The following is a 115343-nucleotide window of genomic DNA, read 5'->3' as shown; positions in this document are numbered from 1 at the left end:
GCTACGACGAATGCCTGGCGACTCTGGGCCGGGAACTGATGGCGCTGGAAGCCACCTTCCTGAACCAGGAAGCGGACGGATCCTGGTGGATGTACCACTTCCAGCTGATGGGGGATGCCAGTCCCGGGCTGGTTCCCGACAACCCGCTGGACCAGGCACATTTGGAGTACGGAAAGAAGACCAAGCTGCCGGGGTGGGAGGAGCTGCAACCGCGGTTTTTCCTTTGCCCGCCGGAGGTGCGTGCCGCCGTCGAGGGCGCTGCCGGTTCCGAGCGCGCTGCCGGCGGCGGTGCTACCGCGGGTGGCGCGAGTGCCGCCGCTCCCGCGGGCTAGGGGGCGGACTGGGCTGCGCGTTACCGTCGCGGACAGCTGGCCCGCGGAGTCGGCGACGTGGACTCGGCGACGCCGGGTCAGCGACTCCGGAAAACAACGGGGTAAACAAAAGAACCCCGCACCGACGAATCGGTGTGGGGTTCTTATGGTGTCTCGACGTGCCCTCGATAGGATTCGAACCTACGGCCTGTTGCTCCGGAGGCAACCGCTCTATCCCCTGAGCTACGAGGGCAAGGACGCCAGTAAACCGGCAGGTCCTGTGGGACTCAAGAAGCTTAGCAGGTTTCGGGCGGGCGAGGAAAACCCATGTGCAGGCGGACAGGCGGTGCACCTGATGTGTTCCCCCTGGCGCTTTCCCGAAGCCTTGAACTGCGTCGCCCGAAAAGCGGTTATGGGCGCCCGTTTATGCGGGTAGGTAGTGGCGTGAGAAAGACAAGTATTTGAGGTTTCCAGACGGGACGTTTTGGAGCTGTTTTTGGCCTGGAAATGTCAGTGCCGGATGAAATCCTGAGGGTATGGATCAGCTCGGGAACACCGGACGGACAACCGAAGAGCCAGGCAGGGAAGACCAGCAGCCAACAGGGCAGACTGGTGAAGCGGATGCGCCCCGCGCGGCGTGCACCCTGTCGGTGTACCGGGCTGAACTGACTGTCGAGCCCGTCGGGAATGCGGACGCTGACGCGGGTACCGAAACTTCTGCTGCCACTCCCGAGAACGATGGCGAGGCTGGCACCCAGCCGGCCGAGAATTCCGGACCTGACGCCGGGCCTGGCCTTGCGGACCCATCCGTCTCCGAACCAGCCGATTCCGGAGCTCCCACCGCCGCTGATTCGGGAGACGATTGTTCAGCCCCCGATTCCGGAGGTCCCACAGTTTCCGATTCCGAAGCCGGGATTCCTGCCGATGGGTATCCGGACGGTTTCACCGGGACATTGGCGTTGCAGAACCTTGAATCCTTTGACGAAGCAATGGTCGGTGAAGCCTTGTCCCGAATGGCGCATGCGATGTCCTGGGTGCAGGCGCAGGAGGCCCGCCTAATGAACCGGATGAAGGAGATTTTCCGGGACGATTTCCACGCCGCGTCGGGGCGGCTCGAACCCGGGATGGCGTTCAGCCTCGCAGCTTCTGAATGCGCCGCCATCCTGAACGTCCCGCAGGTCACGGCCCAACGCATGATGTTTGAGGCCGGCATGCTCTACAGCACCCATGCCGCCACACTGAGCGCTCTGGAAGAAGGACGGCTGTCCTACCAGCACGCGCAGGTTGTGCTGGATCAATGCCAAAACGTTCCCGCCGAAGAGCTCCCGGAATTTGAAGCGGACCTGTTGAAGGCTGCGGAGGGGCAGACGCGGTCCCAGTTCTCTGCCAAGGCCCGAAGGCTGCGCGAGAAAAAGTATCCGGACACCATCAGCAAACGGCACCTGACCGCGTTCGAGCAGCGCAAGGTCACTCTGGACCGGGAAGAGGACGGCATGTCCTGTCTCTCCGCCCACCTGCGGGCCGCGGAGGCGCAGCAGATCTACACGACTCTCAGCACTGCCGCGCGGGGCGAACAGGTAGCCGGCGATAGCCGGACCATGGACCAGCTGCGTGCGGACATTCTCGCGCAGCTGCTGATGGGTGGCCTCGGCTCAACTCGTGCCAGCGGTACATCTGACGGCGATGGCAGGGCAGAGAAGGCAAGCGCCAGCAGGACCGACTGCGATGACGCCGGAGTCGTGCCCCGGGCTGAGCTCATGGTCCTGATCAACGCCGAGACACTCTTTGGCGCAGACGATCGGCCGGCCGAACTGCACGGTTACGGACCCATCAGCGCCGAAGCGGCCCGCAGGCTGGCCCGAAACGCCGTCGGTTGGACCGGCCTTGCGCAGGATCCACGGACAGGAGAAATTCTCGGGGTGGGACGGCGCCGAAAAGTCCCGGCCGGGCTCCGCCGCTGGCTCCGGGCGCGCGACGAAACCTGCAGATTCCCTGGCTGCCGGGTCAGTACCGCGAACGCGGACATCGACCACACCACCGACTGGGCGAAAGGCGGACCCACGGATCACGGAAACCTGGAACACCTCTGCCGCAGGCACCACCGGTTCAAGACCCTCGGTTACTGGAAGGCCTTTCAACCCACACCGGGAGTGATCGAGTGGACCTCACCGACCGGACGGGTTTACCGCACCGAACCTTTCCTGGAACTCGGACCACCGGACACGGGATCGGACCCACGAAAGGACCAGGGAAAGGCGAACCATAAGGAAACCGGGCCCCGGCAGGAAATCGCGCCGCCATTCTGACCGCGCCGGACAAACCAACAAACCAACAAACCAACAAACCAACAAACCAACAAACCAACAAACCAACACTGCGCGACCCTGCCGGAATCCGAGACCGCCATTCTGCGCCGCGGGGCTGGCTCTTGGGCCGCCCTCGGCCTAGTACCCAAGGAACGGGTCCGTCCGGATCCGCCGCCCGCCGGCACCGCGGACAGCCTTCCGGGCCGCAGCCACTGCACGGGGTGAGCCGGAAACGTACACAGCCCGGCCGCTGATGTCGGGAATCTCCCGGCTCAGGACCGCCGCGTCAGGCAGTCCCGGACCCAGCCAGGTCCATCCGGAGATGCCGGGATCGGAGGGCGTGCAGACCAGTACCCGCACGTTCATGTCCCGCAGTTCCCCGGCATAAGCGAGCTCGTCTACGGAGGAAGCCGCATACACCAGCACCATGTCCCGGTCCTCGCCGCGTATCTGACGCAACTGGCTGATGAAAGGGGTGATGCCGATACCCGACGCAATCATGAGCACCGGCGTGTGCGCGTCCCGCGGCAGAAGGAAATCTCCGGCGACGGCAGTGGCGCCAACCTCGGCCCCGGGCCGCATCCGCAGCAGGGCAGTCTTGAAACTGCTCCCTGATTCAGCCACGCGCAGCCCCACCGCTACCGTGCCGGGTTCCGCGGGAGGCGTGGTGATGCTGAAAATACGCCGGGAGCCCCGCGAGTCCGGCTCGAAGTGCGGCACGGCAAGCTCGACGTACTGGCCGGCACGAAAACGGACAGGACGGGACGGCTCGAACACCAGTTCCCGGGCAGTCGGAGTCAGCTCGCGGGTCTCGAGCAGCCGCAGCCGGACAGCTCCGCGCTGGCCCATCGCAAAGGCCAGCAGGTTCCCCGCCAGCAGGGCCAGTTCCGGAGACATCATCACGGGCCCCAGAGACAACGGCACGGAGAAAAGCACACCGACGACGGCGGCCTCCAGTAGGCGCTGAACGCGAAGCGGAGGCAGGGTCAGAGGCTCCGTGAGCATGAAACCGGCCAGGAACACCAGAGGGTAGGACACGGCAATGGTCGTCAGGGCGCCGGCAAGGGACTCGCCGGCAGCAAGGAAACGGGCCAGAGTCACGGCCGCTGCAGTAAGAACAAAGATCCCTGCCATCGGCAGCAGCCGGTTCCGGTACAGCACCAGGACGGCAGCCGGAAGAACGGCGATCAGCATGCCGGGAGTCGCAACCCACCAGACAGCACCGCCCAGACCGGTCAGGGCCACCACGAAAGCCCCCACGGCCGCCGGATTGAAAATGTGCCGGCGACGGAAGGCCAGCAGATATTTCGACGCCGTCGCAACGGCGCCCGCCAGTGCCACCGCTCCCAGCTGCGCACCTTCTGTACTGGGCCAGAAGAGGAAATACAGCAGCAGGCCGGTGATCAGCGAGGAATCGGTCTGCGGACGGGTGCGCAGCAGCAGGCCTGCCACCCGGCTGGTGATCAGCGTGGAAGCCACCGCCGTCGCCGCCGTCGCGCCCAGCTCTGCCGGTGTGTAGAACAGAACTCCGGCGAAGGAAAGGACAAAGGACCAGGCAGCTAATGCCAGCAGGACCCACACCGTGAAGCGGTACATGGTCCAGCGCCCCAGGAAAGTGTTCAGGGTCCGCGGTGCGGCAGGGGCAGAAACGCTCATGGGAATAGGACTCCAGCCATCGCAGGGGAATAGTCGGCCCGGCCGTCAGTGAACATCCGGACGTAGTCGAAAGCGAACTCGCGGACCAGTTCGCGCGGCTCGGTAAAGAACAGGGCCGTGGCGAGGCCGTCGGCAGTCATGGCGTCGGCTGCCAGAACCCACGTGGCTGCCACGGTGTCCACCGGGGAACCGGTGCGGGCATCGAGCACATGGTGCAGGCCGTCGCCCCAGTGCCTCCGGTTGGCGGCCGAGGCGCATAGTGCCCGGTCCGAAAGGGACACCACCCCGATGGCCCGGGTGGTGTCATACGGATGTTCCAGGGCAACGCGCAGGGGAGCAGCACCGGCATGACGCAGGTCCGAACCGGCATCCACCACATACTCCCGGTGGCCGGCATCAGCCAGAAGCGCGCTGACGAGGTCCACGAGCTGCCCCTTCCCGGCGGCACCGATGTCGAAGGTCACCGGAGCCGCGGTGGTCAGCGTGATGCCGCGGGCGTCGGCGGTCCAGGACACGGTTTCCACCCAGGCGGCAGCGGGCGCAGGCGGACCCGATGGCTGGAAGCTGTACGCGGCGTCGTACCCCAACACCTCCAGCGAGCGCCCCACCAGCGGGTTCACTGCTCCGCCCGTCAGCCGCTGCAGGGTATCGAAGAGCGTCAGCAGGGGTGCGGCCGAGGCGGGGAGCTCGAAGCTTCCTGCTGCTTCGGCCATCCGCGCCACGGTGGAATCGGACCGGAAGCGCGAATAGGTCCGGTCATAGCTGTCGACCAGATCCGCCACGGCAGCCTGGGTGTCCGGATCCAGCGGCACAGCGGTGGACAGGGACCACTGCGTGCCGATCGCCTCAAACCCCAGGGTGTGCACGGGCTAGGACGTAGCTTCGGAACGGATGGCGTCCAGGGCACGGTTGAAGCCCTGGCTGGTCAGCGAGGAGCCGGCCACCTTGTCCACATCGAGTTCGTCCAGGCTCTTACCGACCACCTGCTCCTTGACGCCGGAGGTGAACTCACGCTGGTACTGCTTGGAGGTCGGGTTCTTCTGTGAGGTCTCGACGTCCAGTTCCGTCACCACGCCGTTTTCCAGCTGCAGCGTGACATCCACGTCCTCCGAGGTGCCCGACGGCGGGATGTAGCTTCCGGTGCCGGAGTACTCGCCGTCGGCGTAGCTGCCGGAGCCGGCTGCAGCATCGGGGGAGGAAGCGGCGGATGGCTCAGCGGACGACGAAGCGGGAGACTCAGCGGGAGCCGGATCTGCGTCGGCGGTGTCCTCGCCCGGAGCGCAGCCTGCCGCCGAGAGCAGGGACAGGCCGGCAGCGGCACACAGCAGGGACTTGCTCGCTCGGTTCACGGTTCTCCTTGGGGATGGGGACTGTTCCCCTTTATTACATCGCATGATTACTGCGGAGGCTGTGTCCGCACAGAGTAAGGCCTGTCATACAAAACGGGACCCGTGCGCACCCGGCTATGCTTAACCGGTGACTCCTGAAGAACTTTCCTCCGCCGTAACTGCCTGCCTCCAAGACGCCATCGATGCCGGTGACTTCAGCATCGAGCTGCCCGGGGAGGTGCGCGTGGAGCGTCCGAAGAACCGGGACCACGGTGACTGGGCCACCAACATCGCCCTGCAGCTGTCCAAGCAGGCCGGCATGAACCCCCGCCAGTTCGCAGAGATCCTCAAGGGCCGGCTGGAAAAGATCGCCGGTGTGGCCAAGGTCGACATTGCCGGTCCGGGCTTCCTGAACATCACCCTCGACGCCGGTGCAGCCGGTGAACTGGTCAAGACAATTGTCGACGCCGGCCCCGCCTACGGCACGTCGGAAATTCTCAAGGGCACCCGGATCAACCTGGAGTTCGTCTCCGCCAACCCCACCGGTCCCATCCACCTGGGCGGCACCCGCTGGGCCGCCGTCGGCGATGCCCTGGCCCGGGTGTTCCAGTCCCAGGGGGCGGAGGTCACCCGCGAGTACTACTTCAATGACCACGGCGCGCAGATTGACCGTTTTGCCCGCTCGCTGCTGGCCTCGGCCAAGGGTGATCCCGCCCCGGAAGACGGCTACGCCGGCGAGTACATCGTCGACATTGCCAACCGCGTGCTGGCCGCCGAACCTAACATCACCGAACTGCCCGACGCCGAGGCCCAGGAACGTTTCCGCGCCGTCGGCGTGGACTTCATGTTCGGCGACATCAAGGAATCCCTGCACAACTTCGGCGTGGACTTCGATGTCTTCTTCCACGAGGATTCGCTGCACGAAAACGGCCAGGTGGCCAAGCTCCTCGAACAGCTCAAGGGCTCGGAGAACCTGTACGAAAAGGACGGCGCCTGGTGGCTGAACTCCACCGCCTTCGGCGACGACAAGGACCGCGTGGTCATCAAGTCGGACGGCAACGCCGCCTACATTGCCGGTGACATTGCCTACATCCACAACAAGCGCGAGCGCGGCTTCGACCTGAACGTCTACATGCTGGGTGCTGACCACCACGGCTACGTGGCCCGCCTGAAGGCCGCCGCAGCAGCACTGGGCCACGACCCGGAATGCGTGGAGGTACTGATCGGCCAGATGGTGAACCTGGTCAAGGACGGCAAGCCCGTACGCATGTCCAAGCGCGCCGGCACCGTGGTCACCCTCGAAGACCTCGTGGAAGCCGTAGGAGTGGACGCCGCCCGCTACACGCTGGCCCGCTTCTCCGCCGATTCCAACATCGACGTTGACCTGGACCTGCTGACCAAGCGCAGCAACGAGAACCCCGTGTTCTACGTCCAGTACGCCCACGCCCGCACCCACGCCCTGGCCCGCAACGCCGAGGCCGCCGGCGTCGACGATTCCGCCTTCGACGCATCGCTGCTGATCCACCCCACCGAAAGCGCACTGCTGGCCGCACTGGGCCAGTACCCCGGCGTCGTCGCGCAGGCCAGCGCCTTCCGCGAACCGCACCGCGTGGCCCGCCACCTCGAGGTCATCGCCGGCACCTACCACCGCTGGTACGACGCCTGCCGCATCGCACCCCAGGGCGACGAGGAAATCACCGACACCAACCGCACCCGCCTGTGGCTGAACCTGGCCGCACGCCAGGTCCTGGCCAACGGCCTGGGCCTGCTGGGAGTCTCCGCACCCGAACGGATGTAATTTTCATGACTGCTTCACCCCTGGCTCCGCAGTGGCTGAGCCACCCCGAGGACACCAACGCCCTGCGCCCGCAGCTGTGGGCGCAGGATGTGGCGCGCGGCGCCGGCGGAGAGCTGGAAATCTCCGGCATCCCCGTGTCCCGGATCGCCGAGGAATTCGGCACCCCCGTGTTCGTGATGTCCGAAACCGACTTCCGGGCCCGTGCCCGCGACTTCAAGGACTCCTTTGACGCCGCATTCGCCGGCCTGTGCGGCGGAGCGGACGTCTACTACGCCGGAAAGTCCTTCCTCTGCACCGAAGTGGCACGCTGGGTGTCCTCCGAGGGGCTGCGCCTGGACACCTGCTCCGGCGGGGAACTGGCGGTGGCCCGGCGCGCCGGACTGCACGGAAGCCAGCTCGGCCTGCACGGCAACAACAAGTCCCGAGCCGAACTGACCCGCGCCCTCGACATGGAGCTGGGCCGGATTGTGGTGGACAGCCTCGGCGAGCTGGAAATGCTGGGGGACCTGGCCGCCTCCCGCGGTGAGCGCGCCAACGTGATGCTCCGTCTGACCCCGGGCGTGCACGCCTCCACCCACGAGTTCATTGCCACCGCCCATGAGGACCAGAAGTTCGGCCTCTCCATGGTTGCGGACCCGGACCTGGACGGCATGTCCCCGGCCATGGCAGCGGTGGAGACGGCACTCAAGCACGACGGCGTGAACCTGGTGGGCGTGCACTGCCACATCGGTTCGCAGATCTTCGAATCGGCCGGCTTTGAGCTCGCCGCCCGGCGGCTGCTCGGCTTCCTGGCCGAGGTGAAGCAGGGGTACGGTGTGGAACTGGCCGAACTGGACCTCGGCGGCGGCTACGGCATTGCCTACACCGAGGCCGACGCGCCGCGCCCGGCCGCCGAGATCGCGAACGCAATGGCCGCCGTCGTCGGCAGCACCTGCAGCGAACTGGGCCTGGCCGTGCCGCGGATCTCCATTGAACCGGGACGGGCCATCGCGGGTCCGAGCACCTTCACCCTCTACCGCGCCGGCACCACCAAGACCGTGCGGGTGGATACGCCCGACGGCGGCACCTCCCCGCGGCGGTATGTCAGCGTCGACGGCGGAATGAGTGACAACGCCCGCCCCGTGCTTTACGGCGCGGACTACTCCGCGGTGCTGGCCTCGAGGACGTCCGAAGATGACGCGGTTATTTCGCGGGTGGTTGGCAAACACTGCGAAAGCGGCGACATAGTGGTCCGTGACGCCTACCTGCCCGGTGACGTCACTGCTTCGGACCTGCTGGCCGTTCCGGGAACCGGTGCGTACTGCTGGGTCCTGTCCAGCAACTACAACTACCTGACCCGCCCGCCCGTAGTGGCCGTGCGGGACGGCGCCGCGCGGCTGATTGTGCGCGGCGAGACCGAAGACGACCTGTTGGCACGCGACGTTTCCTAACCTCTGCAAGGAGTTGGCACAACATATGAAGACCCTGAAAGTAGCCCTGCTGGGGTGCGGAAACGTGGGTTCGCAGGTAGCCCGGATCCTCGTTGACGACGCCGCGGACCTCACCGCCCGCCTCGGCGCGCGGCTGGAGCTGTCCGGCATCGCGGTGCGCAACGTTGACGCCCCCCGCGACGTGGACCTGCCGGCGGAACTGTTCACCACGGATGCGGAGGCCCTCGTGGCGGACGCGGACATAGTGATTGAGCTGATGGGCGGCCTGGAGCCGGCCCGCACCCTGATCCTGCACGCCCTGGGCTCGGGAGCCGCCGTCGTCACCGGCAACAAGGCCCTGCTCGCCGCGGACGGTGCTGCCCTGTACGAAAAGGCTGACGCCGCGGGCGTCCAGCTCTCCTATGAAGCGGCCGTGGCCGGGGCGATCCCGATCCTGCGCCCCATCCGGGACAGCCTCGCCGGAGACCGGATCACCAAGGTCATGGGCATCGTCAACGGCACCACCAACTACATCCTCGACGCCATGGACTCCACCGGCGCCCAGTTCGCCGACGCCCTCGCCGAGGCCCAGCGCCTCGGCTACGCGGAAGCGGATCCCACCGCCGACGTCGAAGGGCACGACGCCGCGGCCAAGGGCGCCATCCTCGCTTCCCTGGCGTTCCACACCGGCTTCGACCTCTCGGCCGTGTCCTGCGAGGGCATCAGCTCCGTCACCGCCGAGGACATCAAAGCCGCCCAGGAGGCAGGCTTCGTCATCAAGCTGCTGGCCATTGCCGAAAAGTCCCCGGACACCGACGGAAGCGAAGGCGTCAGCGTCCGCGTGCATCCCACCCTGCTGCCGCGCCGGCATCCGCTGGCCGCCGTGCATGGAGCCTTCAACGCAGTGTTCGTCGAGGCCGAAAATGCAGGCGAACTGATGTTCTACGGCCAGGGCGCCGGCGGGGCTCCCACGGCCTCGGCCGTTATGGGCGACGTTGTGACCGCTGCCCGGCGGCTTGTGCTCGGCGGACCCGTTCCCGCCGGCCGGCCCAGCGGCTCCCTGCCCGCGCTGCCGCTGGAGAAGGTCACCACCAGCTACTCGATCGGCCTGGACGTTGCGGACCAGCCCGGTGTCCTGGCGGCCGTCGCCCGCGTGTTCGCCGAACACGGCGTCTCCATCGAAACCATGCGCCAGACCATCCACGGTGAAGGCAGCAGTGCCGAACTGCGCTTCGTTACGCACCGTGCCCCCGAAGCCGCCCTCGCGGCAACCGTCGAGGCCATCAAGGGCCTGGACGTCATCAAGAACGTCAAATCCGTTATGCGGGTAGAAGGAGTCTGAGCCGTGGCTCACCAATGGCGCGGCGTTATCCGCGAATACGCCGACCGTCTTCCGGTCACCGACAGCACCGAGGTCATTACCCTTGGTGAGGGCGGCACGCCGCTGGTCCGGGCCAAGGCGCTGTCCGAGCTGACCGGCTCCGAGGTTTACCTCAAGGTCGAAGGCATGAACCCCACCGGCTCCTTCAAGGACCGCGGGATGACCATGGCCATGACCGCCGCCGTCGAATCCGGCGCCAAGGCAGTGGTCTGCGCGTCCACCGGCAACACCAGCGCTTCGGCCGCCGCCTACGCCACGCAGGCGGGCATCACCTGTGCGGTGCTCGTGCCGGACGGCAAGATCTCCATGGGCAAGCTCAGCCAGGCCATTGCCCACGGGGCGCAGCTGCTCCAGGTGCGCGGCAACTTCGACAACTGCCTGGAAGTGGCCCGCAAGCTTGCCGAGGCGTACCCGGTGTTCCTCGTGAACTCGGTGAACCCCGCACGCATCGAAGGCCAGAAGACGGCGTCCTTCGAAGTGGTGGACTACCTCGGCGACGCCCCCGACTACCACGTGCTGCCCGTCGGCAACGCCGGAAACATCACCGCGTACTGGAAGGGCTACTCCGAATACGCGAAGCCCTGGACCAACGTGGCCGGCGAGGAACTGGCGCCCGTAGCCACGAAGACCCCGCATATGTGGGGCTTCCAGGCAGAAGGCGCCTCGCCGCTGGTGAAGGGACACCCGGTCACCGATCCGGACACCATTGCCACGGCCATCCGCATCGGCAACCCTGCCTCCTGGGACCAGGCGATTGCCGCCCGCGATGAATCCGGCGGCCTGATCGAAGCCGTCACGGACACGGAAATCCTCGACGCGCACCGCTGGCTCTCCGCCCGCGAAGGCGTCTTTGTGGAACCGGCCTCCGCCGCCGGTGTGGCCGGGCTGCTCAAGAAGCATGCTGCCGGGGAAGTGCCGGCCGGCAAAACCATCGTCATCACCGTCACCGGCCACGGCCTCAAGGACCCGCAGTGGGCACTGCGCACGGCCGACGGCTCCGACGTCGAACCCACCAAGGTGGACTTCGACGTTGTCAGCGTGGCGGCAGCGCTGGGCCTGGAAGCGGCACCGTCAGCCGGATCCGGCAAGTAGGGCATGGTTATGCAGGTGGCCGGCGGCCCGCGCACCGCTCCCCGGACCCTGGCGCCGGGCCAGGACGTGACTGTGTCCGTGCCCGCAACAAGTGCCAACCTCGGCCCGGGCTTCGACTCCCTCGGCCTCGCCGTCACGCTGTATGACACGGTCCGGGTGCGTACCTCCGAGAACGAGGGCATCTTCGTCGAAGTGGCGGGGGAGGGCGCGGGAAGCGTTCCGCTGGATTCCTCGCACCTGGTGGTCCGGACCCTGCTCCGGACCCTGAACAACGCGGGGTACGGCATCCAGGGCCTGCACCTGAGCGCTGAGAATGCCATTCCGCACGGCCGCGGTCTGGGTTCCTCGGCCTCTGCCATTGTCTCGGGCGTGCTAGCGGCAAATTCCCTGCTGCCGGCCGAAGCACGGCTCGATGCCGCCGGTCTGCTGCACAGCTGCTCGGCTCTTGAAGGACACCCGGACAACGTGGCACCCGCCCTTGCCGGCGACCTTGCCATCTCCTGGGAGACCGACGGCGTGTTCCGGTCGGTACGGGCTGCCGTGCACCCAAGCGTGGTCCCCGTCGTCGCGATACCCGACGTCGAGCTGTCCACCGAGAGTGCCCGCGGCCTGCTGCCCGCCACCGTGGCGCACCGGACCGCCGCAGCCAATGCGGGACGTGCCGCGCTGCTGATCCATGCTTTGACCGCGGATCCGTCCCTGTTGCTTGAGGGAACCCGGGATGCGCTGCATCAGGATTTCCGTGCCCCCGCGATGCTGCCCAGTGCACGGCTGCTGCAGTCGCTGCGGTCGGACGGCTTCGCTGCCGTGATTTCCGGTGCCGGTCCCACCGTGCTGTGCCTTGCCGACGGCGAGGATGCCGCACGGGACGCGGAACAGGCCATGACCGAACAGCTGCAGGTGGCGGGATCAGCCGAAAACTGGCGTGTTCTGCGGCTTGGCGTGGAGCGAGATGGTGCTAGAGTGGAAGGGCACCAGCGGTAATTTTCCCGTTTTGTGCTCCCGCAGGTAGCCGTCCATTTTGGGCCGCCCCGGGCTTTCGTTGAAAACACTTTGCCGCCGTCAGGTGTGACTACACCCGTCTTGCGGTGATCTTCGTTGATTCAATCGCCCACCCGCGGAGGCACAGTCTTCGGTGCAGCCTTCAAGGAACCGCCAAGAAGCGGCGTGTCCGGCTTGAATAACGCATGTTCGGCAGCGAAGCTGACCAGACTCTGCGGAGATTCTTCTTAACAAGGCACCCAGCAGATTCGCCTTTCTCCGGTCATCGGACCGGTAGCCAAGCGAACCCTGACCTAATGTCTGATCTTTGGGGCCAGGGCCAATCACCGCGGCCGGCATTGCGCCGGACCGCCCGACGAGGGGGAAGGATCCTTCGTGACAGATACCACTAGCCTGACTGCAGGCGTGGATTCGGCATCCGCCGGTTCAACCGGCGAGAACACATCCAAGAGCGCAGGCCTTGCAGGCCTTAAGCTCGCGCAGCTCCAGGCGCTTGCCGGCCAGCTCGGCATCACCGGGGGATCCCGTATGCGTAAGCAGGACCTGGTGACGGCAATTTCCAATCACCAGCGCGGCGGCGCAGTAGCCGACCGCCCCGTCCGCGGTTCCCGCGGCGAGGCCGGCGACGACGCAGCCAAGGGTGCGTCCGCACCGGAGAAGGCAGCTGCCGCTCCGGAGGAGCAGTCCGCCGAGCCGACCCGCCCCACGCGTACCCGCAACCGCAACCGCCGTGCGGCCAGTGACGGCGTCGTCACTTCCGCTCCGGCTGCCGCAGCCGAAGCCGAGGCACCCGCTGCCGCTCCCGCCGCGGAAACCACTGAGGCTCCGGCCCGGAACCGCGAGGCACGCGAAGACAACGGACGCGAAGAGGGCCAGCGCGAGCGCGGCAACCGCCGCAGCCGCAACCGCCGCAGCGACTCCAGCGAGTCCAGCAACGGCACGGCCCCCGCCGCTCCCGCCGAGGCCCCTGCAGAAGAAGCCGCTTCGAACAACGGTGCTTCGAACACCGCCGCCGCAGGCAACGGTTCCGAGAACCGGACCTCTCAGGGCGACGACGAGCGCGGCGAACGCCGTGAACGCCGCAGCCGCTCGGACCGCGACAACGGCGGAAACCGCGAGAACAACCGGGACCGCGACAACAACCGTGACAACGGCGGCAGCCGCGACCGGGACAACAACCGGGACCGCGACAACAACCGTGACAACGGCGGCAGCCGCGAGAACAACCGGGACCGCGACAACAACCGTGACAACGGCGGCAGCCGCGACCGGGACAACAACCGGGACCGCGACAACAACCGCGACGACAATGACGAGAACGGACGCGGGCGCAACCGCCGCAACCGGAACCGCAACGAGCGCAATGAGCGCGGCGACCGGAACGACCGTTTCCGCGACCGCAACGAGCGCCGCCGCAACCGCAGCCAGAACCCCGAGGTCGACGACGTCGAGGTCACTGACGACGACGTCCTGCTGCCCGTAGCCGGCATCCTCGACGTCCTGGAGAACTACGCCTTCGTCCGGACCTCCGGCTACCTGCCGGGCCCGAACGATGTCTACGTTTCCCTCGCCCAGGTGAAGAAGTACAACCTGCGCAAGGGCGACGCCGTCGTCGGCGCCATCCGCGCCCCCCGCGAAGGTGAAAACCAGGGCGGAAACCAGCGCCAGAAATTCAACGCACTGGTCCGTCTGACCTCCGTCAACGGCAAGCCGGCCGAGGACAACAAGGACCGCGTGGAGTTCTCCAAGCTGGTTCCGCTGTACCCCTCCGAGCGCCTGCGCCTGGAGACCTCCGCAAAGGTGATCGGCCCGCGTGTCATTGACCTCGTGGCTCCGATCGGCAAGGGCCAGCGCGGCCTGATCGTCTCCCCGCCGAAGGCCGGTAAGACGCTGATCCTGCAGGCGATTGCCAACGCCATCACCATCAACAACCCCGAGGTCCACCTCATGATGGTCCTCGTGGACGAACGTCCCGAGGAAGTCACGGACATGCAGCGCACGGTCAAGGGTGAGGTTATTGCCTCCACCTTCGACCGCCCCGCTGATGACCACACCACGGTTGCCGAGCTCGCCATCGAGCGCGCCAAGCGCCTGGTGGAAATGGGCAACGACGTCGTGGTGCTGCTTGACTCCATGACCCGTCTGGGCCGTGCCTACAACCTGGCCGCTCCGGCGTCGGGCCGTATCCTCTCCGGCGGTGTCGACTCCTCGGCGCTGTACCCGCCCAAGCGTTTCTTCGGTGCTGCCCGCAACATCGAAAACGGCGGCTCGCTGACCATCCTGGCCACGGCCCTGGTGGAGACCGGATCCAAGATGGACGAGGTCATCTTCGAGGAATTCAAGGGCACCGGCAACATGGAACTGCGCCTGTCCCGCAACCTGGCGGACAAGCGCATCTTCCCGGCCGTGGATGTCAACGCGTCGGGCACCCGCCGCGAAGAGAACCTGCTCTCCCCGGATGAAGTCAAAATCATGTGGAAGCTGCGCCGGGTCCTGTCCGGCCTGGACACCCAGCAGGCGCTGGAACTGCTCACCGGCAAGATCCGGGAGACGCAGTCCAACGTCGAGTTCCTGATGCAGGTCCAGCAGACCACCCTGGGCACCAAGGACAACTAGCTGCCCTACGAGCCGCTCATGCTCCCTCCCGCGAACCAGCGGGTGGGCGCCTGGGCGGCTCGTGCGTTAACGCCTGGGAACCGGCGGGCGCACAAACCGATAAACTGCCTTGTGGGAAACACAGCCTTACGCCGAACCCCGGCTCGACGGGAAATCCCGCCTTGTGGGAAACACAGCCGAAAGAGGAATCTAGAACATGTTTGAGTCCATTCAGGGCCTGTTGGATGAGCACGCTGAACTTCAGCTGCGCCTGTCCGACCCGGCAGTGCACGCGGACCAGGGCCTGGCCCGGCGGCTGGGACGGCGCTACGCCGAACTCAGCCGGATTGTGGACGCCTACAACCGCTGGCACGGACTCGAGGATGACCTTGCCGCCGCTGCCGAAATGGCCGACGAGGATCCGGAATTCGCCGCAGAGGTGCCCGTGCTCAAGGAGCAGCTGGAGGATGCGCAGGAGAAGCTGCGCCGCCTGCTGATCCCGCGCGACCCCAATGACGGCCGTGACGTCATCATCGAGGTCAAGGGCGGCGAAGGCGGCGACGAAGCAGCCCTGTTCGCCGGGGACCTGCTGCGCATGTACACCCGCTATGCCGAGCACCGCGGCTGGCGTACGGAAATCATCTCCGCCACGGAATCCGACCTGGGCGGCTACAAGGATGTTTCCATGGCCATCAAGGGCAACTCCAACGATCCGGCCGAAGGCGTCTACGCCCGCCTGAAGTACGAAGGCGGCGTGCACCGCGTGCAGCGTGTTCCCGTCACCGAGTCCCAGGGCCGTATCCACACCTCGGCTGCCGGCGTCCTGGTGCTGCCCGAAGTGGACGAGCCGGAAGAGGTCGCGATCAGCCAGAACGACCTGAAGATCGACGTCTACCGTTCCTCCGGTCCCGGCGGACAGTCCGTCAACACCACCGACTCGGCCGTACGCATCACCCACCTGCCCACCGGCATTGTGGTGGCCATGCAGAACGAAAAGTCGCAGCTGCAGAACCGGGAAGCGGCCATGCGTGTGCTGCGTTCCCGCATCCTCGCCCACGAGCAGGAGAAGATCGACGCCGCGAACTCCGACATCCGCAAGTCGCAGATCCGCACCATGGACCGTTCCGAGCGGATCCGGACCTACAACTACCCGGAAAACCGGATTGTGGACCACCGCACCGGCTACAAGGCCTACAACCTGGACACCGTCCTGAACGGCGAGCTCGAGGCAGTAGTGCAGGCCGCCATCGAAATGGATGAGCAGGCACGGCTGGACGCCATCGGTGACGAAAGCTAGCAGCCCCACCGGTTCCGGCACCGGCACCACCCTGGCCGAAGCGCTGAAACAGGCGGCGGCGGAACTCGCCGCCGCCGGCGTGCCTTCTCCGCGGGTGGATGCCGAGCTGCTGGCAGCGCATCTGCTGGGGGAGACCCCCGGACGGGTCCGGGCGCTGGCGTTCACCGACGTGCCGGCACCCGAGGGGTTCAGCACACTGGTGTCCGAGCGGGCCGCCCGGGTGCCGCTGCAGCACCTGACGGGAAAGGCACATTTCCGGTACCTGGAACTGGCCGTCGGCCCCGGGGTGTTTGTGCCCCGGCCGGAGACCGAAACGGTGGCGCAGCTGGCGATTGATGCCGCCCGCCGCGCGGGTCCGGCAAAGGTCGCGGACCTGGGGACGGGCTCCGGCGCCATTGCGGCCGCGGTCGCCTCGGAGGTGCCCGACGCCGAGGTGCATGCCGTGGAGCTCAGCCCCCTCGCGTTCGCCTGGGCGGAACGGAACCTTGCTCCGCTGGGTGTCCGTCTGGTCCTGGCGGATCTGCGGACCGCACTGGCGGACCACAACGCCAGCTTTGACGTGGTGGTGTCCAATCCGCCGTACATCCCTGCAGAGGCGGTGCCGAACGAACCCGAAGCCGCCGAGCACGATCCGGCCATGGCCCTGTACGGCGGGGGAGCGGACGGCCTGGAACTGCCCCTGGCCGCCGCCCGCACCGCTGCCCGCCTGCTGGTTGCCGGCGGTTACTTCGTGATGGAGCACGCCGAAGTGCAGGCTCCGGCCATCGCCCGGCTGCTTGCCGCCGATCCCGCGTGGACCGACGTAGAATCCCACCGGGACCTCAATGACCGCCCCCGCGCCACTTCGGCGGTCCGACGGCCCGCGCCGGAGGCTTCTCCTAATGAAAGAATGAAGACGTGAGCACCAGTTTTGACTGCAGCAACCCCGAGGAACTCGGCGAAGGCCTGGCGGCGGCCCAGCGGGCGATAGCCGCGAAGAGCTGCGTGGTCCTTCCCACCGACACCGTGTACGGGATCGGCGCCGACGCGTTCTCGCCGCAGGGAGTGGCGACCCTCCTCGCTGCGAAGGGACGCGGCCGGAGCATGCCTCCGCCCGTGCTGATCCCGCGCCTGCAGACCATGGACGGGCTGGCCATGGACATTTCCGAGGATGCGCGCGCTCTGGCACGTGCTTTCTGGCCGGGCGGACTGACCCTGATCTTCCATGCCCAGCCGTCCCTGACCTGGGATCTGGGCGACACACTGGGAACCGTTGCACTGCGGATGCCCGACGACGACGTCGCCCTGGACCTGCTGGCGGTCACCGGACCGCTGGCCGTCTCCTCGGCCAACCGGACGGGATTCCCCGCCGGGCAGAGCGCAGCCCAGGCCCGCGAACAGCTGGGCGAATCAGTGGAGGTCTATCTGGAGGCCGGGCACCGTCCGGTGGCCGGCAGCGACGGAGTGCCCTCCACGATTGTGGATGCCACCGGCGAACAGATGCGCGTGGTGCGCAGCGGTGCCGTCAGCATTGCCGCCCTGCGCGAAGTGGTGCCGGGGATCCTGGACCTGGGCGAAGAGCCGGCCGCAACCCCCGCCGAAACAGCCGGCGGCACCGCGCCGACCCTGGCTAAGAACCCGAGCCTGGCTAAAGAGTAAGGGCCGGTCAGTTCCGGGAAGCTTCGAGGACTTCCCGGACGCGGGGTTCGGGAACATTGCCGGTGGACTCGGCCCACCCGGGCTCCTGGCGCTGCCCGAACCACATCATCTCCACCCGGCGCAGTGCCCCGTGCAGCCGCTCTCCGGCCATGGAAGAGAGCATGTAGCCGCAGCGCAGCGCCGCGCGGCAGAACCAGGCGGGCAGGTGCGCCGGGCGCCGGCCGCCGGCGGCTTCCAGCACGGCGGACACCGATGCCTGCTCCCACGGCTGCAGGACTACGGCAGGCACGGGGCCGCGGTGGAAGCCGACCCGCAGGACAAAATCGACCAGCGAATGAACCGAGCTGACCGGACTGGGCGCGGTTCCGGGACCGGCCACCGAGGCCAGCGGCGAGGCCGCGAGCCGGGCCAGTTTCGCCGTCGTCGCCCTGCCCGGCCCCTGGACCGACGTGGCCCGGACCGTGGCTACGCTGCAGGATCCCCCGGCCCGGGCGGAGAGGACCTGTTCGCCGAGGGCCTTGGAACGGGAGTAGGCCGAAAACGGTTCAACATGGGTGCTTTCGTCCAGGAAGGGCCGGTGCCCCTGCACGGCCGCGCTGCTCAGGTGCACGAAGCGGCGGACGCCTGCGGCATCGGCCGCGTCGGCAGCCAGCGCGGGCAGCAGGGAGTTGGCGCCCCGGAGTTCGGGTGAGTCCGTTGCTCCCGGCGTCGCCAGCCCGGCAGCATTGACCACTACGTCCGCACCGGCGAAGGCGTTCACCAGCAGGCTGCGTTCCGTATCCAGCGCCGCGGCCTCGGCAAGCAGCGCAGCGGGGCTGGTGCCCTCGGCGCGCAGCCGGGGTGCGGAAACGGAACGGACGCTCACGCCGCGCTCCGCAAGGGCGGAGCGCACCGCTGAGCCGATGAACCCGGAGGCGCCCAGGACTACCCAGACAGGGGCCGGGCCGGGGGAGGGAACGGAGGAACGCGGGGCGGAAGGAGTGCTCAAACCTGCTGCTTTCGGGTGGAGGGTTCCGGTTCGCCGGACGCCAGCGGGGGCATCGGGGACCAGGCCGGATCGCGGAGGATGCGCCGGGCGCCGCGCCAGCCGGCCCAGAGGCGGGCGGCACCGCTGAGCTTATGTTCCACGGCGATCAGCCGCAGCAGCTCCTTCCCCGCGGTGAGGAAGGTCCCCAGGGCGAATCCGTAGCGGTGATACTTTCCGTGGGCCTGAAGGTACCGGGCGGTATGGCCCCGGTTGCGCATGGAGGTGAAGCGGCCGAGGTCGCTGGAATCGTTGAGGTGCCGGATGCCGAGGTCAATCTGCTTCTGCGCACGGACCTTGCGGAGGACAAAATCGTTGACGTAGGCCACCGGCCGGTCCAGGGACGCCAGCCAGCCGTACATCAGGTCGTCCCCGTTGATGAAGTAACGCGCATCCGGCAGGCCGATCCTGCGCACCTGCGCGGCACTGATCAGCATCCCCTCAAAGCAGCCCACATTGGTCTCGAAGACGGGGGAGTCGCGGAAAACGTTGCCCCGCACGGGCAGGTGTACGCCCAGGAAGGGGACGAAACGGTGCTGCCAGAAAAACGGTGCACCGGTTTCGTCGAAGCGCCGGCCGTGGATGCAGTCATAGCTGCCGGTCCACTTGCGCAGCGCCGCCACGGCATCCGGGATAACCTCGACGTCGTCGTCCATCAGCCACAGCCACTGCGCACCGGAGTCCAGGGCGGCCTGGACACCGGCGGCGAATCCGCCGGCCCCGCCGGTGTTGGTTTCCAGCCGCAGGACGGTCAGCGGAACGGGGAACCCTGCACGGGCTGCTTCCAGGACCTGCGGCGTCGCATCGGTGCTGGCGTTGTCCACCGCGATCACCGCAGCCGGGGCCGGGTCGAGGGCCGCCACGCTCTTCAGGAGTCCGGCGAGGTAGCCGGAGCGGTTGAAGGTGGTGATGACGATCGTCAGCTGGTCCGGGGGCGAAGCGGCAGCCACGCTAGAACCCGAAGTCCGACGGCGGCCCGAAGCGGCGGCCGCCCATGCCGGCCGCGTATGCGCGCAACCAGTTCGCGAATCCCCGGGGATCCCGGGTCCGGGCGAAGTGCACGGGGTATCCGACGGCGTCGGCCACAAAGGACTTCACCCGTCCGTAGCGGCGGGTGAGGAAGCCGCGGTTGCGGTAGAAGTAGAACTGCTTGAACGGTGTCTCGGGAACCAGGACGTGCATCCGGTCGCCGAGGACGGGCTGCACTTCGGCCCAGGCAGCCGGGTGCGTCAGGGCGACGGTGGTGACGGTGCCGAACTCGATGCCTGCGCGGCGCAGCCGGATCATGAAATCAGTTTCGTCGCCGCGGATGAACAGCCTCAGGTCCGGCAGCCCTACGCGGTAAAAAACGTCCGCGCGGATCAGGGCACCGTTGAAGAAGTGCCCCACGTTCGGCAGGAAGCCGCGGGCGGCAACCTCGGCCCGGTCATGGGTCAGCTTCCCGTCAAGGCGGAAGTGGAAGGACAGGGTGTCCGGCGCGCCGGGGGCCACCACCAGCGGCAGGACGACGTCGAGCCCGCGTTCCTTTGCCGCAGCCAGCAGGGTGGCAACACAGTCGGGATCTTCGGGATGGGCGTCGTCGTCCATGATCCAGATCCACTCGGCGCCTGAGGCCATGGCGGAGAGAATCGCCAGCGAGAATCCGCCGGCGCCGCCGAGATTGGTGTTGGAGCGAATGTAGCTCACCGGTGCCGATGAGTTTTCAGCGATATCCGACACAGGGCTCTTGCCCGAGTCCACGAGCGCCACGGACGTGATGTTGCCGCTCTGCGCGGCCAGTGCCTCCAGGAGCGTCTTGACGTCGTCGGGACGGTCGAAGGTTACTGCTGCTACGGCCACGGTGTCCGGCAAGATGGTCCTTTCGGGCAACCCGGGGGATCGGCCAAAACCGAAACCGGAGTGGGTGTGCAGTTAGTATGCTGAATAGATTCCAGTCTATTACACCGGATTCTTCCACCTGTTCTTCGCACTACCGAGAAGAGAGCCGGGTACCTACCCGTTGAGGACCATGAGGCAAAAACCTACGGACAACCGTCACCTTCCCCGGGAGGAAAAGCCCGTCCTGTGGCTCTGGTCGCAGTACATGCTGGACTCCCTGGCCTGGATCGTGTCCATCTGCCTTGCGCTGGTGCTCCGCTACGAACTCACCGTTGAGCAGATCAACCCCGGCGGACTTGCTGTCTTCTGTGCCGTGGCCGTCCTGACGCAGCTGATCGTCGGCTATTCGTTTGCCCTCTACCGCGGCCGCTACAGCTTCGGCAGTTTCCACGAAATGCGCCTGCTGGCCGTGGTGACGCTCATTGTTTCCGCCATCCTGGTCCTTGCCAGCGCACTCTTCGGCCTCGTGATCGACATTCCGCGCAGCACCGGCATGATCGCCTTCCCCTTCGCGTGCCTGTTCATGGCGGCCATCCGGTACCTCAAACGGATGTACGTGGAGAGCAAGGCGCGCCCGGGAGAGGAAGCCCAGCGCACCCTCGTGTACGGGGCCGGCTTCCTCGGCGGGTCCCTGGTGGCCCGGATGATGAAGGACCCGGAGTCCCCGTACTACCCCGTGGGCCTGGTCGACGACGACCCGGCGAAGAAGCACCTGAGGCTCGCCACCGTTCCGGTCCTCGGCAAGCTCGCAGACCTCCCCGACCTGGTGCACCGCACCCGTGCCACCGTGCTGATCGTGGCCATTGCCGACGTCGAAGCGAAGCAGGTACGCGAGGTCTCCGATCTGGCCGAAGGCCTGGACCTGCGCGTGCTGGTGCTGCCGCCGCTCAAGGACATGCTTTCCAAGGGCGACGGCGCCGGCCTGGGCGACTTCCGCGACGTAGCGGTTGAAGACCTCATCGGGCGCCGCCCCGTGGACATCCACGTCGACGAGGTGGCCGGTTACCTTTCCGGCAGGAAGGTGCTGGTCACCGGTGCCGGCGGCTCCATCGGCTCCGAGCTGTGTCGGCAGATCACCGCCTTCAACCCCGGCGAGCTGATCATGCTGGACCGGGACGAGACCGGCCTGCAGCTCACCCAGCTTTCGATCACCGGCCGCGGCCTGCTGGACGGCCCGGACACCGTGCTGGCCGACATCCGCGATCCCGAGGCGCTGGAGCGCATCTTCCGGGAACGCCGCCCCGACGTCGTTTTCCACGCTGCGGCGCTGAAGCATGTTTCCCTGCTGGAGCAGTACCCGCAGGAAGCGTGGAAGACCAACATCATCGGCACCGCGAACGTGCTGGCCGCGGCCCGCAAGGCGAACGTACGCCACTTCGTGAATATCTCCACGGACAAGGCAGCCAACCCGACCACCGTCCTCGGCCATTCCAAACGCGTCGCAGAGAAGCTGACCGCTTGGATGGCGCGTGCCACCGGCGAGCAGTACGTCTCGGTGCGGTTCGGCAACGTGATCGGCAGCCGGGGTTCGATGCTTCCGCTCTTCAGCGAGCAGATCAGGCAGGGCGGGCCCGTCACCGTGACGGACCCCGAGGTCACCCGCTTCTTTATGACCATCCCCGAGGCCTGCCAGCTGGTGATCCAGGCCGGCGCGATCGGACGCGGGGGAGAGGTGATGATCCTGGACATGGGCGAGCCGGTGAAGATCCTCGACGTCGCCCGCCGCATGATCGCGATGTCCGGCAAGGATATCGAGATTGTCTTCACCGGACTGCGCCAGGGCGAGAAGCTTCACGAGATCCTCGTCGGCACCGGCGAAGAGGACTCGCGTCCGCTTCATCCGAAGATCTCCCATGCAGCCGTTGCCGTCCTGGACCCGGATGACCTGGATCTTGCCGACTGGCTGCGCCGCTGCGGCATCGAGCCCGGCAGCGTTCCGACGGACGGGGCCGCAACGGATGCCGGCGAGATCGTGCGCCTTCCGGGCGCCCGCAGCCCCGGCACCCCGGGCGACGGCGCGGACGGACCGCGGGAACCCTACAGCGAGCGGCGGACCGGCTGATGCTGCTGGCGCTCTGCGTTGGGGCTGCCTTCCTGGTCAGCCTGCTGCTGCCGTTCCTGTTTATTCCGCTGCTGCGCCGGATGGGTGTCCTGGACATCCCCAATGAGCGGTCCTCCCACACCAAGGCGGTCATCCGCGGGGTGGGCGTCACTACTGCCGCCGGGGTGCTGGCGGGTCTCCTGCTGGCACTGCTGACCGGCCTCGTTGCCGTCGACCGGTCCGTGCTCGCCATCCTGATCGCCATCATCGGCGCAGCCTCGCTGCTGGGCTGGATCGAGGACTTCAGGGGCGTCTCCGTCCGCACCCGGGCCGCCACCCAGCTGGCCATCGGCCTGGCCGGAACGGCAGGCCTGGCCTGGACCATGGAGCAGAGCTGGTGGTGGGTCCCCGTGGGCGGCCTCGCCGTAGCCGCCTATATCAACGTCGCCAACTTCATGGACGGCATCAACGGAATCTCCGGCCTGCACGGGCTGGTGGTGGGAGCCCTGTATTCCGTCAGCGGCGTGCTGTCGGACCATGTCTGGCTGACCGTGACGGGAGCAGTGGTTGCTGCGGCGTTCGCTGCCTTCCTGCCCTGGAACCTCGGCCGCGGCCAGGTCTTCCTGGGGGACGTGGGTAGTTACCTGCTGGGTTCCTCCCTTGCGGGTATTGCCGTGGCAGCCTTCCTGGCAGGCGTCTACGTGGAATACCTGTTGTTCCCGATCCTGATCTATCTGGCTGATACCTTCTCCACTCTGCTGCGCCGCGTGCGGCGGGGGGAGCGCTGGTACACCGCTCACCGGCAGCACGTTTACCAGCGGCTGACCGACGCCGGCCTGAGCCACGTGCAGGTTTCCCTGGTCGTCACCGGCTGCACTCTTGCCGTGGGAGTGACCGGCCTGCTGACCGCCGGTGCCGGCGCGGGCGCAACGGGTGCCGGGGTCCTCTTCGCCGTTGCGGTACTGGCTTTCTACCTCGCTTCGCCGCGGATGTTTGCCCGCCGTACGGTTGCCTAGCCGGGGCCTGCGCACCCTAGCAGGAGGCGTCTTCTATGTACTGTAGAATTCAAGGGTCGCGGTAGCCCGCGGCGTCACAAAGCCCCCGGCTACAGAAGACCCAGCAAGGAAGACCGCCACGCCATGAGATCCGCAGACGGTTCCCGCCCCCGCGGGTACCTGACCCCTTCCGGGCCAACGAAGGCCCCGTGGCTGGGGATCCTCGGGACAGCCCTCGCCGTCACCGGCGGTGCAGCGGTCCTCGCAGCGGCTGTGGCCGCCTTCACGGCCGGCATAAGTGCCGCTGTGAGTTCCCTTTCAGGCTGGTTCCTTATTGCCGCATTCTTCGGCATCAGCCTTTTGGTCGGCCACGTCGTCGGACGCAGCAACCCCTCCGGGGCAATCGGAATGTTCATGGTTACCTATGCCATTAAAGTTGTCGGGTTCGCCGTCATTCTTTTCGGCATCGGAACTCCTGTTTGGCTGCACCGGGAATGGTTTGCGCTGACGGCCGTAGGCGCAGTGGTCCTCTGGCAGGTTGCCGAGATCCGCGCCTTTTCCCGAAGCCGCCACCTGATCTACAGCGACGGAACCGACACCGCCCGTGAAGGAGGCGCAGATGCCTAAGAATCAGCCCGTATCAGGACCAGCGGCCTTCCAGCCTCTCGCCGCCGGCCGCCGCGCAACCGTGCAGTATCTGCTTGCGGGAATCATCGCCCTGGGTTTGATAGGGTGGAGCCTGGATAGTCTCCTGGGAACTCGCTGGATTTTACCGGCCGGTATCGTCCTGGGTGCGGTCTGCGGCTACTATGTCGCCTTCGCACACAGGCGCACCTCGGGTGCAGACCGACCCGCAACGGGCGGAAAACAGCCGGATACGGATAAATCGAATTGATTTCACAAAACCGAATTAACGGGCGCACATCATGCGTGCCCGCCAATGATATGCCCAACGATGGACACAGCAGAGAGGAAACGCGTTGATCGCGCTTGCGCTTCCCGCCTCCAATGACGAGGGATTCGTTCCACCCACCCTCGAAGACATGCACCTCCCTGAGATCCTTCCCTGGGGCGCCGAGAGTGGTGAAGGATTTGGAAAGCAGATGCTGCTTATCCTTCTCTCCGTTGCCATTATCGGATGGTTTTTCATAGCCGCTGCCCGTAAGGGCCAGTTGGTCCCGGGCCGGATGCAGTTCCTGGGCGAGTTCAGCTACAACCTCGTCCGCAACTCGATCGGCCGCGACATTATCGGCGAAAAGGACTTCAGGGCGTTCACTCCGCTGCTGTTCTCGCTGTTCTTCTTCATCCTGATCAACAACCTGTGGGGCAGCATTCCGCTGGCACAGCTGCCGACGACGTCGCACGTCGGTACCGCCTACGCCCTGGCCGCGATTGTGTACTTCACCTGGATCATCCTCGGCATCAAGAAGCACGGACTGGCTTACTTCAAGTTCGCCGTGGTTCCGTCCGGTGTGCCGAAGGCGATCCTGCCGCTCGTGGTGCTGATCGAAATCATCTCCACCTTCCTGGTCCGCCCGGTGACGCACAGCCTGCGACTCTTCGCAACCATGCTCTCGGGCCACCTGATCATCATGCTGGCGGGCGCCGGAACCTCGTTCCTGCTGCTCGAGGCTGAGGGACTGCTGAAGCCGCTGGGTCTGCTGACCCTGGCAGGCGGCGTCGCCATGTTCCTGTTCGAAGTTTTGATCCAGTGCCTGCAGGCCTACGTCTTTACCCTGCTGACTGCGATCTACATCCAAGGCTCCCTGGCCGAGGAACACTAAACCTCCCCTCTCCCGGGGAACCCCCTGAACCATACAACCTGCCTCCGGGCATCTTGAAAGGAACAAAGCCATAATGATTGGTGAAATCAACGGCAACATCAACCTCGTCGGCTACGGTCTGTCCGCCATCGGCGGCGCCATCGGCGTTGGCCTGGTCTTCGCGGCCTACATCAACGGCGTTGCCCGCCAGCCGGAAGCCCAGCGCGTCCTGCAGCCCATCGCCTTCCTGGGCCTGGCCCTGACTGAAGCACTGGCTATCCTTGGTCTGGTTTTCGCGTTCGTTCTCTAACGTCAGCGCGTATTTTCCAACCAAGTAGATAGGACGGATTGAAATGAACGAGGCACTAATCCTCGCCGCCGAAGAAGGCGCGAATCCCCTGGTCCCAAACATCTGGGAGATCCTCGTAACACTGCTTGGCTTCGCCGTGCTGATGTACATCGTCGTCAAGTTTGTCGTCCCGATGTTCGAGAAGACGTATGCAGAGCGTACCGAGGCCATCGAAGGCGGACTCAAGAAGGCCGAAGCCGCACAGGCTGAGGCCAGCGCGGCCCTGGATGAATACAAGCAGCAGCTGATCGACGCCCGTACCGAGGCTAACCGGATCCGCGAGGAAGCACGCGCCGAAGGCGCCCAGATCCTCGCTGACCTGAAGGCAAAGGCCGGCGCGGAATCCGCCCGCATCATGGAACAGTCCCACGTCGCCATCGAAGCGGAACGCCAGGCAGCTGTCGTTTCCCTCCGCAGCGAAGTAGGCACCCTTGCCACCGAGCTGGCCAGCAAGGTCGTCGGCGAGTCCCTCGCAGACGATGCGCGTGCCGCCCGTGTGGTTGACCGCTTCCTTGCCGACCTGGAAACCCAGAACGCAGGTGCGGTTAAGTAATGGCAGGTATATCGAGCGAGTCACTGGCCGCAGCGCAGGAGAAGCTGGAAGCCATGCTTCCCGGCGCAACCCTGACCCTGGCCGAGGAACTCTTTGGAATTCTGGGCCTGCTGGACAGCGATGCTGGCCTGCTGCGTGCCCTGACGGATCCGGCTCGTGAAGCCTCTGCCAAGGCAGCCCTGGTCTCCAAGCTGGTCGGCGGCAAGGTTTCGACCGATGCCGAGCAGCTGGTTGCTTCTCTGGTGGAGTCCCGGTGGCGCACTGCGCGCGACCTCGGCGATGCCCTGGAAACCCTGGGCGCAACGGTTGTTTCCGCTGTCGCGGAAAACAAGGGTCCCGGCCTGGCCGGCCTTGAAGCCCTGGAAAACGATTTGTTCCGTTTCAACCAGGCCGTTGCAGCCAATCACGAGGTGCAGCGCGCGCTGCAGGAACCGCAGGCATCCGCCTCGGCCAAGGCCACACTGGCACAGAAAATCGTGCCCGGTATGGGAGCCGAAGCCAAGGTGTTGGTGACGCAGGCGGTAACCGCCCCGCGCGGGCTGCGTCCGGCAGCACTGGTTGCGCGCTTCGCGGAACTGGTAGCCGGCCGCCAGCAGCGGTGGATTGCAGAAGTGCAGTCCAGCCGTCCGCTGACGCAGGAACAGCAAAAGCGTCTGCAGTCCTCTCTCAACGGACTGTATGGCCGCGAGCTGAAGATCAACGTCAATGTGGACCCGGCGATTCTCGGCGGAATTCGTGTCACAGTGGGGGATGAAGTAGTTGATTCCACCGTTACGACGCGCCTGACTGAACTTCGCCGAAAGCTCGCTGTCTAGTCACCTTGACGGCCCTAAACGGCCTTCAGAACATTTGAGAACCAATCACGGTCATCGGGAATTAAGCGATGATCACAACATAGGAGAGCAGGGACTGCAGATGGCCGAATTGACCATCAACGCCGACGACGTCCGTAATGCGTTGAATGAATTCGCGGCGTCCTACGAACCCGGAAACGCAGAGCGCGTTGAAGTTGGCCGCGTAACAACCGCCAGCGACGGCATTGCCCGTGTGGAGGGCCTGCCCTCCGTTATGGCGAATGAGCTGCTTCGGTTTGAGGACGGCACGCTGGGCCTCGCCCAGAACCTTGACACCCGTGAAATCGGTGTCGTTGTACTTGGCGATTTCGCCGGTATCGAAGAAGGCCAGGAAGTACACCGCACCGGTGAAGTCCTGTCCGTACCCGTAGGCGACGCCTTCCTGGGCCGCGTAGTCGACCCGCTGGGCGAGCCCATGGATGACATGGGCCCGATCGCCGCTGAGGCGCGCCGTGCACTGGAACTCCAGGCGCCGGGCGTGACGATGCGCAAGTCGGTCCACGAACCGCTTCAGACCGGTCTCAAGGCAATCGACGCCATGATTCCGATCGGCCGCGGCCAGCGCCAGCTGATCATTGGTGACCGCAAGACGGGTAAGACCGCCATTGCCGTAGACACCATCCTGAACCAGAAGGCCAACTGGGACTCGGGCGACGTGCAGAAGCAGGTTCGCTGCATCTACGTTGCCATCGGCCAGAAGGCTTCCACGATCGCTGAAATCAAGCGCACCCTGGAAGAAAAGGGCGCCATGGAGTACACCACCATCGTGGCCTCCCCGGCATCCGACCCCGCCGGCTTCAAGTACCTGGCACCGTACGCCGGCTCGGCCATCGGCCAGCACTGGATGTACGGCGGCAAGCACGTCCTCATCATCTTTGATGATCTGTCGAAGCAGGCTGAAGCCTACCGCGCCGTGTCGCTGCTGCTGCGCCGCCCGCCGGGACGCGAAGCCTACCCGGGCGACGTCTTCTACTTGCACTCCCGCCTGCTGGAGCGTTGCGCCAAGCTCTCCGACGAGCTCGGTGCCGGCTCGATGACCGGCCTGCCGATCATCGAAACCAAGGCAAATGACGTCTCGGCCTACATCCCGACAAACGTCATCTCCATCACCGACGGCCAGATCTTCCTGCAGTCGGACCTCTTCAACGCCAACCAGCGCCCCGCCGTCGACGTCGGTATTTCCGTGTCGCGCGTCGGTGGTGCCGCACAGCAGAAGGCCATGAAGAAGGTCTCCGGTACGTTGAAGCTGGAACTGGCCCAGTACCGCGACATGCAGGCATTCGCCATGTTCGCCTCGGACCTGGACGCCGCTTCCCGCCAGCAGCTGACCCGCGGTGCACGCCTGATGGAACTGCTCAAGCAGGGCCAGTACGCGCCGTACCCGGTGGAAGACCAGGTTGTCTCCATCTGGATGGGAACCAACGGTTACCTCGATGACGTTCCCGTTGAGGACGTCCGCCGCTTCGAGACCGAGTTCCTGCAGCACGTACGCCACTCCTCGTCCGTCATGACCGTCCTGGCCGAGACGAACAAGCTCGAGGATTCCACGGTTGATGAGATGAAGAACCTCATCACCAACTTCAAGCAGGGTTTCTTCGGCGAAGGTGACGACCGCATGGTCGCCGCCGGCAACGAAGCCACCTCTGCCTTGGATGAGGAAGCCGTAGACCAGGAAAAGATCGTCAAGCAGAAGCGCTAGCGGTTGAAGAGTTCCGCTGCCGGGCCGTGTGCCCGGCAGCGGAACCCTCGGCCATTGCCTTAGCCCCTAGCTTCACCGCTAGGAACTGAAAGGAAGAGTATGGGAGCCCAAATTCGGGTCTACCGCCAGAAGATCGCGTCGACCACGTCGATGCAGAAGATCTTCAAGGCGATGGAGCTGATTGCTGCCTCTCGCATCGGAAAGGCGCGCACCCGTGTGGCTGCGTCACTGCCTTACTCCAATGCGATCACCCGTGCCGTTTCTGCTGTGGCATCCCAGTCGGAGATCGATCATCCGCTGACCACCGAACCGGAGCAGATCCGGCGCGCAGCCGTGGTCATCATGACCTCCGACCGCGGTCTTGCCGGATCCTACTCCGCCGGTGTCCTCAAGCAGGGCGAAGCACTCAATGAATTGCTCCGTGACGAGGGCAAGGAAGTTAAGACCTACCTTGTTGGACGCAAGGGGCAGGCGTACTACGAATTCCGCGACCGTTCCGTGGAACGGGTCTGGACCGGCGGTACCGATGCACCCGAGTTCGAAACAGCCCGTGAAATCGGCAAGGCACTCCTCGATGACTTCAACACGGCCTACGAAGACGGCGGCGTGGACGAAATCCACATCGTCTACACGCGCTTCAAGTCCATGGTTGTTCAGGAACCTGCGGTCATCCGACTGCTGCCGCTGGAAGTAGTGGAGGAAGAAGCGCAGTCCAGCGCTGAGTTCCTGCCTCTCTACGAATACGAGCCCGAGCCCGAAAAGGTCCTGGATGCACTGCTGCCGCGCTACATTGAGTCGCGCATCTTCGCAGCCATGCTCCAGGCAGCCGCTTCCGAGCTTGCAGCCCGCCAGCGCGCCATGAAGGCCGCAGGGGACAACGCCTCGGACCTGATCAAGAAGTACACGCGACTTCGGAATAACGCCCGTCAGGCCGAAATCACCCAGGAACTTTCCGAGATCGTAGCCGGTGCGGACGCGCTCAGCGCCTCCTGACCTGCTGCAGTCGAAGATAAGTTCCAACGCATAAAAAACTTAGTCCACACGCCATCTAACTGAGTGAAGTGAGAGAGATGACTGCCCAAACTGTCGAGCACGGATCTAAATCCGTAGCCTCGGGTGCCACCGGCCGTATCGCCCGTGTCATCGGCCCGGTTGTCGACGTCGAATTCCCGGCTGACGCAATCCCCACCATCTACAACGCCCTGACCACCGAGCTGACGCTCGACGGCCAGACCCGCACCATCACGTTCGAGACCTCCCAGCACCTGGGTGACAACCTCGTCCGTGCCATCTCCCTGCAGGCCACCGACGGCCTGGTCCGCGGTGCCGCCGTGGTTGACACGGGTGCCCCCATCTCCGTCCCGGTAGGCGACGGCGTCAAGGGCCACATCTTCAACGTCCTGGGCGAGCCCCTCGACGTTACCGAAGACAAGCTGGAGATCACCGAGCGCTGGCCGATCCACCGTTCGGCCCCGAACTTTGCGGACCTTGAAGGCTCCACCGAGATGCTGGAAACCGGCATCAAGGTGATCGACCTTCTCACCCCGTACATCAAGGGCGGCAAGATCGGCCTGTTCGGCGGTGCCGGTGTCGGCAAGACCGTGCTGATCCAGGAAATGATCACCCGTGTTGCCCGCAACTTCGGCGGTACCTCGGTATTCGCCGGCGTCGGCGAGCGTACCCGTGAAGGCAACGACCTCTGGGTCGAAATGGAAGAGGCGAACGTCCTGAAGGACACCGCCCTTGTATTCGGCCAGATGGATGAGCCGCCGGGAACGCGTCTGCGCGTGGCACTGTCGGCTCTGACCATGGCGGAATACTTCCGCGATGTGCAGAACCAGGACGTGCTGCTCTTCATCGACAACATCTTCCGCTTCACGCAGGCAGGCTCCGAGGTTTCCACCCTTCTCGGCCGCATGCCGTCCGCCGTGGGCTACCAGCCGAACCTGGCTGACGAGATGGGTCTGCTGCAGGAGCGCATCACGTCCACCAAGGGCCACTCGATCACGTCCATGCAGGCCATCTACGTGCCTGCAGATGACTACACCGACCCGGCCCCGGCCACCACGTTCGCCCACTTGGACGCGACCACGGAACTTTCCCGTGAAATCGCATCCCGTGGCCTGTACCCGGCCGTGGATCCGCTGACCTCGACGTCGCGTATCCTCGACCCGCAGTACGTCGGCCAGGCGCACTACGACACGGCCATCCGCGTCAAGCAGATCCTCCAGAAGAACAAGGAACTGCAGGACATCATCGCCATCCTCGGCATCGACGAGCTCGGCGAAGAGGACAAGATCGTCGTGTCGCGTGCACGCCGCATCCAGCAGTTCCTCTCGCAGAACACCTACACCGCCAAGCAGTTCACCGGTGTTGAGGGTTCGACGGTTTCCATCAAGGACACCATCGAAGGCTTCCGGATGATCTGCGACGGCGACGTCGACCACATTGCAGAGCAGGCGTTCTTCAACGTCGGCGGCATGGATGACGTTGAGCGTCAGTGGGCGAAGATCCAAGAGCAGACCGGGAAGTGAGCCCCATGGCGGACACTGCTGAACTCGAAGTTGAGATTGTTGCTGCCGACCACTTCGTGTGGTCGGGAGCGGCAAAGATGGTCAAGGCCCGCACCAGCGACGGCGAGATCGGGATCCTTCCCGGCCACTCGCCGGTGCTGGCCATCCTGGCAGAGGGCGGACTGGCCATCGAACCGGTGTCCGGTTCCCGCATTGAGGTAAGCGTTGACGGAGGATTCTTCTCCGTGGACAACAACCGCGTGGTCATTGTGGCAGACAATGCCAAGGTGACCAACGAAGCAACCGCCGGGACCCGCTGACCCCTTCCGATGGACAGCTCCTATACGTTCATTGCGTTGGCGGCCCTCTTCGGGCTGCTTGTCCTGGCAGTAATGCTCTTCGGGGTGCGCCGCAGCCAGCTGCGGCGCGCCCTCGGGACCTTCGATGCCTCCATCTGCCTTCCCCCTGCGGGATGGCGGATGGGGGTTTGCCGTTATACGGACACCCATCTGGAATGGCTGCGCCTGGTGTCGCTGAGCCCCCGCCCGCCGTACCGTTTCCTGCGCAGTTCACTGGAAATGGCAGGCTGGCGGGAGCCCACCGAGGCTGAGCGTGCCCGGATCCAGCCGGGCGCCGTCGTCGTCCGGCTCAACTACCAGGGCAGCGAAGTCCTGGTAGCTATGAAGTATGAGGCCTACACGGGCCTGTCCTCATGGGTGGAAGCCGGTCCCGTTGTGGGCATCGGCACCTGGCGCTAGGCGCCCGCTGAAAAGGCACAGGGAATCTCCCTGTGCCTTTTTTGCTGCCCGGGGGAGCGTGCCCCGTCCGCCTAGTATGGAGTAATGGAAGACGTCATTGTTGTTACCGGTCCGTCCACCCTCCGCGGCACCGTCACAGTCCCGGGGGCCAAGAACAGCGTCCTGAAGCTCATGGCGGCAACCCTGCTGGCACAGGGCCGCTCGGTCATTACGAACGTGCCGAACATCCAGGACGTGTGGATCATGGCGGAGCTGCTGCGCCGGCTGGGCTGCACCGTTGATTACGACGTCGATGCCGGCTCCGTGGCCGTGGACGTCCCGCAGGAGCTGGGCCACCAGGCGGATTATGACCTGGTCCGGGCCATGCGTGCCTCCATCTCCGTGCTGGGGCCGCTGGTGGCCCGCTGCCGCCGTGCGGAGGTGGCCCTGCCCGGCGGTGACGCCATCGGTTCACGCGGCCTGGACATGCACCGTGCCGGGCTGGAGCTCATGGGCGCCGAGATCGGCATCGACCACGGCTACCTGGTGGCGTCGGTGCCTGAAGGACTGCACGGTGCGGAGCACATCCTGGACTTTCCCTCCGTGGGCGCCACGGAAAACCTGATGATGGCCGCCACGCTGGCCAGCGGACGGACCGTCATCGACAACGCCGCGCGGGAACCGGAAATTACCGACATTGCCCGGATGCTCAACGGCATGGGTGCGAAAATCAGCGGCGTAGGGACGAACACGCTGGTGATCGACGGCGTGCGGGAACTGCATCCGGTGGAGCACCGGGTGGTGCCGGACCGGATAGTCGCCGGCACCTGGGCCTTCGCCGCAGCCATCACCGGCGGGGAGATTGAGGTGCGGCACGCCGATGCCTCGGCCCTGGCCGTGGTGCTGGACAAGCTGGTCCAGGCGGGCTGCGAAGTCATCACGGGGGAGGACGGCTTCACGGTCAAGGGGCCGGACCGTCCGGCACCCATCAACGTATCCACGCTGCCGTATCCCGGGTTCCCGACCGATCTGCAGCCCTTCGTGGTGGCGCTGAACGCCGTGTCGACTGGCTCGGGAATGGTTACGGAAAATGTCTTCGAGGCCCGGTGGGGCTTCACCTCGGAACTGGCCCGGCTGGGAGCGGTGGTGCGGCTCGACGGGCACCACGCCCTGATCCAGGGGGTTCAGCTCCTGTCCGGTGCCCCGGTGGTTGCCAACGATATCCGTGCCGGCGCAGCCCTGGTCATTGCCGGCCTGGCAGCGGACGGAACCACGGAAGTGCGCGGCGTGGACCATATTGACCGCGGCTATGAGCGGTTCATGGAAAACCTGCGGGGGCTGGGCGCCGCCGTGGTGCGCCGCCGCGGATAAAGATTCCTTGACGAAAAAAGGTACCAATAAGAAAGCCCCCGGCAGCTGCCGGGGGCTTTCTTATGTTCCTCGCGGAACTGCGTGCGGTGCCTTGGAGGGCGGTGCCTTGGAGGGCGGTGCCTTAGAGGGCGGTGACGCCGGTGGCCTGGGGGCCCTTGGCGCCCTGGCCGATTTCGAAGGAAACGCGCTGGTTTTCGTCGAGGGTCTTGAATCCGTTGGTCTGGATTTCGGAGTAGTGAACGAAGACGTCGCCGTCGGAGTCGTCCGGGGTAATGAAGCCGAAGCCCTTTTCGGCGTTAAACCATTTGACGGTACCCTGAGCCATTGTTTTCTCCTCATAATGTGGAACTTACCTGCACGGTCCGTGCCGGTTATGTTACTGAAGCAAGAAAGCCCAAGTTCTTGCCGTTCAGCAGTTCCTTGAGGAGCTTCTCACTCGCAACGGTCTTGCGAGCATGAAAAAACACCTGCACAAAGACTTGGTATTAGAGTCGCATAACCGAATTGCGTGGTCAATGCTGAAAACGAAATTTTTGGGAAAGTTTTTCCACGGGTGTTTTTTCAGCGCGGGAGCCAGGTTCCGCCGCGCAGGACCGCCTGCAGTTCCAGGTCTTCAGACACCACCAGGGCATCCGCCCGCAGTCCGCGGCGCAGCGCCCCTACTTCGTCGGCAAGCCGAAGCACGTCCGCCGGCACCGCAGTGGCCGAGCCCACTGCGTCCGCCAGCGGCACCCCGGCGGCGACGGCGGTACGCACGCACTGCAGCAGCGTCGCCGTGCTCCCGGCGAGCGTGCCGTCATCAAGGCGGGCTGCCCCGTCCCGGACGACGACGTGGGCGGCCCCCAGGCGGTAGGTGCCGTCCCCCAGCCCGGTGGCGGACGTGGAGTCGCTGACCAGCGCCACGTTCGGGGCGCCGACGAGCTCAAAGACGGTCCGGACGAGCGCCGGGTCCACGTGCACCCCGTCGGCTATCAGTTCAACCACTGCACCCCCGCTGCGGGCGGCCCGCAGGCACGCGGAGACCGCCCCGGGGGAGCGGTGGTGCAGGGGATCCATGCCGTTGAACAGATGCGTCACGGTGGGGCGGGGCGCGTAGCCGCCGAAGCCGGCCTCCTCCATTTCGTCCCGGGCGGCCTCCAGCGCCTCCGCAGCAACCTCGTCGGCGGCGCGGGTGTGCCCCAGGGAGGGGATCACGCCGCGCAGGATCAGGCGGTCCACGAGGTCATCCGCTCCGGGCAGCTCGGGGGCATAGGTCATAGTGACCAGTTCGCTGTCCGCGGCCTCGATGAGTTCGTCCACGAAGGCGGGGTCCGGCGGGAGCAGGAACGCAGGATCCTGCGCGCCGCCCCGCTCCGGTGCGAGGAAGGGTCCCTCGGCATGGATCCCGGCGACGAGCCCTTCCCGGGCCAGTGCGCCGAGCCGCACCGCAGCAGCCAGCAGGTCCGCCCGCGGCGCCGACACCGTGCTGGCGAGCAGCGTGGTGGTTCCCGCAGCGTGCAGGAAAGAGGCCGCACGGCGCACTCCATCGGCATCCGAGGTGGTAAAGTCGCCGCCCGCGGCGCCGTGGCAATGCAGGTCCACGAGCCCGGGGAGGATAAGCGCCCCCGCGGGCAGGGGTGCGGGGGCCGGCCAGCCGGCGTCGTCAAACCCGCCGGCCGGCCCGGCGTACGTGATCCGGTCCCCTTCGAACGCCAGGATGCCGTCGGGCACCAGCTCGTCCGGGGTCAGCAGGGTGCCCCGGAGGTAGCCGCGGTCGCGGCTGCGCGCACTGTGGTTCATGCACCGATTCTAGGCATGCCGGGCCCGTGGCCGGGAGCGGAACGGGGAGTCAGAACAGCCGGGAATCCCGGTCATCCACGCCGCGCATGGCGTCGTAGTCGAGCGTGAGGCAGGTGATCCCGCGGTCTTCGGCCAGCACACGGGCCTGCGGCTTGATCTGCTGGGCGGCAAAAATGCCCCGCACGGGTGCCAGCAGCGGGTCGCGGTTGAGCAGTTCCAGGTACCGGGTCAGCTGCTCCACGCCGTCGATGTCTCCGCGGCGCTTCAGCTCCACGGCCACCGTGGCGCCGGCGGCGTCGCGGGCGAGGATGTCCACGGGACCGATAGCGGTCATGTATTCGCGCCGGATCAGCGTGTGGCCTGCGCCGAGCCGGTGGATCTGTTCAGCCAGCAGCCGCTGCAGGTCCGCTTCGACGCCGTCCTTGATCAGGCCGGGGTCGGTGCCGAGGTCGTGGGAGACGTCGGAGAACCGCTCATAGATGCTGATGATGAGGCGGTCGTCGGTCTTGGCGCTCTGGACGTTCCAGACTTCGGTGACGCCGGCTTCGGCGTCCGTCTCGTCGGGTTCCAGGCTGCGCAGGGTGGCCGGAGGGCTCATCCAGTTCAGGGGTTTGTAGGATCCGCCGTCGGAATGGATCAGGACGGAACCGTCGGCCTTCACCATGAGCAGCCTTACGGCGAGGGGCAGATGGGCACGGAGGCGGCCGACGTAGTCAACGGAGCAGCGGGCTATTACTAAACGCACAGTTGCACTTTACCGGCTCAACTGCGGCAAAATGACTTCTATGCCCCGTTCGAATCATCCCCGCCGCGCGCCCGCCACCGGCAGCGCCGCCGGCCGGAACGCACGCCGTAAGTGGGCATCGCCCCCGCCGGAGCGGGATCTGGAACGCACCCGCGCCGGTATTCCGATGCGCGAAAGCGGTCCCGACGGCGAATGGTCGGTGCGGCAAATCACGGCCGGCAAAGCCGCAAAGGACTACCGGTGCCCCGGCTGCGCGCAGATCATCCCGCCCGGCACCGCCCACTTGGTGGTGTGGCAGGAAGACTCGCTGCTGGGGCGGCAGACCGCCGTCGAAGGCCGCCGGCACTGGCACAACCACTGCTGGCGGATCCGCCGACGGTACTGACTCGCCGTCCGGGCAAAAGCTGCGCGCCCGGGTCAGGCCCTGTCCTGCCGGGCGATGAAGACTTCCTTGAGCAGCAGCAGGGTGGCGGCCGCCGTCGGAATGGCTATCAGTGCCCCCAAAACCCCGAGGAGGCTGCCGCCGGCAATCACGGCAATCACGGCGACGGCGCCGGGTACGGCCACGGCCCGCTGCATCACGCGCGGGGAGACGAAGTACGCCTCGAACTGCAGGTAGGCCATGTAGAGGATGGCGAAGACCACGGCCGTCTGCCAGCCCTCGGTCAGGGCCACCAGGGAGACCAGCACCAGGGCAATGGGCGGGCCGACCAGCGGAATGAACGCCAGCAGTGCGACCAGGAAGGCAAGCAGCACCGAGAACGGAACACCCGTGATGGTCATCACGATGAAGGCATAGGTGGCATCAAGCAGCGCCACGAAGCCCTGGCCGATCACGTAGTTGCCGACGCTGCCGGTGATTTCCTCGGCCAGGGCCTCCACCCGGCGGCGGCGGCTGCGCGGCGCCAGCCGGTAGGCCCACTTCTTCATCGAGGGGAGGGACGCCAGGAAATACAGGGTCAGGACCAGGATGATCAGGGCGCCGAACAGGCCGTTCGCGATCACCGTGCCCACACTGAGCACGCCGCCGAAAATGCCGCCCACGGCATCGCTGTTGGAGAAGAAGCGGCCTACTTCTTCCTCGATCCGGCTCCGGATCTGGAACTGCTTGTCGATGTTGACGAAGAAGTCGGACGCCAGGAAGTTGTTGATGTATCCCGGGGCCCTGGCGACGATTTCCGTCGTCTGGCTCACGATGGTGGGGATCAGGGTGGCAAAGAAAGCCGTCACCACGCCTGCCAGCACCAGCACCGTGACGGCGATGCCGGCGGGGCGGGGGATTCCCCGTGCACCCAGCCAGCGGACCACCGGATCCAGCCCCAGTGCGATGAACAGAGCGGCGCCGATCCAGACGAGGAGCTCGCCGACATTGGTGATGACGAAGAACAGCAGCAGGGCCAGGCCAACGCCGACCGTGAGCATGAAACCGAAGTAGATAGGGTGGGCGCGCATGCTCCCGGGGTCGGCCTCCGGTCCGTGCCCGCCGCCGCTGACGCTCAGCCGTTCATCGGGAAGGCGCACGTCACTGTCGACGGTGATTTCCGGACCGGCGGCGTCCTCGGGCGGGAATTCGAAGCGCGGCCTCGGACGGGCACCGGGTACTCCGTGGCGCAGGCTGTAGCGGACCCGGTCCGCAGCTGTGGACAGGAACCCCGGCATCGGAGTGCGGCCTGCTTTCGGGTCGGGAGCATCCGCAGGTTTCTTGTCCGCCGGGCCGGGGAGCGGCGCGTGGACGGGCACGTCCTCGTTTTCGCTCATTTCGCGCGTTTCTCCTCTGCCTTTTTGGGCTCCTGGTACGAACCGAAACCTTACCAGCAGGCGCGCCGGCGGGACCCGTTATCCCGTGTGCCCGGCTGCCTGTACCTGCCGCGGCCGGAAGACGAATGGGTGCTCTGAACGGATTTCGTTACCATTGGGTTATCAAGTGCCAGGACATATTTGCCCCGCTGTGATTTCGCGCCTGCATTACGGAGCTTCGTTCCTCCCGCAGGCAGGGGAATTCGCCGCCCTGCCATGTCATTTGCCCAGACTGAAGATAGGTAAGTTGTGCGAAACAAATTTGCAGTTCCGCTGATCATCCTCGGGGTGCTGCTAATGCTGATAGGCATTGGCCAGCGCACCTTTTGGGCGCCCTCGGAGACCAAATCGGTCGTCATGGATGCCGAAGGCCACGAGGGGGCCGTCGTCACCGTGCTGGAACCGGAACTGCTGGCCGAATACTCCGACGGCGTGGACATTACCGTCCGTTCGGAGGCTCCCTTCACGCTGGCGGTCGGCCGGGCCAACGATGTCCAGGCATGGGTGGCGGATGCCGCCGCCACCAGGCTTAGCCCGGGTGAAGGCCGCCTTGGCCTGACCGTCGGCACCGACAAGACCGGAAAGACCGCTCCGAATCCCGCCGGTTCCGACCTCTGGGTTGTTGAAGAGTCCGGTGAAGGTGAATTGTCCTACGACTGGAAGGCACCGGGAGAGGGCGACTGGCGCATCCTGCTCGCCACGGACGGCACTGCTCCCGCCCCCGCCGACGTCACCCTGACCTGGGAAAACGATGAGACCCGTCCGTTCGCCGTACCGCTGATCGTTGCCGGCGCCCTGCTGGCCGTTCTGGGCCTGGCCCTCGCCTTCCTGCGCAGCGGCGGACCGCGACGCAGAGGGGGCAGCAGCGCCGGCCCGGAGACCGGGACACCTGCCAAGCAGGCCAGCGTCTCGGGAACGACGTCGGCTTTCACCGCGATCCGCCCGGGACGCCGCCGTCCGGCCTTCCTGGCTGCTGCCGCAGCTGCCGTGCTGGCGGCCGGCTCCGCCCCGGCAGCGGCCCTGGCCGATGACTCCGCGTCCGGAAGCCGTCCGGTGATACTCGATTCCCAGCTGACCCGCATTCTGGATTCCGTGGCCGGCACGGTCCGGGCCGGCGACGCTGCCAAGGATGCCGCACTGCTTCAGCCGCGCGTCAGCGGCCCCGCCTACGCCATGCGCGAGGCGAACTACGCCGTGGCGGCAAAGTCGGCCGATCACGAGGCCCCGGTGCCTGTGGAAGCGGAGGAACTGCGGACCCAGTCCATCAGCAGCGGCGCGGACTGGCCCCGCACGGTCGTCGCCGTCACCCAGGGCAAGGGCAACCCGGTGCCGCAGGTGCTGCTCCTGGTCCAGGAATCGGCCCGGGATAACTACAAGCTGGTTTCAGCAGTCGAAATGCTGCCTGCCAGCACCTTCCCGCAGGCACCGGAGGCCGATGCCGGCACCGATCAGATCCCCGCGGCCTCGGACAACGGGCTCGTTATGTCTCCGCAGGACGCAGTGGCAGCGCTGGCGGATTCGCTGACCACGCCCGACGGCACGCACAAGGACACGTTCGCCGGCAACCGGTTCAGCGACGACGTGGTGGAGTTCCAGAAGACGACCCAGACCGATCCCCGGAACGAGTTCGCGCGCATCGAGTTCAGCCATACCCCCGACGCGCAGGCAACGTATGCCCTGCGGACCGAGGACGGCGGCGCAATCGTGTTCGGCTACCTGTCCAACACGTTCTCGAGCACACCCAAGGAAGCCGGTGACTCGGTCAACCTCGAAGGCACTGTCTTCCAGGCACTGACCGGCAAGCCGAACACCGACAAGGGCATTGACGTCACCCACGGCGAAGCCGTGATGCTCTATGTGCCGGCGTCCGGCGGGACCAGCCAGGCCCTGGTGGTGGGTGCGGCCCAGGAACTGCTGTCCGCAAAGCTCAAGTAGGCACGGCACGGGCTTGCCGGTGGACGGGCGCGGCGTAATAAGGTGAAGAAATGAGCACACCGAACCACCGCCCGTCACCGGCGGCCCCCTCTTCCATGAACCTGCGGGGGGCAGTAGACCTTTCCGCCCTCAAGGCCCGTTCCGCAGCCCCGGCAGCCCCGGCTGCTCCGGCCGGTGCCGCACCCGGCGCCGCTTCTGCACCCTCACCGTTCGTGGTGCAGGTCTCTGAACAGACCTTCCCGCAGGTGGTCCAGCTGTCCGCCGAAGTGCCGGTGGTCATTGACCTGTATTCGGACGCGAGCCCGGACTCCCAGCAGGTCTCCGCCATCCTGGCCGCCATCGCGGTGGAACAGAACGGCAAAATGCTGCTGGCCCGCGTGGACGCCCAGGCCTACCCGCAGATTGCCCAGGCCTTCTCCGCGGTTGCCGTTCCCACCGTTGCCGCCGTGATCAAGGGCCAGCCGGTGCCGCTGATGGACCGGCTGCTCCCCGAAGAGCAGATCCGCGCCCTCGTCGGTGAACTGATGCAGGTGGCTGCCGCCAACGGCGTCAACGGATCCCTTGAAGGCGGAACGGAGCAGGCCCCGGCGGAGGACGCGCCCCTGCCTCCGCTGCACCAGGAAGCCTTCGACGCCATCAACGCCGAAGACTACGACACCGCAGCGGCAGCGTACCGCCGGGCCCTCGCCGAGCAGCCCGCGGATGCGGAAGCGAAGGCCGGCCTGGCGCAGGTGGAACTCATGGCCCGGCTGCGCGATGCGGACGCGGACGCCGTCCGCCGGGCCGGCGCCGAGGAACCGGACAACGTACAGGCACAGCTTGCCGTCGCGGACCTGGACATTGCCGGCGGGCACGTGGAGGACGCCTTCCGCCGGATCACCGGCCTGATCGGCAGGGTGCACGGCGAGGACCGTGAGACTGCCCGGCTCCGGCTGCTGGATCTTTTCGAAGTGGTGGGTGTCTCCGACCCCCGGGTTACCAAGGCCCGCTCCGCCCTCGCCCGGGCATTGTTCTAGGACGGCGGAATCCCCATGGACACACCCTCCCTCTTTGACCCCATCACCCTGCGCGGACTCGAGCTGGCCCACCGCGGCTGGGTTGCCGCGATGTGCCAGTACAGCGCGGATCCGGCCAACGCGCCGGGAGTGCCCAACGACTGGCACCTGATGCACCTGGGGTCCTTCGCCGCGGGCGGGGCGGCCCTGATCATCACCGAGGCCGCAGCGGTGAACCCGACCGGGCGGATCAGCCCGCAGGACGCCGGCATCTGGAATGACGGGCAGGCCGGTGCCTGGCAGCGCATCACCGACTTTGTGCACCGCCACGGTGCCGTGGACGCGCGCATCGGTATCCAGCTGGCGCACGCCGGACGCAAGGCCTCCACCTATGCTCCGTTCGCGGCCGGGCAGGGCAGCGTGCCGCCGGCGGACGGCGGCTGGCAGACCGTGGGCCCCACGGCCGACCCGTTCGGCAGCTATGCGGCCCCGGCTCAGCTGGACGAAGCCGGGATCCGGCAGGTCATCCGCGACTTCGCCGACGCCGCCGTCCGCTCCGTGGACGCAGGATTCGACACGATCGAAATCCACGGTGCGCACGGCTACCTGCTGCACCAGTTCCTCAGCCCGCTGGTCAACACCCGCACCGACGCGTGGGGCGGGGACGAAGCCGGAAGGAACCGGCTGACCCTGGAGGTCATCGACGCGGTACGGGCAGTGATCCCCGATGCCATGCCGCTGCTGCTGCGCATTTCGGCGACGGACTGGATGCCCGGGGGAGTGGACGCGGAGTCCTCAGTGGTCCTGGCACGCGCTGCCCGGGAGCGCGGCGTGGACCTGGTGGATGTCTCCACCGGCGGCGCGGTTCCCGGGGCCTCGATCAAGGTGGGCCCGAACTACCAGGTGGAATATGCCGAAGCGGTGCGCCGCGGCGCGTCCGTGCCCACCGCCGCCGTCGGACTCATCGACTCGGGCACCCAGGCGGAGGAGATCCTGCAGGCCGGTTCCGCGGACGCGATCCTCGTTGCCCGCGCCGCGCTGCGGGACCCGCACTGGTGGATGCGTGCGGCCGCGGAGCTGGACGCCAAGCTGCCCTGGGTGCCGCAGTACGAGCGGGCTGCACGCCGGGGGATGTTCTAGTCAAGGGCTTTCCCCCGCCGGCCTAGTCCCCGCGGGGGACCCGGTCTGCGGGCACGGGTGCTGAATTGGTCCTTTGTGCCGAGGACGTCCCGGCGCCGGATGGCTAGGCTGATTCCATGACATCACTACCGGATTCCGTCCCGGCACTGTCCGTGCGCGGACTCGCCAAGCGCTTCGGTTCCAAAACGGCCGTCAACGGGATCACCCTGGATGTGCCGCAGGGCTCCTTCTACGGATTGGTGGGTCCCAACGGGGCAGGCAAGACCACGCTGCTCTCCCTGGCCACCGGACTGCTGCGGCCGGACGCGGGCTCCGCATGGGTGCACGGCACCGATGTGTGGGCCCGCCCCCTCGAGGCCAAACGGCTGATGGGGATCCTGCCGGACGGCGTCCGCCTTTTCGACCGGCTGACCGGTGAGCAGCTGGTGACGTACGCGGGACTGCTGCGCGGCATGGACCGGGAAACGGTCCGGACGCGCACCAAGGACCTGCTGGCCGCCATGGACCTCAGCGCTGATGCGGGCAAGCTCGTGGTGGATTACTCCGCGGGTATGACGAAGAAAGTAGCCCTGGCGTCCGCCCTGATCCATGCCCCGCGCCTGCTGGTCCTGGACGAACCGTTCGAGGCGGTGGATCCGGTTTCCGCCGCCAATATCCGCGACATCCTCGCCGGGTACGTTTCCTCCGGCGGAACAGTCATTGTCTCCAGCCATGTCATGGACCTCGTCCAGCGGATGTGCGACCACGTCGCAGTGGTCGCCGGCGGTAACCTGCTGGCCGCAGGAACAGTGGACGAGGTCCGCGGTGACGCCACCCTGGAGGACCGCTTTGTATCGCTGGTCGGCGGCCGGACCCACTCGGAGGGGCTGGAATGGTTGCGCACCTTCTGAGGCTGAAGTTCCTGCTGCTGCGTAATTCCCTGCGCCGCAGCCCCTGGCAGCTGGTCGGGATTGTCCTCGGTGCGCTCTATGCGCTGGGTATCCTGGCCGTGCTGATCGCGGCCCTGTTTGTCGTGGGGGATGATCCGGCGACGGCCCGGACCGCAGTCATCCTGGCCGGAGCCGCAGCGGTTGCCGGCTGGGCCTTGATACCGGTGGTGTTTTCGGGCCTGGACCTGACCCTGGATCCGGCCCGGTTCACCACCTATGCCGTCCCCACCCCGCAGCTGCTGACCGGCCTGGCCGCGGGCGGGCTGATCGGAATTCCCGGGGCCGCCATGCTGCTGGCCGTACTGGCGCAGGCTGCGAGCTGGTACCGCTTCCCGGGGGCGCTGGCGGCAGCACTGGTGCTTTCCGCGGTAGCGGTCTTCACCTGCCTGATCGCCGCACGCGTCACCGTGGCCGCCGCCGTCTCCCTGACCGGATCCCGCAGGTTCCGGGACTTTACCGGGCTGCTGCTGGTCATCCCGCTGGTGCTGCTGGGTCCCATCATTTCCGCGGTGGGAAACGGGATCAGCGCCGGCGGCAACTTCCTTCCGCGCCTGGCCGACGTGCTCGCATGGACGCCGTTGGGTGCGGTCTGGGCGGTACCCGGCGACATTGCCCTCGGCAATTACGGTGCCGCGGGTGCCAAGGCACTTATCGCCCTGGCTTTCCTGGCGGTCCTGGTCTTGGCCTGGAAAGCCCTGCTGCTGCGGGCGCTGGTCAGCCCGCCGCAGTCTGCAGCGGGCCGGAAGAGCGCCGGGCTCGGGCTCTTCTCGCGTTTCCCCGCCACTCCCACCGGAGCGGTGGCCGCGCGGGCACTGATCTACTGGCTGCGGGACCCCCGCTACAGCGCTTCACTGCTCATTGTCCCGCTGCTGGCGGTGGTGCTGGTGTTCAGCGGTAACAACGCCGGCCCCGACGGCGGTCTGCTGGTCTGCCTGGCGCTGGGTCCGCTGATCGGATTCCTGGTGGGCTTCTCGCTCCACGCGGATGTGTCCTATGACAACACGGCCTTCGCGCTTCACCTGGCGACGGGAATCAGCGGCCGTGCCGACCGGGCCGGAAGAGTCCTTGCCTGCGCGGTGTTCGCCGTTCCCGCCGTCGTCCTGGCCTCGGTGCTGCCGGCGGTGTTGATCGGACGCCCGACGCTGCTCCTTCCCGTACTGGGGGTGAGCCTGGCCGCCCTGTTGATGGGCATGGGACTCTCCAGCGCGGTGTCCGCACGGTATACGTACAACGTGCCGCTGCCCGGGGAGAACGCCTTCAAGACTCCGCCCGGCTCCACCGGACGGGCGATGCTGGTGCAGAGCGCCTTCAGCCTCCTGCTGTTTGTCCTGCTGCTGCCGGTGCTGGTTCCCGGAGCGCTCGCCGTCGTACTGGAGAGCAGTCTCTGGGGTGCTGTGACACTGCTCGCGGGACTGCTGCTGGGTGCGGCGGTGCTGATCCTCGGGATCCGGCTGGGCGGGCGCTGGCTCGACGCCCGCGGACCGGAACTGCTGCAGCAGGTCTCCGTCAACAAATAGTCTTCGGGTACTAAGATGGAACGCATGAGCCTGCCTCCCGATCCTTTCGAAAACGATCCCCGCCGCCTGGATGACAACGGTACGTCCACGGCCACCATCGAGCGCGAAGAACTCCGCGAAGAGCTGGAACCCGGCGACAGTGAGCGCTTTGCCCACTATGTCCGCAAGGAAAAGATCATGGAATCCGCGCTTTCGGGCGAGCCCGTCATCGCCCTTTGCGGCAAGGTCTGGACACCCGGACGTGACCCGAAAAAGTTCCCCGTCTGTCCCACGTGCAAGGAAGTCTACGACGGCCTGCGTCCCGAAGGCGACGATCCCAAGGGTAAGAAGTAGTACGTTCTTCCGGCCGTGATGTGCCCGCTCCGTTTCCCAGCCTTCCGCGGTGAAGGCAGTTAGTCCTGATGCCTGCATGACCTCTGTTATTACGCCTGCGCCCACCCGTCGAGAGCCGGGAAGGGGTGCGTTTTCCGCGTGAGTTCCGAAACCCTGTTCGGCGCCGGTGCGTCACTGCCGCCCGCCTACCCCGAACGCGCCGCCTGGGGCACCGCCCCGAAGCTGCGCCAGTGGCAGGCGGAGGCGCTGGAGAAGTACTTCGAGTCCAATGCCAGCGATTTCCTGGCCGTCGCCACCCCCGGCGCCGGTAAGACTACCTTCGCCCTGCGTGTCGCCAACGAACTGGTGGAACGCGGCATCGTCAACCGCATCACGGTCGTCGCCCCGACGGACCACCTGAAACGGCAGTGGGCCGATGCCGCCGCCAAGGTGGGCCTGGCCATCGATCCGAACTTCAAGAACGCGGACGGCCGGCACGGGCACGGGTTTATCGGCGTAGCCGTCACCTATGCGCAGGTGGCCTCCAAGCCCATGCTGCACCGCGCAAAGACCGAGGCAGCCCGCACCCTGGTGATCCTGGACGAAATCCACCACGGCGGAGACGCACTGTCCTGGGGCGACGGCATCCGCGAAGCCTTCGAACCGGCGGTTAAGCGGCTCTCCCTGACGGGTACGCCGTTCCGCTCCGATACCGCTGCGATCCCGTTCGTGGAGTATGTCGAAGACCGGGACGGCATCCGCCGCTCCAAGGCGGACTACACCTACGGCTACGGACAGGCGCTGAAGGACCACGTGGTCCGCCCGGTGATGTTTATGGCCTATTCGGGCCAGATGCGCTGGCGGACCAGTGCAGGCGATGAAATGGCCGCGTCGCTGGGTGAGGCCGCGGTGACCAAGGACATTACGGCACAGGCCTGGCGCACCGCCCTGAACCCCACCGGCGAGTGGATCCCCGCGGTGCTGGCCGCCGCGGACCGCCGCCTCACCGAGGTGCGCCGGTCCGTGCCCGACGCCGGCGGGTTGGTGATTGCCACGGACCACGACGACGCCCGCGCCTACGCCGGCTGGCTGAAGAAGATCATGGGCGAATCACCCACCGTGATCCTTTCGGACGATGCCAAGGCCTCCGAAAAGATCGAGGAATTCTCCGCCGGCACCCAGCGCTGGATGGTCGCGGTGCGCATGGTGTCCGAAGGCGTGGACGTGCCGCGCCTCGCCGTCGGCGTGTATGCCACCTCCACCGCCACGCCGCTGTTCTTCGCGCAGGCCGTGGGGCGTTTCGTGCGTGCCCGCAAGCGTGGCGAGACGGCGTCGGTGTTCCTGCCGTCCGTGCCGAACCTGATGGCACTGGCCAACCAGATGGAAGTTGAACGCGACCACGCACTGGACCGTCCGGACAGCCATCTGGAGGAGGAAGGCTTCGGCCTGGAGGACAGCCTCATGGAGACGGCCAACCGTGAGGAAAAGGCCTCCGGCGAGCTGACCAAGCAGAAGTTCGAGGCCCTGGAATCGCAGGCCTCCTTTGACCGGGTACTGTTCGACGGCGGCGAGTTCGGCACAGGAGGCGCGCTGGGCAGCGAGGAGGAACAGGACTTCCTCGGCATCCCCGGCCTGCTGGACGCGGACCAGATGAGCACGCTGCTGCGCCAGCGCCAGCATGAGCAGCTCTCCCGCAGGGGCCGCCGCTCCGGCGCCGCCGCCGAGGCAGCCCCGGTGGAAGCCCCCGAAGTGGTGGACCACCGCCGGCTCACCGAGCTGCGGGCAGAGCTGGCGAAGAACGTTTCAGCCTGGTCCGCCCGCTCCGGCATGCCCCACGGGGTGGTGCACAGCGAACTGCGGCGGATCTGCGGCGGGCCGCCCGTGGCCCAGGCCAACGAGGAGCAGCTGAACAAGCGGCTGAAGAAGCTGCAGGACTGGTTCATCGGCCGTAAGTAGCGGCAGGCAAAAGGGCCGGCCCGCAGAAGCGGGCCGGCCCTTCGCGTGGCGCGTGGCGGCTAGAGGTCGATGATCTCCACGCCGGCGTCTTCCAGTTCCGCCCACGCCGCGAGCGTGGTCTCCCGCTTGATGCCGCGGCACAGCTCCGGAATCACCGCGGTGGTGTAGCCGGCGGCAAGGGCGTCCAGGGCGGTGGCGCGTACGCAGTAGTCCGCAGCCAGACCCAGCACCACCACCTCGTCCACGTCATTGTCCCGCAGCCAGTCGTCCAGGCTGAGGGTTTCCGTGTCCGCATCGGGCTCCGCTTCCGGGTCGCCCAGGGGTACCTCTACATCCGGGGCCAGGACACCCTCGAAACCGGAATAGGCGGCCTCATACTGGCCCTTGCGGAAGAAGGCATCAACCAGCTCGGTATCCAGGTCCGGGTGCAGCTGCGCGCCGGGAGTCCCTGCCACGCAGTGCCGCGGCCAGGAGTCCACGAAGTCCGGGGTTTCGGAGAAATGTGCACCGGGATCGATGTGCCAGTCCTGGGTTGCCGCGACCAGGTCGTACCGGCCTGCCGAGGTCTCCACGTAGTCGGTGATGACACCGGCGAGGTCGGCCCCGCCGGCCACTGCCAGCGAGCCGCCTTCGCAGAAGTCGTTCTGCACGTCGACAATAATCAGGGCGCGGGCCATGCTTACTCCTCGTATTCGGTAGGGATGGCAGGTTCGCCGCGCTGCAGGCGGTTCACCGAGGTGGGCAGTTCGGCGAGGGATGCCGCGTGCCGCTGCGCAGCACGCGTCACCGCCTCGGGCCCGGTCCAGCCGGGCAGGACGCGGCCGTCGGCCACGAACTGGTGCAGCAGGGTACGGTCGTCGCCGTCGTTCTCCGGGGCGTGGCCGATGCCGATCACCTCGGCGGTCGCCGTCCCGTGGTCATCCAGGCGCCGCAGCGCGTACTTCCGTCCGCCGAGCGACACCTTGTTCTTCGCGGCCTTGGCCACGGAGACGAACTCGTGGTCGTCTCCCTCGCGGCTGACCAGCTTGTAGACCATGCCGGCGGTGGGGGCGCCGGAACCGGTGACCAGGGAGGTGCCGACGCCGTAGGTATCCACGGGCGCCGAGGCCAGCGCTGCGATGGCGAACTCGTCCAGGTCGGACGTGACCATGATGCGGGTGTCGGTGTTGCCCAGCTCGTCAAGCAGATCGCGCACCCAGCGGGCCTGCGCCACAAGGTCCCCGGAATCCAGCCGCACGCCGCCCAGGGACGGCCCGGCGACCTCCACAGCCGTGCGGACTCCCTGCTCGACGTCGTACGTATCCACCAGCAGGGACGTGCCCGCCCCCAGCGCCGCCGTCTGCGCGGTGAAGGCTTCCTTCTCGGAATCGTGCAGGAGCGTGAAGGAATGCGCGGCCGTACCGACCGTCTTCAGGCCGTAGCGCCGTCCCGCCTCCAGGTTGGAGGTGCTGTTGAACCCGGCAATCACCGCGGCGCGGGCTGCGGCAACGGCTGCTTCCTCGTGCGTGCGGCGCGAACCCATTTCAATGCACGGGCGGCCGTCGGCGGCGGAGGTCATACGGGAGGCTGCGGAGGCAATGGCACTGTCGTGGTTGAGCATGGACAGGACCATGGTCTCGAGGATGCAGGCCTCGCCGAAGGTGGATTCGACAATCAGCAGCGGGGACTGCGGGAAGTAGGCTTCACCCTCGGCGTAGCCGTAGATGTTGCCGGAGAACCGGAAATCCGCCAGCCACGCGAGGGTGCCTTCATCCACCACGTTGGTGCCGGCCAGGAAATCCAGCTGCGGCTGGTCAAAGCGGAAATTCTCCAGGGCCTCCAGGATGCGGCCCGTACCGGCGGTGACGCCGTAGCGGCGGCCGTCCGGCAGGCGCCGGGCAAAGACTTCGAACACGGACCGGCGGGAGGCCGTGCCCGCGTGGAGGGCGGCCTGGAGCATGGTCAGCTCGTAGTGGTCCGTGTAGAGGGCGGAATTCGGGGAGGAGGCGGGACTGTTCACAGGCAAAACTCTAACCCGCTTATCCCGAATGAGGAGACGGTGTCCGGGCGCAGGTCCGAAACGGATTTCTCACTACAATTGGAACCATGGCTACCAGCACCGCGACCGGAACGGACACCCTGACACGTGAGGAGACCCAAGGCCTCACGGCAGCGGACATCCCCTGGGTCGTGATTGTCTGGAATGACCCCGTCAACCTCATGAGCTACGTCAGCTACGTTTTCCAAAGCTACTTCGGCTACTCGGAGTCCAAATCCCACCGCCTGATGCTGGAAGTGCACGAGGCCGGAAAATCCGTGGTGGCCACCGGATCACGCGAATCCGCGGAACGGGATACCCTCGCGATGCATTCCTACGGGCTTTGGGCCACCTTCCAGAAGGCGGACGCGGCCTAGCGCCGCCGCCCCCTAAAGACCCCTAAGACCTGAGAACAGAAACGGATAGACGTGGCCACCGGCTTCAAACTCACCCGCAAGGGCATCACCGCAAACCTGGAACCGGGGGAGCGGGACCTGCTGCGCAAACTCTTCTCCGACGTGCAGGAGCTCCTCGAACCGGACACGGCAGCGGACGCTGATCCCCTCGCCGCCATGGTCGGCATCGACCCGTCGGCCGCCGTCCCCGAAGATTCCGCGCTGCTGCGGCTGCTCCCCAGCGGCACCACGGGCAACGACGACGACGCCCTGGAGTTCCGGCGGTTCACGGAACGCTCGCTGCGGGAATCGAAACAGGGTGCCCTCCGTTCCGCGGCACTGCAGCTTGAAGCGGCTCCGCTGCGGCTGGACACCGAGCAGGCGCAGCTTTTCGCCCGGGCGCTCAACGACGTCCGGCTGGTGCTGGGCGACCGCCTGGGCATTGACGATGACGAAACCGCCGAGCGGCTGCATGACATCACCGATCCCTCCAAGGCCCAGGACGTCGACGGATACCTTGCGCTGGTGTACAACTTCGTCACATGGCTGCAGGAGACGCTGATGCAGGCACTGCTGGAGTCCCTGAACTGACGGGCATCAGCCCGCATCGACAGATACCTTTGTGAGCAAGCGCACGGAACCGTGAATGTCCCAGCGCGCGGGGGAGGACTATTGTCGTTACATTATGAGTTCGCACCCGGCCAGCACCTCTGAGCATCCACTGGGCACATCACAGCCTGAAGCAGTCCGGGTCAAGGACCCGGACGCCCCGATCGGCATCTTCGACTCCGGCGTCGGCGGCCTGACGGTCGCCCGCGCCGTCCTGGACCAGCTGCCCAACGAAGCGATCATGTACGTGGGGGATACGGCCAACGGACCCTACGGCCCGCTGCCGATAGCGGAAGTCCGGGCCAAGGCCCTGGGCGTGATGGACGAGCTGGTGGATTCCGGCGTCAAGCTCCTGGTGATTGCATGCAACTCCGCGTCCGCCGCCGTCCTGCGTGACGCCCGCGAACGCTACACCCGCCGCTACGGCATTCCCGTCATCGAAGTCATCCAGCCGGCTGTCCGCCGGGCAGTCGCCGCTACCCGCACCGGACGGATCGGCGTCATCGGCACGGCCGCCACGGTGGGCTCGCGCGCCTATGACGACACCTTCGCCGCGGCCCCGCACCTGCAGGTGTCCTCGGTGGCCTGCCCGGCGTTCGTGGAGTTTGTCGAAGCGGGCATCACGTCCGGCCCCGATGTGCTGGCCACTGCCGAGGAATACCTGGCTCCGCTGAAGGCCCGTGACGTGGACACCCTGGTCCTGGGCTGCACCCACTATCCGCTCCTTACCGGCGTGATTTCGTATGTCATGGGCGACGGCGTCACGCTTGTCTCCAGCGCCGAGGAAACCGCCAAGGACGTCTACCGGGCCCTGATTTCCCACGGGATTGAACGGCGCCTACAGACTCCTCCGCAGCACACCTTTGTTGCCACCGGAGACTCGTCTTCCTTCGAACTGCTCGCCCGGCGCTTCCTGGGCCCCGAGGTCCTCAGCGTCCAGCAGGTGGAGCACGTCTCCGCGCATTACCCCACCGGCAGCATGGCCCGGGTCACCCCGCAGATGATTGCCGCCGCCCGGGCGGACGCCCCTGAACGCATGGAGGCGCACAGCGGCGCCTCCCGGAACGGCACGGAATGAAACTGACCATTGTGGGCTGCAGCGGCTCCTTCCCCGGCCCGGCCTCGCCGGCGTCGTGCTACCTCGTGACCGCCAACGACGGCGTTCGCGACTGGAGGATCCTGCTTGACCTTGGCAACGGCAGCCTGGGCGCACTGCAGCGCTACATGGACCTGCGGGACATTGACGCGGTCCTGCTGACCCACCTGCATCCGGACCACTGCATGGACCTGTGCGGCCTGCACGTGGCCGTGCACTGGGACCCGTCCGGCTGGAACCGGGACCGGATCAAGGTCTGGGGACCGGCTGCAACGGCAGACCGCATGGCCACCGCCTACGGACTGGAGCTGGATCCGGGCATGCACGAGGACTTCGAGTTCTCCAACTGGACCGCCGGCAGCCCGGTGCAGATCGGACCGTTCACCGTGACCCCGTACCCGGTGCGGCACCCGGCCGAAGAGGCGTACGCCCTGCGCGTGGAAGCCCGCACCCTGGACGCCGACGGCGAGCCCGTGCTCCGGACCCTGGCCTATTCCGGGGACACCGATTCCTGCCCCGGCCTGGAGGATGCCGCCCGGGACACCGATGTCTTCCTCTGCGAAGCTGCCTTCCATGAGGGCCGCGACGACGCGATCGAAGGGGTGCACCTGACCGGCCGCCGCGCCGGAGAAGCGTCGACCGCAGCAAACGCCCGGCGGCTGCTGCTCACACATCTGCCGGTCTGGAACGATGCCAGCGTCAGCGTTTCCGAGGCACGCGAAACCTATGCCGGGGACCTGGCGGTCGCCGTCGCCGGTGTCTCCTACGACGTCGGCAGCCCCTTCACCGCACCGCTCGCAGTGCCGGGCGGGGTCCGGCCGGCGGGATAGCCCCTCGGTCAGCGGCCCTTCCCGGGGCCGTGTCCGTGGCCGTCCCCGTGGCCGTGTCCTTTCCCGGGCCCGTGTCCGTGGCCGTGTCCGTGGCCCGGGTCCTGCGGGTAGCTGCGGTCGTTGACGAACTCTGCGGGACGGTATCTGATGAAGTCCGCCTCGCCCAGTCCCAGTGATTCGGCGGCCCGGTCAAGCCGCCGGGGATCGGCCAGGTTCCCCCAGCGTCCGGTATCCAGGCGTTCGTCCATAGCCAGCACCGCGCCGACCCGCTCCGCGTCGGTGAAGGTGCAGTGCCCGGTCCGCTCCACGTAGGACTGGCGCAGCAGCGGACCGGCGCCGGCGTCCCGGACCGTCTCCGCATACTCCTCCATGTACTCCACCGGTGCCAGGATGTCGGCCAGGGTATGCATGGTCAGCACCGGCATCAGGAGATTCCCGTGCGGGGTCGAGGTGCGGTCCATCCAGTCCAGGGCTTCCGGATCCGGTGCGATGTCTGCGGTCGAGGTGATGGTGCGCAGATCCCGGCGCAGGTCCAGGCCGGCACTGCGGTAGAGCGCCTTGACCTGCTGCCGCTGCTCCGAGTCCCGCAGCAGGGCGCGGTAGTCCACCCCCTGGTTCCAGCCGCTGTCACCGTCGGCGGCGTTGACAATCGAGGCACGCGAGCCGACCACAAACGGGATGGTCTGCAGCAGCCAGTTGTACTGCGCCTCCTGCTGGGCGGCGTAATCGTTCCGGCCCGGCTCCGTGTCTCCGCTGAACCAGGTGGGCGTGTTCATCAGGGCTCCCGCCAGGGCCAGCCGGGCCCGGCCCTCCGGCGTCGCCTGTGCCTGCTCCACGGCACCCATCAGGGCGTTGATGGTGACGCCGGCTTCCTCCGCGGTGCGGAATCCCGTCAACTGCAGCTCCGCTCCGGGCAGGAGCAGTTCGGCGAGCGCGTGGATGCCGTCCAGCTGGTAGTTGTTCAGGTTGATTCCGCCGCCCAGCAGCCCGCAGGTGCTCACCGCTCCGTCCACGCCGCTGTCCGGGGTTTCGGCTATGAGGCTGCTGACCAGGCCGCCCATCGAGGTGCCGAAGGCGATGGTCCGGACCGGCTCGCCGGCCGAGGCCGAGAAGGCGGCCAGGGTGCCCAGCTGGTCCTCCACCGCTGTTCCCAGTGCCCAGCCGGTGTCTGCATAGGACGAGGATGCCACGGCGAATCCCCGCGCGGTCAGCGCCTGGGCAGTGGATTCGAAGCCCGGGTCCTCCGCCGGATTGTCGGGGCCGGGCCGGAAGCCGTGGCTGTAGAGCACCAGCTTGCCGTTCCAGTCCTGCGGCAGCTGTGCTGCCCACGTTGCTCCGCCGGGAAGCGTCCCGCCGAGCTCCGTGACGGCGGGCTCCGCCGCTGTTGCCGTTGCCGGGGCCCATGCCAGGGCCAGCGAAACGGCTACCCCCATAGATGAAAGTCTGCGCATGTGCGTGCCGATCCTTTCTGCCTCATTGCAGGAAGTCGTTTCCCCACCCGGTGTTCGGGACGCGCGGGAGGGGGTCCGACGGTACGGCGCCACCCTAGGAGCCGGGCCGCGGGAGAGAAAGGGTAGGGCCCATTATGGGCGGGCCCGTCCGCCGGGACCGTCCGCCGGGCACGCAACCGCGCGGCCGATAGACTGGGCCTATGACAACCGCCGCAAACAGCCCTGTTTCCACCTCGTCTTCCACCGTCGTCCGCTCCGATGGCCGTACCCCGGACCAGCTGCGGAGCATCACCATTACGCGCGGCTGGTCGAAGCAGGCCGAAGGCTCGGCCCTGATCGAGTTCGGCAATACCCGGGTGCTCTGCACCGCGTCGCTGACCCCCGGCGTGCCGCGCTGGCTCAAGGGCGAGGGCAAGGGCTGGGTCACCGCCGAATACGCCATGCTCCCGCGGGCCACCAACACCCGCAACGACCGCGAATCGGTCAAGGGCAAGCTGGGCGGGCGCACGCACGAGATTTCCCGCCTGATCGGCCGGTCGCTGCGTTCCATCATCGACACCAAGGCCCTGGGCGAGAACACGATTGTCCTGGACTGCGACGTCCTGCAGGCCGACGGCGGCACCCGCACCGCCGCCATCACGGGCGCCTATGTAGCACTTGCCGACGCCGTGGCCTGGGCCAAGGAAAACAAGCTCATTGCCCGCAACGCCAACCCGCTGCTGGACACCGTAGCGGCCATCAGCGTGGGCATCATCGACGGGGTTCCGATGCTGGACCTGCCGTACGTCGAAGACGTCCGGGCCGAAACCGACATGAACGTGGTGGTCACCGGCTCGGGTAAGTTCGTCGAGGTGCAGGGCACGGCCGAGGGCGCTCCGTTCGACCGCGCCGAACTCGATGCCCTGCTCGACCTGGCCCTGGCCGGCACCGCGGACCTGGCTGCCATCCAGCGGCAGACCCTGGGCCTGGCCTAAATGCCGCAGGCAACAGCTCGCCTCGTCCTGGCCACCCGCAACACGGGCAAGCTGCGCGAGCTGCGGGAACTGCTGCGCGGGCAGGTGCCCGGGCTCGACGTCGACACGCAGGTGATCGACGCCGCGGCGGCCGGTGTTCCCGACGTCGCCGAAACCGGTGTGACCTTTGAAGAGAACGCACTGCTCAAGGCCCATGCGGTCGCTGCTGCCACCGGCCTGCCCGCCGTTGCGGACGACTCCGGGCTGGCCGTGGACGTGCTGGGGGGAGCGCCGGGCATTTTCTCGGCGCGATGGTCCGGCCGGCACGGCGACGACGCCGCGAACCTGGAACTGCTCCTGGCCCAGCTGGGTGACATTTCCGCCGAGCACCGGGGAGCCGCCTTTGTCTGCGCTGCTGCCCTGGCACTGCCCGACGGCGGCGACACCGTCGAACGCGGCGAACTGCGGGGAACGCTGATGAAGACTCCCCGGGGAACGGGCGGCTTCGGCTACGATCCGATCCTGCAGCCGTCCGGGCAGGACCGCAGCTGTGCGGAACTGAGCAGCGCGGAAAAGAACGCGATCAGCCACCGCGGACAGGCCTTCCGCGCGCTGCTGCCTGCCTTGGTTGCGGCCCTCGCGAACGGGACTCCGGAGGCTCCCTGACCCGAACCGAAGTATGTGTGATGTGTCCCAAACGCGCCGGGCGCCGCTTCCCGGATTCTTCCCCGCCGGGGGGCCTAGGGCAGAATTGAGCGCGAGATGACTATTACACCTGCCGTTACCCCAGCCACCTCCGTCGTCGCCGAAGCTTCTGCTTCCGGTGATCCAAGCGCCCTCGGGGGTGTGGCGGACTGGGCGGTCGGCATGATGGAAACCATCGGTGCCCCCGGCGCAGGGCTGGCCATCGCCCTGGAGAACCTGTTCCCGCCGCTGCCAAGCGAAATCATTCTTCCGCTGGCCGGGTTCACCGCCAGCCAGGGCAACTTCTCCATTGCCGCCGCATTGTTCTGGACGACGCTGGGGTCCGTCGTCGGCGCCCTGGCGCTCTACGGGATCGGCGCCCTGCTGGGCCGGGACCGGATGCGCAAGGTGGTCGCCAAGGTTCCCCTCGTGGACCTGGAGGACGTGGACAAGGTGGAGGCCTGGTTCGAGCGGCACGGGAACAAAGCGGTGTTCTTCGGCCGGATGATTCCGCTGTTCCGCAGCCTCATCTCGATCCCCGCGGGGATCGAGCGGATGCACCTGCCGACCTTTTTGGCCCTGACGACAGCCGGCAGCCTGATCTGGAACGCAATCTTCATCGTCGCCGGCTACTACCTGGGCGAAAGCTGGCACATCGTGGAACAGTACGCCGGCGTGTTCCAGAAGATCGTCATCGTGGCAGTGATTGCTGCGGCCGTATGGTTCGTGACCGCCAAGGTCCGCAGTTCCCGGCGGAAGCGCGCGGCCAGCGAAAATGCCTGATGCAGGACTCAGCTTTACCGCAATAGATTTTGAAACGGCCAATGGTTTCCGCGGTTCGCCGTGCTCGGTGGGACTGGTCCGGGTCCGCGGCGGCCAGGTTGTGGAGGAAGCGTCCTGGCTGATGCGGCCCCCGGAGGGACACGACTACTTCGACCCGCGCAACGTCCGGATCCACGGTATCGAACCGGAGATGGTGGCCGGTGCGCCGAGGTTCGGCGACCTCTTCCCGGAGATCGGCGCCTTTATCGGCGGCGACCTGCTGGTGGCGCACAATGCCGCTTTCGACCTGGGTGTCATCCGCTCCGCACTGGAGGTCTCCGAGCTGGCCGGGCCGGCCTACGACTACACCTGCACCGTGGTGCATTCCCGCCGCACCTACCAGCTGCCTTCCCATTCGCTGCCCTTCGCTGCCGAGGCCGCCGGGGTTCCCCTGCTGAACCACCACGATGCCACCGAGGACGCCCGCGCCTGCGCCGGGATCATGATTGATATTGCCCGGCGCAGCGGTGCCGGGTCCATGCCGGAGTTCTTCCTGCGGGACGGCCGGCCGGCTTCCCACCTGCCGGCCTATGTGCCCGGGCAGCACCCGCTCTCCAAAGCCACGCGGGACGCCCTGGCTCGGGGGACCGGCACCGCTGCTGCGGCCGGCGCAAGCGCCGGCGCAGGCTGGCAGGGCTGGCCGTCCGAGGGGGATAACCCGCCGCCGAATCCGTTCGCCGATCCGGCCCATCCGCTGTTCGGCCAGACCGTTGTCTTCACCGGCAACCTGGGCATGGCACGGCAGACCGCCAAGGACCGGGCCGCCGAGGTGGGTGCCCGCACGGCCAGCAACGTCACGCGTGCCACCAGCGTGCTGGTGGTCGGCGACGGCTTCGAGCCGGGGGACCTGCGCAGCGGGCGCCTGACTGGCAAGGCACGGCGGGTGCTGGACCTGCACGAGCGCGGCCAGCGCATTGAAGTCCTGTCGGAAGCCGAGTTCCTGCAGACCCTGGGCGGGATCTGGCCGAAGGCCTCGCAGTAGTCCGTCCGAGCTAGGGCGCGATCGTGGCGGCGATGAATCCCGCGGCGAGCTTCTCAATGACGCTGCGTTCCCGCAGTGCCTCGACGTCGGTGTCCGGCAGTGCCTCGTACCGGGTCCCCAGCAGGCTGCCGGCGACGACGGCAGCGGAGGCACCGCCCGCGGCTGCGGCATCCCGGAGGGCAGCGGCCGTTGCGGCACCGAGGTCCGTATCTTCCGCGGCAGCGTCTGCTGCGTCTTCCACAGCCAGAGCGGCGCGCAGCCCGATGGCTAGGGCTTCTTCCGCCGTGGGCGTCCGGCCGTCGGTGCCGGTCCCTGCCGGGTCCGTACCGCCGTCGTCGGCCAGTAGTGCCTGCAGCCGGTCGCTGAAGTCGGGGACCCCGTTTTCCCGGGCCTGCGCCAGTGCCGACGCTGCGGCGCTGTGGAGCGTTGCCCCGGGTGCGAGCAGGCCGTGGACCATGGAGGCGAAGACTGCGGCGCTGTGCCGGGCCGAAGGATGTCCGTGGGTCAGCGAGGCGGCGTCGAGTGCGAGCTTGTAGACCGTTTCGGTTGCAACGTAGGGGAGCAGGCCGAACGGAGCCGAACGCACCAGTGCGGCAGGAGTGTCGACGCCGGTGTTGAGCGGGCGCTGCCGGGTGCCCATTTCCCCTGTCGAGAGTGCCGACAGCACATCGGGATCGCCGGCCCCGGTTCCCTCCGGCCGCAGCAGCGGCTCGGCATCGATGGGCCGGGGCAGCGGTGACGGACCGGCCTCGGGAAGCGGCAGGCCCTGGCCGCGCATCCAGCGGAGGTAGGCCAGCCAGACGCACGCCGTCTCGTCCGCGCCCACTCCCTCGTTTGCCCATTCGATGGCCTCAAGCAGGCCGTCCAGCGAGTACAGGGCCAGCTGGGAGTTCGCGGAGATCGACATACCGGACCCGGACTGGGTTCCCGCGGCAGCACCGGCGGCAGCATCACCCAGTGCACCGCCGAGCAGGCAGCCTCGGATCTTTGCCGACAGAGCAGCGGAGGAAAGGAAAACAGGGGCGGAATCGGGTTCGGGGATCACTTCTCCAGCATAGGCGCTGGGTCCGGGACGGTCCGGCGGGCGGTTTCTGAGGCCGGGGCCGCACGGCATCCCACCGGGTGGGGCGAGAGTTTCTTTCTGGGACCCCACCAGCAACAGGGGCACCACCTGGTGGGATGGTGTGCTGTGTCCGGGGCGGAGCCGGTACACGCCTTCCCGCCGGAAATCCCGGCACCCGGCATCCACGCGGTACACAGGGCAAATTCAGGAAGTTAACAGGCTGCGCTGACACGGTGGGGTAGTTTGTAGTGAGTTCGCGCATCTCCCGGGCACCGGCACTTCCGGTGCGGGCCATGTCGCAGTACCGCTTCTGCTCTTTACCGGCGGCCGTGAATCCAGTGCCGCCCACCCACACGTTAGGAATTCCTCTTTCATGTCATCTGAGTCCACACCACTCAGCGGAGCCCGCGCCGCAGCGCCCGCCCGCGATCGGACGCCTGTAAACGGTGGCTACACCTACGGGCTGGTCGGACGGACGGTAGCCGAGGCTATCGGCTCCTTCCTGCTGCTCTTCGGCGGCATCGGGATTGCGATCTTCGGCAACAGCACCGGCGGCGGCATCACGTCACCGCTGGCCTTCGGCCTGGTCCTTGCCGGGGCCATGGTGGCGTTCGGCTACATTTCCGGCGGCCACTTCAACCCCGCCATCACCCTCGGCAGCGCAGTTGCCGGACGCACGGCCTGGAAGCTCGTCCTGCCGTACATCCTGGCCCAGCTGGTAGGCGCCGTGCTCGGCGTCGCGATCCTCTGGGTGGTCATCACCGGCCACGACCAGCTTGGTGAGCAGGTACGGGAGTTCATGAGCGCTACGGCCAACGGTTACGGCGAGCACTCGGCGACCCGCTTCCCGCTTGCCAGCGCACTGCTGATGGAGGTCATTGCCGGTGCCCTCCTGACCGCCGTCTTCCTGGGCGCAGCATCCCGCCGGGCAACCGCACAGTCCCACCGGTCCTCCGCGGCCAAGGGCGCGTTCGCCGTGGGCGTGACCTACGCGGTCCTGCTGACCGTGCTTGTCCCCGTCACCAACGGCGGCATCAACCCGGCCCGTTCCACCGCGGTCGCCATCTTCTCCGAAGGCTGGGCTCTGGAGCAGCTCTGGCTGTTCTGGGTTGCACCGCTGCTCGGCGCAGTGATTGCCGGCCTCATCTTCCGCAGCGTCGACATGACCATTGATTCCCACCGCAGTGACGCAGCTTCCTCCGTGGAGGAAGACACGCACGCGGCCGGGGATGAGGCGGCTACCAAGCCGGCATCCGCCAAGCCGGTTTCCGGCGCCGGCAGCACCGCGCCGGTAGTGGACGAGGAAGCCCGCGGCTTCTTCGACAAGCCCGCCAACGGCACCGGTACCACGCGTCCGGAGGACGGCACGCCGGGCAGCCGCCCGTAGCGCAGTCCGGATAAAGTTCGAACACCCCACGGGGGCAGCGGCAGGCGCCGCTGCCCCCGATCCGTTAACTGTCGGACCCGGCCTGTACTTTTTAAGACATGCGTTTACTGCACACTTCAGACTGGCACCTGGGCCGCTCCTTCCACGGCGTGGGAATGCTCGACGCCCAGGCGGACTTCATCGACCGGCTCGTGGACACCGTCCGCGAACAGGGGGTGGATGCCGTACTGATATCCGGCGATGTCTATGACCGTGCGCTGCCGGCGGTGGACACCGTGCGCCTGCTGGATTCGGCGCTGGAGCGTATCACGGGGGCGGGCGCCGTGGTGGTGCTGTCCAGCGGCAACCATGATTCCGCCGCGCGGCTGGGCTTCGGCAGTGCATTGTTTGAGCGCGCAGGCGTGCATCTTCGCACCCGCTACGAGGACATCGGCCGCCCGGTGATCCTGCCCGTCGAGGGCCGGCCGGTGGCCGTTTACGGCATCCCGTACCTGGAGCCGAGGCTCGCCGCCGCGGACCTGGGGGTACAAACCCCCAGCCACTTCACCGTCACCGACGCCGCCCTGCAGCGGATCCGCGCGGACATCCTTGCCCGCGAGGAGTCGGGCCAGCCGGTTGCGTCCGTGGTCATGGCGCACACCTTTGCCAGCGGAGGCATCAGCAGCGACAGCGAACGCGACCTCGCCGTAGGCGGCCTGGGCGCCGTTCCGCTGGATCTGTTCGAGCAGTTTTCCTACACGGCCCTGGGCCACCTGCACGGCCGCCAGCAGCTCAGCACCACGGTCCGCTACAGCGGTTCCCCGCTCCCGTATTCGTTCTCCGAAGCCCGGCAGGCGAAGGGCGGGTGGCTGCTGGAGTTCGACGGCGGCGGCCTCGCGTCCGTGGAGCCGGTCACCTGGCCGGCCCCCCGCCGGCTGGCGGTGCTGCGCGGCAAGCTCGACGACCTCCTGGCGGACCCGGCGCTCACCGATGCCCAGGACGCCTACTGCCAGGTCACCCTCACCGACAGCCAGCGGCCCGCCAAGGCCATGGAGCGGCTCCGGACCAGGTTCCCGGACACCCTGGTGCTCGCTTTCGACCCGGAGGGCGGCGCCCGGGGGCCCGCCCAGACCTACAGCCAGCGGCTGGCCAAGGCCACCGACGACCTCGACATCTGCTGCGGTTTCCTCGAGCATGTCCGGTCACGCAGCGCGGCGGATGAGGAAAAGGACCTCTTCATCGAAATCCTGGACAAGGTCCGCCAAGCAGAGGTAGCAAAGTGAGAATCCACCGCCTGGAAATGCAGGCTTTCGGCCCCTTCGCGGACCGCCAGACCATCGACTTCGACGAGCTCGGCGCCCACGGGCTCTTCCTGCTGAACGGACCCACGGGCGCCGGCAAGACCAGCGTGCTCGACGCCATCTGCTTCGCCCTCTACGGCAGTGTGCCGGGAGCCCGGCAGCAGGGACGGCGGCTGCGCAGCGACCACGCCGACCAGGACACCGCCCCCGAGGTGGTCCTGGAATTCAGTTCAGGAGTCCGGCGCTTTGACGTGGCCCGGAGCCCGCAGTGGGAACGCCCCGCCAAGCGTGCCGGCGGGAAAAGCACCGTGACCGAGCAGGCCAAGACACTGCTGCGGGAATTCGTTGACGGGGCATGGGTGGAAAAGTCTTCCCGCAACGATGAAGCCGGCGCGGAAATCACCGAACTGCTCGGGATGAACAGGGAGCAGTTCACCAAGGTGGTGATGCTGCCCCAGGGCGATTTTGCCGCTTTCCTGCGTGCCGATGCGGCCTCCCGCGAGCAGTTGCTGCAGCAGCTGTTCGGCACCTCCAGGTTCGAAGACATTGAACGCCGGCTTAAGGCCGAGCTGGTCGAAGCCACGGACCGCTTTGAGGCAGCGCAGTCCCGGTCCGAGCATGTGCTGCTGCGTGCACGGGATGAAATCCGCCGTTACCGCGATGAATTGGCAGCCGGCAGCGGGGCCGGGGACGGCGCCGTCGGGCCCGATGAGGGAGAGGCGGAACTTGAACAGTTCCGGGCGGAGCTGGAATTCCGCAGCGCTTCGGCCCGGAAGGAACTCACGGAACTGCGGACGGCACGCGAACGCGCCGAGAAGCACCTGCAGGAGTTCGAGCACCGGCGTGCCCGCGGGCTGGCGCTGCAGCAGCTGATCCGGGAGGAAGCCGAACATGCCCGGGCTGAAGCGGAGATTGAACCGCAGCGGGCAGCGCTTCAGACCCACGCCGCTGCGTCCGTGCTGGCAGGCACCGTCCGGACGGCGGAGACGGCCGCGCAGCGGGCGGCAACCCGCCGGGCGGAAGCCGCCGATGCCCTGCAGGATCTGGCCGCCCATACCCTCGCTCCGGCCTACAACGTCCTCCCGGACGCCGGAAAGGCACTGCCGGACGGCCTGCCGGCACGGGTCGGTACGGACCTCGCGGCTGCCCGTGCAGCCCTCGAAGACGAGGAGCGCGCTTCCGCCCTGCTCACCCGCGCCGCGGCGGAGATGGAAGCCGCCGAGGGGTACCGGGCGCAGGCCGCCGAGGCAGTGACGGCACTGACGTCGCTGCGGGCGGAGGAGACCGGGCTGGGCGGGGAAGCAGCCGGGCTGGCACGCCTGGCGGAGGGGGAAACCCGGGCCGAAACCGCCCTGTCCGCGGCCGAAGAGCTGGTGGCAACCATAAGCAGCTACGCCGCCGCAAGCACCCGCGCGGAGGTTGCCGGCAAGGCCGCAGCGGACGCCCGCCAGGACTACCAGGACCTGCGCCAGGCGTGGCAGGACCTGCTGCAGGCAAGACTGGACCAGGCCGCTGCCGAGCTGGCCCAGGAACTCGCAGACGGTGCGCCGTGCCCGGTCTGCGGGGGACTGGAGCACCCGCATCCGGCGGCGCTGCCGGACGGTGAGGCACCGGCAACCCGGGAGGCCGAGCAGGAAGCGAAGAAGCGTGCGGCCAAGGCGGAGGCCGCCTACGACGAGGCAAGGCACCTGGCCGGCACAGCTGCCGAGGAAGCTGCGGCGCTTCGTGCCCGCGGCGGAGCGGGAGACCCTGAGTCTGCGCAGGAACAACTGGATGCGGCCCGAGCCGATTTGGAGCAGGCCCGCGGCGCCGTCCGGGCGCTGGCAGAGGCCGAACGCCGACTGGCCGACATCGGGGCGGAGCTGGCAGCAGCGGAGAGCACACGTTCCGAAGCGCTCATTTCCGCCGCACAGGCGGATTCCCGTGCCGCCGCGGCACGGGAACAGGCAGCAGAACTCTCGGACCGCATTGCCGCGGCGTTGCAGGGGTTTGACAGCATCAGCGAACGGGTCCGGTCCCTCACCGCATTCGCGGAGCTTGCCGCTGCAGCACGGGAAGCGGCCGGTGCCGCAGCCGCGGCCGACGACGAGTCGGAACGCGTGGGGGCGGAACTGGATGCGGCACTGGCCGGAACGTCCTTTGCCACGGCTGCCGAGGTCACCGCCGCTTTGGTGGATGCCGGCACTGCCGACGCCTACGCCAAGGCGGTCTCGGACTGGGAAGAGCAGGGCCGCCGGCTGCTGGTGCGCCGGGAAGCCCAGTCTGCGGCGGATCCGGAAGATGCATCGGGGGAGCCGCTCGCAGTGCCGAACGAGGAAGACGTGGCAGAAGCCGCAGAGCAGGCAGCGGAGGCGCGCAGGGCCCAGGAGGAAGCGGGGCTGCTGGTCCGCCTGCTCGAAGACTCGGCCGTCCGGCTCGCGGAATACTCCGCCGAACTGGAAGAGGCGCTCGAACGCACCGCGCCCCTGCGCGCCCGCCGGGACCTGCTGCAGTCGGTTGCGGATACTGCCCGCGGCGGAGGTGAAAACGAATACAAGATGACGCTGAGCACCTACGTCCTGGCCGCCCGGCTGGAACAGGTCGCGGCGGCAGCCACGGAGCGGCTCGCCGCCATGACCGGCGGCCGGTATGCCCTGGTCCACAGTGATTCGAAGTCCGGCAACCGCAAGGCAGGACTGGGCCTGCACGTCACCGACGAATGGACCGGACAGCGCCGGGACACCTCCACCCTCTCCGGCGGGGAAAGCTTCATGGCGTCGCTGGCCCTCGCCCTGGGCCTGGCCGACGTCGTCCAGCAGGAGGCCGGCGGCGTGAACATTGAAACGCTGTTCGTGGATGAAGGGTTCGGCAGCCTTGACGAGCAGTCCCTGGAAGAGGTTATGGATGCCCTGGAAGGCCTGCGCGACGGCGGGCGTGTGGTCGGGCTGGTCAGCCACGTGGCGGAAATGAAACAGCGGATCCCGGCGCAGCTCCAGATCATCAAGGGGCGCAACGGTTCCTCGGTCCGCTACAGCGCCGGGGACCTCCTCAGCAGGTGATGCGCTGACCGGTTAGGTCCACCGGCCCGGCGTGGGTAAAATCGACTCCGAACAAGGGTCGGGCACACCGGGAGGGGGGACGGTGTGCGGTTCGACGTACCTGGATACCGCACCATGACCCAAGACACCTCCACCCCCGCTCAGGCGCCAAGCCTTGATCCCATCCCTGCCGACCCGGCGAAAAGTCCGGGTCCCGGCGGCCGTTACCAGGCGATCTTCGCGCTGGCCGGCAAATCCTTCTTCCCCATTGCCTTCCTCGCACGGCTGCCCCTGGCCATGCTCACGGTCGGGGCGCTCACCCTCATTACCGAAGTTTCCGGGTCCTACGCGCTGGGCGGCTTCGCCGCCGGCGGCGTGGGCATCGGGTCCGCGATCGGTGCCCCGCTGCTCGGGTACCTGGCGGACCGGATCGGACAGCGTCCGGTTCTCCTGGGCACCGCCGTCCTGAACCCCGTCGCCATCGGCCTGTTCCTCCTGTCCGCGGCGCTCCTGGACCCGTCCGACGCGCCGTTCTGGATGCTTGCGGCCGCACTGTTCATGGGCGCTTCCTGCCCGCAGGTCGGCCCCATGGCGCGAGTCCGCTGGATGGCCATGACCTCCCGCCGTCCGCAGGGCCGCGAGATGGACACCGCCCTGGCCTACGAAGGCACCGCGGACGAATTGACCTTCGTGCTCGGCCCGGCCCTCGTGGGTCTGCTTGCCGCCGCCGTCGCCCCCTGGCTGCCGCTTGCGCTGGCGGCAGTGCTGACCGCGAGCATGGTGACCGCCTTTGCCGTCCACCACACTGTGGACCACGTTGTCCCCACCTCACGCCGCCGGAAGCTCTCCCGCAAGGGAGCAGTACAGGGCGCTCCGGTACCGGAAGCACCGGCCCCGCAGGTACGTCCGCAGTGGCTGTTGATCATGGTCCCGGTGCTCGGCATGGTGGCCATGGGCTCGTTCTTCGGGTCCACGCAGACCAGTCTCACGGCGTTTGCCGGCAGCTTCGACATGGCCACGTCCGCCGGCCTGATCTACGCGGCCATGGCTTTGAGTTCCGCCGTTGCCGCCCTGTCCGTCGCCTTCTGGCCCGAGCGTTTCGGCACCGCCGGCCGCTGGGTCCTGTGCGCCGCGGCGATGCTGGCATTTACCCTGCTCCTGTTCCTGCCCTCCAGCATCGGCACCATGGTTGTGGTGCTGATGGTCCTGGGCCTCCCCGTGGGGCCGACCATGGTCAGCATTTTCGGCATCGGCGCCATTGTGGCCCCGCGCGAACTGATGGGTACCGTGATGACCATGCTGGCCAGCGGCGTCGTCACCGGCACGGCGCTGGGTTCCTCCGTCGCCGGCCGGCTGGCGGACTCCTACGGCTACAGCCACGCCTTCATCGTTCCGGCCGCCTCGGCGGCAGCACTGCTGCTGCTGAGCCTGTTCGCGGTCCGCGCCGCCCGGAAGCGGACGGCCGCCTGAGCCAACGGCCGCCTGAACCCCGGCCGCCTGAGCCAACGGTAGCCGGAACGGCTCGCAGGTGTTGGCTGGGCCACGGTTGGCCTAGTATCGAATAAGCAGGCCAGAGCATGACAAAGGAGATACACCATGGGAAATACCGAAAAGGAAGCCGGCCAGGGGGACCAGTCGAAGACAGGTTCGCAGGGCGGCCCCGAAGGCACCATCCCCCAGAGCGAGGACGGTATCGCTGCCGCGAGCACCGAAGAAGCCTCGAACTTTGAACCCGAAGAGGATGAAGCGGCCGACGACGGCAAGTAGCCTTCCCTGGCTTAACAAAAAGGATCGGTCCCGCGGGACCGATCCTTTTTGGTTAATCCATGCCTGCTTAGCCGAGGCTGGGTGCGTGCTGCGGCGGCGCCGGAATGTAGATGTTGCCCGTGGTGACGCCTTCGCCGGTGACGGGGTCATTGGCCGGAAACGCGTCCGACGACGGGGCGGTGCCGGGTCCGTCCAGCACCATCGCTTCGGACGCCAGGGAGCGCAGCGCCACCGCTGCTTCGTGGGCCTCGGGGCGGGCGTCCACCAGGCGGGAGGTCATGGCACGCAGGACGGCGGTCCAGTCGGCACCGACCCACTCCGGAATCTCGGGGTCGCGGAGCAGCCGTGCCACGGCCGATTCCACGATCGGTCCGGGGAACGCCTTTTCCCCGGTGAGGCACTCCAGGAGCACCAGGCCGAGGGAGTAGACATCGGTGCGCGGATCCACGGCGGAGCCCTGGGCCTGTTCCGGGCTCAGGTAATTCGCGGTCCCGATGGTGGCACCGTGGGCGGTCGCCATGGTGGCTTCCATCATCCGGGCAATCCCGAAGTCCGTGAGCCGCGGATACAGGCGGGTATCCATATCCTCCTGCGGGAACAGCAGGATGTTCGCGGGTTTCACATCGCGGTGGATGACCCCGTTGCTGTGGATGTAGTTCAGGGCGTCCGCCAGGTCGGCACCCAGTGCTGCCGTTGCCGAGGAGGAGAGCGGACCTTCCTTGAGCGTCCCGCGCAGGTCGGGTCCGTCCACGAGTTCCATCACCAGGAAGCTGGAGCTGCGTCCCTCGTCGTCCACGGTGACACCGGCATCCAGCAGGGTGACCAGTCCGGGATGGTTCAGCGTAGCCAGCAGCTGCATCTCGGTTTGCTGGCGGCGGTCTTCGTCGTCCTCGCTGATCCCCACGCTGAAAAGCTTGACGGCTACTTCCCGGCCAAGGTTCTCATCCACCGCCCGGTAGACCGCGGCAGTACCGCCGGATCCGATGAGTTCGGTGGTGCGGTAGCGGTGGCCCAGGAGTACATCCACGGGTGTCCTCCCTTGGGGGGTAAATGATCTCAAGCCGAAACAATCAGCAGGCTGATTGCTAGCCCGCCGACCCTTCCATCGTAGCCCGCGCAGATGCGTGTCGGCGGGACAGTCCGGCTCTGTGATGAAGCTGTAACCCGTGCAGGGAGGGCTACCGGCCCAGGAATTCCACGGCAGCGGTCTTGAACGCCCGCGACGTCACGGCGTTGGTGTGGGTGCGGGCCGGCAGCGAGAGGAGCTCGGCCTGCCCGCTCAGGGCCGCCAGATCCGGTGCCGTCACCGCCAAGTCGTCCCGGTCTCCGGCCACCAGGAGCAGCGGCATGGCCGGAACCGCAGCTGCGGGGGAGAAGGGCTCCTCCTTGATGGCTTCGATCATCCGGAACAGGGCGGCCAGGTCATTTCCGGGGACCAGCTGTGCCATCCGCAGCAGTTCGGCGGTGCGCGGGTCCTCCACGGGTGCCCCGCCCGCAGCTGCCTCCCGGGCGGCGTCCAGGTCGAACTCCGCCAGCGGGTCCCCGCTTCCGGGCCCTCCCAGCACCATGCGGTGCACGAGCTCGGGCTGGGTCGCCCCGAATTCCCAGGCGAGGCGGGAACCGAGGGAGTACCCCACAATGTCCAGGCCGCTGGCCGGGTCGCCGTCGGCAAGCGGAACGACGCCGGCGTCCTGGAGGACCTGCAGCAGGTCCGCGCGGATGCGGCTGGGGCGGTAGGAGCCGCGGTCCGCCGGGGCGGCACTGCCGCCGTGGCCGGGCAGGTCCACGGCGATGACCCGGCGGCCGGCGGCGGTCAGCGCCGTGATCCAGCCCGAATCGTGCCAGTTCAGCTGCGAGCTGGAGGCAAAGCCGTGCAGCAGTAGCACCGGGCGCAGCGCTCCGGCGCCCGCCGCGGCGCCCGTTCCGCCGTCGGGATCGGTCACCTCGACCTGCAGGCGCGGATCGGTGCCCTCCACCAGGGAGCCGTAGTCGGCCACTGTTTAGTCCTCGTCCAGTGCAGCGGTCAGGCGGACCCGGCGGCGTGCCGGAGCCTCCTGCGGCACGGTGCCCACGATGCCGGCGGTGTTGTCCGGAACCTCGAAGACGATGAGCGGTTCACCCACGTTGATGGTTTCACCCGGCTCGCCGTAGGTGCGGGCCACGCGTCCGGCCTGCGGGGAGGGCAGCTCCACCGCTGATTTGGTGGTTTCCACCTCGACCAGCGGCTGGTTGCGTTCCACCTGGTCGCCCACGGACACCAGCCACTCCAGCACGGTGGCTTCGATCAGGCCTTCGCCGAGGTCGGGAAGGGGGAAGGGGATTTCAGCCACGCCGGTACTCCAATACTCGCTGGATCCCGAACAGGATGCGGTCGATGTTCGGGATGTATTCATCTTCAAGGTCGCCTGAGGGATACGGTACGTCGAATCCCGTGACCCGCCCAACCGGAGCGCGCAGGGTATCGAAGCAGCGCTCCGTGATCAGGGCGGCCACTTCGGCGCCGAGACCGGAGGTCAGCGGCGCTTCATGGACGACGACGGCGCGCCGGGTCCGGGCCACGGAGGCAGCCAGGCCCTCGGCGTCGATCGGCTTGAGCCAGCGCAGGTCCAGGACCTCCACCTCGATGCCGTCCTCAGCGGCCAGCTCGGCCACCTGCAGGCAGCGGGCCACCATGGCACCCCACGCCACCAGCGTGACGTGCCTGCCCGGACGGACCACCTTGGCACCCTGCAGGGGGCCGGCGTCGTCCAGGAACACATCGCCCTTCTGCCAGTAGCGGGACTTCGGTTCCATGAAGATCACCGGATCCGGAACGGCTACGGCGTGTTTCAGCAGGTGGTAGGCCTCGTGCGGGCTGGACGGGGAAACCACTTTCAGGCCCGGCACGTGCGCGAACAGCGCCTCCAGCGACTCCCCGTGGTGCTCGGGGGCGCGGATGCCGCCGAAGCTCGGTACGCGCAGGGTGACCGGCATGGGCATGGTGCCGCGGCTGCGGTAGTTCATCCGGGCCAGCTGGGTGACAATCTGGTTCACGGCGGGGTAGGCGAAGCCGTCAAACTGCACCTCGGGGATCGGACGGAACCCGGCCATGGCCAGCCCCACGGACATCCCAAGGATGCCGGATTCCGCCAGCGGGGTATCGAAGACGCGGTCGGCGCCGAAGCGCTGCTGCAGGCCGTCCGTGATGCGGAAGACGCCGCCGAGGCGCCCCACGTCCTCGCCAAGGACCACCGCCCGGGGATCCTCCGCCAGGGTTTCGGCCAGGGCACGGTTCAGGGCACCCTGCATCGAGAGGTTTTCCACCCGGCCTTCGCCCGTCGCCGGGGACAAAACCGCCGCGGACTGTTCCTGCGCGGCGGTTTCGCCGGTGTTCCGGGCAGCCGCTTCCAGATCGGAGGACGCCACGGCGTCGCTGAGCTGCTTAGACATGTTCGGATTCCTCCCGCCAGGCGCGTGCCTGGGCTTGAAGTGCGTCGGTGGGCTCGGCAAAAACGAAGTCGAACATTTCGGATCCGGGGCGCGGGCCGAGCGCCAGAACCCCCTCGCGGATACGGTCTGCGTTGGCGTTGGCGTCCTGCAGCGCGGAGTCCAGGAACGCGGCGTCGGCTATCCCGTCGGCGAGCAGCCGGTCCGCCAGCAGCCGGACGGGGTCTGCGCCCTCGTCCCGGCGTTCCTCCGCCAGGCTGCGGTACCTGCCGGGATCATCGCTGGTGGAGTGCGGGCCGCGGCGGTAGGTCATGGCCTCGATCAGCACCGGTCCGTGTCCGGACCGGGCGTGCGCGGCGGCTTCGCGGGTGGCCTGGACGACGGCGGCGGCGTCGTTGCCGTCGACCGTGATGGCCTTGATGCCGTACCCGGCTGCGCGGGCGGCGACGGTGCCGCCGGCCACCTGGGCCTCGGTGGGCAGCGAGATGGCCCAGCCGTTGTTCTGGACGAAGAAGATGACCGGCGCCTTCAGGACTCCGGCGAAGTTCATGGCCTCATGGACGTCGCCCTGGGAGCTGGCGCCGTCGCCGAAGTAGGTCAGGGCCACGCCGGGGTTCCCGGCGAGGGTCTGTCCGTGCGCCCAGCCGACGGCGTGCAGCACGGACCCACCGACCACTGCCTGGATGGGTGCGAGCCGGGTCTGCACCGGGTTGTAGAGGCCGCCGTGCCAGCTGGCCTTGTGGGTGGACATGTAGGCGGTCATGTCCACGCCCATGGTCAGTGCCACGCCCATTTCCCGGTAGGTGGGGAAAACGAAGTCGTGCTCGGGATCCATGGCGAAGGCGCTGCCCACCTGGGCGGCCTCCTGGCCCAGTTCCGGGGCGTAACCGGGGATGATGCCCTGGCGCTGCCAGGCGATCGCGGCGAGGTCCAGCTGCCGGACGGCGGTGACCAGGCGGTACAGCTCCCGGAGTTCCTCCGCCGGCAGGGCCGCAGATTGCAGATTATTGTCCATAGTCCGCAATTTAGTGCTTCACGCCACAGTGGGCAAACAGCGTGCAGAACATGACACATTCTGTGCAAATGTGTCGGTCATCCACACTCTCTGCTATGCAGTTTGCGCATCCGGGGAAGGGTCCGGCCGGGACCCGGTATGCCTATTCGGCCAGTGTGCCGGACGCTGCACGCCCCTTGGCGGCGGTGCGCCGCTCGAAGGACCAGGCCAGCAGCACCAGTACGGTGCTGAGGGCCGCCGTCGCCAGCAGCTGGACGCGGACGTCGGGGTCGAAGAACCCGAGGACCACGATGCCCGCCAGCAGCGCCAGCGCGAAGTAGGAGAGCCAGGGGAAGGCCCACATCTTGAACGTGAGTTCGACGCCGGCGGCCTCCGCGCGCCGCCGCAGGATGATCTGCGAAACGATGGAAATGCCCCAGACCACCAGGCAGGTGGAGCCGACCGTGTTGAGCAGGATCATCAGCACGGTGTCGGGGTAGAGGTAGTTCAGCACCACGGCAATGAAGCCGAACACCACGGAGGCCAGCACCGCCCGCCTCGGCACTCCGCCGGAGCCCAGCCGGCCCAGGGCCCCCGGTGCCCGGCCGCGCTCGGCCAGGGAGTAGATCATCCGGGAGGCGCCGTACAGGTTGGCGTTCATGGCGGACAGCAGGGCGATGACAATGACCACCGCCATGACGGTGTCCGCGCCGGGCACCTGCGCTGCGTGCAGGACGGCCACGAACGGCCCGGTGCTGAGTGCTTCGCTGTCCCAGGGCAGGACGGTGACCATCACCAGGACCGAACCGATGTAGAAGACCAGGATCCGCCAGATCACCGAGTTGATGGCCCCGGCAATGTTCTTGGACGGCTCCTCGGTGTCCGCGGCGGCGATGGTGATGATCTCGGTGCCGCCGAAGGCGAACACCACCAGCAGCAGTCCGGAGGCCACGCCGGTCAGTCCGTTGGGCATAAAGCCGCCGTTGTGGAAGAGGTTGGAGGTGCCGGGGGACTCGACGCCGGGAAGCAGGCCGGCCACGAAGGCGACGCCGACGCCCAGGAAGATGATGATGGCCGCGACCTTCAGGATGGCGAACCAGTACTCGAATTCGCCCAGGCTGGCAGCTCCGGCCAGGTTGACCCCGGTGAACACGATGATGAACGCCAGCGCCAGCATCCACTGCTCGACGCCGGGAACCAGGGAGGCCACGATGGCCGCGGCCGCCGTGGCTTCGGCGGCAATGACGATGACTATCTGGAACCACCACATCCAGCCGACCGTGGTGCCGGCCGTGCGCCCCAGGGCTTTCTCCGCATACACGGAAAACGCGCCGCTGCTGGGGTCGGCCGCCGCCATTTCTCCCATCATGCGCATGATGAGGATCACCATGGTTCCGGCGATCAGGAAGGAAATCAGCACCGCGGGTCCGGCCGCCGCGATGCCTTCGCCGGAGCCTACGAAGAGGCCGGTGCCGATGGCACTGCCCAGGCTCATCAGGACGAGGTGCCTGGGCTGCATCTTCTTCGCGCCGGACGGTTCCCCGGCCGGAAGTGCAGTATCAGTGCTGGACGGGCGGGCGGAACTGGGCATAGCGGGAGGGGCCTTAGAACGAACGGATTGGCTGGCTGTACAGCCGCCGGCTGGCAGAGAAGCCGCCGCGGAACTGTATACCGGATTCCATCTTAAGGCCGTTTGTGTGTGCCCGGTTCCGGCCGGCTGCACCGTTGGCTCTACAATTTGTACACTGCCTGTGCTTAGTCCCCTGAAAGGACCCCATGCCCACCGACGCGCTGGACGCCCGTATTGTCACCCTGTTCACCGACAACCCCCGGATGTCGGTGCTGGAGGCCTCGCGCCGGCTGTCCGTTGCCCGGGCCACCGTGCAGGCACGCCTGGACCGGATGCAGGAGACCGGAGTGATTGCCGGATGGGGTCCGCGGATCGACGCCGAGGCCCTGGGGTACGACGTCGTGGCGTACTGCTCGCTCACCATCCGCCAGGACACCGGCCACGACGCGGTGGTCGCAGCGCTGTCCCGCATTCCGGAAATCCAGGAGGTCCACACCGTCTCGGGAGAGAGCGACCTGCTGGCCCGGGTGGCAGCGCGGTCCAATTCGGATCTGCAGCGGGTCATCGACGCCATTGTCTTCACCAACACCGTCCTGCGGACCTCATCCGTGATTGTGCTGAACACGCATTTCCAGGGACGGATGCTGCCGCTGCTGCTGGCTGCCGCGGACACCGGGATGTGAGCTGCGGCTTAGTCCTCCAGGCTGGCCAGGACCTTGTCCGTCAGTTCCTTCAGCTGTTCCAGTTCCGCGCTGTCCAGGGCCGGGGTCAGCAGCTCATGGATCCCGCGCACGTGGATGCGGCCCAGGCGGCGCTGGACCGCCCGTCCCTCCTCGGTCAGTGAGAGTTCAACACCTCGCTGGTCGTTCTCGGCGGGCCGGCGCTGCACCAGGCCGCGGGCCTGGAGCCGGTCCACCATCCGGCTCAGGCTGGGCTGGCTGATGAGCAGGTGTTCGTTGAGCTCATTGAGCCGGATCCAGCCGCCGGGGCAGCGCGTCAGGTTGAACAGGACGTCGTACTCCCGCATGGTCAGGTCCCGGAACTCCGGATCCCGCTGCAGCCGACGCATAACGCCTACCTGGACGCGGAACAGCGATTCCCACGCTTCCGCTGCCTGTTTCGCCGTGGCGTCATTCGTTGAGTGCATTGTTCCAGCCTACTGAACCGCGGGGGTCGACGCGGCAGCATCCCGCGCCGCCACGCGCGCGGCGTGGGTGGGGCCCTCGGGAACGTCCGCCGGGCGGCGGGCATCGAATTCCTTCCGCAGTTCCGGCAGCACGTATTCGCCGAAGAGGTCCAGCTGCTCCAGGACCGTCTTCAGCGGCAGCCCGGCGTGGTCGATCAGGAACAGCTGGCGCTGGTAGTCGCCGAAGTACTCCTGGAAACTCAGGGTCTTCTCCAGCACCTCCTGCGGGCTGCCGACGGTCAGCGGTGTCTGGGCGGTGAAGTCCTCCATGGACGGACCGTGGCCGTAGACGGGGGCGTTGTCGAAGTACGGACGGAACTCGTTGACAGCGTCCTGGGAGTTCTTCCGCATAAAGAACTGTCCGCCCAGTCCCACTACGGCCTGGTCGGCGCGGCCGTGGCCGTAGTGTTCGTAGCGCTCGCGGTACAGGCCGATCAGCTGCATGTAGTGCTCCTTCGGCCAGAAGATGTTGTTGGCGAAGAAGCCGTCCCCGAAGTACGCGGCAATCTCCGCCACCTGCGGCGTGCGGATGGAACCGTGCCAGACAAAGGGGGCCACGCCGTCGAGCGGCCGGGGCGTGGCCGTGAAGTTGTGCAGCGGGGTGCGGAACTTGCCCTCCCAGTTCACCGTCTCCTTGTCCCAGAGCTGGCGCAGGAGGTTGTAGTTCTCCACGGTCAGTTCCACCGAGTCCTGCGGATCCTTGCCGAACCAGGGGTAGACCGGGGCGGTATTGCCGCGTCCCAGCACCAGGTCCACCCGGCCGTCGGCCAGGTGCTGGAGCATGGCGAAGTCCTCGGCAATCTTCACCGGGTCATTCGTGGTGATCAGCGTGGTGGTGGTGGAGAGGATGATCCGCTCGGTCTGCGCGGCGATGTAGCCCAGCAGCGTGGTGGGGGAGCTGGCGTAGAAGGGCGGGTTGTGGTGCTCGCCGGTGGCGTAGACGTCCATGCCGATCTCTTCGACCTTGCGGGCGATGGCCACCGCTGCCTTGATCCGCTCAGCTTCCGTGGGGAGTTTCCCGGTGACGGGGTCCCGGGTGATGTCGCTGACGCTGAATACGCCGATCTGCATGGTGTCCTCCGGACGTTCGGGTGTTTCTTAAAGTATATGCATACGCATGCATTTCCCCTTCAACGGGCGCCGGCATTCTTTCATTCCCGCCGGCGGCCCCGCCCGGGGCTGCCGGGGCCTGCTAGGCCCCGGCAGCCGCCCCGGCAGTTTCCTTCCGCTGCTGCCGCTTCTCGCGGGCCCCCTCCACCAGGCGGTAAAGCACCGGTACCAGGATCAGCGTCAGGGCGGTGGAGGAGATCAGCCCGCCGATCACCACAATGGCCAGCGGACGGGAGATGAAGCCGCCCTCCCCGGTTATGCCCAGCGCCATCGGGGTGAGGGCGAAGACGGTGGCCAGCGCGGTCATGAGGATGGGGCGCAGGCGCTGGCGGGCGCCGCGGAAGATGGCGTCCTCCACATTCATGCCCGGTTCGCTGCCCCGCGGCTGCCGGTACTGGTTGATCAGGTCCATCAGGACAATGGCGTTGGTCACCACAATGCCCACCAGCATAAGCATGCCGACCAGGGACGGCAGGCCCAGCGGAACCCCGGTGAGCAGCAGCAGCAGGACGGCGCCGGTGGCCGCAAACGGGATGGAGACCAGCAGGATCAGCGGCTGCAGCAGGGACTTGAAGGTGGCGACCATGATCACGTAGACGATGGCAATGGCCGCCAGCAGGGCCAGGCCGAGCTGGGTGAAGGACTCGTTCTGCTGGGTGGCGGCGCCGCTGAGTTCTGCGGTCACGCTGGCGGGCAGGTCCACCTCGGCCAGGCGGTTCTGGACTTCGGTGATGGTCGCGCCCAGGTTGTCCCCGTCCGGGGAGACGGAGACGACGGCGGTGCGCTCGCCGCCGGACGAGGAGACCGACGTCGGGACCTCCACCTCTTCCACCGTGGCCAGGGAGCTCAGCGGCACGGCTCCGGTGCCGGCGGGCACCGAAATGCTGTTCAGCTGCTCCAGCGACGTGATGGGGGTGCCCTCGCCGATGAGTACCTGGAGGTCATCGGTGCCCAGCCGCACCGATCCGGCCGGCAGCGGGCTGATGGTGGAAGCCACCAGGCCGGCAATCTGCTGCTCGTTCAGGCCGGCGGCAACTGCCTTGGCCCGGTCGATGCTGATCTGCACCACGGGCTGGGAGGAGGACAGGTTGCTGCTCGCCTCCGCGACGCCCGGCAGATCGGACATGGCCTCCACCAAGGCGTCACTGGCCGGCTGCAGGTCGGCCGGATCCCCGGCTGAGAGGGAAATGTCCACCGTGTTGGAGGTCCCGAAGCCGCCGCCGGTGCTGCCCAGGGTGAGAACGCCGGCGTCGTCGTCGACGTCCTCAAGCGCGGACCGCACGGTGTCCCGCAGTGCCACCTGGTCCACGCCTTCCTCGGTGATGACGGTGAAATTCGCCACCGAGGAGCCGCCGCCGGTGAAGGCTCCGAGCCCGGACGTGGAGGTGCCCATGGTGACCTGGACGTCCTTGACGCCCTCGGTGCCGCCGAGGATGTCCTCCACCTCGGCGGCGGCCTCGGAGGTCCGTTCGAGGGAGGTGCCCGCCGGCAGCTCCTGCCGCACGCTGAAGGTGTTCTGTCCCGTGTCGCCCAGCAGGTTGGTGGGCAGCAGCGGGGTCATTGCCGCGGTCGCGGCGAGGATGATCAGCCCGGCGGTCACCGTGTAGACGGGGTGGCGCTGGGTGGTGCGCAGGAGCGGCAGGTAGCCGCGCTGCAGGAGGGTCCGCGATTCGCGTTCCTCGGCCTCGGCACGGTAGGCCGCCGGATCGGCGACCGGCGGGGAGGACTTTAGGAACCAGTAGGCCAGCACCGGGACAATCGTCAGCGACACCAGCAGGGAGGCCAGCAGGGCGAGCGTTGTGGTCACTGCGAAGGGGCGGAACAGCTCGCCCGCCAGGCCGCCGACAAAGGCGATGGGTGCAAACACCGCCACAGTGGTGAGGGTCGACGCCGTTACGGCGCCGGCGACCTCGCGGACGGCGGTCAGGATGGCACTGCGTTTGTCCTCGCCGTAGCCGAGGTGCCGCTTGATGTTCTCGATCACCACAATGGAGTCATCCACGACGCGGCCGATGGCGATGGTCAGCGCACCGAGGGTGAGGATGTTCAGGGAGTACCCGAAGGCGAGCAGCCCGATGAAGGTCACCAGCAGCGACAGCGGAATGGACACGGCCGTGACCAGCGTGGAGCGCAGCGAGAGCAGGAAGACCAGGATCACCAGGACTGCGAAGCCGAGGCCGAGCAGTCCCTCCGTGGTGAGGTCGGAAATGGATTTTTCAATGAACGGGGCCTGGTCGAAGATGACCGTGAAGACGGCGCCGTTGCCCAGTTCATCCTGGAGTGCGGGCAGCAGGTCCATGACTTCGTGGGAAATGCCGACCGTATCCCCGGCCGGGGTCTTGGTGATGGACACAGCCAGGGTGGCTTCGCCGTTGGTACGGGTGATGGAGCTGGATTCATCCTCGGTGATGTCCACCGATGCCACGTCGCCGATGGTGACCGGCGTGCTGCCCGGAGTCGACTGGCTGGATTCGACCGGCAGGCCGGAAATCTTCTCGAGGCTGTCCAGCGGTGCGCCCACCTGGATCGACAGGGTGCGGCTGCCTTCCTCGACCGTGCCGGCAGGCAGCAGGTCTCCGCTGTTCTCCAGTGCGTCGACGATGGCCGTGGGGGTGACGCCGGCGGCGGCCAGGGCTGCGTTGTCGGGCAGGATGGCCACGTGGCGGGTGGAGCCGCCCGTCACCTCGGCCGTGCGGACACCTTCGATCTTCTGCAGGCGCGGAACCGTCAGTCGCTGCAGATCCGCGTTGAGCTCGGCCAGCGGTTCATCCGAGGACACCGCAAGGTAGACAATCGGGAAATCGCTGATGCTTCCGGCCAGCGACTGCGGATTGGCATCGTCGGGAAGCAGCTGGCGGGAGTTGGAAATGGCCCGGTCCACCTGCCCGCGTGCCCGGTCCAGGTCGGTTCCGTAGGCGAAGGTCAGGCTGATCGTGGAGATCCCGGACCGGGACGTCGCCGAGGAGGACTCGAGGCCTTCGACGGCGGTGAGGGCGCCTTCCAGCGGTTCGCTGATCTGGGCATCCACTACCTCGGGGGAAGCCCCGGGCAGGGCCGTGATGACGCTGATCTGCGGAAACTCCAGTGACGGGATCAGTTCCTGCTTCAGGGAGCTCATTGAAATGACCCCGAAAACCGCCACGAAAACCGTGATCAGGGCAATGAGCGCCCGGTTGGAGAGGGACAGCTTGGCCAAACGGTCCATGATCCTGCCTTAGGAAGGGCGAACTGGAGTTGGAAAACGCCCGCAGCGCCGGCGTCGTAAAGCCTGTCGCGGCGCAGGCCCGCCGAAAGGGGAACCTGCGCCGCGGCTACAGCAGGTGCTAGGAAAGTCCCAGGACCTTGGTGGTGTCGGCTTCGATCTCCGCCGCCAGCTGCTCGTTCTCGTTGAGCTTCACGCCGTAGCCCGGGATCATTTCCTTGATCTTCGGTTCCCAGCCGCCGAACTGGCGGGGGAAGGCGCGCTTGAGCAGGTTGATCATGATGGGCGGTGCCGTGGAAGCGCCGGGGGAAGCCCCGAGCAGGGCGCCGATGGAGCCGTCCGCGGCGGTGATGAGTTCGGTGCCGAACTGCAGCACGCCGCCCTTCTTCGGGTCCTTCTTGATGACCTGGACACGCTGGCCCGCGGTGATGAGGTCCCAGCCTTCGGTCTTCGCGGACGGCATGAATTCCTGCAGCGCCTGCGTTTTGCCTTCACGGGTCTTCATCACCTCGGTGACGAGGTACTTGACCAGGCTCATGTTGTCCTTGGCCACGCCCAGCATCGGCACGAGGTTGGACGGGCGGACCGAAAGCGGCAGGTCCAGGTAGGAACCGGTCTTCAGGAACTTCGGGGAGAAGCCGCCGTACGGGCCGAACAGCAGGGAACGCTGGCCATTGACGAAGCGGGTGTCCAGGTGCGGGACCGACATGGGCGGTGCACCGACGGAGGCCTGCCCGTACACCTTCGCGTTGTGGCGCGAAATGATGGATTCGTCCGTGGAGCGCAGGAACTGGCCGGAGACGGGGAAGCCGCCGAAGCCCTTGCCCTCGGGGATGCCGGAGGCCTGGAGCAGGTGCAGGGCTCCGCCGCCGCCGCCGATGAAGACGAAGCGGGCGGAAACGGTGCTGGTGGTGCCGGCAGCCAGGTCCTTGACCTTGACCTCCCAGCCGCCGGTGGAGGAACGCGACACATTGCCGACCTCGTGGCGGAAGTGCATGTTCACGCCGTTGGCGCCAAGGTAGTTGGTCAGTTCGCGGGTCAGCGCACCGAAGTCGACGTCGGTGCCGCCGGCAACGCGCGAGGCGGCAACGCGCTGGGACGGGTCGCGCCCTTCCATGATCAGGGGGGCCCATTCGGCCAGCTTGGCCGGGTCCTCGGAGAACTCCATGGTCTTGAACAGGGGCTGGGCGCTCAGCGACTCGTAGCGGCGGCGCAGGTACTCCGAATGCGCGTCACCCCAGACGAAGCTCATGTGCGGCAGCGGATTGATGAAGCTGTTGGAGATGTGGCCGGAAGACACCAGATGCGACCAGAACTGCCGGGAAACCTGGAACTGCTCGTTGATGCCCACCGCCTTTGCCGGGTCAACGGAGCCGTCGGCCGAGGCCGGGCTGTAGTTGAGCTCGCAGAGTGCGGCATGGCCGGTTCCCGCGTTGTTCCACGGGTCGGAGCTTTCCAGCCCCGCGCGGTCGAGGCGCTCGTAGAGGGAGATGTCCCAGTCTGGCTGGAGCTGCTTCAGGAACGCCCCGAGGGTCGCGCTCATGATGCCGCCGCCGATCAGCAGTACATCAGTTTTCGTTGCGGACTTATCCGCCGGGCTATTAGCAGTCAACTTGTTCTCCAGTCGCGTGGGCGCTAGCCCTAGAAGCGTATCCCCGACCACATGTCTTCCTAAAATTATCGCTTGCCCCGGCGTCCCGGCGGGAGGGGGAGCTGCCAACCGCTGACCGGGGACGGGCGGCCTCAGCTGTCCGTCAGGGTGATCCGGTTGAAGACTTCGTGCAGGACGGGGCTGGTGGGATAGCCGCCCACCCGGGGGGACAGCGCCAAGGCGGAGATGGGGAAAGCGAGGGGGACAGCCGGCACCCGCTCGGAAAGCCGGTCGGAGATCGCTTGGTAGGCGTCCGTCTGTTCCTGGCCCTCGGCGAGGGTCCGTGCTTTTTCGATGCCGGTGAAGACCTCGGGGTCGTTGTAGGAAAATTCGGCGGTATAGCGGCCGAACAGGGTTCCTACAAAGTTGTCCCCGGCCTCGTAGCTTCCGGCAAGTCCGAGCAGGTGGAAGGCCCGGTCCTCCTTGCCCTGCACCCTGTCGAGGTAGCCCTGGGACCAGTCCACGGGGACCGGGCGGATGTTGAATCCGGCGGCGGTGAGCTGGCTGCTGAGCCGGGCGTAGACCTTTTCCGGTGTGGGCAGGTAGCTGCGGGTCACGCGGCGCGGGTAGTAGAACGGCAGTTCACGGCCGTCGTAGCCGGCTTCCTTGAGCAGCTCGCGGGCCTTGTCGACGTCGTACCCGTAGCTGGTAATGCTGTCGGAGGTCAGGCCGAGCTTTTCCGGAAGGAACTGGTTGGCGGCCTTGGTGCCGTTCAGGAACAGACCCTCCAGGACGGCCGGCTTGTCGATGGCGTGGGCAACCGCTCGGCGGATCAGGACGTTGTCCAGACCGGGGAAATTGGTGTTGATGCCCAGATAAAGGATGGAATACGGGTCCCGCTGCTGGATCTGCAGGCCGTTGCGGGCCAGGTCGCCGACGTCGTTGACGGTCACCAGGTCGTAACCGTCCACGTCCCCCTTCTTCAGGGCACGAAGCCGGCCTTCGGGGCTGGAGATGGTCCGGAAGACGACGGTTCCGATCTGTCCGGCCTCGCCCCAGTACTCCGGGTAGGCGGCCAGCTCAACGGTGTCCTCGTTCCAGCCGACAAAACGGAACGGACCGGTGCCCACCGGGGCGACACCGTAGCCGGAGACCTTCCGCCCGTTGCGTTCCTGGGTCAGGGCATCGGCGGCGGCGTCCGTGAGGGCCTTCGGCGACGACATGGCGAAGGCCGGAGCGGCAAGGGCGGGGATGAAGCTGTTCAGCGGCTCGGTGAGCTCCACCCGCACCGTGTATTCGTCCTCAACCACGCATTCCCGGTAGACCGCGGTCTTCGGGGTGTCCGAGAATCCGCGGAAAACCGACCGGTACATCAGGGAATCGCTGCGCACGGATTCCGGCAGGGTGTACCAGCGCTCGAAGTTCCGGCGTACGGCCTCGGCGTTGAACGGCTCGCCGTCGTGGAAGGTGACGTCGCGGCGCAGTTCAAAGGTATATGTCCTGCGGTCCTCGGACTTGGTCCAGCTCTTGGCCAGCAGCGGCGTCGGGGCGGAGGTCAGGGGGTCCACGCCCACCAGTCCTTCCAGCACCTGGCGCGTGACGCGGTAGGACTCGGTGTCCGTGGCCAGGGCGGGGTCCAGGGTTACCGGGCGTGCCGCCGCCGCAAAGACGAACCGGCCCCGGGGACCGGCCGGTCCGGTGGCCGCAGGGGCCGGGGACGGGGAATCATCCGCTGCCTCCGCCGTGCAGCCGGCGAGCATAAAGGCCGCGGCCACGGCGCTCGCACGGATAACCGAGCGGCGGGAAAGGGCGGGGGTGCCGGTGCCGGGATCAGCAGGGCCGGAGATAATAGTGCCGTGCTGGGCGCTGCCGGATTCGGCGCTGCCGGATTTGCCTCTGCCGGATTTGGTCACGGTGATACTCCTCCGGGACGCTCCATCCCTCATATTTCGGTGATTCTTCATTCTAAATGATTAAAAACCGGTAAACAGCTGTGAGACACGCGTCACAAGGGGCAAGAGTGGGGCAGGATGGGGAAATGACTGATTTGACCACTGATTCGCCCCTGCTCGAGGTGAGCAACCTCGCCGTTAATTTCCGGACCATGGACGGAGAAGTCCCCGCCGTCCGCAATGCCGGTTTTTCTCTCCCGGCAGGCAAGACGCTGGCCATTGTGGGGGAGTCCGGGTCCGGAAAGTCCACTACCGCAATGGCCGTCATCGGGCTGCTGCCGGGTAACGGCAAGGTCGCCTCGGGCAGCATCCGCTTCGACGGCCAGGAACTGGTGGGTCTTCCGGAGTCCAAGATTCGGGCTATCCGCGGGCGTTCCATCGGACTGGTTCCGCAGGATCCCATGTCCAACCTCAACCCGGTCACCAAGATCGGCACCCAGGTTGCCGAAACCCTGCTGGTCCACGGGATGGCGACGTCCAAGGACGTTGACCGGAAGGTCGTGGAGGTCCTCACCGCGGCGGGGCTTCCCAATGCCGCCGAACGTGCCAAGCAGTACCCGCATGAGTTCTCCGGCGGCATGCGCCAGCGTGCCCTGATTGCCATTGGGCTGGCGTGCCGCCCCCGGCTGCTGATCGCCGACGAACCCACCAGCGCCCTGGACGTCACGGTCCAGCGGACCATTCTGGACCAGATTGACCGGATGACGGAGGAGCTCGGGTCTTCCGTCCTGCTGATTACCCATGACCTGGGGCTCGCCGCCGAGCGTGCCTCCGAACTGGTGGTGATGCACCGCGGCGAGGTGGTGGAAACCGGTCCCGCCCGCCAGCTGCTGGAGGATCCGCAGCACCCGTACACCCAGTCCCTGGTCCGTGCCGCCCCCAGTGTGGCGGCCGTGCGGCTCAGCCCCGGTGCCTTTGCCGGGCATGCCGCGCCGAAGGGCGCGGCGACCGCCGGACCGTCGAAGACCCTGGCTGCCGAGCCCGCCGCGGCGGAGCCGGACAACATCGTGGAGTTCCGCGACCTCACCAAGGTCTTCAAGATCCGCGGCCGTTCCGATGATTTCTATGCCGCGAAGAATGTCACCCTGGACATTCCGCGCGGCCGCACCGTGGCGATTGTGGGGGAGTCCGGTTCCGGCAAGACCACTACCGCGCGGATGCTGCTGAAGCTGATTGAACCCACCAGCGGAACCATGACCTTTGACGGCATGGACGTCGCGACCCTGGACAAGGTCCAGCTGCGCGAGTTCCGGCAGCGGGTGCAGCCGATCTTCCAGGACCCCTATTCCTCGCTGGACCCGATGTACACCATCGAACGGATCCTGGAGGAACCACTCAAGACTTACCGCCGCGGCGACAAGGCAGAGCGCCGCCGTCGTGTGCTTGAACTGATGGAGCAGGTGGCGCTGCCGCCGGAGATGCTGCACCGCTACCCTGCGGAGCTCTCGGGCGGGCAGCGGCAGCGTGTGGCCATCGCCCGTGCCCTGGCGCTGAAGCCGGAGCTGATTGTCTGCGACGAGCCGGTCTCGGCCCTGGACGTCCTGGTACAGGCGCAGATCCTCCAGCTGCTCGGGGACCTGCAGCGCGAGTTCGGTCTCAGCTACCTCTTTATCTCCCATGACCTGGCAGTGGTCCGGCTGATCTCCGACTACGTGTGCGTTATGAAGGACGGCGAACTGGTGGAGGCCGCCACCTCGGAGGAAGTCTTCTCCAACCCGCGCCACCCCTACACGCGGAAGCTCCTGGCATCCATCCCGGGCAACGAGCTCAACATCGACAGCGAGCTGGCCTCCTAATGACGGGCGGCGCCGTGCAGGCGGGCGCAGAAGCGGAACTGGATGCCGAACTGCGGGAGCTGCTGTCCGTCCGGAACCGGGAGGACATGGCGCCGACCATTGCTGCGCTGCTCGAGGTCCATCACCGGCACCCGGGCAATCCCCGAGTGCTCTATGAAGTGGGCGGCGCCTATGACACTGCAGGCGAAGAGGAAACGGCTGCGGGATTCTACGAACAGGCGCTGGCGCTGGGGCTGGAGGGGGACGTGCTGCGTCGCTGCTACCTCCAGTACGGCAGCACTCTCCGGCTGCTCGGCCGCACCGAGGAGTCCCTGGCGGTGTTTGCCGGCGCCCGGCGTGCCTTCCCCGGGTCGGTGTCGCTGGGTGTCTTCGAGGCGCTTAGCCTGCATGCCGCGGGCAAGGCGAACGCGGCGCTCGCCGGTCTGCTGGTCCTGCTCGCGGAGAATGTCTCCTCGGAGGACCTGGAGCGGTATCTGCCGGCACTGCACGGCAACGCGGATTACCTGGCGTCACTCGACGGGGACGGCGACGACGGCGGTACCGGTCGCGCTTGAGCCGCGCAGAATAGCTGCCGGGCCGGAAACGCCTGGTGCACCAACACAGAAGGGCCTTCCCTGGAATTCCAGGGAAGGCCCTTCTGTTGTTTGCAGCGGTATGCCGCTCCCGGTTACTTCCGCCGGGTCTTGGGATCCAGCGCCTCGCGCAGGGACTCGCCCAGCAGGGTGAAGCCAAGCGCGGTCACCGCAATACAGATACCCGGCAGGAAGGCCAGCTGTGGAGCCACACCCAGTTCGGCCTGGGCGTAGGTCAGCATCCGGCCCCACTCGGCGGTCTGCGGCAGGCCGCCGCCGAGCCCCAGGAAGGACAGCGCAGCGGCGTCAATGACCGCCGTCGCCAGGGTCAGGGTCGCCTGGACAATCACCGGGCCCATGCTGTTGGGCAGCAGGTGGCTCATGGTGATGGTGCGCCGGCTCAGCCCCAGCGTCTGGGCGGACAGGATGTAGTCCGCGCTGCGCTGGGAAATCATCGACGAGCGCAGGAGCCGGGCAAAGATGGGCACCTGCGAGACACCGATGGCGATCATGACGGCGGCGGCATTCTGTCCCAGCAGGGCCGCGATGCTCACGGCCAGCAGCAGGTTCGGAACCGAGAGCAGGATGTCGACGAAGCGCATGATCACGCTGTCCACCCAGCCGCCCAGGCCGCCGGCAATGACGCCGAGCAGCACGCCGCCGGCCAGGCCGAGAGCGGTGGAGACAACACCGATGATCAGGGACGCGCGTGCACCCCAGAGAAGTTTGGAAAGGACGTCGCCGCCGAACCGGTCCAGGCCCAGGGGATAGCCGTCAATGTCGCCCGGACCGGGAATGCTGGTCGGGGTGATGTTGGTGCGGCCGGGCAGGTCGTTGCCGCCGTAGGGGGCAAGCAGCGGGGCGAGGATGGAGACCAGGATGAACAGGCCCACAATGACGGCGCCGGCAATGGCCGCCGGGTTGCGGCGCAGCCGGCGGAAGGCGTCTTTCCACATGCCGCTGCCGGTGGCTGGCTTCGCTGTGGGAGCCCCTTCGGGGAGGACGGACCCGCCCGCTGCGGGAGGCAGAGTAGTACTCACTGGACACGCACCCTTGGATCGATGAAACCGTAGGACACATCAACGATCAGGTTGATCAGTGAGTAGGCCACGGCGATGAAGACAATGAATCCCTGCAGGACGGGATAGTCGAGGGCGAAGATCGCGTCCCTCAGGAACCTCCCGATGCCGCTGAAGGCGAAGACCGTCTCCGTCAGCACTGCACCGGAAATCAGCAGGCCGGTCTGCAGGCCGATGGTGGTGGTCACGGGCAGCATGGCGTTGCGCAGCACAAACCGGCCGCGGATGGTTTTTTCCATCAGGCCCTTGGCCCGGGCGGTGCGGACGTAGTCAGCGCCCTGGACCTCCAGGACCGAGGCCCGGGTGATGCGCACGATGATTGCCAGCGGAATGGTGCCCAGCGCGATGGCGGGAAGCACCAGGTGCAGGATGGCGTCCCAGGAAGCGTCCCATTCCCGGGTGAGGAGCCCGTCCAGGACGTAGAAGTCGGTGACGTGTGTGGCGTTGATGCGTGGATCCTGGCGCCCGTCGGTGGGGAACCAGCCCAGCTGGATGGCCAGTACCCACTTGAGGATGAAGGCGAGGAAGAACACGGGGACGGTGATGCCGATCAGGGACAGCACCACGGAGGAGTGGTCCCAGAAGCGCCCGTAGTGGCTGGCTGCGAGATAACCCAGCGGAATGCCGATGCCGATCGCGAAAATGAGGGCGACAACGGCGAGCTCCACGGTGGCGGGGAAGCGGGTGGCGAACTCCTCGAGCACGGGGCGTCCGGTGACGATGGAGGTGCCGAAGTCTCCCTGGAGGAGTTTGCCGACGTAGGTGAAGTACTGCTCGATCAGGGGGCGGTCGAATCCGTAGGCCTTGTTGATGTTGGCGATGGCTTCCGGGGATGCCTTGTCGCCGAGCAGCGCGGTTGCCGGGCCGCCGGGCAGGTTGCGGACCCACAGGAACAGCAGGATCGAGAGGCCGATCAGGGTGGGGATCAGCATAAGAAGGCGTTTGCCGATGACTCGTAGCACGAGTGTCCTTTCCCAGCGGGAGGCTGGAGGATCTGGGGAGGAAAAGACGAGGCGCGTTGGAGGCCGGGAACCCCGCGGGGTTCCCGGCCTCAACTCAGGGGTTACTTGGTGAGCTTGATGTCGCTGAAGACTTCGTCGCTCACCGGGCTGGCCGGGTAGGACTCCACCCGTTCGGAGAACGCGAGCGACGGCGCCGGGTGGGCCAGCGGAACGGCCGGCACGAACTTGGCGATGTCCTCATTGATCTGCTCGTAGAGCGGGGTCTGCTCTTCGAGGGTGGAAACCTGGCGGGCCTCTTCGAGGGCCGCGAAGATCTCCGGGTTGTTGAAGCCGAACTCCGGCTTTTCCTGACCGAAGAACACGCCTACGAAGTTGTCCGTGTCGTTGTAGTCACCCGTCCAGCCCAGCAGGTGCAGGCCGTGGTCCGACCCTGCCTGGACCCGGTCCAGATAATCCGGGGACCACTTGTTCGGCTGCTCGTTGACCGTGATGCCTACCTCGCCCAGCTGGGCGCTCAGGTTGGTGAAGACCTGCTCGGGGGTGGGCATGTACGGACGGGAAACGCCGGTGGGGTAGTTGAAGTCCACGCTGAAGCCGTCCGGGTAGCCGGCCTCTGCCAGCAGTGCCTTGGCCTTCTCGGGGTCGTACTCATACGTGGTGACGTCTTCGTTGTAGCCGTTGACGACGTCGGGAATGAACTGGGTGGCCACCTTGGTGCCCTCGGGCAGGGTCTGGCTGACCAGGGCTTCCTTGTCGATGGCATGGGCGATGGCCTGGCGGACCTTGGGATCAGCCAGCTCCTTCACCTGCTGGTTCATGCCCAGATAGAGGATGGTGAAGGGATCGCGGGGGACCACGTTGAACCCGGCGTCGGCCAGGGACTGGGTGTCGGCCGGGGCCACGAGGTCGTAGCCGTCAATGTCGCCGGATTCCAGGGACTGGCGGCGGGCCTGCGGATCGTCGATCACGCGGAAGATGATGTCGGTGACCTGGGGTTCGCCGCCGCCCCAGTAGTCCTCGTTCGCCGAGAGGGTGATCTGGTTGCCCACATCCCAGCCGTCGAACTTGTAGGGACCGGTGCCGGTCGGGTGGCCCTTGGCGTATTCGGTCAGCTCCGGGGCTTCGGCCGTGCCGGAAGACTCGTTGGCGCCGAATTCCTCCAGGGCAGAAGGGCTCTGCATGCTGAAGGCGGGCAGCGAGAGGGCTGCAACGAAGCCGGCGAACGGCTTGTTCAGGGTGACCACGGCCTGGGAATCCGAGGAGGCTTCGCAGGACTTGTAGGTGGCGGCTTCGGGGTTGTCGGAGAATCCCTTGAAGAGCATGCCGTAGTAGTAGGCCTGGCTTTCGGCCTGCTGGATGCCGCTGAAGTTGTACCAGCGGTCGAAGTTGGCGCAGACGGCTTCGGCGTTGAAATCGGTGCCGTCATGGAACTTGACGCCTTCTTCGAGCTCGAAGGTGTAGGTCATGCCGTCTTCGGAAGACTCCCATGACTTCGCCAGCAGGGGTGCCGGGTCCGCGGTGCCGGGCTCGGTGCCGACCAGGCCCTCGAACATCTGGCGGCTGACGCGGAAGGTTTCGCCGTCGGAGGCGAAGGCCGGGTCAAGGGACTTCGGGTCGGACGAGGCGGCAAACACAAAGGTGCCGTCCACGCCCTCGGAGCCGCTGTCGGCCCCTTCCTCGCGGTTGCTTTGGGCACAGCCGGAGAGCACGAGTGCGCTCAGGGCAAGGCCGGCGGTAAGGGCGGACGCGCGCTTTTTCGCGGACCGGCCTTTCCGGACGCTGTCTGCTGGGAACATGTTTTGGGTACTCCTCAAGGGCGGATGAACGCTAAGCGAGTGGTGCCTGCGGCCGGAAAGCCGGCCCGGATGCGTCCTTTGGACACAAACGTATGGACAGAGCCTAATGGGGAAGTGTTTCTGTTACGTGACATTGATCACCGTCGGCGTGGTCACGATTTGGTCACGTCCCCGGGCGGGAGGTGATTTATCCGGGCATGAAAAAAGCCCCGGTCCGAAGACCGGGGCTTTTACTATTCAGTGCGCGAGGAGGGACTTGAACCCACACGTCCGAAGACACTGGAACCTAAATCCAGCGCGTCTACCAATTCCGCCACTCGCGCCGTTTTCCCTGCCGGCTTTTCGGCCGGGTGCGGGAAACCGGTTTTAGTCTACCCGAGGTTAGTCAAGCCCCAGATCACGACGGAGCTTGGCCACGTGCCCGGTGGCTTTGACGTTGTACTGGGCGACGGAGACCTTGCCCTCGGGGTCCACCACCACGGTGGATCGGATCAGTCCTTCATAGGTGCGGCCGTAGTTCTTCTTCTCGCCCCACGCGCCATAGGCCTCGGCCACCGCGTGGTCCGCGTCGGAGAGCAGCGGGAAGTTCAGGTTTTCGGAGGCCGCGAACTTTTCCAGCTTTTCCACCGGGTCGGGGGAGATGCCCAGGACGGTGTAGCCGGCGCCTTTGAGGCTGTTCAGGTTGTCACGGAAGTCGCAGGCCTCCTTGGTGCAGCCGGGGGTGGCCGCCGCCGGGTAGAAGTAGACGATGGTGCTGCTGCCGCGCAGAACCGCCAATGACACGCTCGTTCCGTCTGCGGCGGGAAGGACGAATTCCGGTGCGGTTTCGTCTGGGCTAAGGCGGGGCATGAAGGTCTCTCCTTGGTCTCGATTTCGCGGCCGGGTGCGTCAAAACGCGACATTCCCACGCGCGGTGGCTATCCTAGACTGTGGATCGGCACGCAATCAGCAAACTTACTGTTTGCGCGGGATCCGAAGCCTAGAGGAAGAGTTTTATTTTATGCCGGATATGGAGCGCTGGCCCACCGGTCGCCTGTTGTCGACAGCCGCCCGCCTTGTAGAGCACGCCTGGAACGAGCGGTTAGTCAGTATTGGGCTGACCCACGCAGGCGTCATCGCGTTGGGCGTCCTGGAAACGCAGGGACCCATGACGCAGGCCCGCCTGGCCCAGCTTGTGCGCGTTCAGGCGCAGACCATGGGCAAAACCCTGGCCCGCCTCGAAACCCACGGGCACGTCAGCCGGGTGCGTAATGATCTGGACAAGCGCAGCCACATGGTGACCATCACCGCTCAGGGCACCGAGGCCCTGCACGAAGCGCAGAACATTGAGCGGACACTGCTTGACGGCGGTGAGCTGCTGTCCGAGGCGCTTCGAAGCCAGCTGCGGAAGGTCATCAGCGAGCTGGGCAGCCCGCGCTGGCAGGTTGCCGTCGACGTGCCGGGCCTCCCGATTCCGCCCGAAAGCATGATTCTGCCGGAGCCGGCGGAAGCAACGGAAGCCGCGGCGGAGAGCCGCTGACTGCTGCGGTGCACGCACGAACGTAAGAAATAAGAAAGAGGCACATCCACGGGATGTGCCTCTTTCTGTGTTAAGCCCGCTAACTTCGAGGGCAAGTGAACTTTGAAAGGGTGGCCGTGGAGCAGAAGGTCAACGAAAGGTACATTAATTTCGCCAGTGTGATTGACGACGGAACTCTGGAACAGAACACCAGGACCTCCCGGATGCCCTTCATTTATCCGCACCTCGCTTCGATGCCGGATGCCCATCTGGGGAAGGGTGCGGCGGTGGGCTCCGTCATTCCCACCCTGGGGGCGATTATCCCCGCGGCAGTCGGCGTCGATATTGGCTGCGGCATGATTGCCGTCCGCACCCAGAATTCCGCGGCGGATATTGCCGGGAAAAACCGCCGGGTTCTCCGCGAAGCGATTGAACACGCCATTCCGCTTTCGGCCGGCAACAACAACCGCAGCCTCACCGACTCGGCCCGCCTCCGCGTCGAGGAGCTGGCCGACGACGCCGCTGCCGCCGGCTTTGATCCCGCCGCCTACCTGTTGGGCTGGCGGCTCCAGCTGGGCACGCTGGGCTCGGGGAACCACTTCATCGAAGTGTCCCTGGACGAGGAGCGCGCCGTCTGGCTGTTCCTGCATTCGGGCTCACGCGGTGTCGGAAACAAGATCGCCCAGCAGCACATCTGGGCCGCGCAGAACTACTGCGGGAAGCGGTCGATCGACCTGCCGGACCGGGACCTGGCCTACCTGGAGGAAGGGACCGCGGAGTTTGACCGGTACATTGCTGAACTCATGTGGGCGCAGAAGTTCGCGCTGCTGAACCGTGAGGAAATGATGGACCGAGTGGTGGCCTGCTTCAGCGCGTGGACGGGCGAGCCCGTGCAGGAGCGGGAGCGGATCAACTGCCACCATAACTACACCGCGGTGGAGCACCACTACGGCAGGGACGTGTGGCTTTCCCGCAAGGGCGCCATTGACGCCTCGCCGGGACGGCCCGGACTGATTCCGGGATCCATGGGCACGGCGTCGTACGTGGTGGAAGGCAAGGGGTACGCGCCGTCGCTGAACTCCGCTCCGCACGGGGCCGGGCGGGAGTATTCCCGGACCAAGGCACGCAGGACCTTCAGTCAGGAGCAGCTGCGCAGGGCCATGAAGGGGATCGAGTTCCGCGACACCGCGGCCTTCATTGACGAGATCCCGGCGGCGTACAAGGACATCGACGCCGTCATGGCGGATGCGAAGGATCTGGTCACGGTGAAGCACGTGCTGCGGCAGATTGTGAACGTGAAGGGGAACTGAGGGATTCATCAGCCGTTCCCGGAGCACTGACTCGTGATGCTGCCGGATTAGTAGAGCCTGGAGCCCAGCCACTTGTAGCCCGGGCCGGGTTCCCCTTTGGCTGGGGAAGGGGGAGGGGAGGGCGAAGTCCCGGCCCATGCCAGTGATTCTTATAGGTCAGGGGAGCGGTGTAGCTGCTGAACAAACTATGAGCGGCCGTTTCGGCAAAAAAAGAAAACCCCGCCCGACCCGGTATAATGCCGAATCGAACGGGGTTTTGTTTTGTGCACCCCCCGGGACTTGAACCCGGAACCCATTGATTAAGAGTCAATTGCTCTGCCAATTGAGCTAGAGGTGCGCACTTTGCTGGAAGGAAGACCTACGCCGTGAGGCGCGGTTCGTTCTCCGCAACGACATGAAACATTACCACGTCACGGCAGGGTGTACGAAATCCGGGCCGTGCTGGGAGCGGATCAGGAACCATCCGGAGGGTCCGGCCCCGGTCAACGGATCCGTTCGTTGCGTAGATGCCCCACTTCTGCTGGGTGTGCGGGACGATCATGACATCAACATATTGCCGGGGATGACTGCGATGCGTTTCAGTGGATGCCGTGCGGTAACCGGGTGGCAGTGGGTTCGAATCCGAGGATGAGCTGGGTCCGTGCGAGTCGGGGGACAATGGCCCCGCGTACTCGATGCCGTCGCGGTTCAGTGCGGAAGCCTCGCCATTGATTGAAGGAAGCGACGGTGATGTGCCAGCCCTTTCCCGCTGCGACTTTTGGATTTGCAGTAACACTTTGCCGCGGAGCTTATCCCCAAGTTGTCATCGCCCGCCGCGCGCCGTGGATTGTAGCGCTGGCTCTATCGCCCCCATACACGACCCCGCCGCCAACTATGGACGGTAGCGCCATCCCTCAACAGCAGTGTGAAACCCTATCTGGGCGCTGGCTGCGATCATCCGGGCGGTCGTGCCGTAGAAGCGCACCACTTTCCCGCCCGCGGTGTCCATCATGACCTGGGGCGAGTCGGTCCGGCCGCCACGAGTGTTGATGCGTCCATCTGGGATTCCCCGACACACAAGTCCCCGAACGGCACCTCGTCCACCGCGAAGTCTTCAGTGGCTCCCGTGATTTCGGAGCGTAGATGATGTCGATCTTCGTTAGGAATGTGTCCCCGAAGCTAACGGGGGCTATGACGGCACGTCCGGCTAGATCCAACCTCTCATTGTCAGGTATGCGTGAACCTGCCGTGCAACGAGCGCAGCGGTCTCCGGCTTGTAGTGCGTGGTGTCGAGCATGATGGAGGGCGGCAGAGCGTCGCACTCCATATTGGCGAGGTCATCACTGGTCGGAGTCACGCCGAGGTCGTAAATTGCCTGGTGCACCAAGTAGGAGCGAATATCCAGAAACTTGTTCGGATACATCTGCTGGAGACGGGCGTTGATTTCTAGTATCGACAGGTATCCGGAGGTGCCGCGCTTTTCGAGAGTGTTGGTTGTGGTGGAAAGTATGAGTGCCTGTTTGAGCTGGGGGCTCAGCCAGTCCACGATGCGCTTGATGCCGTTCACGACATTGTCTTCGGCTCGGTTGTCGCCGCCGGCAATGCCGGGGATGTTGTTGCGCCCCAACATGATCACAACTGTGTCTGCTTCATGTCCGGCACTTTCAGGCTTGAACAGTGTCCCGGGAGGAACGGGGGTGGCGATGCCGGGCGCGGTGCGTGTGAACGTGAATGTGGTGTTGCTGGTGGTGCGGATCAATGTTCCGGGCACCCCTGCCAGAGTGCCTTTCATGTTCCGCTCCGTGCCTGTAGGCCGCCAGCCGATGGCAGCGGTGGTGGAGACCGATATGGGACCCGTAGCGGGGAGCGAGCCACCCATGACGACCAGTGGCAACGGGAAGGCCCCTATCCGGACGGCTGCCTCATCTACGGTGTATCCGGAGATTGCCAGGTTGAAGACCTCAACGCCGGCCGGAGCCAGCTTGGAAAGTATGTAGGGGTAGGCAGATTCCGTCCAGTTCACGGTGGTGTTGGGGTAATATCCGGCGGAGAGTGAGTCTCCGATGCAGGACACTCTCGTGCTTGATGATCGGGTGTATCCGATTGCTTCATCAGCGACAGAGCACGCCGATTCTGGGCTGAGGTGGAGCTTTTCAAATGCGGATATTCCCTCGAGCCGTATTCCGCCGCCCACGTAACCGTTCTGGTCTGCGAACGGTATCGCCCATCCGTTTCGTGTTGAACTGGTAGGACGCAGGGAAACCGATTCGTCGCCCTTCACCGTCGGTTCCTTTTCGAAGTTCCAGACGCCGTCAATCTGTAATCCCCCAGAGGTGTACCCGTCCTGATCTGTGAAGCGGACAGCTTACGCGGCGGATTCCACTGCCCGCAATAGATGCTGGCTGGATCCACGGACCAGGTCGAGACCGTTCGTTGCTTTCGTTTATGCCTACTCTGCGGCTATGGCAGCTGCGGCGGTCACGGCGTCATTGGAGGCCAGGTAAGGCCGGCAGCATTTTCGACGGCGTCTCGGACGAGCCCATCCGAGGTGAGTGCTTGGATGATAGCTTCCTGCGCGGGCGCGGGCGCGGACACGGACGCGTTGGTGGCCGCGGCGGTGGCGGACAGTGGTGCTTGCTCAGCAACCACTAGTGCTGCCACTGCTTCTTCTTTCACCCCTTCGTATGAGGTGAAGAATAAAGTGAAGCCGGTCCGGTCCACGCAACACGGTCGAGTGTTGGGTACATGAAAGGCAGGGCCGAAGCCTTGTGCATTTACCTATTGGGTGGGCCAGCATCAATCACTCCACCGTGGTCAAACGCAGCGGCGTTTGGGAGGTGTCCCGGGGGGAAAATGGTTGCGACACCGTTTGCTGCGACGTTGCTCGGACTGGGCCGGTCGGCTGCGAAAATTTTGTTAAATATGTATGCCACGGGGCGTCTCCCGTGTGCGTGGCGCGGATGCGTTCTGGCGGGCTTCTGGCGGATTGCGTGGTGTTGCCGCGTTGCGTGGCAGGGTTGGCAGTACCTGAGAGTCACCAACAGGCCGATGCCGTACTTTGGCGGGCAACGTCTCAGTTACTGGGCAGGCCCCACCCCGAAGGGTGAGGCCGGTGGAGGTATCCGGCGGGACGCCTAGGACCGTCGCCCCAGAGTTGCTAATCGTCTGCGGCGTGCGTGCCACCCCAACCGCGCCTTAGAATTGCGTGATGGATACACAGGACCAAATAGACAAACTTAGTCGCGAGGTCGCCGAACTGCGGGACACGATCGGCCAAAAGGTAGATATCGGGCCGTCAATTGGAACGAGCTGCGAACTCGGCGAGCGCGTCCAGGTGCATCACGGATCCGTGCTGAAGGGCAAAATCAGCGTAGGCAATGACACGGTGATATGGCCAAATGCCCAGTGGGACGGTCCGATCACCGTCGGGAGCCACGTATTCGTCAACCAAGGCAGCTACATTCGCCCATACGTGACTATCGAAGACAGGGTTTCCATTGGACCCTTCGTCCGCATCATCAGCGATACTCACGACATCAGTGCAGGTCAGCGGCGGACAGGCACTCCCCGCAAGGACCCCATCGTGATCGGGGCAGGGACGTGGATCGGTGCAGGTGCCACCGTCATGGGCGGGGTTACCGTGGGGCAGCGATCGATTATCGCGGCAGGTGCGGTCGTAACGGAGGATGTTCCGGACAATGTCCTGGTGGCAGGTGTTCCCGCCCGCCTCATCCGCAGGATCGCAGACGGTGAGAACGGGGCTACTCTGACAGCGCCTGACCAGCCGGAGTTCAAGGATGTCGGGGCGTCCGCCCTTTAGCCTGCAATAGAAAAAGCGCCCACGTTAACGCGGGCGCTTCTTGCGCTAAATCTGGGCAGAGGCCGTCTTTACTGGAAGTTGGCCGGGGGTAGCTCACGTGTCCATTCAAGAGCAGCCGCCAGTGCGCTCAAGACCACCGCTGGAGGCGGCGAATCGTGCAGATGGCCACCCTCGTACTCGGCCGCTCTGACCCGGGGCAGGTTCCCGCCCCTCGCGCAGGCGCCGAGGAACGGATAGTAGTGGTCCCGGTAGTGAAAATCGTTCACGTTCTGGACCGTGTAGACATAGTTTTCCAACGGGTGTGAGTACCGGCGGAGAGCCGACATTCTGTCGCCGGCGGGGAGACTCCAGTCCGGCTCATAGTCCATCTTCCAGATACTGTCGGTCGCAAGGTCCGGGCGGACGACCTCCAGGTATTTGCGCTGCGCGTCGACGCCCTTGGCCTCACCCCTCGTTAGGTAACCATGGACTGATGTCTGTGGGTTAAAGGACAAGCACACGCTGCCCGGGACAAGCGCGGATATCTGCAGGGACGCGAAGCCCCCTCCTGAGGATCCGGCAAACATGATCCGGGTTGCTCCGATAGACTTCGCTGCCGTGACGGACCAGTCCGCTACGGCCTGCTGCGCGTCGAACCCGTCCCAGCCCGTGTACCAGGCGAGCTGGATATTGTCCTCCCGAGTCAGGGCCGGGTCAGCAAAGTACATGCTGGAAACGTCGTTGCTGATGATGGTCCGCATACGTTCAAAACGCGGCAGCGTGTACTTCCGGCGGTCCAGAGCCCCGTGCAGGCTGACGACGAGTACATCGGTTTCCTTGTTCACGAGGAGCGCATCAAAGGGCTCGCCAGACGCAATTACGTGCCGGTAACGGCTCGCGCCCGCATCCGGGGAAGGCTTGAAATCGTCCAGGGTCTCGACCGTCATTAGAGGCGGGTTCAGCCCGGCTTCATCAAGGTCCTCTATAGGGATGGTTGTCATGCCATTTACCCTAATGCACTAGGGGAGCCCCTAGCAGACCTTGATCGACCTCTTGTAAACAAAAACCCCGCCCGTTCAGGCGATGAACCTGATCGGACGGGGTTTTGATTTGTGCACCCCCCGGGACTTGAACCCGGAACCCATTGATTAAGAGTCAATTGCTCTGCCAATTGAGCTAGAGGTGCGCATTCGAGGTGATGGAAACCGGCAGTATCTCTTGCGCACTTGCCATCAGCAACGACATGAAACACTACCAGCAGTTTCGCCGGAGGACGAAATTTTCCGGGGTTTTGTGTTCCGTTTCACGTTGCATCCCGGTCCGGGGTACTGCCGGAATAGGGGAGGACCACCAGTTCACCCGGAGTTCCCTCCCATTCGCTGCCGTTGTCCACCACCCAGGTCCGGGAAGGTAGGTTCGACGCCAGGTCGCCTGTGGTCACGGTCGTGACAGCATCGCGGGGGACCGGGGTGACCGGCAGGTCCGGATCCGGCACGCCGGCGGTGTCGATTCCTGCCGCAAGCCGGACCACGCCGTGCCCCAGCATCCGCTCCACCGCCGCGAGGACCGCTGCAGCGGATCCCACCCCGAGGGCTGTGAAGAGCAAGGACTTTCGAGTCACGGCGGCATCCTTCGGTCGGCGGAAGGCACATTTCACGTTACGGCGGGTACCTGCCGCTGTCCATAGCTGCGGACCCCGGCCGGCCTCCCGACGCCGTCCCGCCTCCCGGGGCGACACCGGTTACGCTGGCTGCCATGGCCGACATTGACTCCCGCAAGGTCCCGGTACGCACCCTGACCGTGCCCACCCCCGAGCTCCTCGACGCCCTGCAGCCGCTGCCCGAAGGCATGAACGCCGTCCTCTGGGATCTGACAGGCGAGCCGGAAGGAGTGGCATACGAGGCGATCGACGCGGTGGTGCTGCCCTACGCCAATGGCGCCGACTACGGAGATGCACTGGACCGGGTGCCGAACCTGCTGCTTCTGCAGGCACAGTCCACCGGCTACGACGGGCTGCCCGAACTGGTGGGCGATCAAACGGCCATTGCCAGCGCTGCCGGAGTCCACGCGGCTGCCACGGCGGAAATGGCCCTCACCCTGATCCTTGCCGCACAGCGGGGGATCGACACTGCGCTGAGCGCCCAGCATGAGGGCCGGTGGGAAGCGCTCCGGTACCCCGGTCTGGCGGACCGGCGCGTCCTCCTGGTGGGGGTGGGCGGAATCGGCCGCGAGATTGCCGCACGGCTGCGGCCCTTCGACGTCGAACTCACCCGGGTGGGCAGCACGGCCCGGACGGACGACGACGGTGCCGTGCACGGCACGGGGGAACTGGCAGATCTGGCCCCCCGTGCAGAAATCCTGGTGGTGATCACTCCGCTGAACGAGCAGACCCGGCACCTGATCGACGCCCGTGTCCTCGCCGCGCTGCCGGATGGGGCGCTGGTGGTCAACGTGGCTCGGGGTGCGGTGGTGGACAGCGAGGCCCTGACCAAGGAAGTGGTGTCCGGCAGGCTGCGTGCTGCCCTGGACGTCTTCGACCCGGAGCCGCTGCCCGCCGGACACCCCCTGCGGCAGGCGCCCGGGGCAATCATTACCCCGCACTGGGGTGGGAACACCGCAGCGTTCGAGCCGCGGATCAAGGCCCTGCTGCGCGAGCAGGTGGCCCGGCTGGCGGCAGGAAAAGAACCCTTGAATCTGGTCCGCCCGGGCCCCTGGGCGTAGCCAGCGGGACCGGGGCGTTAGGCCAGTTCCAGGTAGGAGTCCACGAAGGAGCGGAAATCCTCCCAGTCGGCGGCCTGCTCCAGCAGGCGCCCACCTTCTGCGCCGGCGGCCGGAAGGACGGCCTGCGGCTCGACGGCGAACTGGAAGATGCGCCCGGTGCTGGTGCCCACCTCATAGGCATCCGCGTCCAGTTCATCCGTATGGCTGAGGTTGGTGGTGTTCACGGACGTGGGCACTTCCAGCCCGGCCAGGGTGGCGGCGTCGAACGGAGCGAACACCACCTCGGCCGGACGCCACCGGTAACCCAGCACATAGAAGCCGGTTTCGCCGTCGAGTCCCGGGGTGGCCAGCACCAGGTTGTAGTCACCGTAATTGGGGATCTGGGATTCGAAGACGCGCCGCAGTACCCGCTTCAGCTGGTCGCTGGTGGGGGTGCCGGCGTCTGTGCCCGGGACAGTAGCTGCGTCCGGATGGGGAAATCCTGTATCCGATGTCATACCCCCAGTCTATGAACACCGTCCCCCTATTCGGGAAGCCCGGCCCCGCTCCGTGCCAGAACTTCATCTGCCGTTCACAGGCCGTAACAAGAGCTGCGGATGTCCGTCATAAGGGCGAACACTGACGGCTTAAGTCCTACGATCAACCCATGAGCGGAGACAACACACCGGACATCAAACCCCGCAGCCGAGTAGTCACGGACGGCATACACGCGGCTCCTGCCCGCGGCATGTTCCGCGCCGTGGGGATGGGCGACGACGACTTTGCCAAGCCGCAGATCGGAGTCGCGAGTTCCTGGAACGAGATCACTCCCTGCAACCTTTCCCTGAACCGCCTCGCCACCGGTGCCAAGGAAGGCATCCACGCGGGCGGCGGCTTCCCCATGCAGTTCGGCACCATTTCCGTCTCGGACGGTATTTCCATGGGCCACGAGGGCATGCACTTCTCCCTGGTGTCCCGCGAAGTGATTGCGGACTCGGTGGAGACGGTGATGATGGCCGAACGCCTGGACGGCTCGGTGCTGCTGGCCGGCTGTGACAAGTCCCTGCCCGGCATGCTGATGGCGGCCGCGCGCCTGGACCTGGCCAGCGTCTTCCTCTACGCCGGATCGATCATGCCCGGCTTCGCCAAAATGGAGGACGGCAGCGAACGGGAAGTCACCCTGATCGACGCCTTCGAAGCCGTGGGCGCCTGCGCCGCCGGCAAGATGAGCCTGAAGGACCTGGACTCGATTGAGCGGGCCATCTGTCCGGGCGAAGGTGCCTGCGGCGGGATGTACACCGCCAACACCATGGCCTGCATCGGTGAAGCCCTGGGCATGTCGCTGCCGGGCTCGGCCGCCCCGCCCTCCGCCGACCGGCGCCGCGACGAGTTCGCCCGCAAGTCCGGCGAGGCAGTGGTCAACCTGCTGCGCAAGGGCATCACCGCCCGGGACATCATGACCAAGAAGGCCTTCGAAAACGCCATTGCCGTGACCATGGCCTTCGGCGGGTCCACCAACGCCGTGCTGCACCTGCTCGCCATCGCCCGCGAAGCCGAAGTGGACCTCACCCTCGAGGACTTCAACCGGATCGGCGACACCATCCCGCACCTCGGCGACCTGAAGCCGTTCGGCCGCTACGTCATGTTCGACGTCGACAAGATCGGCGGCGTGCCCGTCATCATGAAGGCCCTGCTCGACGCCGGCCTGATCCACGGCGACTGCCTCACCGTCACCGGCAAGACCGTGGCGGAGAACCTGGCCGCCATCAACCCGCCGGACCCCGACGGGAAGGTCCTGCGCGCCATGGACAACCCCATCCACAAGACCGGCGGTATCACCATCCTGCACGGCTCGATGGCCCCGGAGGGCGCCGTCGTAAAGAGTGCAGGCTTCGACGCCGACATCTTTGAAGGCACCGCCCGTGTCTTTGAGCGTGAACAGGGTGCCCTCGATGCCCTCGACGCCGGAGAAATCCACGCCGGCGACGTCGTCGTCATCCGCTACGAAGGCCCCAAGGGCGGACCGGGAATGCGCGAAATGCTCGCCATCACCGGCGCCATCAAGGGCGCCGGCTTGGGCAAGGACGTCCTGCTGCTCACTGACGGCCGGTTCTCCGGCGGCACCACGGGCCTATGCATCGGCCACGTGGCACCCGAAGCGGTCGACGGCGGCCCCATCGCCTTTGTGAAGGACGGTGACAGGATCCGCGTGGACATCGCCGCGCGCAGCTTCGACCTGCTGGTGGAGCCGGAGGAGCTGGAAGCCCGCAGAATCGGCTGGCAGCCGCTGCCCGGAAAATTCACCACCGGGGTCCTGGGCAAGTACACCAAACTGGTCAACTCCGCGTCCACCGGGGCCTACTGCGGCTGATAGGCCTCCCCCAGGCGGAAGGCTCCGGAGTGCCTTCCGCCCAGGGGTGCCCCAGTCCACATAATGAGACTGACGTCTCAGGTAATTGACACCCCTGTAGGGGAACGCGAGACTGAACGGTATGCAGATCGTACCCGTCGTCCTTATCAAGCGCGTGGCGTAACAGCCCGACTTGTCTAAGACGTTACGCGCGAACCCCTACGGAGCCCACAGGCACGAGGGGTTTTTTTATTGGCATCGTCAGTTTTGGCTTCGCTGAACACAGAAGCCGTACCGGGCACCACCCGGGCCGGCCGTCGCATGACCGCATTGACCATGGATTAGCATCCGCAAAGGAAGTTCCGATGAGTAAGGGATCGCCAATCAGCCCTTCGCTGATGGCCTCAAAGGCACACGCCGCTGCACGCGCGGCGGCCGCCAAAACCAAGGACGTAGCCGGTTCCGCGTCTGCCTCCACCGCCGCGGATGAGCGTATCCAGGGGCCCAACAACCTTGTTCCGCCCACCGAGATGACCGGCTCGCAGGCCATTGTCCGCTCGCTTGAGGAACTCGGCGTCGACGAAGTCTTCGGACTTCCCGGCGGCGCCATCCTGCCCACCTATGATCCGCTGATGGACTCCACGAAGATCCGCCACATCCTGGTGCGCCATGAGCAGGGCGCCGGCCACGCAGCCGAGGGCTACGCCATGGTGACCGGACGCGCCGGTGTCTGCATCGTGACGTCGGGGCCCGGTGCCACCAACCTCGTCACCGCTATTGCCGACGCCCACATGGACTCCGTCCCGATGGTTGCCATCACCGGGCAGGTCTCCAGCGCCTTCATCGGCTCCGACGCCTTCCAGGAAGCCGACATCGTGGGCATCACGATGCCCATCACCAAGCACTCCTACCTGGTGACGGATGCCGCCGACATTCCCCGCGTGCTGGCCGAGGCCTTCCATATTGCGACGTCGGGACGGCCCGGTCCGGTCCTCGTCGACATTGCCAAGGACGCGCAGCAGGCAAAGACCACTTTCTCCTGGCCGCCGAAGATCGATCTGCAGGGCTACCGGACCGTGGTCCGCGGACATTCCAAGCAGGTGCGCGAAGCTGCCCGCCTCATCGCGGCCGCACACCGGCCGGTGTTCTACGTGGGCGGCGGCGTGCTCAAAGCCAACGCATCCGCCGAACTCCTCGAGCTGGCCGAACTGGTGGGCGCTCCGGTGGTCACGACCCTGATGGCCCGCGGCGTTTTCCCCGACTCGCACCAGCAGCACGTCGGCATGCCGGGCATGCACGGCTCGGTATCCGCAGTGACCGCCCTGCAGCAGTCCGACCTGCTGATCACGCTCGGCGCCCGCTTCGATGACCGGGTGACCGGCGTGTTGAGCTCCTTCGCGCCCGCCGCCAAGGTCATCCACGCGGACATCGACCCGGCGGAGATCTCCAAGAACCGTCCGGCGGATGTGCCGATTGTCGGCTCGGTGAAGGAAATCATGCCCGAGCTGGCCGACGCCGTGCGCGGACAGTTCGAAACCGGGAAACCGGACATCTCCGCGTGGTGGGCCGTGCTGGACCGGCTGCGCGAAACCTACCCCATCGGCTACGCCACTCCCGAAGACGGGCTGATTGCCCCGCAGAAGGTCATCGAGCGCATCGGTGCGATGACCGGACCCGAAGGCGTGTACGTGGCCGGCGTGGGCCAGCACCAGATGTGGTCCGCCCAGTTCATCAAGTACGAACGCCCGCGGGCCTGGTTGAACTCCGGCGGCCTGGGCACCATGGGCTATTCGGTGCCGGCGGCCATGGGCGCCAAGGTCGGCGCACCGGACCGGGTGGTCTGGGCCATCGACGGCGACGGCTGCTTCCAGATGACCAACCAGGAACTGGCCACCTGCCTGATCAACAACATCCCGATCAAGGTCGCCATCATCAACAACTCCTCGCTGGGCATGGTCCGGCAGTGGCAGACCCTCTTCTACGAGTCCCGCTACTCCAACACGGACCTCAACACCGGGCATGACACCGTGCGGATCCCGGACTTCGTGAAGCTCGCCGAAGCGTACGGCTGCGTGGGGCTGCGCTGCGAACGCGACGAGGACATTGACGCGACCATCGCGCAGGCACTGGAGATCAATGACCGGCCCGTCGTCATCGACTTCGTGGTCAGCCGCGACTCCATGGTGTGGCCGATGGTCCCCACCGGTGTCAGCAACGACCTGATCCAGATTGCCCGCAACATGACTCCCACCTGGGAAGAGGAGGACTAGGACATGGCCCGCCACACCCTTTCCGTGCTGGTAGAAGATGTTCCCGGCGTGCTCACCCGTGTCGCCTCGCTGTTTGCCCGCCGGGCCTTCAACATCAACTCCCTGGCTGTGGGCCCCTCGGAGGTGCCGGGCATGTCCCGCATCACCGTGGTGGTCGACGCCGAGGGTGACCTGCTCGAACAGGTCACCAAACAGCTGAACAAGCTCGTCAACGTCATCAAGATTGTCGAGCTGGTTCCCGATTCCTCCGTGCAGCGGGACCACATCCTGGTCAAGGTCCGCGCGGACGCCGCAACACGGCTGCAGGTAACCCAGGCAGCCGAGCTGTTCCGCGCCTCGATAGTGGACGTCTCCACCGACTCAGTCATCGTCGAGGCAACCGGAACCGCCGAGAAGCTCACCGCACTGCTTGCAGTGCTTGAGCCCTTCGGCATCCGCGAAATAGTCCAATCCGGAACCCTGGCCGTTGCCCGCGGCTCAAAATCCATGAGTGACCGCGCGCTGCGCAGCGCCTGAGTTCCCACCACCGACCCTTGTCCTCAGAAACCAGTAGGAGATAACCAAAGTGACTGACATGTATTACGACGACGACGCAGACCTGTCGATCATCCAGGGCCGTACCGTCGCCGTCATCGGCTACGGCAGCCAGGGCCACGCCCACGCGCTCAGCCTGCGTGATTCCGGCGTCGACGTCCGCGTGGGCCTCAAGGAAGGCTCCGCCTCCCGCGCCAAGGCCGAGGCCGAGGGACTGCGGGTGCTGAACGTGGCGGATGCCGTCGCCGAAGCGGACCTGATCATGGTCCTGACCCCGGACCAGGTCCAGCGTTTCGTGTACGCGGAGGAGATTGCCCCGAACCTGCAGGCCGGCGACGCCCTGTTCTTCGGCCACGGCTTCAACATCCGCTACGGCTACATCAAGCCGCCGGCCGATGTCGACGTCGCCCTCGTGGCGCCCAAGGGCCCCGGCCACATTGTGCGGCGCGAATTCGAAGCCGGCCGCGGGGTGCCGGACCTGATCGCCGTCGAGCAGAATGCTTCCGGCACCGCCAAGGAACTGGCCCTGTCCTACGCCAAGGCCATCGGCGGCACCCGCGCCGGCGTCATCGAAACCACCTTCACCGAAGAAACCGAAACGGACCTCTTCGGCGAGCAGGCAGTGCTCTGCGGCGGTGCCTCGCAGCTGATCCAGTACGGCTTCGAAACCCTCACCGAGGCCGGTTACCAGCCGGAGGTCGCGTACTTCGAGGTGCTGCACGAGCTGAAGCTCATTGTTGACCTGATGGTCGAGGGCGGCATCGCCAAGCAGCGCTGGAGCGTTTCCGACACCGCGGAATACGGCGACTACGTTTCCGGCCCGCGCGTCATTGACGAGCACGTGAAGGAAAACATGAAGGCCGTCCTGGCCGACATCCAGAACGGTGCCTTCGCCAAGCGCTTCATCGACGACCAGGACGCCGGTGCACCGGAATTCAAGGCGCTGCGCAAGAAGGGCGAGGAACACCCCATCGAGGGCACCGGCCGCGAACTGCGCAAGCTCTTCTCCTGGATCAAGAACGACGACGATTACACCGAGGGCTCGGTAGCCCGCTAACCGGACCGTAACGTCCGGCGCCGATTCGACCGGCCCGCGCACCTGCGCGATAAGCTCGAAAAGCAAGCCGAATCGGCAAGGAGGCCGGGCCCGCGGGTCCGGCCTCCTGCGCGAAAAGCCCCAGTACATCCAAAGTGAAGAGGTCACCGGTGTCTGCCACCAAACCAGTCGTACTCCTTGCGGAGGAACTCTCGCCCGCCACTGTTGAGGCCCTGGGCCCCGACTTTGACATCCGTACCACGGACGGCGCCGACCGCTCCCAGCTCCTGTCCGCGATTGCCGACGTCGACGCCATCCTCGTGCGCTCCGCCACGCAGGTGGACGCGGAAGCCATCGCCGCAGCGAAGAACCTCAAGGTCATTGCCCGGGCCGGCGTGGGCCTGGACAACGTGGACATCAAGGCCGCCACCCACGCGGGCGTGATGGTGGTCAACGCGCCGACGTCGAACATCATCTCCGCGGCCGAACTGACGGTGGGCCACATCGTGTCCCTGGCCCGGAATATCCCGCAGGCCAGCGCCGCCCTGAAGAACGGCGAATGGAAGCGCTCCAAGTACAGCGGCACCGAACTGTTCGAAAAGAAGATCGGCATCATCGGGCTGGGCCGCATCGGCGCTTTGGTGGCCGCACGCATGCAGGGCTTCGGCACCGAGATCCTCGCCTATGACCCGTACGTCACCTCCGCCCGCGCTGCGCAGCTGAACGTCCGGCTGGTGTCCCTGGATGAGCTGCTGGCGGAGTCCGACTTCGTCACCATCCACATGCCCAAGACCCCGGAAACGCTGGGGATGCTCGGCGCCGAGGCGTTCGAGAAGATGAAGGACACCGCCTACGTGGTGAACGTGGCCCGCGGCGGCCTCGTGGATGAAGCAGCCCTGTTCGAGGCGCTGCAGGCAGGAAAGATCGCCGGCGCCGGCGTCGACGTATTCGTGAAGGAACCCAGCACCGACCTGCCCTTCTTCGCCCTGGACAACGTGGTGGTGACCCCGCACCTGGGCGCCTCTACCGCCGAAGCCCAGGAAAAGGCCGGTATCTCGGTCGCGAAGTCCGTCCGCCTGGCCCTGGCCGGGGAACTGGTGCCCGACGCCGTGAACGTGGCAGGCGGCGTCATCGCCGAGGACGTCCGCCCGGGCATCCCGCTGATCGAAAAGCTGGGCCGGATCTTCACTGCCCTGGCCTCGGACTCAGTGACCGCCATCGACATCGAGGTAGCCGGAGAAATTGCCGCCCTCGACGTAAAGGCCCTGGAACTGGCAGCGCTGAAGGGCATCTTCACCGACATCGTGTCGGAGCAGGTCTCCTACGTGAATGCTCCGGTCCTGGCTGAGCAGCGCGGCATCGAGGTCCGGCTGCTGACCACTCCGGATGTGGACGACTACCGAAACCTGCTCACCATCCGCGGCGCCCTGTCCGACGGCACCCGGCTGGAGGTTTCCGGCACCCTCACCGGCCCGAAGCAGATCCAGAAGCTCGTGGGCGTGAACGGGTACGACCTGGAAATCCCCATCAGCGAGCACCTCATTGTGCTGATCTACCAGGACCGTCCCGGCGTCATCGGCGCCCTGGGCCGGGTCCTGGGTGAAAAGGACATCAACATTGCCGGCATGCAGGTGGCCCGCAACTCCGAGGGCGGCCAGGCCCTGTCCCTGCTGACCGTGGACTCCTCGGTGCCGCAGGACGTGCTGGAAGCGCTGAAGGTCGAAATCGGTGCCACCGTGGCCCGGGAAGTGGACCTGCAGGACTAGCAGGAACACGCCGCCGATCAGTCCGCCGATCCGGCGCCGGTTTCCGCAACAGCGGGGCCGGCGCCGTCGCAGTGCGACACCGGCGGGCAAAACAGGGTAATTTTCTTATGTGACTTCTTCCGATTCCAAGACCCCGTTCTACATCACCACGGCCATCTCCTACCCGAACGGCGAACCCCACATCGGGCACGCCTACGAGCACATCGCCACCGACGCCATGGCCCGCTTCAAGCGCCTCGACGGCTACGACGTGTTCTTTATGACGGGCACGGACGAGCACGGCCTGAAGATGCAGCAGTCCGCGGATAAGGAAGGCGTTACCGCCAAGGAACTCGCGGACCGCAACTCAGCCGCCTTTCTGCAGATGGAAGCGGACATGGGAACCTCCTATGACCGCTTCATCCGCACCACCGACGCGGACCACTACGCCGCCGCGCAGGCCATCTGGAAGCGGATGGAGGAGAACGGCGACATCTACCTCTCCAAGTACGCCGGCTGGTACTCCGTCCGGGACGAGGCCTACTACACCGAAGACGAAACCGAAGTCCGCGAGGACGGTGTCCGCTACTCCAAGGAGACGGACACCGAGGTGACCTGGACGGAAGAGGAAAGCTACTTCTTCCGTCTCTCCGCCTACCAGGACCGGCTGCTGGCCCTGTACGAGTCCCAGCCGGACTTCGCCGCGCCGCGCTCGCGGTTCAACGAAGTCATCAGCTTCGTCAAGGGCGGCCTGGAAGACCTCTCCATTTCCCGCACCACCTTTGACTGGGGTGTCCCGGTGCCGGGCAACCCGGACCACGTGATGTACGTCTGGGTGGACGCCCTGACCAACTACCTCACCGGCGTCGGCTTCCCCGATACGGAGAGCGAAGCCTTTAAGAAGTACTGGCCGGCCGATGTGCACGTGATCGGCAAGGACATCTCCCGTTTCCACGCCATCTTCTGGCCGGCATTCCTGATGTCCGCGAAGCTGGAACTGCCGAAGCGCATCATGATCCACGGCTTCCTGCACAACAAGGGCGTCAAGATGTCCAAGTCCCTGGGCAACGTGGTGGCGCCGAAAGCATGGGCCGAACAGTACGGGCTGGACTCGGTCCGGTTCTTCCTGCTGCGCGAAGTACCCTTCGGCGCGGACGGCTCCTACAACCACGACGCCGTCGTCGGCCGGATGAACTCCGACCTCGCCAACAACCTGGGCAACCTCGCCCAGCGTTCGCTGTCCATGGTGGCCAAGAACTGCGGCGCGGCGGTACCGCAGCCCGGGGCGTTCGCCCCCGAGGACACTGCGCTGCTGGAAGCGGCCGGGAACCTGCTGCAGCTTTCCCGCGAGGCCTACGACGTCCAGGATTTCCACGGCGCACTGGAAGCCACGTGGAAGGTCCTCGGCGACACCAACGCCTACTTCGCCGACCAGGCACCGTGGGTGCTGCGGAAGACCGACGTCGAGCGCATGTCCACCGTGCTCTACGTGACGCTGGAGGTGCTGCGCATCGTGGCGATCCTGATCCAGCCGGTCATGCCCCAGAGCGCGGGTAAGCTGCTTACTGTCCTGGGCCAGCCCGACGGCGATGCCCGCCTGTTCAGCGCCATCGGCACCCCGCTGGTGCCGGGCACCGAACTGCCGGCCCCGGCGCCTATCTTCCCGAAGTACGAAGAACCGGCCGAATAGGCCCGGCAGCAAAAAACACCCCCGGCAGACTGCCGGGGGTGTTTTTGGATCCTGCGGAGGTCAGACGGATTCGGCTGAGCCGAGGAACCGCTGCGCGGCCGTCCGTTCCATCACGCCGGCGACTTCTTCCTGCTGACGCCGGGCGGTTTCGGTGAGCTCCTGCAGGCGGGCCGTGTTGAACCGGTGATCCGTGGCGGACAGCACCAGCAGGGTCCGCCACAGGGATTCCTTCATCCGCACCAGGGACTGCAGGGATTCCAGTTCCAGCTGCCCCGTGGCGCCGCCGCCGGTGCTGAGCGGATTGAGCGGTCCCAGCTTTCCGGCTGCCGCGCCCACCATGGCGGCCGCAGCCTTGACCTTGCTGCGCGAATAACCCAGCGCGTGGATCAGGGATTCCAGTTCGTCGCGTTCGTCCGAGATTTCCTCCGCGAGCCGGGCGAAGGTTTCCTCATAGGGAGATCCTTCCCAGGTGCGCTGCGCGGCGGTGAAAAGGCGGACGCCCGTCTCTGCCCCGACCAGATGGTCGTCCAGGTAGGCGGCCAATGATTCGTGTTCCGTCTGGGACTGCTGCATGTGCTCTCCTCACGTTGTCCGGATGTATCTCGTAGTGCCGGCTGAAATCAGCCTGCTTAGTAATTCATCCTGTTCAGTATCCTTGCAGATCCGCGCCCGGACCGCGAGGAGCTAGTCCGCGGCCAGGCCTGCCACGGGGGAGAGCCGGGCCGCACGCCGGGCCGGAAGCACGGACGCCCCCAGACCCGCCAGGATCGCTACGGCCAGGACAGCAGTCAACTGCAGCCAGGGGAGCGACGGCGCGACGGCAGCGAAGGCCCCCAGCGCTGATTCCACCCCCAGCCAGCCGTAGAGCGACCCCAGCACGCTGCCCATCAGGGCCGCCACGCCGGCAATCAGCACGGCTTCGAGCGCGAGCATGCCGCGCAGTTGGCCGCGGGTGAGACCGAGGGCGCGCAGCAGCGAGGATTCCCGGGTGCGTTCCAGTACGGAGAGGGAGAGTGTGTTGGCCACACCCACCAGGGCAATAACCACTGCCACTCCCAGCAGGCCGGTAACCACCAGAAGCAGAACGTCGATGACCTGTTCATAGGCCCCCCGCTCGATGGCCGAACCCGAGACGGCGTAGTCCTCCACGTCCACCGCCGCGGCGAGGTCGGTGCGCAGGTCCATCAGCTCGTTGGTGTTCAGGCCGTCCACAACGGACAGCCACAGCTCCGGCTGCGGAATGTAGGTGTCCGCCGTTGCGGCGGGCAGGCCGCCGAGGGTTTCGGCGGTCCGGGCAGTGATCAGCGGCTGCAGCGCCTGGCTTTCCGAAACCACAACCTTCAGCTCGACGCTCCCGGAAGCCCCCTGCACCGTGACCGTCTTGTCTGCGGTTCCCTTCGGCATCAGGATGATGCCGTCATCCAGTTCCAATGCGGAGTCCCGCACTACCTTCGCGGCGTCCTCAGGGGTCAGGGCATAAACACCGTACGGTCCGTTTTCGGTCTCGGCCATTCCGGCCGAAGGTACCAGCACAGCTTCCCGCACACCCTCCACGGCACGCGCTGCGTCGGCATCGGCCGAGGTGAACGGCGACTTGTCGGTGGCGCCGCTGATGCTGACATCCACCGGGTACCCGGCGGCCAGCACGCCGTCCAGGGAAGTCCGGACGGTTGCCGCACCGGTCATCATCATGGTGACCAGGGTGACGCCGATCAGCAGGGCCGAGGACGTGGCGGAGGTGCGCTGGGGGTTGCGGACGGCGTTGAGTGCCGCCAGTTTGCCCGGCACTCCCAGAGGCGCAGCAATCCTGCCGACGGTACGGACCAGGAAAGGAACAAAGAGGGTGGCGCACATCAGCACACCGATGAAGCTGAGCATGCCGCCGGGCAAAGCCACGAGCAGGTTATTCGTTGCCGTGCCGACGGCCAGCAGGGCGGCACCGGCAGCCAGCAGCACCATGCCGATGGACAGGCGGACCCGGCCGCGTTTTGTGCCGGCGCGGACGTCGTCGGCGGGACGCAGGGCTGCCAAAGGCGCGACGGCCGTTGCAGCGCGTGCCGGAACCAATGCTGCCAGCACTGTCATCGCGACGCCCACCACCAGGCCGACCATCACAGCCAGCGGGGAGACCGCCAGCGTCGCGAAGCCGCTCTCCGGGATGGTTTTCAGATAAGCGATAATTCCGCCCATCAGTGCGACGGCCGCAAGGACTCCCGCAATCGAGGCCACGATGCCCACAACCAGCGCTTCCACAATGACGGCGCGGCGGATCTGTGAGCGGGCTGCACCAATGCACCGAAGCAGGGCGAGTTCGCGGGTGCGTTGGGCCACCAATACCGAGAAGGTATTGGAGACCACCAGGGCGCAGACCAACAGGGCCACGGCAGCGAAGGCGAGCAGGATGGTGGTGAGGATGTCCTTCCCGCCGGTCATGGAAGCAACCATTTCGTCTGTCTGCTCCTGCGCGGTCCGGACGGAGACACCTGCCATACCGCTGACGTCTTCCTGCAGTGCCGCGCGGACGTCTTCCAGCGCGGCCCCGTCTGCCAGTGCCACCTGGATACTCCTGAAACCGGTCTCCGGTTCGGCGAACCCATCCACCGCGGCAGAGGTCGAATACAGCTGCGGGGTGCCCATGGCCTGGGGGTCGTTGGAGTCGGAAACCAGTGCCGTGACTGTGAACTCCGCCGTCTGCTGTTCACCCGTCGGGTCAGCGATAAAGGAGGTGAGGGGCAAGACCGATCCCTCTGACAGCTCGTGGAGCTCGGCCGTCTGCTTGTCCACGGCTAATTCGTTGTCGGCAGCGGGCAGCGTGCCCTGCAGCACTTCCACGGGGAAGAGATCCGCGTAGTCGGAGGTGTTGGCCAGCTGGGCGAAAACGTTGTCCCGGCCCTCGCCGAAAGTGACGTAGGCCTGCCGGGCCGCATAGACACCGTCGACGCCGGGGGTGTCCCGGACCAGGGCGGCGGTGTCTTCATCCAATACGGCCGAGTCCGCGCTGTACATATCGCTGGTGACAAGCAGATCGGCGTTCCGGTATGCCTCGCCGACGCTCTGCGTCAGCGAGGCCTTGGACGAGGAATTGATGATGAGGGTTGCGGTGAGGAAGCCGACGGCAATCAGCACCGCCAGGGAAACGGCGATGAACCGCCGGGCATTCAGGCGCACCTGCGCCAAGGCTACCTGCAGCATGTTTACGCCCCCAGCTGGGTGAGGGCGGCGAGCACGGATTCGGGAGTCGGCTGCGCCAGTTCCCCGACCAGCTCGCCGTCGTTCATCAGGACCACGCGGTCCGCGTAGGAAGCAGCCACGGGGTCGTGGGTGACCATGATGATGCTCTGGCCGAACTCTTTGGTGGAGCGGCGAAGGAGTGAGAGCACTTCGGCACCGGACCTGGAGTCCAGGTTGCCGGTGGGTTCATCGCCGAAGAGCACGTGCGGGCGGGTCAGCAGGGCACGGGCCACGGCCACGCGCTGCTGCTGTCCGCCGGAAAGCTCATGCGGGCGGTGCCGGAGCCGGTCCCGGAGGCCGAGGGTCTCCGTGATGAAGTCCAGCCATTCGCGGTCCACGGTGCCGTTGGCCAGGGACACCGGCAGCGTAATGTTCTGCTCCGCGGTCAGTGTGGGCACCAGGTTGAAGGACTGGAAAACGAACCCGACGCTGTCGCGGCGCAGGCGGGTGAGCTCGGCGTCCTTCAGCCCGGTGATTTCGGTCCCGCCTACCCAGATGCGTCCCGAGTCGGTGGTGTCCAGGCCTGCGAGGCAGTGCATCAAGGTGGATTTGCCGGAGCCGGAGGGGCCCATGATGGCGGTGAAGGTCCCGGTTTCGAAGCTGACGTCCACGTCCTTCAGCGCATGGACGCGGGTGTCGCCGGTTCCGTACGTCTTGTTCAGGAGCTGGGCGGCGGCGGCGAGACGCGGTTTTCCGGCGCCGGCCGCAGGGGAATGCTGTGCAAGTGATGTCATACCGCCAGAGTATGGACCAGCCAGGGGTGCCCACATCGGAGGGCGGACGGGTCTTTTCCTCCGTGTCTCATACCGTGGGTGGAAGCGGCCCGGCCAGCCGGTAGGACTCCTGGAGCAGCTCGGACAGTTCATCCGGAGGCAGATGCTCCAGCCGGGCCAGGAGGAGCAGCGGGGACCGGTCGTGGTGCGGCGTCCAATAGAATAGGTCCGGCTGCAGCCCCGCCAGCGCCTCGCGTTCGGCGCTCTTCACGGTCAGGACGTTGTCCTCCCACATCCGTGCCATCAGGGTACGGGCGAACCAGGCTGGCTGCTTCCAGCTGAGGCGTTCCGTCACGCCGGGGAGGGAGAGGCAGATGGAGCGGACGTCGTCGACGGTCACCATGTCCCTAGGGTGCGACAATCCCCGTCTCGTAGGCAATGACCACGGCCTGCACCCGGTCCCGGGCCTCCAGCTTGGCCAGGATATGGCCCACGTGGGTTTTCACGGTGGCTTCGGACAGGTACAGCTTCGCCGCTATCTCCGGATTGGACAGGCCCTGCGCAATCAGGGTGAATACCTCGTGTTCGCGCGGGGTCAGGGAGGCGACGGCGTCGGCGTGCCGGCTGCCCGGGGCGCCGGCCGGGCGCAGCAGGGGAGCGACGTGCTCCAGCAGCCGGCGCGTGGTGGAGGGAGCGATGACGGCGTCCCCGCGGTACACCGTCCGGATGGCCTCCAGCAGTTCCTCAGGTGGTGCGTCCTTGAGCAGGAAACCGCTGGCGCCGGCGTGGATGGCGGAGAGCGCGTATTCGTCCAGGTCGAAGGTGGTCAGGACTACGACCTTCGGCCCGCCGCCGCTGCTTCCGTCCAGGATCCGGGCTGTGGCTTCGATGCCGTCCATCCCGGGCATACGCACGTCCATGAGGACGACGTCGGCGGACACGGCTGCCAGCGCTGCCAGGGCCTCGCGTCCGTTGCCGGCTTCGGCAACAACCCTGAGGTCCGGCTGGGAATTGATCAGCATCCGGAAGCCGCCGCGTACCAGCTGCTGGTCATCAACGAGGAGTACCCGGATAGGTTCCGCGGGCTGGGCGGACGGGTCGGACGCTGCTGTCCAGGGGGAATCCGGCACTGGTGCTAGGCCTCCGTGTAGGGAATGAATGCTTTAACGCGGAATCCTCCGCCGACCGCAGGGGCGGCCGTCAACGTTCCATCGTAGAGGGACAGCCGCTCGGCCATGCCCTTGATGCCCTGCCCGGCGCCGTCGTCGTGCAGGGCCGAGGCCGCGCCCAGACCGTTGTCATTGACGCCGAGTTCCAGGCCCGCCGACGTCCACTGCAGGGCTATCTTGGCGCTCGCATCCGGTCCTGCGTGTTTGAGCACGTTCGTGAGGGATTCCTGGATCACGCGGTAGGCGGTCAGCTCCGCACCGGGCGGCAGGGGGCGCCGCGGCGTGCCCGTGACGCTGAAGGCGGCTTCCAATCCGCTGCGCTTGACCGTGCCCAGTAGTTCCTCGACGTCGGCCAGGGAAGGGAGGGGACGGGTGGAGGCGGCTTCGTCGCCGCGCAGGACGCCGAGCAGGCGGCGCATCTCCCGCAGGGAACTGCGGCCGGTTTCCGCAATGACTCCCAGAGTCTTCGGCGCGATATCCGGGTCCGCTGCGCTCGCATACCGGGCGCCGTCGGCCTGGGTGATGATCACCGAGAGTGAGTGCGCCACGATGTCATGCATTTCGCGGGCAATGTGGCTGCGTTCATCGGCGGCGGCGAGCTCACGTTCCTGCTGGTGTTCCACTTCGAGCCGGTGTGCGCGGTCCTCGAGGGCCTGCACGGCCAGCCGCCGGGTGCGGGTCAGGTCGCCGAATGTCCACGCCACCAGGACCACCGCTTCGATGGCGACGAGGTCGATGAAGGCGATGACGGAAATGCTCGCCCCGGCGATGTCGGGGAAGATGTACCGGAGCAAAAAGAGTGCCCCGCCGACGACGGCCAGGGCCAGGCCGGCAATACTCGCCCAGCGAGGGGCGAAGGCGGCCAGGGAGTACACGGTGACCAGCACGAAGATGTCTGCCGGCAGGCCGGTGACCGGGACCAGGAAGAGCTGGAGGACGCAGGCGGCGGCCTGGACGGCGGCTGCCGCCACCGGGCGGCTGCGGCGCCAGCCGAGGCTCATGCAGATGGCCGCAGAGAGGACGAACTCGACGTATTGTCCGCCGCGCGTGAGCAGGAAGGGGACGGCGAAGATGAGCGTGGCAGCGATTGCCTGCCAGAAGTTCACTTTCCCGGAGTTCGCCTGCAGCCAGGCATAGAGTCGTCGGTGCACAAGCATGGAACCAAACTTTAGGGGTGTTCGGGCGTCCGCGCGTCATACTGCGGGTTGAATTCCCGGGGCGGCCATCCCGGATGTCCACGATGCGGGACGGGTTGCCCGGTATCTGGACCGACTTCCTAGGATGGGCAGCATGAGCGACGAAACACCCCGAACTATTTCCCTGGCCGTCATCCCCGGAGACGGGATCGGCCCCGAAGTCACCGCCGAAGCCGTAAAGGTGCTGCTGGCGGTTACGGGTTCCAGCCCCGTCGAGTTTGATCTGACAGAGTATCCGCTGGGGGCGGAGCACTGGCTGGCAACCGGGGAGACCCTTCCGGAAAAAACCCTGGAAGCACTCAAGGGACACGACGCCATCCTGTTCGGTGCCGTAGGTGCGGCACCCGGAGACACCCAGATCCCTTCCGGGCTGATCGAACGGGAACTGCTGCTGAAGCTGCGCTTCAGCCTGGACCATTACGTCAACCTGCGGCCCTCGCGTCTCTATCCGGGCGTCGACAGCCCGCTTGCTGCACCCGGCGACGTCGACTTCATCGTGGTCCGGGAGGGAACCGAAGGTCCCTACGCCGGAAACGGAGGAGTGCTGCGGGAAGGCACCCCGCAGGAAATCGCCACCGAGGTATCCCTGAACACTGCGTACGGCGTGGAACGAGTGGTGCGCGACGCCTTCGTCCGGGCCGCCGCCCGGCCGCGCCGCCATGTGACCCTGGTCCACAAGCACAACGTCCTGGTGAACGCCGGCCGGCTCTGGAAGCGCACGGTGGAGAAGATGGCGCAGGAGTTCCCCGACATCACCCATGACTATCTGCACGTAGACGCAGCGACCATCTTTATGGTGAGCGATCCGTCACGCTTCGACGTGATTGTCACCGACAATCTGTTCGGAGACATCATTACGGATCTTGCCGCGGCGATCACCGGCGGGATCGGTCTGGCGGCCTCCGGAAACATCAACATGGACCACACCTTCCCCTCGATGTTCGAGCCGGTCCACGGGTCAGCTCCCGATATTGCCGGGCAGCAAAAGGCCGATCCCACCGCAGCCATCCTTTCGGCGGCGCTTCTGCTTCGACACCTGGGCTTGGACGAAGAAGCCGGCCGGGTGGAGTCCGCGGTAGCCGAGGATCTTGCCGGCAGGGACGGAACGCGGCGTACCACCGCTGAGGTCGGCAATGCCATCGCCGCCGCGGTGTCATAAGCTCGTTCATAGCCAACAAGTAGTCATAGAACGGGTTTTTGCCGTTCACAGTGGAGGAATCATGACCGTCAGCGCACTGGAATTTTCCCAGGAGCTTTCCACCAATCCCAAGCCCGCCGCCGAGCGCGCAGCCATCCTGGCGAACCCCGGGTTCGGCGACTACTTCACCGACCACACCGCCGTCATTGACTGGAAGGCGGGGGAGTCCGGGGAGCAGGAGTGGCAGAACGCCCGCATCGAGCCCTACGGCCCCATCTCCATTGATCCGGCCGCCGGAGTGCTTCATTACGGCCAGGAGATTTTCGAGGGCCTGAAGGTCTACCGCCACGCAGACGGCTCGGTGGTGAGTTTCCGTCCGGAGGCCAACGCTGCCCGCCTGAACCTCTCGGCCCGCCGGCTTGCCCTGCCGGAGCTGCCCGAGGAGCTCTTCATGGAGTCCATCCGCCGGCTGGTGGCACTGGACCAGGACTGGATCCCGGACGGCGAAGGCGCTGCCCTGTACCTGCGCCCGTTCATGATCGCCACCGAGGCGTTCCTGGGTGTCCGCCCGGCCCGTGAAGTGTCCTACCGGGTCATTGCGTCCCCGGCCGGAAACTACTTCGGCGGGGAACTGAAGCCCGTATCCATCTGGCTCTCCACCAAGTACGCCCGCGCAGGCCGCGGCGGCACCGGGGAAGCCAAGTGCGGAGGCAACTACGCGGCGTCGCTCATTGCCCAGATGGAAGGCGAAGCGAACGGCTGCAAGCAGGTACTGTTCCTGGACGAATTCAATGACAACGCCGTTGAAGAACTCGGCGGCATGAATGTCTTCTTCGTCTTCAAGGACGGCCGCCTGGTCACCCCCGCACTGTCCGGCACCATCCTGCACGGCATCACCCGCTCTTCGGTGCTGCAGCTGGGCCGCGACCGCGGCATGGATGTCCAGGAACGCAAGATCACCCTGGACGAATGGCGCGACGGCATTGCCTCCGGTGACATCACCGAGGTGTTCGCCTGCGGCACGGCCGCCGTCATCACTCCGATCGGCCAGCTGAAGACCGAGGACGAGGTCATCGGCTCGGCCGACGCCAAGCCCGGCGAAGTGACCATGTCCATCCGCGAGCAGCTGCTCGGCATCCAGACCGGCACCGTGGAGGATACCCACGGCTGGCTGACCCGACTGGCCTAGGCAGATCATGTCCATGCTTCCGGAATCCGGACTGGTCCGCAGCAGTGACCTGACCCGCGTACGGCTCGCGCCGAACCCGGGTCCCATGTCGCTGGACGGGACCAACAGCTACGTTGTGGCTGCGCCCGGATCCGGAAGCACGGTGGTGGTAGACCCGGGGCCCGAGGATGAAGGGCACCTGCAGGCCCTGGCGGATGCCGGAACCGTGGAGCTGGTCCTCATCACGCACCGGCACTGGGACCATACGGAGGCCAGCCGGCGGTTCGCAGAACTAACCGGGGCGCCGGTGCGGGCGTTCGATCCCACCTACTGCGTGGCGGGGGTGCCCCTGAGGGCCGATGAGGAAATCTCCGCGGCCGGCGTGACCATCCGTGTGCTGGCAGCACCGGGCCACACCTCGGATTCGGTCTGCTTCTGGCTTCCCGACGACGGCCCCAACGGTTCCATTCTCACGGGGGACACCATCCTGGGCCGGGGGACCACCGTGCTGGATTACCCGGACGGAACCCTCGGCGATTATCTGGACACCCTGGACAGGCTCTCCGAACTGGGCCCGGCCACGGTCCTTCCCGGCCACGGCCCGGTCCAGCCGGACCTCAGCTCCCTGGTCCTGACCTACCGGGACCACCGCGAAGAGCGGCTGGAACAGATCCGGGCAGCGTTGGCACAGACCGGACCCCACGCCGGGTCCGCCGAGATAGCCGATCTGGTCTATTCAGATGTACCGGCAAACGTCCGTTCCGCCGCCGAGCTGTCGGTGGGCGCGCAGCTGGCGTATCTCCGCGGCGAGGGTTAGGGACGCTCAACCCGCACTACGGGAAATCTGTGACGAGGACAACCGGCGGCGGGCTTGCATCGAGGATGCGGGGGAGTCCTAAAATGGACTTATCGGCCGCCGGGCGGGGATTGGAAAAAGGGTCCCGAAGCCTGTGCGGCGGATCACCTCGATCCGGTTTGCTAGGACCGGAACCGATGTGTAAAGTTGCATGAGTCGCCGCGGCCGGGACGCTGGAAAAGCGCCCGAGCATGGCGGCCAAACCCCAACAAAAAACAGAGTCCAACCAGTGCGTGCCCTTCGCAGGGCCGATGGAAAAGACTCCGGTTGATGCTGGGTCCGGAACGGCGGAGAACGCTTTTCACGGGGTCCCGACGAGGGAAACCGCGAATTGCAAATAACGCCGGAATGAAATAAGATATAAAACCTGCAGCGAAGAAGAAAAGGAAAACATTGTTTTCCCGAGTATTTTCGGATTGCGTCTGTTGTTTGAGAACTCAATAGTGTGCCAAGTTTATTGATACCAATTTATTTATATTGATTGGTTGAACAGGCCGTTTCCGCCCACCCCGTGGGTATGGGACGGTTTTTTTAGCCGGTTTCGAATTTCGTGCAGGACGGTCGACCAATTTTCCTTGGTCCCCGGTCTGTGTCTGTAACACATTTACGGAGAGTTTGATCCTGGCTCAGGATGAACGCTGGCGGCGTGCTTAACACATGCAAGTCGAACGATGACT

Annotated in this window: 101 protein-coding genes, 4 tRNA genes and 1 rRNA gene (1 of these 106 running past the window's edge); 63 read left to right on the top strand and 43 right to left on the bottom strand. The window is 66.4% G+C overall.

The window, feature by feature from the left end; all coding sequences use genetic code 11:
• Positions 1–332: the 3' portion of a DUF6176 family protein gene (locus NNX37_RS00530; protein ID WP_255790040.1), read on the top strand. Its footprint begins 172 nt before the window's first position; the window shows 332 of its 504 coding nt (coding positions 173–504); its start codon lies off the left edge, out of view; its stop codon occupies positions 330–332.
• Between the two features lie 159 nt (positions 333–491).
• Here the strand turns inward: NNX37_RS00530 and NNX37_RS00525 are convergent.
• Positions 492–564: transfer RNA gene (locus tag NNX37_RS00525), tRNA-Arg, on the bottom strand.
• A gap of 706 nt (positions 565–1270) precedes the next feature.
• Between NNX37_RS00525 and NNX37_RS00520 the strand changes: the two genes are divergently transcribed.
• On the top strand, positions 1271–2617 hold the full coding sequence (locus NNX37_RS00520; RefSeq protein WP_255790036.1) for an HNH endonuclease signature motif containing protein: 1347 nt from the start codon (positions 1271–1273) through the stop codon (positions 2615–2617).
• 138 nt (positions 2618–2755) lie between these two features.
• Here the strand turns inward: NNX37_RS00520 and NNX37_RS00515 are convergent, their stop codons facing one another.
• Genes NNX37_RS00515 through NNX37_RS00505 form a run of 3 tightly spaced genes read right to left on the bottom strand, consistent with a single transcriptional unit; the run spans position 2756 to position 5622 of the window.
• Positions 2756–4273 (bottom strand): FAD-dependent oxidoreductase, encoded by a 1518-nt coding sequence (locus tag NNX37_RS00515; protein WP_255790034.1) that lies wholly within the window; start codon positions 4271–4273, stop codon positions 2756–2758.
• Complete coding sequence (locus NNX37_RS00510; RefSeq protein ID WP_255790032.1) at positions 4270–5139, bottom strand: FAD:protein FMN transferase; 870 nt, start codon at positions 5137–5139, stop codon at positions 4270–4272. The genes NNX37_RS00515 and NNX37_RS00510 overlap by 4 nt, the downstream gene beginning before the upstream one ends.
• 3 nt (positions 5140–5142) lie before the next feature.
• On the bottom strand, positions 5143–5622 hold the full coding sequence (locus tag NNX37_RS00505) for an FMN-binding protein (protein WP_255790024.1): 480 nt from the start codon (positions 5620–5622) through the stop codon (positions 5143–5145).
• A gap of 127 nt (positions 5623–5749) precedes the next feature.
• On the opposite strand from NNX37_RS00505, the gene argS reads away from it, so the two are divergent.
• The 9 genes from argS (at position 5750) to NNX37_RS00460 (ending at position 17813) form a co-directional block, all read left to right on the top strand.
• A complete protein-coding gene (gene argS, locus NNX37_RS00500) occupies positions 5750–7399 on the top strand; it encodes an arginine--tRNA ligase (RefSeq protein WP_255790015.1) in 1650 nt (549 codons plus the stop codon).
• Between the two features lie 5 nt (positions 7400–7404).
• The gene (gene lysA / locus NNX37_RS00495; protein ID WP_255790008.1) at positions 7405–8829 is read left to right on the top strand and encodes a diaminopimelate decarboxylase; all 1425 of its coding nucleotides are present in this window, start codon (positions 7405–7407) and stop codon (positions 8827–8829) included.
• A 25-nt stretch (positions 8830–8854) separates the two neighbouring features.
• Positions 8855–10150 (top strand): homoserine dehydrogenase, encoded by a 1296-nt coding sequence (locus tag NNX37_RS00490; protein ID WP_255790005.1) that lies wholly within the window; start codon positions 8855–8857, stop codon positions 10148–10150.
• A gap of 3 nt (positions 10151–10153) precedes the next feature.
• Positions 10154–11281 carry a threonine synthase gene (thrC, locus tag NNX37_RS00485; RefSeq protein WP_255790003.1) on the top strand — a complete coding sequence of 376 codons (1128 nt, stop codon included), beginning with the start codon at positions 10154–10156 and terminating at the stop codon, positions 11279–11281.
• 9 nt (positions 11282–11290) lie between these two features.
• Entirely contained in the window at positions 11291–12265 is a 975-nt protein-coding gene (thrB, locus tag NNX37_RS00480; protein WP_255790885.1) for a homoserine kinase, read from the top strand.
• 393 nt (positions 12266–12658) lie between these two features.
• Entirely contained in the window at positions 12659–14899 is a 2241-nt protein-coding gene (rho, locus tag NNX37_RS00475; RefSeq protein WP_255790001.1) for a transcription termination factor Rho, read from the top strand.
• A gap of 196 nt (positions 14900–15095) precedes the next feature.
• The gene (gene prfA / locus NNX37_RS00470) at positions 15096–16175 is read left to right on the top strand and encodes a peptide chain release factor 1 (RefSeq protein ID WP_255789998.1); all 1080 of its coding nucleotides are present in this window, start codon (positions 15096–15098) and stop codon (positions 16173–16175) included.
• A complete protein-coding gene (gene prmC / locus NNX37_RS00465) occupies positions 16135–17076 on the top strand; it encodes a peptide chain release factor N(5)-glutamine methyltransferase (protein ID WP_255789996.1) in 942 nt (313 codons plus the stop codon). The genes prfA and prmC overlap by 41 nt, the downstream gene beginning before the upstream one ends.
• The gene (locus NNX37_RS00460; protein WP_255789990.1) at positions 17073–17813 is read left to right on the top strand and encodes an L-threonylcarbamoyladenylate synthase; all 741 of its coding nucleotides are present in this window, start codon (positions 17073–17075) and stop codon (positions 17811–17813) included. Before prmC ends, NNX37_RS00460 begins: the two co-directional genes overlap by 4 nt.
• Positions 17814–17820: 7 nt before the next feature.
• Here NNX37_RS00460 and NNX37_RS00455 read toward each other — a convergent pair whose 3' ends face one another.
• From NNX37_RS00455 to NNX37_RS00445, 3 genes are read right to left on the bottom strand one after another with little or no spacing between them, the layout of a single operon-like run.
• Positions 17821–18801, bottom strand: a complete 981-nt coding sequence (locus NNX37_RS00455; RefSeq protein ID WP_255789988.1) for an NAD-dependent epimerase/dehydratase family protein — start codon at positions 18799–18801, stop codon at positions 17821–17823.
• Entirely contained in the window at positions 18798–19787 is a 990-nt protein-coding gene (locus NNX37_RS00450; protein ID WP_255789985.1) for a glycosyltransferase, read from the bottom strand. Before NNX37_RS00450 ends, NNX37_RS00455 begins: the two co-directional genes overlap by 4 nt.
• A gap of 1 nt (position 19788) precedes the next feature.
• Positions 19789–20688, bottom strand: a complete 900-nt coding sequence (locus NNX37_RS00445) for a glycosyltransferase (RefSeq protein ID WP_255789983.1) — start codon at positions 20686–20688, stop codon at positions 19789–19791.
• Positions 20689–20845: 157 nt separating this feature from the next.
• On the opposite strand from NNX37_RS00445, the gene NNX37_RS00440 reads away from it, so the two are divergent.
• The 14 genes from NNX37_RS00440 (at position 20846) to murA (ending at position 33590) form a co-directional block, all read left to right on the top strand.
• The gene (locus tag NNX37_RS00440; protein WP_255789980.1) at positions 20846–22777 is read left to right on the top strand and encodes a polysaccharide biosynthesis protein; all 1932 of its coding nucleotides are present in this window, start codon (positions 20846–20848) and stop codon (positions 22775–22777) included.
• Positions 22777–23772, top strand: a complete 996-nt coding sequence (locus NNX37_RS00435) for an MraY family glycosyltransferase (protein WP_255789977.1) — start codon at positions 22777–22779, stop codon at positions 23770–23772. The genes NNX37_RS00440 and NNX37_RS00435 overlap by 1 nt, the downstream gene beginning before the upstream one ends.
• 123 nt (positions 23773–23895) lie before the next feature.
• Complete coding sequence (locus NNX37_RS00430) at positions 23896–24378, top strand: hypothetical protein (RefSeq protein ID WP_255789975.1); 483 nt, start codon at positions 23896–23898, stop codon at positions 24376–24378.
• Positions 24371–24646, top strand: a complete 276-nt coding sequence (locus NNX37_RS00425) for an AtpZ/AtpI family protein (RefSeq protein ID WP_255789972.1) — start codon at positions 24371–24373, stop codon at positions 24644–24646. Before NNX37_RS00430 ends, NNX37_RS00425 begins: the two co-directional genes overlap by 8 nt.
• Before the next feature lie 85 nt (positions 24647–24731).
• Complete coding sequence (atpB, locus tag NNX37_RS00420; protein WP_255789970.1) at positions 24732–25535, top strand: F0F1 ATP synthase subunit A; 804 nt, start codon at positions 24732–24734, stop codon at positions 25533–25535.
• 73 nt (positions 25536–25608) lie between these two features.
• A complete protein-coding gene (gene atpE / locus NNX37_RS00415; protein ID WP_191807777.1) occupies positions 25609–25824 on the top strand; it encodes an ATP synthase F0 subunit C in 216 nt (71 codons plus the stop codon).
• 43 nt (positions 25825–25867) lie between these two features.
• Positions 25868–26416 (top strand): F0F1 ATP synthase subunit B, encoded by a 549-nt coding sequence (locus NNX37_RS00410; RefSeq protein WP_146361524.1) that lies wholly within the window; start codon positions 25868–25870, stop codon positions 26414–26416.
• On the top strand, positions 26416–27231 hold the full coding sequence (locus tag NNX37_RS00405; protein ID WP_255789965.1) for a F0F1 ATP synthase subunit delta: 816 nt from the start codon (positions 26416–26418) through the stop codon (positions 27229–27231). Before NNX37_RS00410 ends, NNX37_RS00405 begins: the two co-directional genes overlap by 1 nt.
• A 100-nt stretch (positions 27232–27331) precedes the next feature.
• Complete coding sequence (atpA, locus tag NNX37_RS00400) at positions 27332–28969, top strand: F0F1 ATP synthase subunit alpha (RefSeq protein WP_255789963.1); 1638 nt, start codon at positions 27332–27334, stop codon at positions 28967–28969.
• 99 nt (positions 28970–29068) lie between these two features.
• Positions 29069–29962, top strand: coding sequence for a F0F1 ATP synthase subunit gamma (locus NNX37_RS00395; RefSeq protein WP_255789961.1), 894 nt, complete (start codon positions 29069–29071; stop codon positions 29960–29962).
• Positions 29963–30039: 77 nt separating this feature from the next.
• Positions 30040–31503 carry a F0F1 ATP synthase subunit beta gene (atpD, locus tag NNX37_RS00390; RefSeq protein ID WP_255789959.1) on the top strand — a complete coding sequence of 488 codons (1464 nt, stop codon included), beginning with the start codon at positions 30040–30042 and terminating at the stop codon, positions 31501–31503.
• 5 nt (positions 31504–31508) lie between these two features.
• Positions 31509–31802: a F0F1 ATP synthase subunit epsilon gene (locus tag NNX37_RS00385; RefSeq protein WP_255789958.1), complete on the top strand. Its 294-nt coding sequence runs from the start codon at positions 31509–31511 to the stop codon at positions 31800–31802.
• Positions 31803–31811: 9 nt separating this feature from the next.
• Positions 31812–32240 (top strand): DUF2550 domain-containing protein, encoded by a 429-nt coding sequence (locus NNX37_RS00380; protein WP_255789956.1) that lies wholly within the window; start codon positions 31812–31814, stop codon positions 32238–32240.
• Between the two features lie 84 nt (positions 32241–32324).
• Entirely contained in the window at positions 32325–33590 is a 1266-nt protein-coding gene (gene murA / locus NNX37_RS00375) for a UDP-N-acetylglucosamine 1-carboxyvinyltransferase (RefSeq protein WP_255789954.1), read from the top strand.
• Between the two features lie 121 nt (positions 33591–33711).
• Here the strand turns inward: murA and NNX37_RS00370 are convergent, their stop codons facing one another.
• From NNX37_RS00370 to nucS, 3 genes are all read right to left on the bottom strand, one after another.
• Positions 33712–33915 (bottom strand): cold-shock protein, encoded by a 204-nt coding sequence (locus NNX37_RS00370; protein ID WP_146361532.1) that lies wholly within the window; start codon positions 33913–33915, stop codon positions 33712–33714.
• Positions 33916–34151: 236 nt separating this feature from the next.
• Entirely contained in the window at positions 34152–35369 is a 1218-nt protein-coding gene (locus NNX37_RS00365; RefSeq protein WP_255789952.1) for an N-acetylglucosamine-6-phosphate deacetylase, read from the bottom strand.
• Between the two features lie 49 nt (positions 35370–35418).
• The gene (gene nucS / locus NNX37_RS00360) at positions 35419–36114 is read right to left on the bottom strand and encodes an endonuclease NucS (RefSeq protein ID WP_255789950.1); all 696 of its coding nucleotides are present in this window, start codon (positions 36112–36114) and stop codon (positions 35419–35421) included.
• A 40-nt stretch (positions 36115–36154) separates the two neighbouring features.
• On the opposite strand from nucS, the gene NNX37_RS00355 reads away from it, so the two are divergent.
• A complete protein-coding gene (locus NNX37_RS00355) occupies positions 36155–36499 on the top strand; it encodes a hypothetical protein (protein WP_255789947.1) in 345 nt (114 codons plus the stop codon).
• 32 nt (positions 36500–36531) lie between these two features.
• On the opposite strand, the gene NNX37_RS00350 is transcribed toward NNX37_RS00355, so the two are convergent.
• Complete coding sequence (locus tag NNX37_RS00350; protein ID WP_407079898.1) at positions 36532–37872, bottom strand: AI-2E family transporter; 1341 nt, start codon at positions 37870–37872, stop codon at positions 36532–36534.
• Between the two features lie 288 nt (positions 37873–38160).
• Here NNX37_RS00350 and NNX37_RS00345 point away from each other — a divergent pair, with 288 nt between their 5' ends.
• The 7 genes from NNX37_RS00345 (at position 38161) to NNX37_RS00315 (ending at position 46695) form a co-directional block, all read left to right on the top strand.
• Positions 38161–39846, top strand: coding sequence for a hypothetical protein (locus NNX37_RS00345; RefSeq protein WP_255789946.1), 1686 nt, complete (start codon positions 38161–38163; stop codon positions 39844–39846).
• Between the two features lie 50 nt (positions 39847–39896).
• Entirely contained in the window at positions 39897–40862 is a 966-nt protein-coding gene (locus tag NNX37_RS00340; RefSeq protein ID WP_255789944.1) for a co-chaperone YbbN, read from the top strand.
• A 15-nt stretch (positions 40863–40877) separates the two neighbouring features.
• On the top strand, positions 40878–41981 hold the full coding sequence (locus NNX37_RS00335) for an NADH:flavin oxidoreductase/NADH oxidase (RefSeq protein ID WP_255789938.1): 1104 nt from the start codon (positions 40878–40880) through the stop codon (positions 41979–41981).
• A gap of 116 nt (positions 41982–42097) precedes the next feature.
• Positions 42098–42871, top strand: a complete 774-nt coding sequence (locus tag NNX37_RS00330; protein ID WP_255789937.1) for an ABC transporter ATP-binding protein — start codon at positions 42098–42100, stop codon at positions 42869–42871.
• Entirely contained in the window at positions 42853–44427 is a 1575-nt protein-coding gene (locus NNX37_RS00325) for a transporter (protein WP_255789936.1), read from the top strand. The genes NNX37_RS00330 and NNX37_RS00325 overlap by 19 nt, the downstream gene beginning before the upstream one ends.
• 24 nt (positions 44428–44451) lie before the next feature.
• Complete coding sequence (locus NNX37_RS00320; protein WP_255789935.1) at positions 44452–44760, top strand: DUF3039 domain-containing protein; 309 nt, start codon at positions 44452–44454, stop codon at positions 44758–44760.
• Between the two features lie 138 nt (positions 44761–44898).
• Positions 44899–46695: a DEAD/DEAH box helicase gene (locus NNX37_RS00315; protein WP_255789934.1), complete on the top strand. Its 1797-nt coding sequence runs from the start codon at positions 44899–44901 to the stop codon at positions 46693–46695.
• Between the two features lie 59 nt (positions 46696–46754).
• Here NNX37_RS00315 and NNX37_RS00310 read toward each other — a convergent pair whose 3' ends face one another.
• Together NNX37_RS00310 and NNX37_RS00305 are read right to left on the bottom strand one after the other, a co-directional pair.
• On the bottom strand, positions 46755–47372 hold the full coding sequence (locus NNX37_RS00310; RefSeq protein ID WP_255789933.1) for a nicotinamidase: 618 nt from the start codon (positions 47370–47372) through the stop codon (positions 46755–46757).
• Positions 47373–47374: 2 nt separating this feature from the next.
• The gene (locus tag NNX37_RS00305; RefSeq protein ID WP_255789932.1) at positions 47375–48694 is read right to left on the bottom strand and encodes a nicotinate phosphoribosyltransferase; all 1320 of its coding nucleotides are present in this window, start codon (positions 48692–48694) and stop codon (positions 47375–47377) included.
• Between the two features lie 86 nt (positions 48695–48780).
• Here NNX37_RS00305 and clpS point away from each other — a divergent pair, with 86 nt between their 5' ends.
• The 4 genes from clpS (at position 48781) to NNX37_RS00285 (ending at position 51642) form a co-directional block, all read left to right on the top strand.
• Positions 48781–49089 (top strand): ATP-dependent Clp protease adapter ClpS, encoded by a 309-nt coding sequence (clpS, locus tag NNX37_RS00300; protein ID WP_255789931.1) that lies wholly within the window; start codon positions 48781–48783, stop codon positions 49087–49089.
• A 51-nt stretch (positions 49090–49140) separates the two neighbouring features.
• A complete protein-coding gene (locus NNX37_RS00295; RefSeq protein ID WP_255789930.1) occupies positions 49141–49698 on the top strand; it encodes a DUF2017 domain-containing protein in 558 nt (185 codons plus the stop codon).
• A gap of 94 nt (positions 49699–49792) precedes the next feature.
• Positions 49793–50794: a glutamate racemase gene (gene murI, locus NNX37_RS00290; protein WP_407079897.1), complete on the top strand. Its 1002-nt coding sequence runs from the start codon at positions 49793–49795 to the stop codon at positions 50792–50794.
• Positions 50791–51642 (top strand): MBL fold metallo-hydrolase, encoded by an 852-nt coding sequence (locus NNX37_RS00285; RefSeq protein WP_255789927.1) that lies wholly within the window; start codon positions 50791–50793, stop codon positions 51640–51642. The genes murI and NNX37_RS00285 overlap by 4 nt, the downstream gene beginning before the upstream one ends.
• Before the next feature lie 8 nt (positions 51643–51650).
• Here the strand turns inward: NNX37_RS00285 and NNX37_RS00280 are convergent, their stop codons facing one another.
• Positions 51651–53075, bottom strand: coding sequence for an alpha/beta fold hydrolase (locus NNX37_RS00280; RefSeq protein ID WP_255789926.1), 1425 nt, complete (start codon positions 53073–53075; stop codon positions 51651–51653).
• A 218-nt stretch (positions 53076–53293) separates the two neighbouring features.
• Here NNX37_RS00280 and rph point away from each other — a divergent pair, with 218 nt between their 5' ends.
• From rph to NNX37_RS00260, 4 genes are all read left to right on the top strand, one after another.
• Entirely contained in the window at positions 53294–54067 is a 774-nt protein-coding gene (rph, locus tag NNX37_RS00275) for a ribonuclease PH (protein WP_255789925.1), read from the top strand.
• Positions 54068–54712, top strand: a complete 645-nt coding sequence (rdgB, locus tag NNX37_RS00270; protein ID WP_255789923.1) for an RdgB/HAM1 family non-canonical purine NTP pyrophosphatase — start codon at positions 54068–54070, stop codon at positions 54710–54712.
• Between the two features lie 96 nt (positions 54713–54808).
• Positions 54809–55513, top strand: a complete 705-nt coding sequence (locus tag NNX37_RS00265; RefSeq protein WP_255789920.1) for a DedA family protein — start codon at positions 54809–54811, stop codon at positions 55511–55513.
• The gene (locus NNX37_RS00260) at positions 55506–56534 is read left to right on the top strand and encodes an exonuclease domain-containing protein (RefSeq protein ID WP_255789917.1); all 1029 of its coding nucleotides are present in this window, start codon (positions 55506–55508) and stop codon (positions 56532–56534) included. Before NNX37_RS00265 ends, NNX37_RS00260 begins: the two co-directional genes overlap by 8 nt.
• A gap of 10 nt (positions 56535–56544) precedes the next feature.
• Here the strand turns inward: NNX37_RS00260 and NNX37_RS00255 are convergent, their stop codons facing one another.
• Entirely contained in the window at positions 56545–57579 is a 1035-nt protein-coding gene (locus tag NNX37_RS00255) for an ADP-ribosylglycohydrolase family protein (protein WP_255789916.1), read from the bottom strand.
• A 391-nt stretch (positions 57580–57970) separates the two neighbouring features.
• Here NNX37_RS00255 and NNX37_RS00250 point away from each other — a divergent pair, with 391 nt between their 5' ends.
• The 5 genes from NNX37_RS00250 (at position 57971) to NNX37_RS00230 (ending at position 65048) form a co-directional block, all read left to right on the top strand.
• Complete coding sequence (locus tag NNX37_RS00250) at positions 57971–58984, top strand: MIP/aquaporin family protein (protein WP_255789915.1); 1014 nt, start codon at positions 57971–57973, stop codon at positions 58982–58984.
• A gap of 98 nt (positions 58985–59082) precedes the next feature.
• Entirely contained in the window at positions 59083–60246 is a 1164-nt protein-coding gene (locus NNX37_RS00245) for an exonuclease SbcCD subunit D (RefSeq protein ID WP_255789906.1), read from the top strand.
• On the top strand, positions 60243–63302 hold the full coding sequence (locus NNX37_RS00240) for an AAA family ATPase (RefSeq protein ID WP_255789904.1): 3060 nt from the start codon (positions 60243–60245) through the stop codon (positions 63300–63302). Before NNX37_RS00245 ends, NNX37_RS00240 begins: the two co-directional genes overlap by 4 nt.
• Before the next feature lie 114 nt (positions 63303–63416).
• A complete protein-coding gene (locus NNX37_RS00235) occupies positions 63417–64751 on the top strand; it encodes an MFS transporter (protein WP_255789886.1) in 1335 nt (444 codons plus the stop codon).
• 126 nt (positions 64752–64877) lie between these two features.
• Positions 64878–65048 (top strand): hypothetical protein, encoded by a 171-nt coding sequence (locus NNX37_RS00230; protein WP_255789884.1) that lies wholly within the window; start codon positions 64878–64880, stop codon positions 65046–65048.
• 67 nt (positions 65049–65115) lie between these two features.
• Here the strand turns inward: NNX37_RS00230 and NNX37_RS00225 are convergent, their stop codons facing one another.
• The 6 genes from NNX37_RS00225 to NNX37_RS00200 form a co-directional block, all read right to left on the bottom strand.
• Positions 65116–66075 carry a serine/threonine-protein kinase gene (locus NNX37_RS00225; RefSeq protein WP_255789882.1) on the bottom strand — a complete coding sequence of 320 codons (960 nt, stop codon included), beginning with the start codon at positions 66073–66075 and terminating at the stop codon, positions 65116–65118.
• Positions 66076–66226: 151 nt separating this feature from the next.
• Positions 66227–67045 (bottom strand): alpha/beta fold hydrolase, encoded by an 819-nt coding sequence (locus tag NNX37_RS00220; RefSeq protein ID WP_255789879.1) that lies wholly within the window; start codon positions 67043–67045, stop codon positions 66227–66229.
• A gap of 3 nt (positions 67046–67048) precedes the next feature.
• The gene (locus tag NNX37_RS00215; RefSeq protein WP_227918229.1) at positions 67049–67378 is read right to left on the bottom strand and encodes a biotin/lipoyl-containing protein; all 330 of its coding nucleotides are present in this window, start codon (positions 67376–67378) and stop codon (positions 67049–67051) included.
• Entirely contained in the window at positions 67371–68336 is a 966-nt protein-coding gene (locus NNX37_RS00210) for an alpha-ketoacid dehydrogenase subunit beta (protein WP_255790883.1), read from the bottom strand. Before NNX37_RS00210 ends, NNX37_RS00215 begins: the two co-directional genes overlap by 8 nt.
• A gap of 133 nt (positions 68337–68469) precedes the next feature.
• Positions 68470–69489 carry a thiamine pyrophosphate-dependent enzyme gene (locus NNX37_RS00205; RefSeq protein WP_255789878.1) on the bottom strand — a complete coding sequence of 340 codons (1020 nt, stop codon included), beginning with the start codon at positions 69487–69489 and terminating at the stop codon, positions 68470–68472.
• A 142-nt stretch (positions 69490–69631) separates the two neighbouring features.
• Positions 69632–71059, bottom strand: coding sequence for an amino acid permease (locus NNX37_RS00200; RefSeq protein ID WP_255789876.1), 1428 nt, complete (start codon positions 71057–71059; stop codon positions 69632–69634).
• A 185-nt stretch (positions 71060–71244) separates the two neighbouring features.
• On the opposite strand from NNX37_RS00200, the gene NNX37_RS00195 reads away from it, so the two are divergent.
• Positions 71245–71721, top strand: a complete 477-nt coding sequence (locus tag NNX37_RS00195; RefSeq protein ID WP_255789875.1) for an Lrp/AsnC family transcriptional regulator — start codon at positions 71245–71247, stop codon at positions 71719–71721.
• An 8-nt stretch (positions 71722–71729) separates the two neighbouring features.
• Here the strand turns inward: NNX37_RS00195 and NNX37_RS00190 are convergent, their stop codons facing one another.
• The 5 genes from NNX37_RS00190 to NNX37_RS00170 form a co-directional block, all read right to left on the bottom strand.
• Positions 71730–72185: a MarR family winged helix-turn-helix transcriptional regulator gene (locus tag NNX37_RS00190; protein WP_255789874.1), complete on the bottom strand. Its 456-nt coding sequence runs from the start codon at positions 72183–72185 to the stop codon at positions 71730–71732.
• A gap of 9 nt (positions 72186–72194) precedes the next feature.
• Positions 72195–73295 carry an LLM class flavin-dependent oxidoreductase gene (locus tag NNX37_RS00185; RefSeq protein ID WP_255789873.1) on the bottom strand — a complete coding sequence of 367 codons (1101 nt, stop codon included), beginning with the start codon at positions 73293–73295 and terminating at the stop codon, positions 72195–72197.
• 121 nt (positions 73296–73416) lie between these two features.
• Positions 73417–76539 (bottom strand): efflux RND transporter permease subunit, encoded by a 3123-nt coding sequence (locus NNX37_RS00180; protein ID WP_255789872.1) that lies wholly within the window; start codon positions 76537–76539, stop codon positions 73417–73419.
• Positions 76540–76657: 118 nt separating this feature from the next.
• Positions 76658–78148, bottom strand: a complete 1491-nt coding sequence (locus tag NNX37_RS00175) for a malate:quinone oxidoreductase (RefSeq protein WP_255789870.1) — start codon at positions 78146–78148, stop codon at positions 76658–76660.
• 131 nt (positions 78149–78279) lie between these two features.
• On the bottom strand, positions 78280–80040 hold the full coding sequence (locus tag NNX37_RS00170) for an ABC transporter substrate-binding protein (protein WP_255789869.1): 1761 nt from the start codon (positions 80038–80040) through the stop codon (positions 78280–78282).
• A gap of 125 nt (positions 80041–80165) precedes the next feature.
• Between NNX37_RS00170 and NNX37_RS00165 the strand changes: the two genes are divergently transcribed.
• Both NNX37_RS00165 and NNX37_RS00160 read left to right on the top strand, forming a co-directional pair.
• A complete protein-coding gene (locus NNX37_RS00165; protein WP_255789868.1) occupies positions 80166–81875 on the top strand; it encodes an ABC transporter ATP-binding protein in 1710 nt (569 codons plus the stop codon).
• Positions 81875–82429, top strand: a complete 555-nt coding sequence (locus NNX37_RS00160; protein ID WP_255789867.1) for a tetratricopeptide repeat protein — start codon at positions 81875–81877, stop codon at positions 82427–82429. The genes NNX37_RS00165 and NNX37_RS00160 overlap by 1 nt, the downstream gene beginning before the upstream one ends.
• Before the next feature lie 113 nt (positions 82430–82542).
• Here the strand turns inward: NNX37_RS00160 and NNX37_RS00155 are convergent, their stop codons facing one another.
• From NNX37_RS00155 to bcp, 5 genes are all read right to left on the bottom strand, one after another.
• The gene (locus NNX37_RS00155) at positions 82543–83487 is read right to left on the bottom strand and encodes an ABC transporter permease (protein WP_407079896.1); all 945 of its coding nucleotides are present in this window, start codon (positions 83485–83487) and stop codon (positions 82543–82545) included.
• Positions 83484–84488, bottom strand: a complete 1005-nt coding sequence (locus tag NNX37_RS00150; protein WP_255789866.1) for an ABC transporter permease — start codon at positions 84486–84488, stop codon at positions 83484–83486. Before NNX37_RS00150 ends, NNX37_RS00155 begins: the two co-directional genes overlap by 4 nt.
• A 101-nt stretch (positions 84489–84589) precedes the next feature.
• Positions 84590–86284: an ABC transporter substrate-binding protein gene (locus tag NNX37_RS00145; RefSeq protein ID WP_255789865.1), complete on the bottom strand. Its 1695-nt coding sequence runs from the start codon at positions 86282–86284 to the stop codon at positions 84590–84592.
• A 241-nt stretch (positions 86285–86525) separates the two neighbouring features.
• Positions 86526–86607, bottom strand: a tRNA-Leu gene (locus NNX37_RS00140).
• Positions 86608–86665: 58 nt separating this feature from the next.
• Positions 86666–87133 carry a thioredoxin-dependent thiol peroxidase gene (gene bcp / locus NNX37_RS00135; protein WP_255789864.1) on the bottom strand — a complete coding sequence of 156 codons (468 nt, stop codon included), beginning with the start codon at positions 87131–87133 and terminating at the stop codon, positions 86666–86668.
• 151 nt (positions 87134–87284) lie between these two features.
• Here bcp and NNX37_RS00130 point away from each other — a divergent pair, with 151 nt between their 5' ends.
• Positions 87285–87803, top strand: coding sequence for a MarR family winged helix-turn-helix transcriptional regulator (locus tag NNX37_RS00130; RefSeq protein WP_255789863.1), 519 nt, complete (start codon positions 87285–87287; stop codon positions 87801–87803).
• A 95-nt stretch (positions 87804–87898) separates the two neighbouring features.
• Positions 87899–89092: an RtcB family protein gene (locus NNX37_RS00125; protein WP_255789862.1), complete on the top strand. Its 1194-nt coding sequence runs from the start codon at positions 87899–87901 to the stop codon at positions 89090–89092.
• Between the two features lie 264 nt (positions 89093–89356).
• Here NNX37_RS00125 and NNX37_RS00120 read toward each other — a convergent pair.
• Positions 89357–89429: transfer RNA gene (locus NNX37_RS00120), tRNA-Lys, on the bottom strand.
• 849 nt (positions 89430–90278) lie between these two features.
• Complete coding sequence (locus NNX37_RS00115; RefSeq protein ID WP_255789861.1) at positions 90279–91352, bottom strand: SGNH/GDSL hydrolase family protein; 1074 nt, start codon at positions 91350–91352, stop codon at positions 90279–90281.
• A gap of 927 nt (positions 91353–92279) precedes the next feature.
• Between NNX37_RS00115 and NNX37_RS00110 the strand changes: the two genes are divergently transcribed.
• Positions 92280–92891: an acyltransferase gene (locus NNX37_RS00110; protein WP_255789858.1), complete on the top strand. Its 612-nt coding sequence runs from the start codon at positions 92280–92282 to the stop codon at positions 92889–92891.
• A gap of 68 nt (positions 92892–92959) precedes the next feature.
• On the opposite strand, the gene NNX37_RS00105 is transcribed toward NNX37_RS00110, so the two are convergent.
• The 3 genes from NNX37_RS00105 to NNX37_RS00095 all read right to left on the bottom strand — a co-directional run bounded on the left by NNX37_RS00105 (position 92960) and on the right by NNX37_RS00095 (position 94491).
• Positions 92960–93871 (bottom strand): hypothetical protein, encoded by a 912-nt coding sequence (locus NNX37_RS00105; RefSeq protein ID WP_255789857.1) that lies wholly within the window; start codon positions 93869–93871, stop codon positions 92960–92962.
• A gap of 112 nt (positions 93872–93983) precedes the next feature.
• A tRNA-Lys gene (locus NNX37_RS00100) sits at positions 93984–94056 on the bottom strand.
• 117 nt (positions 94057–94173) lie between these two features.
• Complete coding sequence (locus NNX37_RS00095; RefSeq protein ID WP_255789856.1) at positions 94174–94491, bottom strand: hypothetical protein; 318 nt, start codon at positions 94489–94491, stop codon at positions 94174–94176.
• Positions 94492–94625: 134 nt separating this feature from the next.
• Between NNX37_RS00095 and NNX37_RS00090 the strand changes: the two genes are divergently transcribed.
• Positions 94626–95591, top strand: a complete 966-nt coding sequence (locus tag NNX37_RS00090) for a 2-hydroxyacid dehydrogenase (RefSeq protein ID WP_255789855.1) — start codon at positions 94626–94628, stop codon at positions 95589–95591.
• A gap of 17 nt (positions 95592–95608) precedes the next feature.
• Here NNX37_RS00090 and NNX37_RS00085 read toward each other — a convergent pair whose 3' ends face one another.
• Complete coding sequence (locus tag NNX37_RS00085; protein ID WP_255789854.1) at positions 95609–96088, bottom strand: hypothetical protein; 480 nt, start codon at positions 96086–96088, stop codon at positions 95609–95611.
• A gap of 149 nt (positions 96089–96237) precedes the next feature.
• Between NNX37_RS00085 and ilvD the strand changes: the two genes are divergently transcribed.
• The 6 genes from ilvD to metG all read left to right on the top strand — a co-directional run bounded on the left by ilvD (position 96238) and on the right by metG (position 105195).
• Complete coding sequence (gene ilvD, locus NNX37_RS00080) at positions 96238–97941, top strand: dihydroxy-acid dehydratase (RefSeq protein WP_255789853.1); 1704 nt, start codon at positions 96238–96240, stop codon at positions 97939–97941.
• 344 nt (positions 97942–98285) lie between these two features.
• Positions 98286–100190 carry an acetolactate synthase large subunit gene (locus NNX37_RS00075; protein ID WP_255789852.1) on the top strand — a complete coding sequence of 635 codons (1905 nt, stop codon included), beginning with the start codon at positions 98286–98288 and terminating at the stop codon, positions 100188–100190.
• Positions 100191–100193: 3 nt separating this feature from the next.
• Positions 100194–100706, top strand: coding sequence for an acetolactate synthase small subunit (ilvN, locus tag NNX37_RS00070; RefSeq protein ID WP_255789851.1), 513 nt, complete (start codon positions 100194–100196; stop codon positions 100704–100706).
• Positions 100707–100755: 49 nt separating this feature from the next.
• A complete protein-coding gene (gene ilvC, locus NNX37_RS00065; RefSeq protein WP_255789849.1) occupies positions 100756–101781 on the top strand; it encodes a ketol-acid reductoisomerase in 1026 nt (341 codons plus the stop codon).
• A 149-nt stretch (positions 101782–101930) separates the two neighbouring features.
• Positions 101931–103526 (top strand): phosphoglycerate dehydrogenase, encoded by a 1596-nt coding sequence (serA, locus tag NNX37_RS00060; RefSeq protein WP_255789846.1) that lies wholly within the window; start codon positions 101931–101933, stop codon positions 103524–103526.
• Between the two features lie 109 nt (positions 103527–103635).
• A complete protein-coding gene (gene metG, locus NNX37_RS00055) occupies positions 103636–105195 on the top strand; it encodes a methionine--tRNA ligase (RefSeq protein WP_255789845.1) in 1560 nt (519 codons plus the stop codon).
• Between the two features lie 60 nt (positions 105196–105255).
• On the opposite strand, the gene NNX37_RS00050 is transcribed toward metG, so the two are convergent.
• The 6 genes from NNX37_RS00050 to NNX37_RS00025 form a co-directional block, all read right to left on the bottom strand.
• Positions 105256–105768, bottom strand: coding sequence for a hypothetical protein (locus NNX37_RS00050; protein WP_255789844.1), 513 nt, complete (start codon positions 105766–105768; stop codon positions 105256–105258).
• A gap of 111 nt (positions 105769–105879) precedes the next feature.
• Positions 105880–108387, bottom strand: coding sequence for an ABC transporter permease (locus NNX37_RS00045; protein WP_255789843.1), 2508 nt, complete (start codon positions 108385–108387; stop codon positions 105880–105882).
• A gap of 2 nt (positions 108388–108389) precedes the next feature.
• Complete coding sequence (locus tag NNX37_RS00040; RefSeq protein WP_255789841.1) at positions 108390–109160, bottom strand: ABC transporter ATP-binding protein; 771 nt, start codon at positions 109158–109160, stop codon at positions 108390–108392.
• Between the two features lie 67 nt (positions 109161–109227).
• Positions 109228–109542, bottom strand: coding sequence for an MmcQ/YjbR family DNA-binding protein (locus NNX37_RS00035; protein WP_255789840.1), 315 nt, complete (start codon positions 109540–109542; stop codon positions 109228–109230).
• A gap of 4 nt (positions 109543–109546) precedes the next feature.
• The gene (locus tag NNX37_RS00030; protein ID WP_255789839.1) at positions 109547–110269 is read right to left on the bottom strand and encodes a response regulator; all 723 of its coding nucleotides are present in this window, start codon (positions 110267–110269) and stop codon (positions 109547–109549) included.
• Positions 110270–110274: 5 nt separating this feature from the next.
• Positions 110275–111465 (bottom strand): sensor histidine kinase, encoded by a 1191-nt coding sequence (locus NNX37_RS00025; protein ID WP_255789838.1) that lies wholly within the window; start codon positions 111463–111465, stop codon positions 110275–110277.
• 133 nt (positions 111466–111598) lie between these two features.
• On the opposite strand from NNX37_RS00025, the gene NNX37_RS00020 reads away from it, so the two are divergent.
• The 4 genes from NNX37_RS00020 to NNX37_RS00005 all read left to right on the top strand — a co-directional run.
• Complete coding sequence (locus NNX37_RS00020; RefSeq protein ID WP_255789837.1) at positions 111599–112663, top strand: 3-isopropylmalate dehydrogenase; 1065 nt, start codon at positions 111599–111601, stop codon at positions 112661–112663.
• 61 nt (positions 112664–112724) lie between these two features.
• Positions 112725–113831 carry a branched-chain amino acid aminotransferase gene (locus tag NNX37_RS00015; RefSeq protein WP_255789836.1) on the top strand — a complete coding sequence of 369 codons (1107 nt, stop codon included), beginning with the start codon at positions 112725–112727 and terminating at the stop codon, positions 113829–113831.
• Positions 113832–113838: 7 nt separating this feature from the next.
• Entirely contained in the window at positions 113839–114627 is a 789-nt protein-coding gene (locus tag NNX37_RS00010) for an MBL fold metallo-hydrolase (protein ID WP_255789835.1), read from the top strand.
• A gap of 642 nt (positions 114628–115269) precedes the next feature.
• Positions 115270–115343, top strand: a 16S ribosomal RNA gene (locus NNX37_RS00005); the annotation flags it as partial.

The sequence above is a fragment of the Arthrobacter zhaoxinii genome, from assembly GCF_024385505.1.
In the GTDB taxonomy this organism is placed as follows: domain Bacteria; phylum Actinomycetota; class Actinomycetes; order Actinomycetales; family Micrococcaceae; genus Arthrobacter_B; species Arthrobacter_B zhaoxinii.
Note: the sequence above shows the minus strand (reverse complement) of the source record. Positions and strands in the feature narration are given on the sequence as shown.

Excerpts from the sequence above, each read along its gene's own strand:
- NNX37_RS00515 (WP_255790034.1), bottom strand. The coding sequence starts at position 4,273 with ATGAGCGTTTCTGCCCCTGCCGCACCGCGGACCCTGAACACTTTCCTG.
- lysA (WP_255790008.1), top strand. The coding sequence starts at position 7,405 with ATGACTGCTTCACCCCTGGCTCCGCAGTGGCTGAGCCACCCCGAGGAC.
- NNX37_RS00490 (WP_255790005.1), top strand. The coding sequence starts at position 8,855 with ATGAAGACCCTGAAAGTAGCCCTGCTGGGGTGCGGAAACGTGGGTTCG.
- thrB (WP_255790885.1), top strand. The coding sequence starts at position 11,291 with ATGCAGGTGGCCGGCGGCCCGCGCACCGCTCCCCGGACCCTGGCGCCG.
- prfA (WP_255789998.1), top strand. The coding sequence starts at position 15,096 with ATGTTTGAGTCCATTCAGGGCCTGTTGGATGAGCACGCTGAACTTCAG.
- prmC (WP_255789996.1), top strand. The coding sequence starts at position 16,135 with ATGAGCAGGCACGGCTGGACGCCATCGGTGACGAAAGCTAGCAGCCCC.
- NNX37_RS00440 (WP_255789980.1), top strand. The coding sequence starts at position 20,846 with ATGAGGCAAAAACCTACGGACAACCGTCACCTTCCCCGGGAGGAAAAG.
- NNX37_RS00435 (WP_255789977.1), top strand. The coding sequence starts at position 22,777 with ATGCTGCTGGCGCTCTGCGTTGGGGCTGCCTTCCTGGTCAGCCTGCTG.
- NNX37_RS00430 (WP_255789975.1), top strand. The coding sequence starts at position 23,896 with ATGAGATCCGCAGACGGTTCCCGCCCCCGCGGGTACCTGACCCCTTCC.
- NNX37_RS00425 (WP_255789972.1), top strand. The coding sequence starts at position 24,371 with ATGCCTAAGAATCAGCCCGTATCAGGACCAGCGGCCTTCCAGCCTCTC.
- atpE (WP_191807777.1), top strand. The coding sequence starts at position 25,609 with ATGATTGGTGAAATCAACGGCAACATCAACCTCGTCGGCTACGGTCTG.
- NNX37_RS00410 (WP_146361524.1), top strand. The coding sequence starts at position 25,868 with ATGAACGAGGCACTAATCCTCGCCGCCGAAGAAGGCGCGAATCCCCTG.
- NNX37_RS00405 (WP_255789965.1), top strand. The coding sequence starts at position 26,416 with ATGGCAGGTATATCGAGCGAGTCACTGGCCGCAGCGCAGGAGAAGCTG.
- atpA (WP_255789963.1), top strand. The coding sequence starts at position 27,332 with ATGGCCGAATTGACCATCAACGCCGACGACGTCCGTAATGCGTTGAAT.
- NNX37_RS00395 (WP_255789961.1), top strand. The coding sequence starts at position 29,069 with ATGGGAGCCCAAATTCGGGTCTACCGCCAGAAGATCGCGTCGACCACG.
- atpD (WP_255789959.1), top strand. The coding sequence starts at position 30,040 with ATGACTGCCCAAACTGTCGAGCACGGATCTAAATCCGTAGCCTCGGGT.
- NNX37_RS00385 (WP_255789958.1), top strand. The coding sequence starts at position 31,509 with ATGGCGGACACTGCTGAACTCGAAGTTGAGATTGTTGCTGCCGACCAC.
- NNX37_RS00380 (WP_255789956.1), top strand. The coding sequence starts at position 31,812 with ATGGACAGCTCCTATACGTTCATTGCGTTGGCGGCCCTCTTCGGGCTG.
- murA (WP_255789954.1), top strand. The coding sequence starts at position 32,325 with ATGGAAGACGTCATTGTTGTTACCGGTCCGTCCACCCTCCGCGGCACC.
- NNX37_RS00370 (WP_146361532.1), bottom strand. The coding sequence starts at position 33,915 with ATGGCTCAGGGTACCGTCAAATGGTTTAACGCCGAAAAGGGCTTCGGC.
- NNX37_RS00365 (WP_255789952.1), bottom strand. The coding sequence starts at position 35,369 with ATGAACCACAGTGCGCGCAGCCGCGACCGCGGCTACCTCCGGGGCACC.
- NNX37_RS00355 (WP_255789947.1), top strand. The coding sequence starts at position 36,155 with ATGCCCCGTTCGAATCATCCCCGCCGCGCGCCCGCCACCGGCAGCGCC.
- NNX37_RS00350 (WP_407079898.1), bottom strand. The coding sequence starts at position 37,872 with ATGAGCGAAAACGAGGACGTGCCCGTCCACGCGCCGCTCCCCGGCCCG.
- NNX37_RS00340 (WP_255789944.1), top strand. The coding sequence starts at position 39,897 with ATGAGCACACCGAACCACCGCCCGTCACCGGCGGCCCCCTCTTCCATG.
- NNX37_RS00335 (WP_255789938.1), top strand. The coding sequence starts at position 40,878 with ATGGACACACCCTCCCTCTTTGACCCCATCACCCTGCGCGGACTCGAG.
- NNX37_RS00330 (WP_255789937.1), top strand. The coding sequence starts at position 42,098 with ATGACATCACTACCGGATTCCGTCCCGGCACTGTCCGTGCGCGGACTC.
- NNX37_RS00325 (WP_255789936.1), top strand. The coding sequence starts at position 42,853 with ATGGTTGCGCACCTTCTGAGGCTGAAGTTCCTGCTGCTGCGTAATTCC.
- NNX37_RS00320 (WP_255789935.1), top strand. The coding sequence starts at position 44,452 with ATGAGCCTGCCTCCCGATCCTTTCGAAAACGATCCCCGCCGCCTGGAT.
- NNX37_RS00310 (WP_255789933.1), bottom strand. The coding sequence starts at position 47,372 with ATGGCCCGCGCCCTGATTATTGTCGACGTGCAGAACGACTTCTGCGAA.
- clpS (WP_255789931.1), top strand. The coding sequence starts at position 48,781 with ATGGCTACCAGCACCGCGACCGGAACGGACACCCTGACACGTGAGGAG.
- murI (WP_407079897.1), top strand. The coding sequence starts at position 49,793 with ATGAGTTCGCACCCGGCCAGCACCTCTGAGCATCCACTGGGCACATCA.
- NNX37_RS00285 (WP_255789927.1), top strand. The coding sequence starts at position 50,791 with ATGAAACTGACCATTGTGGGCTGCAGCGGCTCCTTCCCCGGCCCGGCC.
- NNX37_RS00280 (WP_255789926.1), bottom strand. The coding sequence starts at position 53,075 with ATGGGGGTAGCCGTTTCGCTGGCCCTGGCATGGGCCCCGGCAACGGCA.
- rph (WP_255789925.1), top strand. The coding sequence starts at position 53,294 with ATGACAACCGCCGCAAACAGCCCTGTTTCCACCTCGTCTTCCACCGTC.
- rdgB (WP_255789923.1), top strand. The coding sequence starts at position 54,068 with ATGCCGCAGGCAACAGCTCGCCTCGTCCTGGCCACCCGCAACACGGGC.
- NNX37_RS00265 (WP_255789920.1), top strand. The coding sequence starts at position 54,809 with ATGACTATTACACCTGCCGTTACCCCAGCCACCTCCGTCGTCGCCGAA.
- NNX37_RS00260 (WP_255789917.1), top strand. The coding sequence starts at position 55,506 with ATGCCTGATGCAGGACTCAGCTTTACCGCAATAGATTTTGAAACGGCC.
- NNX37_RS00250 (WP_255789915.1), top strand. The coding sequence starts at position 57,971 with ATGTCATCTGAGTCCACACCACTCAGCGGAGCCCGCGCCGCAGCGCCC.
- NNX37_RS00245 (WP_255789906.1), top strand. The coding sequence starts at position 59,083 with ATGCGTTTACTGCACACTTCAGACTGGCACCTGGGCCGCTCCTTCCAC.
- NNX37_RS00235 (WP_255789886.1), top strand. The coding sequence starts at position 63,417 with ATGACCCAAGACACCTCCACCCCCGCTCAGGCGCCAAGCCTTGATCCC.
- NNX37_RS00230 (WP_255789884.1), top strand. The coding sequence starts at position 64,878 with ATGGGAAATACCGAAAAGGAAGCCGGCCAGGGGGACCAGTCGAAGACA.
- NNX37_RS00210 (WP_255790883.1), bottom strand. The coding sequence starts at position 68,336 with ATGCAGGGTGCCCTGAACCGTGCCCTGGCCGAAACCCTGGCGGAGGAT.
- NNX37_RS00205 (WP_255789878.1), bottom strand. The coding sequence starts at position 69,489 with ATGGACAATAATCTGCAATCTGCGGCCCTGCCGGCGGAGGAACTCCGG.
- NNX37_RS00200 (WP_255789876.1), bottom strand. The coding sequence starts at position 71,059 with ATGCCCAGTTCCGCCCGCCCGTCCAGCACTGATACTGCACTTCCGGCC.
- NNX37_RS00195 (WP_255789875.1), top strand. The coding sequence starts at position 71,245 with ATGCCCACCGACGCGCTGGACGCCCGTATTGTCACCCTGTTCACCGAC.
- NNX37_RS00190 (WP_255789874.1), bottom strand. The coding sequence starts at position 72,185 with ATGCACTCAACGAATGACGCCACGGCGAAACAGGCAGCGGAAGCGTGG.
- NNX37_RS00185 (WP_255789873.1), bottom strand. The coding sequence starts at position 73,295 with ATGCAGATCGGCGTATTCAGCGTCAGCGACATCACCCGGGACCCCGTC.
- NNX37_RS00180 (WP_255789872.1), bottom strand. The coding sequence starts at position 76,539 with ATGGACCGTTTGGCCAAGCTGTCCCTCTCCAACCGGGCGCTCATTGCC.
- NNX37_RS00165 (WP_255789868.1), top strand. The coding sequence starts at position 80,166 with ATGACTGATTTGACCACTGATTCGCCCCTGCTCGAGGTGAGCAACCTC.
- NNX37_RS00160 (WP_255789867.1), top strand. The coding sequence starts at position 81,875 with ATGACGGGCGGCGCCGTGCAGGCGGGCGCAGAAGCGGAACTGGATGCC.
- NNX37_RS00145 (WP_255789865.1), bottom strand. The coding sequence starts at position 86,284 with ATGTTCCCAGCAGACAGCGTCCGGAAAGGCCGGTCCGCGAAAAAGCGC.
- bcp (WP_255789864.1), bottom strand. The coding sequence starts at position 87,133 with ATGCCCCGCCTTAGCCCAGACGAAACCGCACCGGAATTCGTCCTTCCC.
- NNX37_RS00130 (WP_255789863.1), top strand. The coding sequence starts at position 87,285 with ATGCCGGATATGGAGCGCTGGCCCACCGGTCGCCTGTTGTCGACAGCC.
- NNX37_RS00110 (WP_255789858.1), top strand. The coding sequence starts at position 92,280 with ATGGATACACAGGACCAAATAGACAAACTTAGTCGCGAGGTCGCCGAA.
- NNX37_RS00105 (WP_255789857.1), bottom strand. The coding sequence starts at position 93,871 with ATGACAACCATCCCTATAGAGGACCTTGATGAAGCCGGGCTGAACCCG.
- NNX37_RS00090 (WP_255789855.1), top strand. The coding sequence starts at position 94,626 with ATGGCCGACATTGACTCCCGCAAGGTCCCGGTACGCACCCTGACCGTG.
- NNX37_RS00085 (WP_255789854.1), bottom strand. The coding sequence starts at position 96,088 with ATGACATCGGATACAGGATTTCCCCATCCGGACGCAGCTACTGTCCCG.
- ilvD (WP_255789853.1), top strand. The coding sequence starts at position 96,238 with ATGAGCGGAGACAACACACCGGACATCAAACCCCGCAGCCGAGTAGTC.
- NNX37_RS00075 (WP_255789852.1), top strand. The coding sequence starts at position 98,286 with ATGAGTAAGGGATCGCCAATCAGCCCTTCGCTGATGGCCTCAAAGGCA.
- ilvN (WP_255789851.1), top strand. The coding sequence starts at position 100,194 with ATGGCCCGCCACACCCTTTCCGTGCTGGTAGAAGATGTTCCCGGCGTG.
- NNX37_RS00050 (WP_255789844.1), bottom strand. The coding sequence starts at position 105,768 with ATGCAGCAGTCCCAGACGGAACACGAATCATTGGCCGCCTACCTGGAC.
- NNX37_RS00045 (WP_255789843.1), bottom strand. The coding sequence starts at position 108,387 with ATGCTGCAGGTAGCCTTGGCGCAGGTGCGCCTGAATGCCCGGCGGTTC.
- NNX37_RS00040 (WP_255789841.1), bottom strand. The coding sequence starts at position 109,160 with ATGACATCACTTGCACAGCATTCCCCTGCGGCCGGCGCCGGAAAACCG.
- NNX37_RS00035 (WP_255789840.1), bottom strand. The coding sequence starts at position 109,542 with ATGGTGACCGTCGACGACGTCCGCTCCATCTGCCTCTCCCTCCCCGGC.
- NNX37_RS00025 (WP_255789838.1), bottom strand. The coding sequence starts at position 111,465 with ATGCTTGTGCACCGACGACTCTATGCCTGGCTGCAGGCGAACTCCGGG.
- NNX37_RS00020 (WP_255789837.1), top strand. The coding sequence starts at position 111,599 with ATGAGCGACGAAACACCCCGAACTATTTCCCTGGCCGTCATCCCCGGA.
- NNX37_RS00015 (WP_255789836.1), top strand. The coding sequence starts at position 112,725 with ATGACCGTCAGCGCACTGGAATTTTCCCAGGAGCTTTCCACCAATCCC.
- NNX37_RS00010 (WP_255789835.1), top strand. The coding sequence starts at position 113,839 with ATGTCCATGCTTCCGGAATCCGGACTGGTCCGCAGCAGTGACCTGACC.